The organism is Streptomyces sp. NPDC007929, from assembly GCF_042959065.1.
Classification (GTDB): Bacteria; Actinomycetota; Actinomycetes; order Streptomycetales; family Streptomycetaceae; genus Streptomyces.
In genome coordinates this window covers 206,731-293,502 of the sequence record NZ_JBIBKD010000009.1, presented here as the reverse complement: position 1 = coordinate 293,502, position 86,772 = coordinate 206,731, and the positions used below count along the sequence as shown (strand labels likewise).

Annotated in this window: 82 protein-coding genes and 1 tRNA gene (1 of these 83 only partly in view); 25 read left to right on the top strand and 58 right to left on the bottom strand. The window is 71.9% G+C overall.

Going from position 1 to position 86,772, the window contains the following annotated elements:
• Positions 1-143 precede the first annotated feature (143 nt).
• Positions 144-215, top strand: a tRNA-Val gene (locus ACFZDE_RS29705).
• Positions 216-270: 55 nt separating this feature from the next.
• On the opposite strand, the gene ACFZDE_RS29700 is transcribed toward ACFZDE_RS29705, so the two are convergent.
• The 4 genes from ACFZDE_RS29700 to ACFZDE_RS29685 form a co-directional block, all read right to left on the bottom strand.
• Positions 271-561: a zf-TFIIB domain-containing protein gene (locus ACFZDE_RS29700; protein WP_391204917.1), complete on the bottom strand. Its 291-nt coding sequence runs from the start codon at positions 559-561 to the stop codon at positions 271-273.
• Between the two features lie 79 nt (positions 562-640).
• The gene (locus ACFZDE_RS29695) at positions 641-1,585 is read right to left on the bottom strand and encodes a phosphotransferase (RefSeq protein ID WP_391204915.1); all 945 of its coding nucleotides are present in this window, start codon (positions 1,583-1,585) and stop codon (positions 641-643) included.
• 420 nt (positions 1,586-2,005) lie between these two features.
• Positions 2,006-2,212, bottom strand: a complete 207-nt coding sequence (locus ACFZDE_RS29690) for a hypothetical protein (RefSeq protein ID WP_391004778.1) — start codon at positions 2,210-2,212, stop codon at positions 2,006-2,008.
• 235 nt (positions 2,213-2,447) lie between these two features.
• A complete protein-coding gene (locus ACFZDE_RS29685; protein ID WP_391004776.1) occupies positions 2,448-2,687 on the bottom strand; it encodes a hypothetical protein in 240 nt (79 codons plus the stop codon).
• Positions 2,688-2,882: 195 nt separating this feature from the next.
• Between ACFZDE_RS29685 and ACFZDE_RS29680 the strand changes: the two genes are divergently transcribed.
• Positions 2,883-4,310, top strand: a complete 1,428-nt coding sequence (locus ACFZDE_RS29680; protein WP_391204912.1) for a protein kinase — start codon at positions 2,883-2,885, stop codon at positions 4,308-4,310.
• A gap of 31 nt (positions 4,311-4,341) precedes the next feature.
• Here the strand turns inward: ACFZDE_RS29680 and ACFZDE_RS29675 are convergent, their stop codons facing one another.
• The 10 genes from ACFZDE_RS29675 to ACFZDE_RS29630 form a co-directional block, all read right to left on the bottom strand.
• Positions 4,342-4,734: an NUDIX domain-containing protein gene (locus ACFZDE_RS29675; protein ID WP_391204908.1), complete on the bottom strand. Its 393-nt coding sequence runs from the start codon at positions 4,732-4,734 to the stop codon at positions 4,342-4,344.
• Between the two features lie 9 nt (positions 4,735-4,743).
• A complete protein-coding gene (locus tag ACFZDE_RS29670) occupies positions 4,744-5,562 on the bottom strand; it encodes a TrmH family RNA methyltransferase (protein ID WP_391004770.1) in 819 nt (272 codons plus the stop codon).
• Between the two features lie 64 nt (positions 5,563-5,626).
• A complete protein-coding gene (gene cobA, locus ACFZDE_RS29665; RefSeq protein ID WP_391204904.1) occupies positions 5,627-6,868 on the bottom strand; it encodes a uroporphyrinogen-III C-methyltransferase in 1,242 nt (413 codons plus the stop codon).
• Positions 6,869-7,109: 241 nt separating this feature from the next.
• On the bottom strand, positions 7,110-10,976 hold the full coding sequence (gene cobT, locus ACFZDE_RS29660; protein ID WP_391204901.1) for a nicotinate-nucleotide--dimethylbenzimidazole phosphoribosyltransferase: 3,867 nt from the start codon (positions 10,974-10,976) through the stop codon (positions 7,110-7,112).
• A 366-nt stretch (positions 10,977-11,342) separates the two neighbouring features.
• Entirely contained in the window at positions 11,343-12,563 is a 1,221-nt protein-coding gene (gene cbiE / locus ACFZDE_RS29655) for a precorrin-6y C5,15-methyltransferase (decarboxylating) subunit CbiE (protein ID WP_391204898.1), read from the bottom strand.
• Between the two features lie 144 nt (positions 12,564-12,707).
• Complete coding sequence (locus ACFZDE_RS29650) at positions 12,708-13,340, bottom strand: GNAT family N-acetyltransferase (protein ID WP_391204895.1); 633 nt, start codon at positions 13,338-13,340, stop codon at positions 12,708-12,710.
• A 140-nt stretch (positions 13,341-13,480) separates the two neighbouring features.
• On the bottom strand, positions 13,481-14,299 hold the full coding sequence (locus tag ACFZDE_RS29645) for a MetQ/NlpA family ABC transporter substrate-binding protein (RefSeq protein ID WP_391204892.1): 819 nt from the start codon (positions 14,297-14,299) through the stop codon (positions 13,481-13,483).
• A 61-nt stretch (positions 14,300-14,360) separates the two neighbouring features.
• The gene (locus tag ACFZDE_RS29640; RefSeq protein ID WP_030842956.1) at positions 14,361-15,068 is read right to left on the bottom strand and encodes a methionine ABC transporter permease; all 708 of its coding nucleotides are present in this window, start codon (positions 15,066-15,068) and stop codon (positions 14,361-14,363) included.
• Positions 15,065-16,099, bottom strand: coding sequence for a methionine ABC transporter ATP-binding protein (locus ACFZDE_RS29635; protein ID WP_031104007.1), 1,035 nt, complete (start codon positions 16,097-16,099; stop codon positions 15,065-15,067). The genes ACFZDE_RS29640 and ACFZDE_RS29635 overlap by 4 nt, the downstream gene beginning before the upstream one ends.
• Positions 16,100-16,473: 374 nt before the next feature.
• Positions 16,474-17,124 (bottom strand): HAD-IA family hydrolase, encoded by a 651-nt coding sequence (locus ACFZDE_RS29630; RefSeq protein ID WP_391204888.1) that lies wholly within the window; start codon positions 17,122-17,124, stop codon positions 16,474-16,476.
• 69 nt (positions 17,125-17,193) lie between these two features.
• Here ACFZDE_RS29630 and ACFZDE_RS29625 point away from each other — a divergent pair, with 69 nt between their 5' ends.
• Positions 17,194-17,553 carry a hypothetical protein gene (locus ACFZDE_RS29625; RefSeq protein WP_391004754.1) on the top strand — a complete coding sequence of 120 codons (360 nt, stop codon included), beginning with the start codon at positions 17,194-17,196 and terminating at the stop codon, positions 17,551-17,553.
• Positions 17,534-17,962 carry a hypothetical protein gene (locus tag ACFZDE_RS29620; RefSeq protein WP_391004752.1) on the top strand — a complete coding sequence of 143 codons (429 nt, stop codon included), beginning with the start codon at positions 17,534-17,536 and terminating at the stop codon, positions 17,960-17,962. Before ACFZDE_RS29625 ends, ACFZDE_RS29620 begins: the two co-directional genes overlap by 20 nt.
• A 97-nt stretch (positions 17,963-18,059) precedes the next feature.
• Here ACFZDE_RS29620 and ACFZDE_RS29615 read toward each other — a convergent pair whose 3' ends face one another.
• The 3 genes from ACFZDE_RS29615 to ACFZDE_RS29605 all read right to left on the bottom strand — a co-directional run bounded on the left by ACFZDE_RS29615 (position 18,060) and on the right by ACFZDE_RS29605 (position 20,382).
• The gene (locus tag ACFZDE_RS29615) at positions 18,060-18,557 is read right to left on the bottom strand and encodes a GNAT family N-acetyltransferase (RefSeq protein ID WP_391205051.1); all 498 of its coding nucleotides are present in this window, start codon (positions 18,555-18,557) and stop codon (positions 18,060-18,062) included.
• Positions 18,558-18,614: 57 nt separating this feature from the next.
• On the bottom strand, positions 18,615-19,109 hold the full coding sequence (locus tag ACFZDE_RS29610) for a sigma-70 family RNA polymerase sigma factor (RefSeq protein WP_391204885.1): 495 nt from the start codon (positions 19,107-19,109) through the stop codon (positions 18,615-18,617).
• A 109-nt stretch (positions 19,110-19,218) separates the two neighbouring features.
• Positions 19,219-20,382, bottom strand: coding sequence for a glycerophosphodiester phosphodiesterase family protein (locus ACFZDE_RS29605; protein WP_391204881.1), 1,164 nt, complete (start codon positions 20,380-20,382; stop codon positions 19,219-19,221).
• Positions 20,383-20,768: 386 nt separating this feature from the next.
• Between ACFZDE_RS29605 and ACFZDE_RS29600 the strand changes: the two genes are divergently transcribed.
• Positions 20,769-21,443, top strand: coding sequence for a 1-acyl-sn-glycerol-3-phosphate acyltransferase (locus ACFZDE_RS29600; RefSeq protein WP_391004746.1), 675 nt, complete (start codon positions 20,769-20,771; stop codon positions 21,441-21,443).
• Between the two features lie 227 nt (positions 21,444-21,670).
• Here the strand turns inward: ACFZDE_RS29600 and ACFZDE_RS29595 are convergent, their stop codons facing one another.
• The 4 genes from ACFZDE_RS29595 to argH form a co-directional block, all read right to left on the bottom strand.
• On the bottom strand, positions 21,671-23,194 hold the full coding sequence (locus ACFZDE_RS29595; RefSeq protein WP_391204878.1) for an MFS transporter: 1,524 nt from the start codon (positions 23,192-23,194) through the stop codon (positions 21,671-21,673).
• Positions 23,191-23,742, bottom strand: a complete 552-nt coding sequence (locus ACFZDE_RS29590; RefSeq protein WP_391204875.1) for a TetR family transcriptional regulator — start codon at positions 23,740-23,742, stop codon at positions 23,191-23,193. The genes ACFZDE_RS29595 and ACFZDE_RS29590 overlap by 4 nt, the downstream gene beginning before the upstream one ends.
• Before the next feature lie 89 nt (positions 23,743-23,831).
• Positions 23,832-24,803, bottom strand: coding sequence for an aldo/keto reductase (locus tag ACFZDE_RS29585; RefSeq protein WP_391204872.1), 972 nt, complete (start codon positions 24,801-24,803; stop codon positions 23,832-23,834).
• Positions 24,804-24,948: 145 nt separating this feature from the next.
• Positions 24,949-26,382, bottom strand: a complete 1,434-nt coding sequence (gene argH / locus ACFZDE_RS29580) for an argininosuccinate lyase (protein ID WP_391204869.1) — start codon at positions 26,380-26,382, stop codon at positions 24,949-24,951.
• Between the two features lie 223 nt (positions 26,383-26,605).
• Here argH and ACFZDE_RS29575 point away from each other — a divergent pair, with 223 nt between their 5' ends.
• The 6 genes from ACFZDE_RS29575 to ACFZDE_RS29550 all read left to right on the top strand — a co-directional run bounded on the left by ACFZDE_RS29575 (position 26,606) and on the right by ACFZDE_RS29550 (position 32,307).
• Positions 26,606-27,520: a hypothetical protein gene (locus ACFZDE_RS29575; protein ID WP_391204866.1), complete on the top strand. Its 915-nt coding sequence runs from the start codon at positions 26,606-26,608 to the stop codon at positions 27,518-27,520.
• A gap of 139 nt (positions 27,521-27,659) precedes the next feature.
• Positions 27,660-28,247: a pyridoxamine 5'-phosphate oxidase family protein gene (locus tag ACFZDE_RS29570; RefSeq protein WP_391004734.1), complete on the top strand. Its 588-nt coding sequence runs from the start codon at positions 27,660-27,662 to the stop codon at positions 28,245-28,247.
• A 3-nt stretch (positions 28,248-28,250) separates the two neighbouring features.
• Positions 28,251-28,955, top strand: coding sequence for a L,D-transpeptidase family protein (locus ACFZDE_RS29565; RefSeq protein WP_391204863.1), 705 nt, complete (start codon positions 28,251-28,253; stop codon positions 28,953-28,955).
• An 80-nt stretch (positions 28,956-29,035) separates the two neighbouring features.
• Positions 29,036-30,418 carry a ferredoxin reductase family protein gene (locus ACFZDE_RS29560; RefSeq protein WP_355813074.1) on the top strand — a complete coding sequence of 461 codons (1,383 nt, stop codon included), beginning with the start codon at positions 29,036-29,038 and terminating at the stop codon, positions 30,416-30,418.
• Between the two features lie 40 nt (positions 30,419-30,458).
• A complete protein-coding gene (locus tag ACFZDE_RS29555; RefSeq protein ID WP_391204860.1) occupies positions 30,459-31,511 on the top strand; it encodes an FMN-binding protein in 1,053 nt (350 codons plus the stop codon).
• The gene (locus ACFZDE_RS29550; RefSeq protein WP_391204857.1) at positions 31,504-32,307 is read left to right on the top strand and encodes an FAD:protein FMN transferase; all 804 of its coding nucleotides are present in this window, start codon (positions 31,504-31,506) and stop codon (positions 32,305-32,307) included. The genes ACFZDE_RS29555 and ACFZDE_RS29550 overlap by 8 nt, the downstream gene beginning before the upstream one ends.
• A gap of 189 nt (positions 32,308-32,496) precedes the next feature.
• Here ACFZDE_RS29550 and ACFZDE_RS29545 read toward each other — a convergent pair whose 3' ends face one another.
• From ACFZDE_RS29545 to ACFZDE_RS29520, 6 genes are all read right to left on the bottom strand, one after another.
• Positions 32,497-33,042 carry an arginine repressor gene (locus tag ACFZDE_RS29545; protein WP_053668229.1) on the bottom strand — a complete coding sequence of 182 codons (546 nt, stop codon included), beginning with the start codon at positions 33,040-33,042 and terminating at the stop codon, positions 32,497-32,499.
• Between the two features lie 7 nt (positions 33,043-33,049).
• The gene (locus ACFZDE_RS29540) at positions 33,050-34,249 is read right to left on the bottom strand and encodes an acetylornithine transaminase (RefSeq protein WP_391004725.1); all 1,200 of its coding nucleotides are present in this window, start codon (positions 34,247-34,249) and stop codon (positions 33,050-33,052) included.
• Complete coding sequence (gene argB / locus ACFZDE_RS29535; protein WP_391004723.1) at positions 34,246-35,157, bottom strand: acetylglutamate kinase; 912 nt, start codon at positions 35,155-35,157, stop codon at positions 34,246-34,248. The genes ACFZDE_RS29540 and argB overlap by 4 nt, the downstream gene beginning before the upstream one ends.
• A complete protein-coding gene (gene argJ, locus ACFZDE_RS29530; RefSeq protein ID WP_391204854.1) occupies positions 35,154-36,305 on the bottom strand; it encodes a bifunctional glutamate N-acetyltransferase/amino-acid acetyltransferase ArgJ in 1,152 nt (383 codons plus the stop codon). Before argJ ends, argB begins: the two co-directional genes overlap by 4 nt.
• Positions 36,302-37,330, bottom strand: a complete 1,029-nt coding sequence (gene argC, locus ACFZDE_RS29525) for an N-acetyl-gamma-glutamyl-phosphate reductase (RefSeq protein WP_391004719.1) — start codon at positions 37,328-37,330, stop codon at positions 36,302-36,304. The genes argJ and argC overlap by 4 nt, the downstream gene beginning before the upstream one ends.
• A 246-nt stretch (positions 37,331-37,576) precedes the next feature.
• Positions 37,577-40,063, bottom strand: a complete 2,487-nt coding sequence (locus ACFZDE_RS29520; protein ID WP_391204851.1) for an alpha-L-arabinofuranosidase C-terminal domain-containing protein — start codon at positions 40,061-40,063, stop codon at positions 37,577-37,579.
• Between the two features lie 137 nt (positions 40,064-40,200).
• Between ACFZDE_RS29520 and ACFZDE_RS29515 the strand changes: the two genes are divergently transcribed.
• Complete coding sequence (locus ACFZDE_RS29515; RefSeq protein ID WP_391204847.1) at positions 40,201-40,647, top strand: DUF6314 family protein; 447 nt, start codon at positions 40,201-40,203, stop codon at positions 40,645-40,647.
• Here the strand turns inward: ACFZDE_RS29515 and ACFZDE_RS29510 are convergent.
• The 3 genes from ACFZDE_RS29510 to ACFZDE_RS29500 form a co-directional block, all read right to left on the bottom strand.
• Positions 40,629-41,222, bottom strand: a complete 594-nt coding sequence (locus tag ACFZDE_RS29510) for a histidine phosphatase family protein (RefSeq protein WP_391204844.1) — start codon at positions 41,220-41,222, stop codon at positions 40,629-40,631. The two genes, ACFZDE_RS29515 and ACFZDE_RS29510, sit on opposite strands and share 19 nt — an antisense overlap.
• Positions 41,223-41,295: 73 nt before the next feature.
• Entirely contained in the window at positions 41,296-41,736 is a 441-nt protein-coding gene (locus ACFZDE_RS29505; protein WP_391204841.1) for a GNAT family N-acetyltransferase, read from the bottom strand.
• A 41-nt stretch (positions 41,737-41,777) separates the two neighbouring features.
• Positions 41,778-43,214, bottom strand: coding sequence for an aminotransferase class I/II-fold pyridoxal phosphate-dependent enzyme (locus ACFZDE_RS29500; protein WP_391204838.1), 1,437 nt, complete (start codon positions 43,212-43,214; stop codon positions 41,778-41,780).
• Between ACFZDE_RS29500 and ACFZDE_RS29495 the strand changes: the two genes are divergently transcribed.
• Together ACFZDE_RS29495 and ACFZDE_RS29490 are read left to right on the top strand one after the other, a co-directional pair.
• On the top strand, positions 43,213-44,133 hold the full coding sequence (locus ACFZDE_RS29495; protein ID WP_391204835.1) for an EamA family transporter: 921 nt from the start codon (positions 43,213-43,215) through the stop codon (positions 44,131-44,133). The genes ACFZDE_RS29500 and ACFZDE_RS29495 overlap by 2 nt on opposite strands.
• A gap of 93 nt (positions 44,134-44,226) precedes the next feature.
• Entirely contained in the window at positions 44,227-44,427 is a 201-nt protein-coding gene (locus ACFZDE_RS29490) for a DUF1918 domain-containing protein (protein WP_391204833.1), read from the top strand.
• A gap of 1 nt (position 44,428) precedes the next feature.
• Here the strand turns inward: ACFZDE_RS29490 and ACFZDE_RS29485 are convergent, their stop codons facing one another.
• Positions 44,429-45,658: a family 10 glycosylhydrolase gene (locus tag ACFZDE_RS29485; RefSeq protein ID WP_391204830.1), complete on the bottom strand. Its 1,230-nt coding sequence runs from the start codon at positions 45,656-45,658 to the stop codon at positions 44,429-44,431.
• A gap of 179 nt (positions 45,659-45,837) precedes the next feature.
• Here ACFZDE_RS29485 and ACFZDE_RS29480 point away from each other — a divergent pair, with 179 nt between their 5' ends.
• Both ACFZDE_RS29480 and ACFZDE_RS29475 read left to right on the top strand, forming a co-directional pair.
• The gene (locus tag ACFZDE_RS29480; RefSeq protein WP_391002476.1) at positions 45,838-46,713 is read left to right on the top strand and encodes a 3-hydroxybutyryl-CoA dehydrogenase; all 876 of its coding nucleotides are present in this window, start codon (positions 45,838-45,840) and stop codon (positions 46,711-46,713) included.
• A gap of 193 nt (positions 46,714-46,906) precedes the next feature.
• Positions 46,907-47,164 (top strand): hypothetical protein, encoded by a 258-nt coding sequence (locus ACFZDE_RS29475; protein ID WP_031486726.1) that lies wholly within the window; start codon positions 46,907-46,909, stop codon positions 47,162-47,164.
• On the opposite strand, the gene ACFZDE_RS29470 is transcribed toward ACFZDE_RS29475, so the two are convergent.
• The 10 genes from ACFZDE_RS29470 to infC form a co-directional block, all read right to left on the bottom strand.
• Positions 47,161-47,691 (bottom strand): NUDIX domain-containing protein, encoded by a 531-nt coding sequence (locus ACFZDE_RS29470; protein WP_391002479.1) that lies wholly within the window; start codon positions 47,689-47,691, stop codon positions 47,161-47,163. The genes ACFZDE_RS29475 and ACFZDE_RS29470 overlap by 4 nt on opposite strands.
• A gap of 107 nt (positions 47,692-47,798) precedes the next feature.
• Positions 47,799-49,139 carry a transcriptional regulator gene (locus ACFZDE_RS29465; RefSeq protein WP_391002481.1) on the bottom strand — a complete coding sequence of 447 codons (1,341 nt, stop codon included), beginning with the start codon at positions 49,137-49,139 and terminating at the stop codon, positions 47,799-47,801.
• A gap of 267 nt (positions 49,140-49,406) precedes the next feature.
• Positions 49,407-50,423 (bottom strand): SpoIIE family protein phosphatase, encoded by a 1,017-nt coding sequence (locus tag ACFZDE_RS29460; protein WP_391204827.1) that lies wholly within the window; start codon positions 50,421-50,423, stop codon positions 49,407-49,409.
• A 153-nt stretch (positions 50,424-50,576) separates the two neighbouring features.
• Positions 50,577-53,090: a phenylalanine--tRNA ligase subunit beta gene (gene pheT, locus ACFZDE_RS29455; protein WP_391204824.1), complete on the bottom strand. Its 2,514-nt coding sequence runs from the start codon at positions 53,088-53,090 to the stop codon at positions 50,577-50,579.
• Entirely contained in the window at positions 53,090-54,217 is a 1,128-nt protein-coding gene (gene pheS, locus ACFZDE_RS29450; RefSeq protein WP_391002487.1) for a phenylalanine--tRNA ligase subunit alpha, read from the bottom strand. The genes pheT and pheS overlap by 1 nt, the downstream gene beginning before the upstream one ends.
• Positions 54,218-54,372: 155 nt before the next feature.
• Positions 54,373-55,524 carry an ATP-binding protein gene (locus ACFZDE_RS29445; protein ID WP_391204821.1) on the bottom strand — a complete coding sequence of 384 codons (1,152 nt, stop codon included), beginning with the start codon at positions 55,522-55,524 and terminating at the stop codon, positions 54,373-54,375.
• A gap of 54 nt (positions 55,525-55,578) precedes the next feature.
• Positions 55,579-56,439 carry a TrmH family RNA methyltransferase gene (locus ACFZDE_RS29440; RefSeq protein ID WP_391002491.1) on the bottom strand — a complete coding sequence of 287 codons (861 nt, stop codon included), beginning with the start codon at positions 56,437-56,439 and terminating at the stop codon, positions 55,579-55,581.
• A gap of 87 nt (positions 56,440-56,526) precedes the next feature.
• On the bottom strand, positions 56,527-56,910 hold the full coding sequence (rplT, locus tag ACFZDE_RS29435; RefSeq protein WP_010045263.1) for a 50S ribosomal protein L20: 384 nt from the start codon (positions 56,908-56,910) through the stop codon (positions 56,527-56,529).
• 98 nt (positions 56,911-57,008) lie between these two features.
• Complete coding sequence (rpmI, locus tag ACFZDE_RS29430) at positions 57,009-57,203, bottom strand: 50S ribosomal protein L35 (RefSeq protein ID WP_003977225.1); 195 nt, start codon at positions 57,201-57,203, stop codon at positions 57,009-57,011.
• 108 nt (positions 57,204-57,311) lie between these two features.
• The gene (gene infC / locus ACFZDE_RS29425; RefSeq protein WP_391002908.1) at positions 57,312-57,950 is read right to left on the bottom strand and encodes a translation initiation factor IF-3; all 639 of its coding nucleotides are present in this window, start codon (positions 57,948-57,950) and stop codon (positions 57,312-57,314) included.
• A gap of 395 nt (positions 57,951-58,345) precedes the next feature.
• On the opposite strand from infC, the gene ACFZDE_RS29420 reads away from it, so the two are divergent.
• Positions 58,346-58,702, top strand: coding sequence for a DUF1844 domain-containing protein (locus ACFZDE_RS29420; RefSeq protein WP_030848736.1), 357 nt, complete (start codon positions 58,346-58,348; stop codon positions 58,700-58,702).
• An 8-nt stretch (positions 58,703-58,710) separates the two neighbouring features.
• Here the strand turns inward: ACFZDE_RS29420 and ACFZDE_RS29415 are convergent, their stop codons facing one another.
• Genes ACFZDE_RS29415 through ACFZDE_RS29405 form a run of 3 tightly spaced genes read right to left on the bottom strand, consistent with a single transcriptional unit; the run spans position 58,711 to position 61,505 of the window.
• Positions 58,711-59,439, bottom strand: a complete 729-nt coding sequence (locus ACFZDE_RS29415) for an SseB family protein (RefSeq protein WP_391204818.1) — start codon at positions 59,437-59,439, stop codon at positions 58,711-58,713.
• 42 nt (positions 59,440-59,481) lie between these two features.
• Positions 59,482-60,696, bottom strand: a complete 1,215-nt coding sequence (mycP, locus tag ACFZDE_RS29410; protein WP_391002496.1) for a type VII secretion-associated serine protease mycosin — start codon at positions 60,694-60,696, stop codon at positions 59,482-59,484.
• On the bottom strand, positions 60,693-61,505 hold the full coding sequence (locus ACFZDE_RS29405) for a hypothetical protein (RefSeq protein WP_391205048.1): 813 nt from the start codon (positions 61,503-61,505) through the stop codon (positions 60,693-60,695). The genes mycP and ACFZDE_RS29405 overlap by 4 nt, the downstream gene beginning before the upstream one ends.
• A gap of 1,993 nt (positions 61,506-63,498) precedes the next feature.
• Between ACFZDE_RS29405 and ACFZDE_RS29400 the strand changes: the two genes are divergently transcribed.
• Positions 63,499-64,701, top strand: coding sequence for an alanine racemase (locus tag ACFZDE_RS29400; RefSeq protein ID WP_391002498.1), 1,203 nt, complete (start codon positions 63,499-63,501; stop codon positions 64,699-64,701).
• 28 nt (positions 64,702-64,729) lie between these two features.
• Here the strand turns inward: ACFZDE_RS29400 and ACFZDE_RS29395 are convergent, their stop codons facing one another.
• Genes ACFZDE_RS29395 through ACFZDE_RS29380 form a run of 4 tightly spaced genes read right to left on the bottom strand, consistent with a single transcriptional unit; the run spans position 64,730 to position 69,221 of the window.
• A complete protein-coding gene (locus ACFZDE_RS29395) occupies positions 64,730-65,644 on the bottom strand; it encodes a DUF2510 domain-containing protein (RefSeq protein ID WP_391205042.1) in 915 nt (304 codons plus the stop codon).
• 48 nt (positions 65,645-65,692) lie between these two features.
• Positions 65,693-66,478 carry a 3-oxoacyl-ACP reductase gene (locus tag ACFZDE_RS29390; RefSeq protein ID WP_391002500.1) on the bottom strand — a complete coding sequence of 262 codons (786 nt, stop codon included), beginning with the start codon at positions 66,476-66,478 and terminating at the stop codon, positions 65,693-65,695.
• The gene (locus ACFZDE_RS29385) at positions 66,475-67,848 is read right to left on the bottom strand and encodes an aldehyde dehydrogenase family protein (RefSeq protein ID WP_391204815.1); all 1,374 of its coding nucleotides are present in this window, start codon (positions 67,846-67,848) and stop codon (positions 66,475-66,477) included. The genes ACFZDE_RS29390 and ACFZDE_RS29385 overlap by 4 nt, the downstream gene beginning before the upstream one ends.
• 8 nt (positions 67,849-67,856) lie before the next feature.
• Positions 67,857-69,221 carry a glutamine synthetase family protein gene (locus ACFZDE_RS29380; protein ID WP_391204812.1) on the bottom strand — a complete coding sequence of 455 codons (1,365 nt, stop codon included), beginning with the start codon at positions 69,219-69,221 and terminating at the stop codon, positions 67,857-67,859.
• 97 nt (positions 69,222-69,318) lie between these two features.
• Between ACFZDE_RS29380 and ACFZDE_RS29375 the strand changes: the two genes are divergently transcribed.
• The 3 genes from ACFZDE_RS29375 (at position 69,319) to ACFZDE_RS29365 (ending at position 72,371) form a co-directional block, all read left to right on the top strand.
• A complete protein-coding gene (locus tag ACFZDE_RS29375; RefSeq protein WP_391002506.1) occupies positions 69,319-70,059 on the top strand; it encodes an FCD domain-containing protein in 741 nt (246 codons plus the stop codon).
• A 154-nt stretch (positions 70,060-70,213) separates the two neighbouring features.
• On the top strand, positions 70,214-71,659 hold the full coding sequence (gene eat, locus ACFZDE_RS29370) for an ethanolamine permease (protein WP_391204809.1): 1,446 nt from the start codon (positions 70,214-70,216) through the stop codon (positions 71,657-71,659).
• Between the two features lie 37 nt (positions 71,660-71,696).
• Positions 71,697-72,371 (top strand): gamma-glutamyl-gamma-aminobutyrate hydrolase family protein, encoded by a 675-nt coding sequence (locus tag ACFZDE_RS29365; RefSeq protein ID WP_391205039.1) that lies wholly within the window; start codon positions 71,697-71,699, stop codon positions 72,369-72,371.
• A 140-nt stretch (positions 72,372-72,511) separates the two neighbouring features.
• Here ACFZDE_RS29365 and ACFZDE_RS29360 read toward each other — a convergent pair whose 3' ends face one another.
• The gene (locus ACFZDE_RS29360) at positions 72,512-73,441 is read right to left on the bottom strand and encodes a LysR substrate-binding domain-containing protein (protein WP_391204806.1); all 930 of its coding nucleotides are present in this window, start codon (positions 73,439-73,441) and stop codon (positions 72,512-72,514) included.
• Between the two features lie 71 nt (positions 73,442-73,512).
• Between ACFZDE_RS29360 and ACFZDE_RS29355 the strand changes: the two genes are divergently transcribed.
• Positions 73,513-74,664, top strand: a complete 1,152-nt coding sequence (locus ACFZDE_RS29355) for a TDT family transporter (RefSeq protein WP_391204803.1) — start codon at positions 73,513-73,515, stop codon at positions 74,662-74,664.
• Here ACFZDE_RS29355 and ACFZDE_RS29350 read toward each other — a convergent pair.
• The 6 genes from ACFZDE_RS29350 to ACFZDE_RS29325 all read right to left on the bottom strand — a co-directional run bounded on the left by ACFZDE_RS29350 (position 74,576) and on the right by ACFZDE_RS29325 (position 81,160).
• A complete protein-coding gene (locus ACFZDE_RS29350) occupies positions 74,576-75,295 on the bottom strand; it encodes a helical backbone metal receptor (RefSeq protein WP_391002514.1) in 720 nt (239 codons plus the stop codon). The two genes, ACFZDE_RS29355 and ACFZDE_RS29350, sit on opposite strands and share 89 nt — an antisense overlap.
• Positions 75,292-75,861 carry a helix-turn-helix domain-containing protein gene (locus tag ACFZDE_RS29345; protein ID WP_391002516.1) on the bottom strand — a complete coding sequence of 190 codons (570 nt, stop codon included), beginning with the start codon at positions 75,859-75,861 and terminating at the stop codon, positions 75,292-75,294. The genes ACFZDE_RS29350 and ACFZDE_RS29345 overlap by 4 nt, the downstream gene beginning before the upstream one ends.
• A 498-nt stretch (positions 75,862-76,359) precedes the next feature.
• Positions 76,360-76,797: a hypothetical protein gene (locus tag ACFZDE_RS29340; RefSeq protein WP_298565825.1), complete on the bottom strand. Its 438-nt coding sequence runs from the start codon at positions 76,795-76,797 to the stop codon at positions 76,360-76,362.
• 25 nt (positions 76,798-76,822) lie between these two features.
• The gene (locus tag ACFZDE_RS29335; protein WP_298565828.1) at positions 76,823-77,152 is read right to left on the bottom strand and encodes a hypothetical protein; all 330 of its coding nucleotides are present in this window, start codon (positions 77,150-77,152) and stop codon (positions 76,823-76,825) included.
• A 308-nt stretch (positions 77,153-77,460) separates the two neighbouring features.
• Positions 77,461-80,076 (bottom strand): glycine betaine ABC transporter substrate-binding protein, encoded by a 2,616-nt coding sequence (locus ACFZDE_RS29330; protein ID WP_391204800.1) that lies wholly within the window; start codon positions 80,074-80,076, stop codon positions 77,461-77,463.
• Positions 80,069-81,160, bottom strand: a complete 1,092-nt coding sequence (locus ACFZDE_RS29325) for a betaine/proline/choline family ABC transporter ATP-binding protein (protein WP_391204798.1) — start codon at positions 81,158-81,160, stop codon at positions 80,069-80,071. The genes ACFZDE_RS29330 and ACFZDE_RS29325 overlap by 8 nt, the downstream gene beginning before the upstream one ends.
• A 196-nt stretch (positions 81,161-81,356) precedes the next feature.
• On the opposite strand from ACFZDE_RS29325, the gene ACFZDE_RS29320 reads away from it, so the two are divergent.
• The 3 genes from ACFZDE_RS29320 to ACFZDE_RS29310 all read left to right on the top strand — a co-directional run bounded on the left by ACFZDE_RS29320 (position 81,357) and on the right by ACFZDE_RS29310 (position 84,256).
• Positions 81,357-82,286: a 5'-3' exonuclease H3TH domain-containing protein gene (locus ACFZDE_RS29320; protein ID WP_391205036.1), complete on the top strand. Its 930-nt coding sequence runs from the start codon at positions 81,357-81,359 to the stop codon at positions 82,284-82,286.
• Positions 82,287-82,365: 79 nt separating this feature from the next.
• A complete protein-coding gene (locus tag ACFZDE_RS29315) occupies positions 82,366-83,208 on the top strand; it encodes a siderophore-interacting protein (RefSeq protein ID WP_391002524.1) in 843 nt (280 codons plus the stop codon).
• A 61-nt stretch (positions 83,209-83,269) separates the two neighbouring features.
• Complete coding sequence (locus ACFZDE_RS29310) at positions 83,270-84,256, top strand: pseudouridine synthase (protein ID WP_391204795.1); 987 nt, start codon at positions 83,270-83,272, stop codon at positions 84,254-84,256.
• On the opposite strand, the gene ACFZDE_RS29305 is transcribed toward ACFZDE_RS29310, so the two are convergent.
• The 3 genes from ACFZDE_RS29305 to ACFZDE_RS29295 all read right to left on the bottom strand — a co-directional run.
• Positions 84,250-85,791 (bottom strand): cytochrome P450, encoded by a 1,542-nt coding sequence (locus ACFZDE_RS29305; protein ID WP_391204792.1) that lies wholly within the window; start codon positions 85,789-85,791, stop codon positions 84,250-84,252. The two genes, ACFZDE_RS29310 and ACFZDE_RS29305, sit on opposite strands and share 7 nt — an antisense overlap.
• A gap of 61 nt (positions 85,792-85,852) precedes the next feature.
• A complete protein-coding gene (locus ACFZDE_RS29300) occupies positions 85,853-86,473 on the bottom strand; it encodes an ATP/GTP-binding protein (RefSeq protein ID WP_391204789.1) in 621 nt (206 codons plus the stop codon).
• Positions 86,454-86,772, bottom strand: the 3' portion of a protein-coding gene (locus ACFZDE_RS29295) for a DUF742 domain-containing protein (protein ID WP_391002532.1). 80 nt of this gene lie beyond the right edge of the window; the window shows 319 of its 399 coding nt (coding positions 81-399); the start codon falls outside the window, past its right edge — the gene reads right to left on this strand; the stop codon is at positions 86,454-86,456. The genes ACFZDE_RS29300 and ACFZDE_RS29295 overlap by 20 nt, the downstream gene beginning before the upstream one ends.

Here is an 86,772-nt window from a genome sequence, read left to right as displayed (position 1 = left end):
CCGACGCGGTCGGTCGTCATGGTCCCGAGGACGATTAGCTCAGCGGGAGAGCGCTTCCCTGACACGGAAGAGGTCACTGGTTCAATCCCAGTATCGCGCACGCAGTGCCCATGATCCGACGCGGTCGGTCGTCATGGTCCCGAGGACGATTAGCTCAGCGGGAGAGCGCTTCCCTGACACGGAAGAGGTCACTGGTTCAATCCCAGTATCGTCCACACCACACAGGAGCCCCCGGCCGTTCGCGGCCGGGGGCTCCTGTGATGTCACGGCTCAGGACGAGAACAGCATGCGGCCGAAGCCCTTGTTGCGGTGGTGACCGTGATGGCCGTGGTGGCCGTGGCCGCCGTGCGGGGCGCCCCAGGCGGGGGCCGGTGCGGCCGGGTAGGCCTGCGGGGCGGGCGGAGGCGGCGGGGCGGCCTGGGACCACTGGGCTTCCAGGCGGGTCAGCGACTCCAGCTCGCCGTAGTCGAGAAAGATCCCGCGGCAGCCGCTGCACTGCTCGATCTGGACACCGTTGCGGTTGTACGTGTGCATCGGCGCACGGCACTTCGGACACTGCATGGTCGTTCAACTCCTCGACGGTCGGTCCTGCTTCACATCTCGCCAGGACAGACTCTGTCCCGCTGTAGTCGGTTGCACCCTACTTCGCGTGGTCCTGCGCCAACTGCGGCGGGACGGTAGCCATTCGGTCACAGGCGTCCACGACGGACCGCTCCACCTCGTCCAGCGGGCGTGCGGCCGCGAGCGCCTTGGTGACGGCCCGGGCCGCGGTCTGGACGGTGAGGGCCCGGGCGGGGACGTCGAGGGCGGGCCAGGGGTCGCCCTCAGCGGGGACGGCGGGGCCGCCGGCCTTCCGGTAGGCGGTGAGGAACCGGGTCCACTCGTCGGGCGGGAGCAGGCCGCAGGCGTACCAGGCGGCGGGGCGGGCGAGGTCCCAGCCGGGGGCGCCGGTGCCGAGGTCGTCCACGTCTATCAGCAGCCAGGGGCCGTCGGGGGCGGGGTGACGTATGAGCTGCCCGAGGTGGAGGTCGCCGTGGCAGAGGGTGCGGGCGTACGGCATCGGGGCCTCGGCGCGGGCCCAGGGCGGGAGGGTGGCCCAGGCGCGCAGGACGGGGGCGGCCGCCGGGTGCGGACCGGCCGCGCGCAGCCGGGTGACGGCCTGGGCCGCTTTGACGGGGCCGCGCATGGCGGGCAGGTCCACCGGGGCCGGGGTGCGGTGGAGGCGGGCGAGGAGTGTGGCGGCGGCTTCCCAGGGGGCGGCGTCCGGATCGCCGGGATCCACGGGGGTGCCGTACGGCCAGAACGTCACCAGGCGTCCGTGCAGGTCGGCCGGGGACGGGTCCAGTGGGGGCAGGAGGAGGTCGGGGTGGTGGGCGGCGAGGGTGAGGCGGGCGGTCAGTTCGGCCGGGTCGGTGCCGGGGGCGTGGGCCTTCGCGACGGTCTGCGCATGCCGCACCACCAGGCCGTCGGGGCGGTCGGCGAGCGTGGCCGCCCCGCAGGGGCAGGCCGACGCGCGCGCGTGGGCGGCGGCTCGGGCCCTGGAGGTGAGGTCGGCCAGGAGCGGGACGGGGGCGGCGGAGGTCACCGGCCGAGGGTACGTGCCGTCGCGGGGGCGGTCGTAGGGAACGGCCCGTTCCGGAAGGGCGTGGCCGGAGAGGACGGTCCGCTCCGGAAGGACGTGGCCGGAGGGAACGGTCCGCTCCGGAAGGGCGTGGCCGGAGAGGACAGTCGTCCTGGAAGGGGTGGCCGTAGGGAACCGTTCGTTGCGGAAGGGGTCGGCCGCAGGGAGCATTCGTTCCGAAGGGGTCGGCCGCAGGGAAGCGTTCGTTCCAGGTGCTCGGCGTCTGCGTCCGCGCCTGCGTCCGCGTCCGCGGGCAAAACAATGCCGGCGCAGCTCCCCAGCTGCGCCGGCATTTTGTGCCGTCCGCCGCACCCCCGTCCCCACGGGGTTTCATGGGTGTGATGTCCCCGCCCGGACCGCTCTTCCGGGCCTGGGGGTCGCCGCTCAGCGCCCCAGCATCTCTCCCACGGACGACGCCTGTGTGGCCACTGTCTCCCACCCGTCGAAGACGAGGAGGAGCAGGACCGCCAGGGGAAGGGCCATCAGCGTCGCCACCACCGGGTGGCGACGGCCCTGGCGGCGGCGGAACGCGGCGGCGTACACCTTGCGTCCCTCGTCGCGGAGCAGCGTCCGCGGAGCCGTCTGGGCCATGGTCCCTCTCCTGACCGTTCTTGGTTGTTGTTGGCAGCGGCGGGCGTCTGACCTCGGGGGACGAGTGCTGCCACCCGCCGCTTGACCTCAAATCTAGGTGTCCGGCCCTCTCCCGGCGTCATGCCCTCGTACCGATTGCCGGGCCTCCCGGAGGATGAGCCGCCACCTGCGGCGTACTCCCCTGGGTGGAGACGGGGGCGCGGGTCTCAGGGTCTTCCCCGACGGGTCGACCGGTTCATCCCTCTTTGTCCGGGCTCTCCTCTCGCGGAATCGGCTGTTCCACCAGAGCCAGCACCCGATTCGCCATGAAGCGGGCGGTCCGTACGACCGTGCCGCTCCGGGTGACTTCGCTCACTTCCACGACACCTCGGCGTACCGCCGTCTCGACCCTGCGGCCCGCTCTGCTCGCCACCACCTCGTAGGTGCGCGTCGTGTCCCCCGCATCCACGACTATCTCCACACGATCACCCTTCACAGGACCAATCCCCCTTCTGCGACGGGTGGTTGAGATCACTCCGGGTACGAAGTCCGCCTCTTCGCGCCCTCCCTGACCACCTTTCAAGTCTCCCACCCACCACTGACAATCCATCACGGTGAGAGGGCGCGGCCTCTGCGCGCGGGCGGCCGTGGAAACGTAAGCTGTGGCTCGTCACAGGACCGGGCAGCGGGGATGAACATGGCGATGATGCGCCTGAGGCGCGAGGACCCGCGCGTCGTCGGCTCGTTCAAGCTTCACAGACGGCTCGGCGCGGGCGGGATGGGCGTGGTCTACCTGGGCTCCGACAAGAAGGGGCAGCGGGTCGCGCTCAAGGTCATCCGTCCCGATCTGGCGGAGGACCAGGAGTTCCGTTCCCGGTTCGCCCGTGAGGTCTCGGCGGCCCGGCGGATCCGCGGCGGCTGCACGGCCCGGCTGGTGGCCGCCGACCTCGACGCGGACCGGCCCTGGTTCGCCACCCAGTACGTGCCCGGCCCGTCCCTGCACGACAAGGTCGCCGCCGAGGGACCGCTCGGCGCGGCCGATGTCGCCGCCGTGGGTGCCGCCCTGTCGGAGGGCCTGGTCGCGGTGCACGAGGCCGGGGTGGTGCACCGGGACCTGAAGCCGTCCAACATCCTGCTGTCCCCGAAGGGGCCGCGGATCATCGACTTCGGCATCGCCTGGGCCACCGGCGCCTCGACGCTCACGCATGTCGGCACGGCGGTCGGCTCGCCCGGCTTCCTCGCACCGGAGCAGGTGCGCGGGGCCGCCGTCACCCCGGCCACGGACGTGTTCTCGCTCGGTGCCACCCTCGCCTACTCCTCGATGGGCGACTCGCCCTTCGGGCACGGCAGTTCCGAGGTGATGCTCTACCGCGTGGTGCACGAGGAGCCGCAGCTGCACGGCGTGCCCGACGCGCTGGCCCCGCTGGTCCGCGCGTGCCTGGCGAAGGACCCCGAGGAGCGGCCCAGCACACTCCAACTGTCGCTGCGGCTCAAGGAGATCGCGGCCAGGGAGTCGCAGGACCTCGCCGGTGTCCGGCCACCCGCGCCGCGTGGCGCCGAGAGCGACCGGCCCGTCGACACCTACCCCGAGCGCACCCGGCGTCCACAGGGCGGCGGGGTCTCCGGGGCGCAGCGGGGCCGGGGCACTCCCCCGCCGCGGGGTTCCGGCCCGTCCCGGGACGGCCATTCCGCGCCGGACGGTCCGGCCTCCCAGAGCGGGACCGCCGGACGCGGCGGAGGCCGGGCGACCGGAGGCGGGAACCGCGGCAGGAATCCGGTGCGCGGGGCCGGCACCGCACGGGGCGGCAACACGTCGCGGTCCGGATCGCGGCCCACGCCCACCGGGCGCAACGGCACGCGGTCGGGCAGCGGCAGCCGCCCCGCCCCGCACAGCGGCACCGGGCGCCCGGTGTCCAGGAACACGGGGACCAAACTGCGGCCCGCCAACCCGCGGTTGCTGCGGCAGCGGCTGTTCGTGTTCGTCGTGGTGACGCTGCTGGTGGCGGTCGGCATCGCCCTGGTGCAGGGCTGCCAGGGGCCGGCTCAGGGGCTGGGCGGCGACGGGGGCGGAGTACGGCAGGAGCGCGTCCAGCCGGACGATCACCCGCGGGGGTTCTAGCCGAGGCCCTGGCCTACTGTTCGGCGCGGCGTCACAGCTCCGGCAGGATCCGTTCGAAGAACTCCCGGTCCCCGTCGAAGACCGGGTCCAGCGCCAGGAACTCCCGCGGGGTCACCCAGCGGGTCTCGGCGACCTCGCGCGGGTCGGGGACCACCTCGCCCGTGTCGGCGCGGGCGGTCCACCAGTGGAGGCGGAAGACCTGGTCGTCGGTCTCCGACTCCCAGACCTTCGCCTGCGGTACGACGGTGAGGCCGACCTCCTCGCGTACCTCCCGGACGACCGCCTGCTCCTGGGTCTCGCCCGGCTCGACCTTGCCGCTGAGCGGCTGCCAGTAGCCAGGGCGGGCGACACCCGGGCCGCGCCGGACAGCCAGCAGGCGATCGCCGCGCAGGAGCACGGCGACGACGGCCTCGCGCTGCTCCACGTGACGTCCTCAGACCTGGGGCCGGCCGGTGGCCACGGCGTAGAAGGACACGGCGGCCGCCGCGCCCACGTTGAGGGAGTCGACGCCGTGGGACATCGGGATGCGGACCCATTCGTCGGCGGCGACCAGGGCCTGGGTGGACAGGCCGTCGCCCTCCGCGCCGAGCATGAGGGCCACGCGGTCCATGGTGTGCGGGGCGGCCTCGTCGAGGGGGCGGGCCTTCTCGTCGGGGGTGAGGGCGAGCAGGGTGAAGCCCGCCTCGCGGACCGACTCCAGGCCCTTGGGCCAGGAGTCCAGCCGGGCGTACGGGACGGAGAAGACCGCGCCCATGGAGACCTTCACGCTGCGGCGGTAGAGGGGGTCGGCGCAGTCCGGGGAGAGCAGGACCGCGTCCATGCCGAGGGCGGCGGCCGAGCGGAAGATCGCGCCGATGTTGGTGTGGTCGTTGACCGACTCCATGACGACGACACGGCGGGCGCTGCGCAGCAGGTCGGCTGCGGTGGGCAGGGGCTTGCGCTGCATGGAGGCGAGCGCGCCGCGGTGCACGTGGTAGCCGGTGACCTGCTCGGCGAGCTCGGGGCTGACGGCGTAGACCGGGGCGGGGAGTTCGTCGATGACGTCGCGCATGACGTCGACCCACTTGGCGGAGAGCAGCATGGACCGCATCTCGTAGCCGGCTTCCTTGGCCCTTCGGATGACCTTCTCGCCCTCCGCGATGAACAGGCCCTCGGCGGGTTCGCGCTTGCGGCGCAGCTCCACGTCGGTCAGGCCGGTGTAGTCGCGCAGACGCGGGTCGTCGGGATCCTCGACGGTGATGAGATCGGCCACAGGGTGATACTGCCTTGTCCTGGGTGTGGTGCCAACGGCTCGGTACAGGTTGTGTTACCCGGGGTTACTTGCGGGGCTCGGGGGCCGCGGGGCCGACCTCGACAACATCGCCGATGACGATGACCGCCGGGGGCTTCACGTCCTCGGTCCGCACGGTCTGCGCGACCGTCGCGAGGGTCGCGTCGACACGGCGCTGGGCGGCGGTCGTGCCCTCCTGGACGAGCGCGACGGGGGTGTCGGCCAGCTTTCCGTGGGCGACGAGCGTCTCGGCGATCTTCCCGATCTTGTCGACGCCCATGAGGATCACGAGGGTGCCGGTCAGCCGGGCCAGCGACGGCCAGTCCACCAGGGAGCGCTCGTCGTCGGGCGCGACATGCCCGCTGACCACGGTGAACTCATGGGCGACGCCGCGATGGGTGACGGGGATGCCCGCCGCGCCCGGGACCGAGATCGAGCTGGAGATCCCGGGGACGACCGTGCAGGGGATACCGGCTTCGGCGAGGGCGTGGAGTTCCTCCATGCCGCGGCCGAAGACGTACGGGTCCCCACCCTTCAGCCGGACGACCGACTTGCCCTGCTTGGCGTGCTCGATCAGCGCGTTGTTGATCGCTTCCTGGGCCATGAAGCGGCCGTAGGGGATCTTCGCGGCGTCGATCACCTCGACGTGAGGGGGGAGTTCGGCGAGCAGGTCGCGCGGCCCGAGGCGGTCCGCGATGACCACGTCCGCCTCGGCGAGCAGACGGCGGCCGCGCACCGTGATCAGGTCCGGGTCGCCTGGGCCACCGCCGACCAGGGCGACCCCGGGGGTACGGGTGCGGTGGTGCGGGGCGACGAGCGTGCCGTCGCGCAGGCCCTCGACGACCGCGTCCCGGACGGCGGCGGTGTGGCGGGGGTCGCGCCCCTTGGCGTCGGTGGTGAGGACGGCGACCGTGACGCCCTCGCTGTGGCCGGTGGCCGGGGTCCACGCCGTCGCCCGGTCGGCGTCGTCGGAGCGGACGCACCAGACGCGGTGCCGCTCGGCCTCGGCCGAGGCGGTGGTGTTGGCCTCGGGGTCGCTGGTGGCGATGAGGGCGTACCAGGCGTCCGCGAGGTCGCCCTGCGCGTAGGGGCGCCGCAGCCAGGTGATCTCGCCGGAGTCGGCCATGGCCTCGACCGAGGGGGTGGCCTCGGGCGACACGAGGAGGACGTCCGCGCCCGCCGCGATCAGTGCCGGGAGGCGGCGCTGGGCGACCTGACCGCCGCCGAGGACGACCACGCGACGGCCGGTGAGGCGGAGGCCTACGGGGTAGGCGGGGTGTTCGGCCATGAGGTGCGGCTCCTGTTGCGGCGGTGTTCGGTGCCCTGACGTGCGGATTTTAATGGGCAGGGGGAAGGACGGCTCGGACGGTCCAGTGGCTGGGCATCCTGGCCGCCCCTGGTCGGACGGGCTGGTCCGGTGGCCGGGCAGCACAGGCGCCGGTGGGCGGGCGGTCCGTGGGCGGGCGTCCGTGGGCGAGTGCCCCGGCCTGGGAACGCCCGCCCACGGATCCGCGTCGACGCGAGCAGCCCTACTTCTCCGTCACTCCAGCGGAGTCGAACGTCGCCACCTCGTGCATCGCCCGGGCCGTGCTCTGGACCAGCGGGAGGGCGAGCAGGGCGCCGGTGCCCTCGCCGAGGCGGAGGTCGAGGTCGACCAGGGGGCGCAGGCCCAGCTTGTTGAGGGCCGCGACATGGCCCGGCTCGGCGCTGCGGTGGCCCGCGATGCACGCGGCCAGGACCTCCGGGGCGATCGCGCGGGCCACCAGGGCGGCGGCACCGGCACTGACGCCGTCCAGGATCACCGGCGTGCGCAGGGAGGCGCCGCCGAGGAGCAGGCCGACGATGGCGGCGTGCTCGAAGCCGCCGATCGCGGCGAGCACGCCGATCGGGTCGGCCGGGTCCGGCTGGTGCAGCTCCAGGGCGCGGCGCACGACCTCGGTCTTGCGGGCGAGGGTCTCGTCGTTGATGCCGGTGCCGCGGCCCGTGACCTCGGCCGGGTCCGCACCCGTGAAGACGGAGATCAGGGCGGCGGACGCGGTGGTGTTCGCGATGCCCATCTCACCGGTCAGCAGGGCCTTGTTTCCGGCGGCGACCAGGTCGCGGGCCGTCTCGATGCCGACCTCGATGGCCTGCCTGGCCTCCTCGCGGGTCATCGCGGGGCCGGTCGTCAGGTCGGAGGTCCCGGCCCGGATCTTGCGGGGCAGCAGGCCCGGGGTGGCGGGCAGGTCGGCGGCGACGCCCACGTCCACGATGCACACCTCGGCACCGACCTGGGTGGCGAAAGCGTTGCACACGGCGCCGCCGCCCAGGAAGTTGGCCACCATCTGGGCCGTGACCTCCTGCGGCCAGGGCGTGACGCCCTGGGCGTGCACCCCGTGGTCCCCCGCGAAGATCGCGACGGCCGCGGGCTCCGGGATGGGCGGCGGGCACTGGCGGGACAGGCCGGACAGCTGCGCGGAGATGATCTCCAGCATGCCCAGCGCACCGGCCGGCTTGGTCATACGCTTCTGGCGCTCCCACGCCTCGCCGAGCGCCTTGGCGTCCAGCGGGCGGATCTGCGCGACGGTCTCGGCGAGCAGGTCGTGGGGTTCCTCTCCGGGCAGGGCACGGCGGCCGTACGTCTCTTCGTGCACGACCCAGGACAGCGGGCGGCGCTTGGACCAGCCGGCCTGCAACAGCTCGGGCTCGTCCGGGAACTCGTCGACGTAGCCGACGCACAGATAGGCGATGATCTCCAGGTGCTCGGGCAGGCCGAGGGCGCGGACCATCTCACGCTCGTCGAAGAAGCTGACCCAGCCGACACCGAGGCCTTCGGCGCGGGCGGCGAGCCAGAGGTTCTCCACGGCCAGGGCGGCCGAGTAGGGCGCCATCTGGGGCTGGGTGTGGCGGCCGAGGGTGTGGCGGCCACCACGGGTCGGGTCGGCGGTGACGACGATGTTCACCGGCGTGTCGAGGATGGCCTCGATCTTCAGTTCCTTGAACTGCTTGGCCCGGCCCTTGGGGAGCGACTTGGCGTAGGCGTCACGCTGGCGCATGGCCAGTTCGTGCATCGCGCGCCTGGTGTCGGCGGAGCGGATGACGACGAAGTCCCACGGCTGCGAGTGACCGACGGACGGAGCGTGGTGGGCGGCCTCCAGGACGCGCAGCAGCACCTCGTGCGGGATGGGGTCGCTACGGAAGCCGTTGCGGATGTCGCGGCGTTCGCGCATGACCTTCAGCACGGCCTCGCGTTCGGCGGGGTCGTAGCCGGGGGCCGCGGGGCCGGTGGACTGTCGGGCTTCTGCCACAGCGGCCGCACTCTCTTCTCGGCGTTCCTGGTCGGCGAGGTCTTCCTGCTCGGCGGCCCGGGTGTCCAGGTCGTCGGCGTTCTGAGCGAGTTCGGCGTCGCCGTCGCGGGGCGCCGGGACGGTGACCGCGGGAGCGGGGGGTTCCAGGATCTCGGGCGGCGCGGCGGACTGGGACTGCTGGGGGCCCTGCATGTGCTGCTCGGGCTGCGCGTGCTGCTCGGGCTGCTGGGGCTGCTCCGCCGGCGCCGGGGTGGGGAGTACGACGGTGACGGCCTCGGCGGGGGCCGGGGTGTCCGGGGCCGGGTCGGGCTCCACGGCTTCGGGGGTGGGAGCGACTACCGCCTCGGGGGCCGGGGCCTCGGGGGTTCCGGGTGTTTCGGGTGTCTGAGACGCCTCGGGTGCGTCCGGCGTCTGAGGCGCCTCGGGTGCGTCCGGTGTCTGCGCGGCGGGCGGCTGGACCGCGGGGGTCTCTTCTGGCACTTCCAGCACTTCCGGCACTTCCGGTGCGGGGGCGTCGGCGGGGACGGCGGCCTGGGCGACCGGCTGCGGGGCGGCCGGAGTGGCGACGGCCTCGGGCGCCGGGGTCTGCTCCGGGGCCTGAACCGCCTCGGGGGCAGGGGCAGGGGCAGGGGCAACAGGGGCCGGGGCCTGACCGGGCTCTTCCGCGACTGGCGCGGCGTCAGGTGCCGCCGGGGGCTCGGACTGAGGCTGGGGTGCGGGCGCTTCGGCAGCGGCGTCCGGTGCCGGTGCGAGAGCCTCGGCGGCCTCGGGGGCCTGGCCCGCAGCGTCCGGAACCTGGGCGGGAACCTCCGCGGCGGGGGCCTCCGGCGGCAGGACGACGGCCGGTTCCGAGGCAGCGGCTACCTCGGGGGACGGGACCGCTGCGGGGACCTGGCCGGGCTCCGGAGCAGGGACCGGTGCCACGACCTGCCCGGCGGCGACCTGCTCGGCAGCGACCGCCGGAGCCTGTTCGGCGGGGGCGTCAGGGACCTGCCCGTTCGCGACCGGCTCGGGCGTCGGCGCGGGCTGCGCAGCGGCCTCCTCCGGAGCGGCCACAGCCACGCCCTGCTCCGGAACCGCGTGCCCGGCCTCGGCCACGGCCACCTGCGCGGCGGCCACTTGGCCCGCTACGGCCTCCACGCCCAGCCCTGTTGGGTCCATCTGCACGGGCATGGCCTGCTCCGCCTGTACGGGCGTGGCCTGCTCCGCGACGGCGGCCGGCGCCTCCTCCGGGCCGGTGCCCGCGCCAGCGGGGTCACCCGTCGGGCCCTGGCCGGCCCCAGCGGCAGCCGCCGGTTCGCTCGCGGGCTGCTCGGCGGGGGCACTCTGCTCCGCCTCGGCCTGTGCCGGCACCGCCTGAGGCACCGGCACCGGCGCCGGCGGTGTCGTATGACTCGTCTCCGCCGTCACGTCCGCCGGCACCTCCGCCGGCACGTCCGCCGCCACGTCTCCCGTCGCCTCCGGCGCCATGTCCGCCGCACCGCCCGTCGCGACCGCCTGGGCCTCGACCGCCTGGGCCGTGACCAGCGGTTCCGTAACCGGAACAACCGTTTCCGCAGGGGCCGCCCCGGCGCTCACCGGTGCCGGGGTCGTGACCGGCGCGCCCCACGGCGCGGCGGGCGCCGCGGCCGGAGCGGCCGCCGTCTCGGGGGCACGGGGGCCGTCGAGGTACTCGGGGCCCGCGGCGGCGGGCACCGGCTGGCGGACGGGCGCGTCCGCGGGGCCGCGGTCGGCGAGGGAGCGGACCGGGCTGGCGGCGCTGTTCGGCAGCGGCGGGCCGAGGTGCAGGGGCCTGCGCGGAGTGACCGGCGGGATCGGCGGCGGATCGGGCAGACGGACCGCGCTGAGGTCGACCGAGCCGCTGTCGCGCCCGGAGATCTCGTGCGGGCCCGGCTGGTGCACGGTCTCCGGGACCGGCTCCGGCGCGGGCGGCGGGACCTCGTTGCCCCAGGCGCCCTGGGCGCCCGGCAGCAGCAGGTCTTCGTCCTCGGTCTCGGCGGTGCTCTCGGAGAGGTAGGTGTACGCACCGGGCGCGGAGGTGCCCGGCTGCTCCACCCTGCCTGCGCTCTCCGGCAGTCCCTCGCCCGGGACCTGGCCGGTGTCGGTCATGCGTACCCCTCGCCCATCGGTTAGTGCTCCTACGACTGCTCGCCCGGAACGGCGCACCGACCGCCCCGCAGTGAAGAACGAGCGGGCGTCCCCAGCGGCACGAACGGTCCGCCCGGAAAAGGCGACAAAGCCATTCACTGGCATTGTTGCGGCCGTTGCACCCTCACGGCAGCTTGATCCGCGACGGTTCCGCTGTGGACTGCGCCACGTTGCGCGTCCTCAGGTTCTGCCGTACCACACACAGCCCAAAACGGGCGGGTTTTCCGGACATTGACCGACGAAGCGCCGGGCGTCCTGGTGCGGTGCAGCGATCGGCCAGCCTACCGCGCGCGGTACGACAACCCGATCACCGGGACGGGGGCGGGATCAGGCGCCGCGCCGCGGCAGCACGCCGCTGAGCAGGAACGCGACGCTCCGCTCCTTCTCCGCCCAGGCCCGGGTGTCGAGTTCGACGGACTGCAGCAGGGCGCATTCGACGCCGTAGCCGTGCTCGGTCAGGTCGCGGCCGATGAGTTCGGCGGCGTCGCGGGTCGCGGCGTGCGTGACGATGCGCTGCGGGCGGCGGTCGGCGACCGCCGAGACGACCGCCGCTCCCCCGCCGCCGACCCGGACGACGTCCGGTTCGGGGAGGTTCTCCAGGATGTGCGGGGCGGTGCCGTGGACGATCTGGAGCTGGACGCCGAGGCGGCGGGCGGCGGCGTCGGTGCGGGCGCAGGCGGTCATGTCGCTGTCGACGGCGAGGACGGCGGCACCGGCGCGGGCGGCCTCGACGGCGAAGGCGCCGCTGCCGCAGCCGATGTCCCACACGAGGTCGCCGACGCGGGGCCCGAGGTGGGCGAGTTGGGAGGCGCGCAGCAGCTGGGTCTCCCCTTCGCCGAGGTCCGCGCCGTAGGCGTCGGCGGGCAGGGTCCAGCCGCGCGGCCCGGTGGACGGGTCGCGGCCGGAGATCCAGCCTCCGGTCTCCCCCGTGGCGGCGGGCCCGGCAGGGCCACCGAGGACGATGACGACGTTGGGGTCGCGCCAGGTGTGGTCGGCGGCCTTGTCGGAGGTGACGACCGAGACGCGTTCGCGGGTGGTGCCGAGTTCCTCGCAGATGACGAAGGAGCGGTGGACTCCTTCGAGGAGCAGGCCGAGTTCGGCGGGGCCGGCGCCGGGTGAGGTGAGGACGGCGACCTTGGTGTGGGCGCGGCACACATTGACCGCGCGACGCAGGGTGCGGGGGTGTGCGACGACCACCTGTGCGTCGTCCCAGGGCATACCGGCGCGGGCGAAGGCGGCGGCAACGGAGGAGACGGCGGGAACCACCTCCACCTCAAGGCCGAACTCGGGGGCGCGCAGGGTGCGTACGACGCCGAAGTACCCGGGGTCGCCGTCGGCGAGGACGACGGCGGTGCCGCGGTGGGCGGCGATGCGGCGGGCTGCGAGGGCGACACTGCCGAGGCGGATGCGCTCGGCCCCGGGTGGTACCTCGGGGAGCGCCAGGTGGTGGGCGGCGCCGGCCACGAGCGTGGCGGCGCCCAGCGCCGCGCTCGCCGCGGCGGTCAGCGGCGAACCGTCCCAGCCGATCACCGTGACCCGGTCGGCCATCGTCGTCAGTCTCCAGGGGTTTTCGCAGGTCGTCTGCGTGGCGTGGTGGGGAGCAGCCCGGGGGCGGGCTCCGTGAGGGTACCCGGTGGAGGTGTCGGAGGGAGCTTCGGTGTCGTCGTCACCGTCGTCCTCCGGGGGGTGCGGTCAGTTCCAGTCGCCGAAGGACGTGAAGCCGTCGCGGAGCTGTTCGCCGACGCCTTCCAGGTCCTCGGGGAGCAGGCTCCAGACGATGAAGTCGGTGCGTACGTCGGTCCAGGTGCCGTCCTCGGCACGGGCCCGGGCTATGCAGGCGTTGCGCAGCACGCCCTCGCTGATGCAGCCGATCTTCTGGGCGACCTGCTGGGAGGCGGTGTTGTCGGCGGCCGTGCGCAGTTCGATGCGCTCGAACTTCTGGTCCGTGAAGAGCCACTGGGCGGTGACGAGGGCGGCCTCGGAGGCGTAGCCCTCGCCGCGGGCCCAGGGGGCGATGATGTACGACAGCTCGGTGGAGCGTACGTGCCAGTTGGTCCTGGAGAGCTGGATGATGCCGACCAGGCGCTGGGTGAGGAACTCGGTGACCGCGAAGTCGAGTCCGCGTCCCTCGGTGCGCTCGGTGGGGGCGTAGTCGGTGATCCAGGTGCGGGCGCCGTCCTCCGTGAAGGGCTGGGGGACGGAGGTCCAGGCCGCCACCTGTTCGTCGTTCATCATCGCGGCCAGGGAGGCGACGTCGTCTTCGTCGAGGGGACGCAGCACCAACCGCTCCGTGCTGATGGAGATGTTGGGGAAGGTGCTCGTCATGCGCCGCTCCGTAACCGTCGGTGAACCTTCAGTCCATGCTGAACTGCCCAGCATGCAGCATGAAAGCACTGATCCGCACCACGGGGCCCTCCCCACCGGGTGGGGGGAAGGACCCGTGTGCGCGGGTGCCGGGCGTGGGCTCAGAAGGAGGCGAGCACCGAGCCGGCGTACTTGTCCTGGATGAACTTCTTGACCTCGGGCGAGGTGAGGAGCTTGGCGAGCTTCTTCACACGCGGGTCGTCCTCGTTGCCCTTCTTCACGGCGAGGAAGTTGCCGTAGGGGTTGTTCTTCGGCGACTCCAGGACCAGGGCGTCCTTGGAGGGCTTGAGGTCGGACTCGATGGCGTAGTTGCCGTTGACCACGGCGGCGTCCACGTCGTCGAGGGAGCGCGGTGTCTGGGCCGCCTCCAGCTCCTTGAACTTGAGGTTCTTGGGGTTCTCGGTGATGTCGGAGGGGGTCGCCTCGTTGCCGACGCCGGCCTTGAGGGTGATGAGCCCGTCGGAGGCGAGGAGCTTGAGGGCGCGGGCCTCGTTGACCGTGTCGTTGGGGATGGCGACGGTCGCACCGCTCTTCAGGTCGTCGGCCTTCTTGACCTTGTGGGAGTAGAGGCCGAGCGGCTCCAGGTGGACCGTGACGACGGGCACGATGTCGGTGCCGTTCTTCTTGTTGAAGTCGTCGAGGTACGGCTTGTTCTGGAAGTAGTTGGCGCCGACGGAGCCGTCCTGCGTCGCCGTGTTCGGCGTGACGTAGTCGGTGAACTCCTTGACCTGGAGGTCGAGGCCCTCCTTCTTCGCCAGGTTGTCCTTGACGAAGGTCAGGATCTCGGCGTGCGGGACGGGGCTGGCGGCGACGATCAGGGGTCCGTCGGTGCCGGAGCTGTCCGCTCCGCAGGCGCTGAGCCCGAGGGTGAGGGCTCCGGCGGCGAGTACGGCGGTGGTGATCTTGGCGGTGTTACGCACGAAAAGTGCCTTTCCTTATGGCCTTGCGGTGGTGCGACCCCGTTGTGGGTAAACAGGGGGTTCAGGAGGCGGCTTTGAGGAGCCGCAGTTTGGGGGCGGGGCCGGAGTGGGCGCCGCGGCGGTGCAGGGAGCGGGCCGCGTAGTCGCCGGCGAACTGGATGACCGAGATGACGACGGCGAGGATCGCGACGGTGATCCACATCAGCTGGGTCTCGAAGCGCTGGTAGCCGTAGCGGATGGCGATGTCTCCGAGGCCTCCGGCGCCGACGGTGCCCGCCATGGCGGAGTAGCCGATGAGGGCGACGATCGTGGTGGTGGTGCTGGAGATCAGCGACGGCAGGGACTCCGGCACGAGCACCTTGCGGACGATGGTCCAGGTGTTGCCGCCCATGGACTGCACGGCCTCGACGAGCCCGTGGTCCACTTCGCGGACGGCCGTCTCGACCAGGCGCGCGAAGAACGGGATGGCGCCGACGGCGAGCGGCACGATGGCCGCCTCGACGCCGATGGTCGTGCCGGTGATCGAGCGGGTGAAGCCCATCAGCGCGACCATCAGGATGATGAACGGCAGGGAGCGGGCGATGTTCACGACCTGGCCGATGACCTTGTTGGCGGCGAGGTTCTGCAGCAGGCCCCCGCGGTCGGTCAGGACCAGCAGGACACCGAGCGGCAGTCCGCCGACGACGGCGATGAGCGTGGACCAGCCGACCATGTAGAGGGTGTCCCAACACGCCTGCTCCAGCAGGGGCTGCATCTCGGACCAGGTCACTTCGCACCTTCCTTCACCAGTTCGGACTCGTGGCCCAGGACGTCGATCTGGAGGCCCTGTTCGCGCAGGAAGCCGATGGGCACGACGTTGTCCTCGTAGCGGCCGGGCAGTTCGATGCGCATCCGGCCGACCTGGAGGCCGCCGACGGTGTCGATGGCGGCGCCGAGGATCGATATGTCGATGTTGTAGGTGCGGGCCAGCTGCGAGATGACGGGCTGGGTGGCGCTCTCGCCCTGGAAGGTGACGTCGACGACCGTGCGGTCCTCACCGGAGGCCTCGCCGCCGAGCGGGAACAGCGCCGAGGCGAGTTCGGAGCCGGGCGTCGCGAGGAGCTCGCTGACGGTGCCCGACTCGACGATGCGCCCGTTCTCCATCAGCGCGGCCGAGTCGCAGACCGACTTCACGACGTCCATCTCGTGGGTGATGAGCAGTACGGTCAGTCCGAGCTGGCGGTTGAGGTCGCGCAGCAGCGCCAGGATCGAGCGGGTGGTCTCGGGGTCGAGGGCGCTGGTGGCCTCGTCGGACAGCAGCACCTTGGGGTCGCCGGCCAGGGCGCGGGCGATGCCGACGCGCTGCTTCTGGCCGCCGGACAGCTGCGCGGGGTAGGACGAGGCCTTGTCGGCGAGGCCGACCAGGTCCAGCAGCTCCAGCGCCTTGCGGGAGCGCTCCTGCCCGGACTTCCCGAGGATCTCCAGCGGCAGTTCGACGTTGTCCTGGACGGTCCGGGAGGACAGCAGGTTGAAGTGCTGGAAGACCATGCCGATACGGCTGCGCGCCCGGCGCAGTTCCTTCCCGGCGCGCGGGCCGCGGCCGGCCAGGGCGGTGAGGTCCTGCCCGGCGACGGTCACGGTGCCGGAGGTGGGGCGTTCCAGCAGGTTGACGCAGCGGATGAGCGAGGACTTGCCGGCGCCGGACTGGCCGATGACGCCGTACACCTCGCCTTCGCGGACGTGCAGGTCGACGCCGTCCAGGGCGGTGACCTCGCGGCCGCGTGCACGGTAGACCTTGGTCAGGCCCGAGGTGGTGATCACTGGGATTCCGTCACTGTCGAGTGCGCGGGCGTGGGTGTGCCCGGGCACAGGTGCATTCGGTCAGGGACGCGACACGGTTCTCGCTGGGGAGTGGAACCGGGGAGAACATGTGCGCGGGGCGGCTTCGGGTCACGCAGCGCTCAGGGCGTGCGGACAAGCCGCGTCTCGCTTCGGGGCGCGAGCTCAGGGGTGGTGCAGGGGCCCTCTAGAAGGCGCACATTCGACACATACAACGAGCACCGGGCGTCATGGTCGCCTCGGTCGCGGGGATGCGGTCGCTCGTCGTGGTCATGTCGTCAGTAAAACATGGGTACGGTCCTGACCAGCCCTCCGCTGTCCGGATGCTGGACAGCGGTGGACGGGGTCGCGGCGGGTCAGCCGCGCGCGGAGATCCGCACGCCTTCGTCGGTGACCAGTGCGGACAGGGCCGACAGGTTCTCGACGATCAGATCGGCGCGCAGCTCGTGGGCCTGGTGGGTTGTGGTCAACGCCACGGTGGTCATGCCGGCGGCGCGTCCGGCCGCGAGGCCCGCCGGGGCGTCCTCGAAGACCACGCAGTGCGCGGGGTCGACGCCGAGCGCGCGGGCGGCGAGCAGATAGGGCTCGGGGTCGGGCTTGCCGCGCGTGATGTCGTCGGCGGCGACGAGGGTCTTGGGCAGGATGCCGACGGCGTCGAGGCGGGCCTCGGCCAGCCGCCGGGTGGCGGAGGTGACCACGGCCCAGCGCTCGGCAGGCAGCACGTCGAGGAAGGCCCGGGTGCCCGGCAGCAGCCGCACCCCGTCGTTCGGCACGTCCTCCACCTCCAGGTCCTCGATCCGCGCGACGGCCTGGGGCACGACTTCGGCGGGCAGCAGATCGGCGGCTATCTCAGCGGCCGGCCGGCCGTGCAGCTCGATCCGCGCGAACTGCTCGGCCGTGATCCCGTACTCCCCGGCCCACCGGGTCCAGCAGCGGTCCACCGAGGCGAGGGAGGAGACGAGGGTTCCGTCGTTGTCGAAGAGCAGGGCCTGCGCGTGGATCGTCATGCCCCCGACCCTACGGTGCAGGCCAGGGCCGCGGGCATCGGGCCTTTTCGGCCGTAATAGGGTCGCAGCATGCTTGATGCCCTGACGCTGGTGACCGGCGTCGCCGCGCTGCTGCTCGCCGCCTGGTGCGGCTGGGCGGCCTACCGCGACCAGCCGACGAAGGACTGGCACTTCATCGGGATGGCCGTGGTCACGCTGCTGTCGCTGATCCAGCTGGTGGTGGGGATCGTGCTGCTCGCGCAGGGCGAGAAGCCGGAGCAGGGCACGACGATCTTCGTGGCGTATCTGCTGGGCGCGTTCGCGTGCGTCCCGGCCGCCGGGTTCATGTCACTGGCCGAGCGGACCCGCTGGGGTTCGGTGACGGTCGCCGCCGGCGGTGTGGTGCTGGCGGTGCTGGAGGTGCGTCTCTATGACATCTGGGGAGGCTGAGGTGAACCGGCGCCGGCTGATCAGCGGTCCGGGCACGCTGCTGGTGTGGCTGTACGGCGTGATGGTCGTGGGGGCGGTGTCGCGGTCCGCGTATCAGATCGCGACGGAGTTCGACCGGGCGCCGCTCGCGTATGCGCTGTCGGCGGTGGCCGGTGTCGTGTACGGGTTCATCACGTACACGCTGGTGCGGGGCGGGGAGACGGCCCGCAGGGTGGCCCTGGCGTGCTGTGTCGCGGAGTTGGTCGGGGTGCTGACGGTGGGGACCTGGACCCTGGTCGAGCCGTCGGCGTTTCCCGACGCGACGGTGTGGTCGGACTTCGGGATGGGGTATCTGTTCATCCCCGTGCTCTTGCCCTTGTCCGCCATTTACTGGTTGCGGAAGGGTGCGCCTCGGGAGGGTGCCGCCTGAGGTTCGTCAGGCGGGCGCGGGCCGTGTGTGGTTGCTCGCGCCCACGCGTCGGAGCCGCACATCGGCACAGCCCCGCGCCCCTGACGAGGGCCGGTCGTCACGCCGTCGCAGCGTAGGTGCTCGCCGGTTTCTCCAGGACGATCATCGGTACGCCGTCGGCGCCCTGGGACGTGCCCACCGTCTCGTAGCCGACCTTGCGGTAGAGGCGGAGGTTGCCCTCGCTGCGGTGGCCGGTGTGCAGACGGAAGCGGGTGGCGCCGTGCTGACCGGCGAGGGCCGATTCGGCCGCGCGGAGGAGGCGGGCGCCGATGCCGTGGCCCTGGAGCCGGGGGTGGACGCAGAGCTTGCCGATCGCGGCGGCGCCGTCCTCGGTGGCCGCGCCGCGTACCGAGCCGACGACCTCGTCGCCGAGCCGGGCCACGAAGACGCAGTCGCGCGCGACCTCTTCGCGGACCGAGTCGAGGGTTTGGACGAGCGGGTCGATGCGGTAGTTCCCGTACAGCGCCGCCTCTCGCTGGAAGCACAGGTACTGCAGTCTGAAGATCTGCTCCGCGTCCTGCTCGGTCGCCGCAGAGATGGTCACGCTCATGCCCATGTGCGCACGCCTCCCGCTCATCTGATCACCTGTCGTCCCCCACTCCTATCCCCGTCCTCAACCGGCCGCAACCTCCGGTGCGAGCAATCTCCGGAGACATCCCAGGCATCTGGAACGTTCCGGGCCAAGACTCCCCTGTGAGATACCCAACTCCCCTGCGATTTCCCGGTATGTCGGGTCCTCCGGCGAGAGCAGGGCCTCCATCAGCCGGGGGCAGCGGCCCGGGAGGCGACGAACGGCCGCGCGCAGGGCCCGGCCGCGGGCCGCGGCGAGGGCGAGCTGTTCGGGACCGCGCTCGCCGTCGTCGACCGGTTCGACGGCGTACGGCCGTTCGAGGCGGCTCGTACGGCGGGTGCGGCGCGCCTCGGAGCGAACGGCACGGCGGAGCCACTCCTGGGGGTCGGCCGGCGGATCCTCGGCGTCGAGGCGCTCCAGGAGCCGGAGCCAGACCGCCTGCTCCAGGTCGCCCGGCTCGGTTCCGGTGGAATATGCCTCCGCGGAGGCCTCGGCGGTGAGCAGCGGGCGCAGGGCGGTGACCAGGTCGTGCGTCATATGCGGAGCGACGCGGCCACCCGGGCGGCGGGTTGCCCGGGCGGCCGAAGCCCACTCGACCGGGGGGCGTGTGAGCCCGCATGTTGACGGGCTCGGACACCGGAGGTGCTCAGCCGTTGAAGTCCTGGCGGGCCAGCAGCCCCGTGTCGGGCTGGTCGGTGAAGACGCCGTCGATGCCGGTCGCGAAGTAGGCCTGGTAGGCACCGAAGACGTCACCGTAGGCGTCCGCGTCCGTGCCCTTGCGGAAGTTCGTGGGCAGGAACGGGTTCTCGTTGCGCATGGTGTACGGGTGCAGGATCAGGCCCACCTTGTGCGCGTCGCGGACAAGGGTCGTCGGCCGGGTGAGGTTGCCCTGGGCGTCGCGCGGGACGACCAGGTCCAGGGTCGGGCCGATGCCCTGCGCGTAGGAGGCGATCTCCCTCAGGCCGGCGGGCTCGACCAGGTCGGCGACGGTGCGCGGGTCGCCGGTCTCGACGAAGTCCCAGGGCCGGGAGTCCGCCGAGGACAGCAGGACGACCAGCGGGTTGTCGACGAGCCTGTGCAGCCGCTGGATGCTGGTCGGCTCGAAGGACTGGAGGATGACCGGGGAGGTGCGCCGGTCCTTGCGGTGCCGGTGCAGCAGCTTGGCGACGCGCTCCTCGATCGGGAGGCCCTGCTTGCGGAAGTAGGTGGGGTGCTTGAGCTCGGGGTAGATCCACACCTGCTTGCCCCGCTTGCGGGTCTGCTCGTCCTGCCACCTCAGGACCTCTTCGAAGGTGGGGATCTCCCAGCGGCCGTCGTAGAGGGTGTTGTGCGGGCGGTTGGCCGGGATGCGCTCGACCGCGCGCAGCGTCTTCAGCTCGGCGAGCGTGAAGTCCTCGGCGAACCAGCCGGTGGTGGAGACGCCGTCGAGCAGCTTGGTCGTCTTGCGGCCGGCGAACTCGGGGTGGTCGGCGACGTCCGTGGTGCCGCCGATCTCCGGCTCGTGGCGGCAGACCAGGTGACCGTCCTTCGTCGGGACCAGGTCGCCCGCCTCGACGATGTCGGCGCCCAGATCGAGGGCCAGCTGGTACGAGCCGAAGGTGTGCTCCGGGCGGTAGCCGCTGGCGCCGCGGTGGCCGATGATCGTCGGCCTGGGCAGGCTCTTGACTCCGCCTCCGCCGTGCCGGGCGGTGTCGGCGCGGGCCGGGCCGGCCGTGCCGAGGACCGCTCCGCCGGCGCCGAGGACCGCCGCGCCGAGCAGGGCCCGCCGTCCCGTACCGCTCGTTTCTTCGTTCGACTCCTGCGTTCCCATGAGTGCCCTCTCTGGCCGATCGGCTCGTCGGTGCGGGCCGATCGTAGGGGCGCGTACATGACGAGTGGGAGACCCCGGGCGGAACACGCGGGTGATGTCGGATGTCGTAGTGGCTGGTGGGGAGAATGAGTTGACGGCCCATCGCGTCCGTTCGATTCGGTCGGGCCGTTCTGGGAACGCGTCCGATGTGCTCCCGGGCGATGTGCGTCACATCGTGTCGGCCGTGTTTCGGATCGTCGGCGGCGGGCCACCGCAGGTAAACACGCGTCAACAGTGCGTAAGGCCTCGGTGAAGTCGCCGTGCCCGATGTGCGCGATGGCCGGGGCCACGAGTATCGTCCTCACCTGCACAGACTCATACAGAATCCCTTGACACCGGAGGGCCCGTTGTCCCGCTTCGCGTTCATCAAGGCATCGCTCGGCCCGATCATGCGCCTGATGTTCCGCCCACAGGTGGAGGGTGCGGAGCACATTCCGGGCGATGGCCCGGTCATCCTGGCCGGCAACCACCTGACGTTCATCGACTCGATGATCCTGCCGCTGGTCTGTGACCGCCAGGTCGTGTTCATCGGCAAGGACGAGTACGTGACCGGCAAGGGCCTCAAGGGCCGGCTGATGGCGTGGTTCTTCACCGGGGTCGGCATGATCCCGGTGGACCGTGACGGTGGCCGGGGTGGTGTCGCCGCGCTGATGACCGGGCGCCGGGTGCTGGAGGAAGGCCGGATGTTCGGCATCTACCCGGAGGGGACGCGGTCGCCCGACGGGCGGTTGTACCGGGGGCGGACGGGGATCGCGCGGCTGACGTTGATGACGGGGGCGCCGGTGGTTCCGTTCGCCATGATCGGTACGGACAAGTTGCAGCCGGGTGGGGCGGGGTTGCCTCGGCCCGGGAAGGTCACGGTGCGGTTCGGTGAGGCGATGGAGTTCTCCCGGTACGAGGGGATGGACCGGGATCGGTATGTGCTGCGGGCTGTGACGGACTCGGTGATGACCGAGGTCATGCGGTTGTCCGGGCAGGAGTATGTGGACATGTACGCCAGCAAGGCGAAGGAAGCGGCGTAGGTTTTTCGGGGCGCGGGTGGGGGGTGGGGTGACCGTTTCGTTGGCGGCTGCGGGTGGGACGGGGCTTGTCGCGCAGTTCCCCGCGCCCCTTTAGGGCGTGTCCTCCAGGGCGTGGTCGGGTGAAGCCCGGTTCCGTGTTGCGCAGTTCCCCGCGCCCCTCAGGGCGTGTCCTCCAGGGCGTGGTCGGGTGAAGCCCCATTCCGTGTTGCGCAGTTCCCCGCGCCCCCTCAGGGCGTGTCCTCCAGGTTCTGGTTCCTCAGGAGGAACCACGCTGCCAGGGCTGCGGCCAGTAGGACTGTCGCGCCTGCGCCCGCTGCCAGGGTCAGGCCGTCGACGAAGGATGTGCGGGCCGCTTCCAGCATGGTCGCGGCGTTGTGGGCGGGCATCTGGGCGGCTGCCTCTACGGCGCCGCCCAGGGACTCGTGGGCCGCTGCCGGAGTGCCCGCGGGGCCGGTGAAGTCGCGGTAGACGCCGGTCACGATCGAGCCGAGCGCGGCGATACCGAGCGCGGCACCGAGTTCGTACGCCGTCTCGGACACGGCGGAGGCCGAACCCGCCTGTTCCTTGGGCACGCTGGAGAGGATCACGTCCGCCGTCACGGTGAACGAGAAGCCGGCACCCACGCCGACCACCAGCAGCGCGGCACCGAGCAGCGGATAGCCCGTGGACTGGTCGAGCACCGTCAGCGCGGCCAGTGCCAGGCCGATCGCCGCGAGGCCGCCGGAGACCACGGCCCGTACCGAGAAGCGCCGGGCCGCGCGCCCCGCGATCAGTCCGGCCACCACCGCACCGACCGCCGCGGGCAGTTCGGCCAGCCCTGCCTCGAAGGGGCGCCTGCCCTGGACGAGTTGCAGATACTGGGACAGGAAGAACACCAGCCCGGACAGGCCGAGAATGGTCAGCAGGTCGGCCAGCACCGCCCCGCTGAAGCCACGGTGACGGAACAGCCGCATGTCGAGCAGCGGCGTCGGCAGCCTGAGCTGGCGGCGGACGAAGCCGTACAGGGCGGCCGCGCCCAGCAGACCCGCGGCCAGGGCGCTCCACGCGAAGCCGTGGGTGGCGGCCTCCTTGATCGCGTACACGACGCCGATCATGCCGACCAGCGACAGCACCACGCTGACCAGGTCCCAGGGGCCGGGCTGGGCGGTGCGCGACTCCGGCAGCAGCTTGATCCCGACGACGACCAGGACGACCATCACGGGCAGGTTGATCAGGAAGACCGAGCCCCACCAGAAGTGCTCCAGCAGGAACCCGCCGACGATCGGGCCGATGGCCGTACCCGCGGAGGCGGTGGCGCCCCAGATGCCGACGGCGAGGCTGCGCTCGCGCGGGTCGTGGAAGAGGTTGCGGATCAGGGCGAGCGTGGCCGGCATCAGGGTGGCGCCCGCGACACCGAGCAGCGCCCGGGCGACGATCATCATCTCGGGTGTCGTGGCGTAGGCGTTGAAGACGGATATCGCACCGAACGCGGTCGCGCCGATCAGCAGGATCCGCTTGCGGCCGATCCGGTCGCCGAGGCTGCCCATGGAGACGAGCAGACCGGCGATGACGAACGAGTAGACGTCACCGATCCACAGCAGTTGGGTGCCGGAGGGCTTCAGATCCTCGCTGATGTAGGGGGTCGCGAGACCGAGGACGGTCGCGTCGACGGCCACCAGCAGCACGGCGAGCACGAGTACGCCGAGCGCGAGCCAGCGGCCCGGGCGCTTCACCGCCTCCGTCGTCGTCGCCGGCTGCAGGGTGCTGGTCATGATTCCTCTCTTCTGAGTGCGCCGCCGAGCAGCAGCTCGACGATCATGTGCTGGAAGTCCTTGGGGGCGCCCTTGCCGCTGTGCACCATCCAGGCGCCGGAGGCCAGCAGGCCGTACAGCGCCTCGGTGAGCCAGACGGGCGTGAGGTCGATGCGGAACTCTCCGCTCAGCTGGCCGCGGCGGAACAACGCGGAGATCCGGTCGTCGATCAGGGCCCAGCCCGCGTTCTGTTCCTCGCCCTCGAACAGCTGGTTCTCGGTGTAGAGGAAGGCGAGGAGTCCGGCGGCCGGTTCGACGGCTGCGACCAACCGGCGTACGGCGTCGCTCGCCGGGCCCTCGTCGAGCCTGGCCGCGTCCAGGGCGGCCTCGCACTCGGCGATGCCCAGGGCCTCCAGTGCCCGGACGAGGGCGTCGCGGCCCGCGAAGTGGCGGTGCAGCGTGGCCCGGCTGATCCCGGCGGCCTTGGCGACCTCGTCCATGGTCGCGGTGGATCTGCGGGTCAGCAGGGCCGCGGCGGCGCGCAGCACGTGCTCAGGATCGACAGCCATGAGACGACCATAGCGCATGTGAGACATCAGTGTCTCACCCGGGGCATGCGCGCCTCACGGCTGGCGGGTGTGTATGCGGAAAACGGTGATCAGTGCCAGGGCAGCCGTGCGCGCCGCTCCCAGTACGCCTGCGGCTCCTCCACCAGCGCGTCGAGGCGGCTCAGCTGGTCGTCGTCGAGATCGACCACGGCCGCGTGCAGGTTGGAGGCGAGCTGGCTGGTGGTGGCGGCGCCGGAGAGGACGACACCGGCCCAGGGGCGGCGGAGGATCACGGCCAGCGCGACGGCGTCGCAGCCCAGCCCGGCCGCCTCGGCGATCTCCTTGACGACATCCGGAGCGTGCGGCCCGGCCAGCCGGCCGTTGGCCATGCCCTCCTTGACGATCACGGTGAGTCCGGCGTCGTGCGCCTCGGCGAGGGCGGGGGCGGCGGAGGTCTCCAGCGCGTTGTACGTGGACTGCACGGTACGGAAGAGGGGTTCGCCGTCGACCGTCACGGCGAGGGCGGCGCGGATCGCGTCCGCCTGGGCGGGGCCGCTGGTGGAGAAGCCGACGGTGAGGCCCTGCGCGGCGGCTTCCGCGAGCTTCGTGTGCAGTTCCTTGTCGGTCAGGGCCGGGCTGTCCGGGGTGACCGAGTGGATCTGGTAGAGGTCGAGCCGGTCGCCGAGCAGGGCGTCGCTCTCCGCGCGCTGCCGTTCGTAGGTGGCGAGGGTGTGGTCCTTGACCTCGTGCGTCTCGGCGTCGGTGGACCAGTCGGCGGTGTAGGTGTAGCCCCACTTGCTGCCCACGACGATGTCGTCGAGGCCGGGCCTGCCCTTCAGCCAGTCGGCGAGGAACTCCTCGGAACGGCCGTAGGAGCGGGCGGCGTCGAAGTAGCGCACGCCCTGGGCGTAGGCGGCGTCGAGGAGTTCGTGGGTGCGGGTGCGCAGCGCCTCGACGCTGCGGTCCTCTCCGAGGTCTTCGTCTCGGCCGAGGTTGATATAGCCGGGGCGTCCTACGGCGGCGAGGCCAAGGCCGATGTGGCAGGTGGGGGTTGTGGCGTTCGCGAGACGGGCGAAGGGCATCGCTGGCTCCGTTCGGTCGACGGCTGACGACCAACGTAACCCGCGATGACCTTCGCCTTTGAGCTCGACCGTTGCGGTGTTTCGGCGAGTGCGGGTCGTCTGCGCTTGTTCGCGCAGTTCCCCGCGCCCCTGAGGGCGGATTCCCTCAGGCCTGCTGCTTGGCCACTGCCCACTCGTGCTGGACCGTCACGTCCGCCTTCACCTCGGCCAGCTGGACGGCGACCGCGCTCGGGGCCGTACCGCCCCGGCCGTCGCGGGAGGCCAGGGCGCCCGGGACGTTCAGGACCGTCCGCACCTCGGGAGTGAGGTGTGCGGAGATCTTCGCGAACTCCTCGTCCGTCAGGGCGTCCAGCTCCTTGCCCTGCGACTCGGCGACCTTCACGCACTCCCCCGCCACCTCGTGGGCCACGCGGAACGGGACGCCCTGCTTGACCAGCCACTCGGCGATGTCCGTGGCGAGGGAGAAGCCGGCCGGCGCCAGTTCCTCCATGCGCTCGCGGTGGACGGTGAGGGTGGCCATCATGCCGGTGAAGGCCGGGAGCAGGACCTCCAGCTGGTCGATGGAGTCGAAGACCGGCTCCTTGTCCTCCTGGAGATCGCGGTTGTACGCGAGCGGGAGGGCCTTGAGCGTGGCCATCAGACCCGTCAGGTTGCCGATGAGGCGGCCCGACTTGCCGCGGGCCAGCTCGGCGATGTCCGGGTTCTTCTTCTGCGGCATGATCGACGAGCCCGTGGAGAACGCGTCGTGCAGGGTCACGAAGGAGAACTCCTTCGTGTTCCAGATGATGACCTCCTCGGCGATCCGGGAGAGGTTGACCCCGATCATCGCCGTGATGAAGGCGAACTCGGCGACGAAGTCCCGGGAGGCGGTGCCGTCGATGGAGTTGCCGGCCGAGCCGTGCTCGAACCCCAGGTCCTTCGCCACCGCCTCCGGGTCGAGCCCGAGGGAGGAGCCCGCCAGGGCGCCGGAGCCGTAGGGCGAGACCGCCGTGCGCGCGTCCCACTGGCGCAGCCGCTCCGCGTCCCGGGACAGGGACTGGACGTGGGCCAGGACATGGTGGGCGAAGAGGACGGGCTGGGCGTGCTGGAGGTGCGTACGGCCGGGCATGGCCACGTCCGGGTGGGCTTCGGCCAGGCCGATCAGCGCGTCCTGGAGCTCGGCGATCAGGCCGCCGACGACCCGGGCGTGGTCGCGCAGGTACATGCGGAAGAGCGTCGCGACCTGGTCGTTGCGGGAGCGGCCGGCCCGCAGCTTGCCGCCGAGGTCCGGGCCGAGGCGCTCCAGGAGGCCGCGCTCCAGGGCGGTGTGGACGTCCTCGTCGGCGATCGTGCCCACGAAGGAGCCGTCGGCGACGTCCGCCTCCAGCTGGTCGAGACCGGCGATCATGCGGGTCAGCTCGTCGGCCGTGAGCAGCCCGGCCTTGTGCAGCACGCGCGCGTGGGCACGGGATCCGGCGATGTCGTACGGCGCGAGCCGCCAGTCGAAGTGGACGGACGCGGACAGCTTCGCCAGGGCCTCGGCGGGGCCGTCGGCGAAACGGCCGCCCCAGAGCCGGACATCACCGCTGTTGCTGCTCACCTGCGTGCTCCTCAAGGGGTGTGGATGCCTCACCGTCATGCATGAGTATGCAGAGCTCTGCATGATTCGTCAATTCGACGGGACCGAGGAACGGTTTCCGGTCACGTGAGAGGAATTTGAGGATTCCTTGAACGCGAGAAACCGCTTACCCGTACCTCTCGCCGAACGCAGGCGCCGCGTTACGACACCGACGACACCCCCGACCCCGTAGTGAGGCATCCGTATGTCCAGGGCTCTTCCTAAGTACAACAAGCGTCGCGTCACGTTCATCGGCGGCGCCGCCGCGGTGGCGCTGTCCGGCACGGTGATCGCCGGCTTCGCCCTCGCCGGGGAGACGCCCGACAGCGGCGCCGGGAACGCCCGGACGCTGGCCGGCCCCGGCACCATCAGCTGCCCGGACGTCACCGGTCAGCTGCCCGCGGTCCCGGCCTCGGCGAAGGCGGAGGTCGACCGCAACCTCGCCCAGCTGAACACCCAGATCCAGGAGGCCAACAAGCGTCTGGTCGACACGGTCGGCCAGGGCGGACCCAACTTCGTCCAGAACGCCATCCTCGGCCCCCTGGAGGACAAGCGCGTCGCCGCCCTCAACCGCATCGAGACGGCCATCGGGCGGGCCGCCGAGAAGCCCGAGGGCTTGGAGGCCTTCGCGGCCTGCCAGCTCAACGCCGGTGGCGGCGCGGGAGCGGGCGAGGCGGCGGGCGGTGAGGCGGGCGCCGGTGCCGGTGCCGGTGCGGAGGCCGGCGGAGAGGCCGGTGCCGGTGCGGGCGGCGAAGAAGGCGGCGCGGAGGCCGGCGGGGGTGCCCAGGAGGGCGGCGCCGGTGCGGGCCAGGCGGGCAACGCCGGTGCCGGCACGATCAGCTGCCCGGACGTCGCCTCCCAGCTGCCGGCGGTCCCCGCCTCGGCGAAGGCGGAGGTCGACCGGAACCTGGCGTTGCTGGACACGCAGGTCGCCGAGGCCAACAAGCGTCTGGTCGACACGGTCGGCCAGGGCGGGCCCAACTTCGTCCAGAACGCCATCCTCGGCCCCCTGGAGGACAAGCGGATCTCCACCGTCAACCGCATCGCCACGGCCATCGGCCGCACGGCCGAGAAGCCGGCCGGTCTGGACTCCCTGGCCGCCTGCACACTCACCAAGTGAGGTGACAGGCGCTGTGGCCGCCCCGTGTGAGCGCCGGCCGGGGCGGCCACTCGGACACCGGCCCGCGGGGTCCGGCAGAGGTGACCGGACCCCGCAATTCCTTAGACGGGCGAAAGACTTACGGCAATAATCGTTCGACATGGGAAAGACTCACGAGCGCATAGACGGCCGGCTCCGCACCTTCATCGAGGCGCAGCCGGTCTTCTTCACCGCCACCGCACCCCTGGCCGCCGACGGCACGGTCAACCTCTCCCCCAAAGGCCTGAAGGGCTCCTTCGTGGTGCTCGACGAGCTCACGGTGGCCTACCTCGACTTCGCGGGCTCCAACGCCGAGACCATCGCCCATCTGCGGGAGAACGGGCGGATCACCCTGATGTGGTGCGCCTTCCAGGGTCCGCCGAACATCGTCCGCGTGCACGGCAGGGGTGAGCCGGTCTTCCGCGACGACCCCCGCTTCGGGGAACTGCTCGCGCGCTTCCCCGACATCGACCCCGCGCCGCACGGCCTGCGGGCGATCATCGTGGTCACCGCCGAACTCGTCCGCGACACCTGCGGCTACGGGGTGCCCTTCATGGCGTACGAGGAGGACCGGGATCTGCACGGCAAGCGCTTCGCCCGCGAGGACGACGCCTCCCTGAGCGCCTACTTCACCAAGAAGGAGCACATCGCCACCAGCCTGGACGGACTACCCGGGCTGCCGCTGCCGCTGCCTCCCTCTACCGTCTGAGGCATGCGCCCCGGTGCCGTCGCCCTCGCCCTCTGTGCCCTGGCCGTGCTCGGCGCCGGACCGCCGCCCGCCCCCGCGTCGCCGCCGTTGCCGGCCCGGATGGCGGACACCGGCGGCGGCACCCAGCTGATCACCGCGGTGGCCCCGAAGCGGGCCTCGACGACGGGCACGGTGACGTGGTGGGACCGTCAGGGCGGACGCTGGGTGCAGAGGGGTTCGGCGCCCGCCCGGTTCGGGGCGAAGGGCCTCGCCGCCGGCGCCACGCGCACGCAGGGGACGAACACCACACCCACCGGCCTCTACGGCCTGCCGTACGCCTTCGGCATCGAGGCGGCGCCGCCCGGGACGGCCTACCCCTACCGCCGGGTGCACGAGGACTCCTGGTGGTGCCAGGACAACGACTCCCGCTCCTACAACCGCTGGAGCGAGCCCCGCGCGGCCGACTGCCGGGCCGCCGAGGCCGAGCACCTGATCACGTACCGCGCGCAGTACGCGCACGCGCTCGTCATCGGCTTCAACTACGAGCGTCCCGTGCGGGGGCGGGGCGCGGGCATCTTCCTCCATGTGAACGGGCGTGGGGCGACGGCCGGTTGTGTCTCCGTCCCCGAGGGCGCGATGAAGCGGATCCTGCGCTGGGCCGACCCCGCGCGGCGGCCGCACATCGCCGTGGGGACGCGCGGCGGCAGCACGGCCGTCACCCGGCTCTGACGGCAGGGCGACCACGGCTGAACACTCCCGTGCCGCGGCACGTATCTGTGGGCCAAGGGTCAAGTCCCCACGGAGGAACCGTGACCACCACGCTCGCAGGCGGACGTGCCGCCCGCCGCCAGACGATGCGCCGCATCCGCCCGCGCCGCTCCCCGGCCGTCCCGCTGCTGATCGCCCTGTGGGCCGGCGCGGCGGCCGTACTGTGGCTGTGGTGGGACAACACACCGTCCCTCGCGGACAACACGAGCAAGATCCTGGCCGCGGGCCGGATCACCGGCCTGCTCGCCGGCTACCTCATGGCGCTGGTGGTGCTGCAGATGGCCCGGGTACCCGCGCTGGAGCGCCGGGTGGGCACCGACCGGGTCGCGCGCTGGCACGCCATGACCGGCCGCTACACGCTCTGCCTGGTCCTCGCCCATGTCTTCCTCATCATGTGGGGCTACGCCCTCCAGGCGGGCAAGGGACTCGGCGACATCGTCCAGCAGACGACCGACTCCATCAACCAGCTGCCGGACATGGGCAAGGCCGCCATCGGCACGGGCCTGCTGTTCCTCATCGGCATCCTGTCGATCGGCGGGGTGCGCCGCCTGATCGGCTACGACACCTGGTACCACGTGCACCTGCTCACGTACGCGGCGGTGTACCTGACGTTCTGGCACCAGATCACCACCGGCAACGAGTTCGCCGTCGAGCCCGCCGCCAAGACCTTCTGGTACGGGCTCTACGGCGTGGTCACCGCGCTGGTCGTCTGGTACCGGATCCTCACCCCGATCCGGCTCAACCTGCGTCACCGCATGCGCGTCGCCGCGGTCATCGAGGAGACCCCGGGGATCGTGTCCGTGCTGATCAGCGGGCGCAAGCTGCACCGGATGGGCGCGGAGGCCGGGCACTTCTTCCGCTGGCGGTTCAAGGCGCCCGGCATGCGCTTCAGCTCCCACCCCTACTCCCTGTCGGCCGCGCCGCGCCCGGACATGCTGCGCATCACGGTCAAGGCGATCGGCGACCACACCTCCCGGCTGCGTGACCTCGAACCCGGCACCAAGGTGTGGGCCGAGGGTCCGTACGGCGCGATGACCGCGCAGCGGCGCAGCCGCGGCAAGGTGCTGCTGGTCGCGGGCGGGGTCGGTATCACCCCGATGCGGGCGCTGTTCGAGACGCTGCCGGGCGCGTCCGGCGACATCACGCTGCTCTACCGGGCCAACACCACCCAGGACCTGGCCCTGTGGGGCGAGCTCGCCAAGATCGCCGACGAGCGCGGCGCCCGGCTGATGTACGCCGTCAACAGCCCGGAGGGCGAACGCCCCGACATCTCGGCGGAGTCCCTCCAGCGCAAGATCCCGGACATCGACGACCACGACGTCTTCATGTGCGGGCCGCCCGGCTTCGCCCAGTCGGTCTACGAGGCACTGCGCGGCGCGGGCGTGCCCGCCCGCCGTATCCATCACGAGTCGTTCGAGATGTGAGCGACGGGACACCAACAGCCCTTCAGGAGTTTGGGAAACGATGAGGAAGTCTCACCCCGTCCGGCGTGCCGTGCTCGCCGGCGCAGCCACCGTCTCCGGGATCGTGCTGCTGCTGTCGCTGAAGCCGGCCTCCGACCCGGGCTCCGCCCAGGCGGCGGGGCAGGCACCGCCGGCGGCGGCCGGGCAGGCCCCACAGGGCGGCGTGAACGGCGCGGTCACCGGTGACGCGGCGCAGACGCAGTACGGCGCCGTGCAGGTCCGGCTGACGATGAACAACGGCAAGATCACCCAGGCCGAGGCGGTCCAGGCGCCCAAGGGCGGCCGCAGCGACCAGATCACGGCGAGCTCGGTGCCGCGGCTGAACCAGGCGGTGGTGGCGGCGCAGAGCGCGGAGATCGACGCGGTCTCCGGGGCGACGTACACCAGCGCCGGTTACAAGAAGTCCCTCCAGTCGGCCCTGGACAAGGCGAAGGCGTCGGGCGGGGCCCAGCAGGGGGCGGGCGGCGCGCAGACTCTGACCGGCGATGTCGCGCAGACGCAGTACGGGCCGGTCCAGGTGCGGGTGACCGTGACCGGCGGGAAGATCACCAAGGCCGAGGCGGTCCAGGCGCCGAAGGGCGGCCGCAGCGACCAGGTCACGGCCAGCTCGGTGCCGCGCCTCAACCAGGCGGCCGTGGCGGCCGGGAGCGCGGACGTGGACGCGGTCTCGGGGGCGACGTACACCAGCGCGGGGTACAAGAAGTCGCTTCAGTCGGCGCTCGACAAGGCCAAGGCGCCGTCCGGCGGAGCGCGGCAGGGCTCGGGGGGCGGCAAGGCCACGACCCAGACCCTCACCGGCGGTGCGGTGCAGACGCAGTACGGGCCGGTCCAGGTACGAGTGACCGTGACCGGCGGGAAGATCACCAAGGCCGAGGCGGTCCAGGCGCCGAAGGGCGGCCGCAGCGACCAGGTCACGTCCTCGTCCGTCCCCCGTCTCAACCAGGCGGCCGTGGCGGCCGGGAACGCGCAGATCGACGCCGTGTCCGGTGCGACGTACACCAGCGCCGGGTACAAGGAGTCCCTCCAGTCGGCGCTGGACCAGGCCGGTGGCTGACACGGTGGCCGACTCCGCACAGGCTCCCGCCGCGGTACGTCATGCCGAGGAGACGATGGGGACCGTCTTCTCCTTCGACGTCCGCGGCGGGGAACCGGCCGCCGTGCGCGCGGCCCTCGACGAGGCCGTCGCCGGGTTGCACCGGGTCGACGAGGTGTTCAGCACGTACCGGGAGGACAGCCAGATCTCACGGTTGCGGCGTGGGGAGGTGACCGTCGCGGAGTGCGATCCCGAGGTCGGTGAGGTGCTGGAGCTGGCCGCGGAGGCGGAGCGTCTGAGCGAGGGCTGGTTCAGCACGTCGTACGAGGGCCACCTCGACCCGACCGGCATCGTCAAGGGCTGGGCGGTCGAGCGAGCGGCTCGGCTGCTGGCGGAGGTGCCCGGGGTGTGCGGGGTGAACCTCAACGGCGGCGGGGATGTGCAGTTGCTCGGGACGCCGGGTGGGCAGCGGCCGTGGCGGGTGGGGGTGGCCGACCCGTTGCGTCCGGGGGGTCTGGCGGCGGTCGTCTCGGCGGCGGGGGTCGGGGAGCTGTCCGTGGCCACGTCCGGTACGGCGGAGCGGGGGGACCACATCGTCGATCCCCGGACGGGGCGTTCAGCCGTGACCGACCTGGTGTCCGTCACGGTGGTGGGCCCTCGGCTGACGTGGGTGGACTGCTGGGCCACGGCTGCGTTCGCGATGGGGTCGCGGGAAGGGCTGGCGTGGCTGGAGTCCCTGCCGGATGTCGAGGCCCTGCTGATCACGGCCGGCGACGAGGTGCGCTGCACTGGCGGGTTGGCGGCGAGGCTGGGGTAGGTTCCGGCTGGGGGCGGGGGGTCCGCAACCCGGCGGAACGGGGTGCCGCTGCGCCCACCCGTGCCGCCCCTAGCGGCACGCATGCCCGCAGCGGCGGCGGCACGCATGCCCGCAGCTGGGGCGGACGCCCTAAGGGGCGCGGGGAACTGCGCGATCAGCCACGGCTCACCCGCACCCGAACGACGACCCTCAATGCCCGTTCTGCGCCAGCCTCAGCAGATGATCCGCCAGGGCCTGCCCACCCGTCGGATCCCTGCTGATCAGCATCAGCGTGTCGTCACCCGCGATCGTCCCGAGGATGTCGTGCAGCTCGGCCTGGTCGATCGCCGAGGCGAGGAACTGAGCCGCCCCCGGGGGCGTACGCAACACCACGAGATTCGCCGAGGCCTCCGCGGAGATCAGCAGCTCCTGCGAGAGCCGCCGCATCCGCTCCTCCTTCGCCGACCCGCCCAGCGGCGCCCGGGGCGTACGGAACCCGCCCTCGCTGGGCACCGCGTAGATCAGGTCGCCGTCGGCATTGCGGATCTTCACCGCGTTCAGCTCGTCCAGGTCCCGGCTGAGCGTCGCCTGCGTGACGCTCAGTCCGTCGTCGGCGAGCAGCTTCGCCAGCTGGCTCTGCGAGCGGACCGGCTGCCGGTTGAGGATGTCCACGATCCGGCGGTGCCGGGCGGTGCGGGTCTGCGGCACGGCGGGCCCGTTCGCTCCCGGCTGCTCGTGGTCCTGCGCCTGGCTCATCGTCGTCTCATTCCCCGGATCGTCCGTCCCCGCTCACTGCCTGGAGGATGCCGGGCAGCGCCCCGAGAAGCGCGTCCACCTCGTCGTCGCCGAGGTTCAGCGGCGGCATCAGCCGTACGACGTCGGGGGCGGGCACGTTCACCAGGAATCCGGCCTCCTGAGCCGCCTGGCGCACCTGCGGCGCGAGCGGCTCGGTGAGCACGATACCCAGGAGCAGTCCCGTACCCCGGACGAAATCGATCAATGGATGGCCGAGGCCCTCGATTCCGTCCCGGAGCCGCTCGCTCTGCCGCTTGACGTTCTCCAGCAGCCCCTCGTTCTCGATGGTGTCGAGGACGGCGAGCCCGGCGGCGCAGGCCACGGGGTTGCCGCCGAAGGTCGTGCCGTGCTGGCCGGGCTGGAGCAGGTCGGCGGCCCGCCCGAAGGCGACGGTCGCGCCGAGCGGCAGTCCGCCGCCGAGCTGCTTGGCGAGGGTGACGACGTCGGGCAGGACGCCCTCGTGCGCCTGGTACTCGAACCAGTGCCCGGTCCGGCCGATGCCGGTCTGCACCTCGTCGAGGACGAGCAGTGCCCCGGTCGCGGCCGTGATGGCCCGGGCGGCCTTGAGGTATCCGGCGGGTGGTACGACGACGCCGAGCTCGCCCTGGATCGGCTCCAGGACGACGAGCGCCGTCTCCTCCGTCACCGCCGCGGCCAGGGCCTGCGCGTCGCCGAACGGCACGTGGGTGACGTCGCCGGGCAGCGGCAGGAACGGTTCGCGCTTGCCGGCCTGGCCGGTCAGGGCCAGGGCGCCCATGGTCCGCCCGTGGAAGGCGCCCTCGGTGGCGACGACATGGGTGCGGCCGGTCAGCCGGCCGATCTTGAAGGCGGCCTCGTTGGCCTCGGCGCCGGAGTTGCAGAAGAAGACCTTGCCGTCCCGGCCGAACAGGTTGAGCAGCCGCTCGGCGAGGGCGACGGTGGGCTCGGCCATGAAGAAGTTGGAGATGTGACCGAGGGAGCCGATCTGGCGGCTGACGGCCTCGACGACGGCCGGGTGGGCGTGGCCGAGGGCGTTGGTGGCGATGCCGCCGACGAAGTCGAGGTAGGCGGTGCCGTCGGCGTCCCAGACCTTGGTGCCCTCGCCGCGTGCCAGGGGCAGCAGCGGGGTGCCGTAGTTGTTCATGAGTGCGCCCTGCCACCGCTGGGCGTACTCCTGATGGGCGGTCATACGGCTTCCCCCTCGTGCTCGTCGGCCACGACCATCGTGCCGATGCCTTCGTCGGTGAAGATCTCCAGCAGGATCGAGTGCTGGACCCGGCCGTCGATGACGCGGGCGGTGGTGACGCCGCCCCGTACGGCGTGCAGGCAGCCCTCCATCTTGGGCACCATGCCGGACGACAGGTCCGGCAGCAGCCGTTCCAGTTCGCTGGCGGTGAGGCGGCTGATCACCTCGTCGCTGTGCGGCCAGTCCTCGTAGAGGCCCTCGACGTCGGTGAGGACCATGAGGGTTTCGGCGCCCAGTGCAGCAGCGAGTGCCGCAGCCGCCGTATCAGCATTGACGTTGTAGACATGTCCGTCGTCCTGGGAGCGGGCGATCGACGAGACGACCGGGATGCGGCCGTCGGCGAGCAGGGCCTCGATGGCGCCGGTGTCGATCGCGGTGATCTCGCCCACGCGCCCGATGTCGACGAGTTCGCCGTCGATCTCGGGCTGGTGCTTGGTGGCGCTGATGGTGTGGGCGTCCTCGCCGGTGAGGCCGACGGCGAGCGGCCCGTGCCGGTTGAGCAGCCCGACCAGTTCGCGCTGGACCTGCCCGGCCAGCACCATCCGTACGACGTCCATGGCGTCCTCGGTGGTCACCCGGAGGCCGGCCTTGAACTCGCTGACGATGCCGTGCTGGTCGAGGGCGGCGCTGATCTGCGGGCCACCGCCGTGCACGACGACGGGCTTGAGGCCGGCGTGGTGCAGGAACACGACGTCCTGGGCGAAGGCGGCCTTGAGGTCCTCGTCGATCATGGCGTTGCCGCCGAACTTGATGACGACCGTCTTGCCGTTGTGCCGGACCAGCCAGGGCAGGGCCTCGATGAGGATCTGCGCCTTGGGGAGCGCGGTGTGCTTCCGCGTCGGACTGGTCATGACGAGTACGCGCTGTTCTCGTGGACGTAGTCGGCGGTGAGGTCGTTGGTCCAGATGGTGGCGGTCTCGGACCCGGCGGCGAGGTCGGCGACGACGTGCACCTCGCGGTAGCGCATGTCGACCTTGTCGCGGTCCTCGCCGACGCCGCCGTTCTTGCAGACCCAGACGCCGTTGATGGCGACGTTGAGCCGGTCGGGCTCGAAGGCGGCCTGGGTGGTGCCGATGGCGGACAGGACGCGGCCCCAGTTCGGGTCCTCGCCGTGGATGGCGCACTTGAGGAGGTTGTTGCGGGCGATGGAGCGGCCCACCTCGACGGCGTCGTCCTCGGTCGCGGCGTTGATCACCTCGACCTTGATGTCCTTGCTCGCGCCCTCGGCGTCCCGGATGAGCTGCTGGCCGAGGTCGTCGCAGACCTGCCGTACGGCCTCGGCGAACTCCTCGTAGGCGGGGCTGACTTCGGCGGAGCCGGAGGCGAGCAGCAGCACGGTGTCGTTGGTGGACATGCAGCCGTCGGAGTCGACCCGGTCGAAGGTCGTGCGGGTGGCGGCGCGCAGGGCCTGGTCCAGGACGTCGCTGTCCAGGGCCGCGTCGGTGGTGAGGACGACGAGCATGGTGGCGAGGCCGGGGGCGAGCATGCCCGCGCCCTTGGCCATGCCGCCGACGGTCCAGCCGTCCTTGGTGACGACGGACGTCTTGTGGACGGTGTCGGTGGTCTTGATGGCGATGGCGGCCTTCTCCCCGCCGTGCTCGCTCAGGGACGCGGCGGCCGTCTCGATGCCCGGGAGCAGCTTGTCCATGGGGAGCAGCACGCCGATGAGGCCGGTGGAGCAGACGGCCACCTCGATGGCGCCGCGGCCGAGGACCTCGGCGGCCTTCTCGGCGGTGGCGTGAGTGTCCTGGAAGCCCTTGGGGCCCGTACAGGCGTTGGCGCCACCGGAGTTGAGGACGACGGCGGAGACCTGGCCGCTCTTCAGCACCTGCTCGGACCACAGGACCGGCGCGGCCTTCACACGGTTGGAGGTGAACACGGCCGCGGCGGCGCGGCGGGGGCCGGTGTTGACCACGAGGGCCAGGTCGGGGTTGCCGTTCTCCTTGATCCCGGCGGCGATGCCCGCCGCCGTGAATCCCTTTGCTGCCGTCACACTCACGGCGCAACTCCGATCGTCGTCAGTCCGGTGGTCTCGTCGAGACCCAGGGCGATGTTCATGCTCTGGACGGCACCGCCCGCGGTGCCCTTGGTGAGGTTGTCGATGGCGCTGATCACGATGATCCGGCCGGCCTCCGCGTCGTGCGCGACCTGCACCTGAACGGCGTTGGAACCGTGGACGGACGCCGTGGCGGGCCACTGGCCCTCGGGGAGCAGGTGTACGAACGGCTCGTCGGCGAAGGCCTTCTCGTAGGCGGCGCGCAAGGACTCGCCGGTGACGCCGTCGGCGGCCTTGGCGCTGCACGTGGCGAGGATGCCGCGGGGCATCGGCGCGAGGGTCGGTGTGAAGGACACGGAGACCGGCTTTCCCGCCGCCGCGCTGAGGTTCTGGGTGATCTCGGGGGTGTGCCGGTGCCCGCCGCCGACGCCGTAGGGGGACATCGAGCCCATGACCTCGCTGCCGAGCAGGTGCGGCTTGGGTGCCTTGCCCGCGCCGGAGGTGCCGGACGCGGCGACGATCACGGCCTCGGGTTCGGCCAGGCCCGCCGCGTACGCCGGGAAGAGGGCGAGGGAGACGGCGGTGGGGTAGCAACCGGGCACCGCGACGCGCTTGGACCCCTCCAGCGCGGCGCGGGCACCCGGCAGTTCGGGAAGGCCGTAGGGCCAGGTTCCGGCGTGCGGGGAGCCGTAGAAGCGCTCCCAGGCCGCGGCGTCGGTCAGCCGGAAGTCGGCGCCCATGTCGACGACGAGCACGTCCGGGCCGAGCTGCTCGGCGACGGCGGCGGACTGCCCGTGCGGCAGTGCGAGGAAGACGACATCGTGCCCGGCGAGGACCTCGGGGGTGGTCTCCTGGAGCACCCGGCCGGCCAGGGGCAGCAGGTGGGGCTGGAGCGCACCGAGCCTCTGTCCCGCGTTCGAGTTGCCGGTCAGGGCGCCGATCTCGACCTCGGGGTGTGCCAGGAGCAGACGGAGCAGTTCCCCGCCCGCGTACCCACTCGCTCCGGCCACTGCCGCTCGTACCGCCATGGATCCTCCTCCTTAGAGGGCATGACTATACGTTTCTCCGCACGTTTATGCAATCCCATTCATGGCGACACGGGACAGGGGCGACGCGGCGGGCGGCGGGCGGCGGGCGGCGGGTCAGCGCTTCAGGTGGTGACTCATACTGCGGCACGCATGACCTGATGTCCCTGGTCCTGCAACGGGCTGTGCTACCAGTGATTCCCACGGTGTGGGCCGCTGCCGGGGGACGGCGGCCCACACCGGCGGGTGCTACTTCTGCTTGATCCTCAGGAACGTCACCGAGTTCGCCGGGAACGTGTAGGTGAACTTCCCGGCCACGCCCCGGAAGGTGGACGTCACCGGCGCCACCGGGGTGTCCGTCTCGGTGTTCACGGCCGTCTCGTCGGCGGCCAGCGTGGTGACGCGGGCCGTGGAGGCGACCTTGGCGCCACCGAGGTCGACGGCGGTACGGGCCTCGACCGACTGGGCGTTGACGACCTTGACGATCAGGTCACCGGTCCGGGCGCCCTTGGTGACGACCTGGCGGAACGGCTCGGCCGGCTTGTCGTCCTTGAAGCTGCCCCACTCCTTGCCGTCGAGGAACAGGGTGACCTGGCGGCCGCGCACCTTGATGTCGATGTCGTAGGCCCGGCCCGTCTCGATCGACCCGGCCTTCGTCATCAGGGTGCCCTTGCCACCGTCCACGGCCTGCTCGATCGCGGACTGGGTGTTGTTCCAGCCGCCCAGGTTCCACCAGTAGTAGTTGCCGGTGTCCTTGACGCCGAAGGCGACCAGGAAGCCCTCCTTGCCGGACTTCTTGGTGGCCTTCACATGCAGGTCGTAGTCCTTCCAGGCCGGGTCGCCCGCCGTGACCATGGTGTTCTCGGCGGCGGTGTCGGTCTGGGCGTAGGCCCCGTCCTGAACGCTCCAGCTGCCGGTGCCGTTGTGCTTCCACTTCGAGGCGTCACCGGAGAAGTCGTCGCCGAACAGGGTCGAGCCGTCGGCGGAGGTGACCTTCACGTCGTCGTACGCGGCGCTGGTCGCCCACGTCGACAGGCCGACGGCGCCGGTGATGGGACCGCTGACGTTCGGGGTACCGGTGGCCCTGGAGGGGACCACGCGGTCGCCGACGTTGTTCATGAACAGCTTCTGGACCTCGTAGTTGGCCGAGTTCCAGGAGGCCCGGTTGTTGAACCAGATCATGTCCGGCCGCCACTGGACGTAGTCCTCGTTGGCGAGCAGCGGGGCGTACGAGGCGAGCTTCACGACGTCCGCGTTGCGCTCAAGGCCGGTCATGAAGGCGGCTTCGGACAGGCCGTTCTTCCAGGCGTTGCCCTGGGAGGCGTACTCGCCGAGGAAGACCTTGGGGCCCTTGCGGTCGTAGGAGTCGTAGCGGTCGTTGTTCTGGAGGAACCAGTTCGGGCTGTTGTAGTAGTGCTCGTCGACCATGTCGACCTTGCCCTCGCGGTTCAGCTGCCAGGCGGTGTCGAAGGTCGTGCCGGCGTCGTCCGGCCCCGAGTTGGAGATGACGGTGATGTCCGGGTACTTCGCCTTGATGGCCGTCCGGAACCGCTCGAAGCGGGCGAAGAACTCCTTCGGGAGGTTCTCCTCGTTGCCGACCCCGATGTGGGTCAGGTGGAAGGGCTTGGGGTGGCCCATCCGCGCGCGCACCTTGCCCCACGTGGAGGTCGCCGGTCCGTTGGCGAACTCGATGAGGTCGAGGGCGTCCTGGATGTGCCGCTTGAGCAGCGCCTCGTCGTCGGTGGCCTTGTTCTGGCCGCAGCCGGTCACCAGGGCAGGGACGACGGGCAGCGGCATGGCGCCGATGTCCTCGGAGAAGCGGAAGTACTCGTAGTAGCCGAGGCCGTAGCTCTGGTTGTAGCCCCAGAAGTTGGCGTTGGTGGCGCGCTCCTCGACCGGGCCTACGGTGTCCTTCCACTGGTAGCTGCGCTTGCGCTGCCAGTTGGAGGCCTCGCTGTAGTCCTCCATGGAGCCGGTGTTGACCAGGCAGCCGCCGGGGAAGCGCACGAAGCCCGGCTTCAGGGCGGCGATCTTCTCGGCGAGGTCCTTGCGCAGGCCGTTCGGCTGGTTCTTGTACGTCTCGCGCGGGAAGAGCGACACCTCGTCGAGGGCGGCCGCGTCCGTCGAGGCGACGGCGAGACGGCCGCGGTTGCTCGTGCGGGTCGCCGTGAAGGTGGCCTTGTACTTGGCCCAGCCGCCCTTCACCGCGACCTGGCGGGCGGTGGCCAGGCTGCCCGCGGCGTCCTTCAGCGAAACGGTGAGCGTGCTGCCGCTCGCGGCACGGGCCCACACGGAGAAGTCGTACCGCTTACCCTTGTCGACCCGGATGCCTGTGTTGTAGCCGGAGTTCGTGACGGACGAACCGGCGCCCAGGGAAAGGTAGTTGCGGTTGCGTTCGTTGAGCCGCCCGGAGTCGTTGGCGACCTGGGCCGTGCCGCCCACCGACCAGGAGGTCAGGGGCGTGTAGGAGCTGTTGTCGGCGGTGGAGTACTCGAAGGACCGGTTCTGCACGAGCTCGGCATACAGACCGCCGTCGGCGGCCCGGTTGATGTCCTCGAAGAAGACGCCGTACATCGTGTCGTCGATCTTCGCGCCCTGGGCGGACGGGTCGACGGTGATCGCGTAGTCGGTGACGTCCTCGGCGTGCGCGGGGGCCGGTACGAGGGCCGCTGCCGTCAGGAGGGCGGTGGTCGTGAGACCCAGTCTCCATCGGGTGCGGGCGGCGGTGCGTGGCATGGATACTCCGCGGCTCTCTGGTAGAGGAGTGTTCGAAATATCAGACATTGATCAGCACTTCGAACGGCAAGATAGGGAGGGGGCGGATGCGCGTCAATGGGTCGCGTAGGAACGCCTGGGACGGAGAGCGGGGCAGGATGGGCGAGTTCTGGCCAGTGCCGGACGCGTTGGCGTATCTGGCCGGGCGCTGGCGGGTGTCACGGTCGGTACGGGATCTCGCGAGCGGCGCGGAGGGCGAGTTCACCGGGACCACCGCGTTCCGCGAGGACGCAGAGGCGTCCGGCGGGCTGCTGCATCACGAGTCGGGCACCTTCGTCTGGCAGGGTGTCGCCCGGCCCGCCGAGCGGACGCTGCGGTTTCTGCGGGGCCCGGGCGGCACGGCGCAGGTTCTGTTCGCCGACGGACGGCCGTTCCACGACCTGGATCTGACGTCCGGCCGCCATGTCGCCGACCATCCCTGCTCGGCGGACCTCTACCGAGGCGAGTTCACGGTCCACGACCCGGGCCACTGGCGGACGGTGTGGCGCGTCGGCGGGCCCGCCAAGGACCTGGTCCTGCGGACCGACTACGCGCGCGAGGGCTGAGCGGACGCCCCGTCCAGGCGCAGGTTCCAGCGGCCGGCCCGGCCCGTCACGGCGGTCGTCGACAGCGGTCGGACGTCGATGTTCCAGTACGTCGAGGGCGGCGCCTTCAGGGCGTACACCAGGGCGGCCCGGATCACGGACGGTTCGGCCACCGCCACCACCCGGCAGCCGTCCTCGACGGGCCGGGTGTCGAGCCAGCCGCCGACCCGGGTGATGAAGTCGACCAGCGACTCACCGCCGTGCGGGGTGGCGCGGGGGTCGGCGAGCCAGGCGTCCACGGCATCCGGCTCCCGGGACATCGCCTCGCCGAGGGTCAGTCCGCGCCACCGGCCCATGTCGCAGTCGCGCAGGCCCAGCTGGACCAGCGGCGCGTACCCGAGCCCCTCCCCCGTCGACCGGCTGCGCGGAGTCGGCGAGCAGTAGCGCAGTTCCGCCGCGGCGAGCGGCAGCAGCTCCTGGGCGAGGCGCTCCACCTCGGCCCAGCCGGCCTGGTCCAGCGGCCGGTGGTCCTCGAAACGCTCGGCGAGCAGCGGAGAGCTGCGCGCGGAGGCGACGAACGTGACCCGAAGTGGCATGCGGCGATCGTGGGCGCAGCAAGTGGGCAGGTCAAGAGGTGTTACCTACGAGTTACCGAGGGTGTGCCCGCCCTCACTGGCCGAAGATGAGCGCCATCCAGTGCTCGGGCCGCTCCAGCGGCGCGAACCCGAGTTTCGCGTACACCCCGTGCGCGTCGTGCGTGGCGAGGAGTACGCGACGCACGCCGTACTGCCGCGTCTCCTCCCGTACGGCGGCCACGAGCGCGCTGCCGACGCCCTTGCCGCGCACGGACGGGTCGACGTACACGTCGCACAGCCAGGCGAAGGTCGCCCGGTCGGTGATCACCCGGGCGTAGGCGACCTGCTCCCCCGACACCGTCTCGTGGACGCCGAAGTTGAGCGAGCCCTCGATCGCCCGGTCCTGCTTCTCGCGGGTGCGTCCCAGCGCCCAGTAGGCGTCGGTGGACAGCCAGTAATGCACGCGCTCGCGGTCGACGCGGCCGGGGTCGGTGGAGATCTCGTAGCCCTCGGGCAGGCTCGGCGTGTCGGTCATGTCCGCGATGCTCGCAGCCCGCCCGCGGGAGCGTCGAGCGGTTATCCCAGCACCTCGTCGCAGGCCCCGCGCAGCCGTCGTACGCCCTCGGCGATCTCCCCGGTTCCGGCGACCGCGGCGAAGCTGAGCCTCAGGTGCGCGGCCGGGGGTTCGGCGCTGAAGTACGGGCGGCCGGGGGTGAGGGCGACGCCGGCGCGCAGGGCCGCGGAGGTCAGGGCCGACTCGTCGGTGCCGTCGGGCAGGCGGGGCCAGAGGTGGTAGCCGCCGGAGGGGATGTGCGGCAGGGCCAGCTCCGGCAGGTGCAGGGCGAGGGCGCTGGTCATCGCGTCCCGCCGGGTCCGCAACTCGGCCGAGACGGCCCGCAGATGACGCGGCCAGGCGGGTGAGCCGACGAGTTCGAGTGCGGCCTCCTGGAGCGGGCGCGGTACGAAGAACGTGTCGACCACCTGGATGGCGCGCAGCCTCTCCAGCACCGGCCCGCGCGCGGCCAGGGCACTCACCCGGAAGCTCGGCGAGGTCGCCTTGGTCAGCGAGCAGACGTGGACGACGACACCGTCGGGGTCGTCGGCGGCCAGCGGGCGCGGCAGGGGCCCGGCGTCCTCGTGCACGAGCCTGCGCACGAAGTCGTCCTCGACGACGAACGCGCCGGCCTCACGGGCGATGCGCAGCACCTCGGCACGCCGCTCGGGCGCGAGGACCGCGCCGGTGGGGTTCTGGAAGAGCGGCTGGCAGACGAGGGCCGGGGCGCCGGTGGCGCGGAAGGCGTCGGCGAGCAGCGCCGGTTTCACGCCGTCGGCGTCCACCGGGACCGGCACCGGGCGCAGACCGGCGGCCCGGGCGATGGCGAGCATGCCGGGGTAGGTGGGCGACTCGACCAGGACGGGTGCGCCGGGTGGGGCGAGGGCGCGCAGGGCGGTGGTGAGCGCGGACTGCCCGCCCGCGGTGATCAGCACCTCGGCGGCGGTGAAGGAGCCGCCGATGCCGCGTGCGAACCACTCGCGCAGTTCCGGCAGCCCCTCCATGGGCGGGCGTCCCCAGGCGCCGGGGCGGCGTCCCGCCCGTGAGAGGGCGGCGGCCATCGCCCGCTCCGGCTGCAACGACGGGTGCAGATAGCCGCCGTTGAACTCGATCACGCCGGGCGGCGGTGCGGCCAGCGACACCAGCACCCCGGAGGCGTCGACGGAGCGCGGGACGAGGTCGGCCGCGCCGTCGGCGCTGAGGGCGACCTCCTGCCAGGAGGTGTCCCCGGCGGGGGCCGGTGCCGTCCGGGCCTGGGCTCGGAAGGCGCCCGCCCCGGGCCGGGTGACCACGAGCCCCTCGGCGGCGAGCTGCGCCAGCGCCCTGGACACCGTCACGGGGCTCACCCGGAACCGCTCGACCAGGGCCCGGCTCGACGGCAGCTTTCCACCCGGAGAGTAGCGGTCAAGCTCCCGCTTCAGCTGTTCCGCCAGTTCACCCACGCTGCTACGCTCATGCATGAGAGCACAGAGTAGCGCTACTGCCGCACCATCGATAGCAGTCGCACCCTCGGAGCCGGAGCGTCCCGGCTTCGGCACGCTCCAGGCCGCCCTCGGTGTCGTCGCCTTCTCCCTCACCTTCCCGGCCACCGCCTGGGGTCTCGAGGGCTTCGGGCCCTGGTCGCTGGTCGCCGTGCGGAGCGTGCTGGCCGCGGTGATCGCGGGCGGCTGTCTGCTGGCGCTGCGCGTGCCGCCGCCCGCCCGGCGGCACTGGCCGGGTCTCGCGGTCGTCGGGGCCGGTGTCGTCCTCGGCTTCCCCCTGCTGACCACGCTGGCGCTGGAGACCTCCACCACCGCGCACGCGGCCGTCGTGGTCGGTCTGCTGCCCCTGACCACCGCGCTCTGCTCCGCGCTGCGCGTCGGCACCCGGCCCTCGCGCACCTTCTGGATCGCGGCCCTGGCGGGCGCGGCGGCGGTGCTGGCCTTCACCGTGCAGCAGAGCGGCGGCGCCCTGACCACCGCCGACCTGTACCTCTTCGCCGCGCTGCTGGTCTGCGCGGCCGGTTACACCGAGGGCGGCCGGCTGGCCCGGGTCATGCCGGGCTGGCAGGTGATCGGCTGGGCGCTGGTGCTGTGCCTGCCGCTGACCGTGCCGGTCGCCGCCCTCGCCCTGGCACACGAACCCGTGCACCTGACCGCGCACAGCGTCACCGGCCTGCTGTGGGTCGCGGCGGGTTCGCAGTTCGTCGGACTGGTCGTCTGGTACCGCGGCATGGCGGCCATCGGCATCCCGAAGGCCAGCCAGTTGCAGCTCGCCCAGCCGCTGCTCACACTGGTGTGGTCGGTGCTGCTGCTGGGCGAGCACCTCACGGTCGCCGCCCCGCTGACGGCCGCGGCGGTGCTGGTCTGCATCGCCGTCACACAGCGATCACGCGGCTGAGCGGGGGCGCGCACGGCCACTGCCGACCGGCGCCCCCGGCCGTAGACTCGGAGGCCACGGACCGCTGCTCCGCACTTCGTGAGGAGGCTCCAGATGCGCGCAACCGCGGGCGACCAGCTTGTCCAGCACGGCAGGGTGGTCGGTCAGCACGACAAGGTCGGCGAGATCGTCGAAGTGCTCGGCCCCGAGGGCAGTCCCCCGTTCCGCGTCCGGTTCGAGGACGGGCACGAGGGCATCTGCTCCCCGGGACCCGACACCGAGATCCGGCACCGGGAGACCACCACCGGGCCATGACTCAGCGCGGGGGCGGCGCCGGCTGCCCGTAGTGGTCGGCGACGACCCGCGCCATCGCCCCGATCCGGTCGGTCGCCACGTCCTTGGCGGCGAAGTAGACGTGCCCGCGCACCTGTGGGTGCTGTCCGGCCAGCGTCAGGTGCCGGGACAGCTCGCCCGTCTGCTGCCACGCCGCGGGCTGCGCCGGATCGCCGGCCTTGTACAGCGCCTCCCCGACGTAGAGCCGCGTCGAGCTGCCGCGCGCGACCTCCGCCCACCAGGGCACCAGCTTCGCGTAGTCGGCGGCGGCGAAGCCGATGTTCCAGTAGAGCTGCGGGACGATGTAGTCGATCCAGCCCTCGCGCACCCACTTCCGGGTGTCCGCGTGCAGATCGTCGTACGTCTGCACGCCCGCCTTGGTGTCCGAGCCGAGCGGGTCGGTCCCGGCGTTGCGCCACACGCCGAAGGGGCTGATGCCGAAGCGGGCGTCCGGCCGGACCTGCTTGACGCGGTCCGCCGTCTCCCGCACCAGCAGGTCGGTGTTGGCCCGGCGCCAGGCGGCCCGGTTCGGGAAGCCGCCGCCGTGTTCGGCGTAGGCCGCGTCGTCGTCGAAGGTCTGCCCGGCCACGGGGTACGGGTAGAAGTAGTCGTCGAAGTGGACGCCGTCCACGGGATACTTGGCCACCGCGTCGAGCATCGCGTCCTCGACGAAGGCGCGGACCTCGGGCAGCCCCGGGTTGTAGAAGAGCTTCCCGCCGTACGTCACCACCCAGTGCGGGTTCTCGCGCGCGGGGTGGGAGGCGGCCAGGCGGGAGGGGTCGGCGTGCACGGCGATCCGGTACGGGTTGAACCAGGCGTGCAGCTGAAGTCCCCGGGCGTGGGCCTCCTCCACGGCGGTGCCCAGCGGGTCCCAGCCGGGGTCCTTGCCCTGGGTGCCGGTGAGGTACTGCGACCAGGGCTCGTACGGCGAGGGCCACAGCGCGTCCGCCGTGGGCCGGACCTGGAAGAACACGGTGTTGAGGTGGTTGCCGGCCGCCGTGTCGAGATGGGTGAGCAGTTCGGCGCGCTGCTGCGACGCGGTCAGCCCGGACTTCGACGGCCAGTCGCGGTTGGCCACGGACGCGATCCACACGCCCCGCATCTCGGAGTCCGCCGCCCCGCCCCGGTGTCCGGGCGCGGCCGACGCCCGGGGCATCATCGTGAAAGCCGACAGCGCCGCCACCGCGAACGCCCTGCGTGAGACTCGTCCCATCCGCATGCCCCAAAAGCCGCGGATCCGCCCGGTCGCGGATCGCTCCGGACCCAGCATGCCGGAAGCGGACCCGCCCCCCGCGATCGATCATCGATACTTCGGAGTAACGTGCTCGAACGGAGCAGGCGCCGGGACCCGGTGAACCTGCCCGGACGTGGATCAGCAGCGAAAGGGACGATGTGACGGACATCCCAGCGGGAGACATTGCACGCGTCGGAGTCGTGGGCTGCGGTCAGATGGGCGCGGGCATCGCCGAGGTGTGCGCCCGGGCCGGCCTGGACGTCATGGTCGCCGAGACCACCGGCGAGGCCCTGGAGATCGGCCGCACCCGGCTGTTCACCTCCCTGGCCAAGGCAGCCGAGCGCGGCAAGATCACCGAGGAGGAGCAGGAGGCCACGCTGGCCCGCCTGAGCTTCACCACGGACCTCGGCGAGTTCGCCGACCGTGACCTGGTGATCGAGGCCGTCGTCGAGAACGAGCAGGTCAAGACGGAGATCTTCCAGGTGCTCGACCAGGTCGTGACCCGGCCCGACGCGATCCTGGCCTCCAACACCTCCTCGATCCCGCTGGTGAAGCTGGCGGTGGCGACCTCGCGGCCCGACCAGGTCATCGGCATCCACTTCTTCAACCCGGCCCCGGTGCAGAAGCTCGTCGAGCTGATCCCGGCGCTCACCACGTCCGAGGGCACGATCAGCCGCGCCCAGCTGTTCACCGAGAAGCTGCTCGGCAAGCACGCCATCCGCGCCCAGGACCGTTCCGGCTTCGTGGTCAACGCGCTGCTGATCCCGTACCTGCTCTCCGCGATCCGGATGTTCGAGACGGGCATCGCCAGCCGCGAGGACATCGACAACGGCATGGAGATGGGCTGCGCCCACCCGATGGGCCCGCTGAAGCTGTCCGACCTGATCGGCCTGGACACGGTCGCCTCGGTCGCCCAGTCCATGTACGAGGAGTACAAGGAGCCGCTGTACGCCGCTCCCCCGCTGCTGCAGCGGATGGTCGACGCGGGCCGGCTCGGCCGCAAGACGGGGTCGGGCTTCTACACGTACGGCTGATTACAGACGGTCAGATTCCGGCCATCTGCGCGGGCCCGGCACCGGGAAGGTGCCGGGCCCGCGTCATTCACACACCGTGTGCGCTCCGGGCTCGCATATGCCCGTCGCACACTCTCCCCAGGCGCCCACCAGGCGAGTTGACTCCACCTGCGCATGCAAGGGATGTGAAACGACCACGGAAAGGAGCGGACTCGTGACCGCCGATCCCGAGCATCCCGTCGTATCCGGAGAACTCGCAGAGTTACGACGCCGCCTCGACGTCGCCTACGCCCGCGTGGAGGGCGGGCTGGCTCTGCTCACGCACCGCAGCGAGGAGACCGCCAAGGAACTGGACGAGCTGAACACCCGGATCCACACACTGGAACACACGCGCTGGCCGCTGCCCGCGGTCGCCGCCCTCACCGCCGTGGGTGCTCTCGTCGTGGCGATCTGGCAGGCGATCGGACACTAGCCGAGCCTGAGATGGTGCAGCAGAAGTAACGCGGCCGCCATGTTGGCGGCCGGGACCTCGCCGCGGGCGACCATGTCGGGGACGAGCTTGAGGGGCACCCATTCCCGGCGGTCCGACTCGAAGTCGTCCACCGGGTGCCCGACCCAGTCGCCCTCGTCGGCCCAGTACACGTGGTGCCGGGCGTCGGTGAGCCCGTTGGACGGCTCCACGCTCATGAGGTGGCGCAGGGGTCCCGGCCGCCAGCCGGTCTCCTCCTCCAGTTCCCTGGCGGCCGCGCGGGCGATGTCCTCGCCGTCCTCGACCACCCCCGCCGCGAGTTCCCACCCCCAGCTGTCGGTGATGAAGCGGTGCCGCCAGAGCAGCAGCACCTCGTTGGCCTCGTTGACGACCGTGGCCACCGCGACGGGCCGCAGCCTTATGAGGAAGTGGTCCAGATGCCGGCCGTCGGGGAGTTCGACATCCGCGAGATTGACGCTGAACCAGCGGTTTGAGTACACAGTTTGTTCGTTGTGTTTCGTCCACTGCACGGTTCTGCCACCTTCCGTCGAGTAAGTGGCAATATCGCAGCAGGGACGGAGGGAGAGCAGGCGCACGCTGTGGCGCCTCGGAGCGACACGGGCACCACCGCCCGGACCTACAACGGTACGCGCAAGGCCCCGTCGATGAGTTCGGCCGCCTCGGCCGTGCCCGCGCAACCGCTGCGCACCAGGTGCTCCCGCACCGCGCGCAGCCGGTCGCGCAGCCGCTGCGACTCCATGCCCCGGGCCTGCTCGGCCATCTGCACGGCGATGGCCACCGCCTTGTCGGCGTTGCCCTGCCGCAGCTCGATGGTGCTGAGCATCGCCAGCCGGTGCACCCGGCCGCGGTCGTGCGCCGGGTTGTCGACGGCGGCCGCCGCGTGCTCCCCCGCCGCCGCGATCTCCCCGAGGCTCAACAGCGCCTCCGCCACCTGCACGTTGACGAGCCCGGGCTGCACATACCCGGTCTCGTCGGGCTCGTAGCCGCGCCGGATGCGCTCGGCGGACCGCTCGGCCCGCCGGATGCAGGACAGGGCGCTGGTGCCGTCGCCGAGATGCGCGTAGGCCTTGGCCTGCATCGCGTACAGGTCGGAGGCGAGCGCCGGGGTGATGTGCTTGCCGGCGGCCCGCAGCGCGGCCTCCGCGAACGCCACCGACTGCCGGTACTCCCGCATGAACAGCGACTGGTTGACGAGCAGGGCGATCACATACGCGCCGAGCCCCCGGTCCCCGCTGGCCTTGGCGAGCCGCAGCGCCTGGTGGAAGTAGCGCTGGGCGAGCCCGTGCGCGTCGGAGTCGTACGCGCAGATGCCGGCGACCGCCACCAACCCGCCGGTGGCCCGGTGCAGTTGACGGCCGGTCTCGTCGGTGTAGCTGCCGCGCAGCAGCGGGGCGGCCTCGGCGTTGAGGAAGCCGACGATCCGGGCCCGCGTCGCGATCCCCCCGGCCTTGCGGTACATCTGCTCGTAGTGCGCCCGGGCGGCCCGCAGCATCTCCAGGTCGCCCGTGGTGACCCGGTGCCGGCCGCCGCGGGAGACGTCCACGTCCTCGGGCGGGTTCTCCCACTCCCACACCGGCATCACGGCGGGCGTGCCGGTGAGCGCGGGCGCGCCCAGGATGTGCGGGCGCTGCTGCTGGTCGGAGCGCCACAGGGCGGTGGCCCGTTCGACGAACCCGGACAGCGAGCCGGTGTGCGGGGCGGACGGCTCGCCGGGCACGCCGAGGCCGATGTCGTCGAGGGTGACCTGCCGTCGCAGCCGGCCCGCGAGCACCTCGCAGATCAGGTCGGGCACCTGGCCCCTGGGCCGCTGCCCCTTCAACCAGCGGGCGACGGCGGTGTGTTCGTACCGCAAGGACAGGCCACGGGCCCGTCCCGCCTGGTTGACGTGTGCGGCCAGCCCCGCGTGCGAGATCCCCGCCTCGTCCAGGATCGCGTCGAGCAGAGTGTTGGGCTGCATGTGGGCCCCCCGGATGGCTCGGTGCGGACAGGTTAGTGGTTCCGCCTTCACACGGGGTGTGAACGGAGTGCTCGAATCCGCAGGGTGTGCGCACTGTCGCTCACAGTCGCCGGCCGGTTGACTGAATTGCCTCGCAAGAGGCCGGCCGGGCCGCCGGCTCCCCCTCGTACAGTGCGGCGGCCCGCACCCGCCGTCCGCCCGGCCGCCTGCCCGACACTCCGTGGCGGGGCGGACGGCATCGCCGGCAGTGTCTTCTCGCCGTGGTGTCTAAGGCGCCGTGGTGGTCTGCGGGTGCGTCGTGGGCGTTCGCGCAGTTCCACGCGCCCCCAGGTTGGCGGGCTCCCCGTTTCTCAGTACCAGCAGCGCGATGTCGTCCGGTGGTGTGCCCCTGGTGTGGTGTCGCAGAGCGGTCGAGATCCTGCCGACGACCGCCTGTGCGAAATGCGGCCCTTCCGCCACCGCGCTCGACAGCGTGGCCGCCAGGGGGAAGAAGCGGTCACGGGCGTCCCGGGCGTCCTGCGCGCCGTCGGTGAAGAGGAACAACGCGTCGCCGGGCTCCAGACGGCCGAGTCCCACCGTCGCAAGCACCGGCGGCAGCGGGAACAGGCCCAGGGGCGGATGCGGGTCACCGGGTGCGCGTTGCTCCGCCCGGATGCCGCTCAGCAGGTACGGCCAGGGATGGCCGCAGTTCAGCGCGAGCACCTCGCCGTCGGGGCGGATCTCCACCAGGAGCAGGGTCACGAACTCCTCGGCGGCGCCGGCCGGATGCTCCTGGCGCAGATGGCGGGCCAGGGCGCGATCGAGCCGGCGCAGCACCCCGTCGAGGTCCCGCTCGTCGTGGGCGGCCTCGCGGAAGCAGCCCAGCACGGCGGCGACGGTCCCGAACGCGCCGATGCCGTGCCCGCGTACGTCGCCCATCACGGCCCGCACGCCGTACTCGGTGGCGACGACCTCGTACAGGTCGCCCCCGACGGCGGCGCCGGGCTCCGCCGACACCTGGGCGGCGGCCACGTCCAGCCCGTCGATCCGCGGGGGCGGCGGCCGCAGCAGCGCGCGCTGCGCGGCGCCCGCGACCCGGCGCACCTGCCGCAGCTCCCGCACCAGCGAGTGCCGGGCGTGCAGGAACAGCGCGGTGCCGACGGCGAAGAACACGGCGCTGGTGACGATCCGGGCCCGAAGACCGGTCTCCAGGGCGATCGGACAGAGCAGCTTGTACGCGACGGCCGCCGCTCCCCACACGAGGGGAAGACCGAGGCGGCGCACCCGGCCCCTGACGCGGATCATGCCCATGGCCCCCCAATAGGCCCTGACACACAGAATCGGACCGGCCCGAGAAGGCCGGTCCGATTCTGTCGACAGCACGCCGAAAACGGGGAGATCACCCGCCTTTACCACTCAAACGAGTGAGGTGACCTGATCCTCTCTCAGGACGGGCACTCAGCTCCGCAACTCCGCACCCACACGCTCACCCGCGAGGGCAACCGCCGCATCCCGAGCCGCGGAAGCCTCGTCCACGGTCAACGTCCGATCGGCGGCACGGAACCGCAGCGCGTACGCGAGCGACTTGCGCCCCTCGCCCAGCTGCTCGGCATTCTCGTACACATCGAACAGCCGGATGGACTCCAGCAGTTCCCCGGCTCCGTCCCGCAGCGCCGCCTCGACGTCCACGGCCGGCACGAACGCGTCGACGACCAGGGCGACGTCCTGCGTGGCGACGGGGAACGTGGAGATCCGGGGTGCCGCCGCGGTGGCGTCGCCGGCGCTCTCCACCGCGTCCAGGTCGAGCTCCATCGCGCAGGTGCGCGCGGGCAGCCCGAGGGCCTTCACGACCCGCGGGTGCAGCTCGCCCGCGTGCCCGACGACCCGCTCGGCGCCGTCCACCGTGACCACCAGCTCGGCGCACCGCCCGGGGTGCCACGGCCCGTACTGGCCCTTGCGGATGACGAGTTCGGCGCCGGCCTCACGGGCGACGGACCGGGCGGCCTCGACCGCGTCGGCCCAGTCGGCCGGACGGCCCTTGCCCCACCAGCCGGCCTGTTCGCGCGCCCCGGCGAGGACAACGGCGATGTGGCGCGGCTGCTCGGGCAGCGCCGCGTTCAGCTCCGCGAGCTGTTCGTCGGTCGGACGGCCGTCGACCGGCAGCACGGCCGCCACCCGCTGCTCCGCACGCGGCCGGAAGACCAGACCGCTCTCGAACAGCGCGAGGTCGTGCGAGCCCCGGCCGTCGTTGCGGCGCAGGGCGGCGAGCAGACCCGGCAGCAGCGTCGTGCGCAGCGCGGGCTCCTCGTCGCTCAGCGGGTTGCTGAGCTTGACGACACGGCGGGCCGGGTCGTCCGCGTCGAGACCGAGCTGGTCGAAGACCTGCTCGCCGATGAACGGGTAGTTCAGCGCCTCGACGTATCCGGCACCGGCCAGGGCGCGGCCCACGCGGCGGTGCAGCCGCTGCCGCTCGGTCAGGCCGAGGCCCGCCGGCGGCTTGGGCAGCGTGGAGGGCAGGTTCTCGTAGCCCTCCAGCCGGATGACCTCTTCGGCCAGGTCGTTCGGGTCGGTGAGGTCGGGCCGCCAGGACGGGACGGTGACGATCAGCTCGTCCTGCCCGTAGACGTCGCAGCCGACCTCCTGGAGGCGGCGCACGACGGTCTCGCGGCCGTAGGCGACGCCCGCGACCTTGTCCGGGTGGTCGGCCGGGATGGTGATGGTGCGCGGCGCGGACGGGGCGAGGACCTCGGTGACGCCCGCCTCGGCGGTGCCGCCCGCGAGCAGGACCAGCAGGTCGACGGTGCGCTGCGCGGCGGCCGCCGCGGCCTGCGGGTCGACGCCGCGCTCGAAGCGCCGGGACGCCTCGGAGGACAGCTTGTGACGGCGGGCGGTACGCGCGATCGACACCGCGTCGAAGTGCGCGGCCTCGATGACGACGTCCGCCGTGGCGTTCTCCAGGTTGTCGTGGTCGGCGATCTCCGTGTTGGCGCCGCCCATGACACCGGCGAGCCCGATCGGGCCCCGGTCGTCGGTGATGACCAGGTCCTCGGCGTCCAGTGTGCGCTCGACACCGTCGAGGGTGGTGAGCTTCTCGCCCGCCTCGGCCCGGCGCACCCCGATGGTGCCCTGGACCAGACCGCGGTCGTAGGCGTGCAGGGGCTGGCCGAGCTCCGTCATCACGTAGTTCGTGACGTCGACGGCGAGCGAGATCGGGCGCATGCCGACCTTCTGCAGGCGGCGCTGGAGCCAGATCGGGGAGCGCGCCTCGGCGCTGAGGCCGGTCACCGTGCGGGCGGTGAAGCGGTCGCAGCCGACCGGGTCGGAGACCCGCACCGGGTAGCCGTACGCGTTCGGGCCGGGCACGTCGATCAGCGCCGGGTCGCGCAGCGGCAGGCCGTAGGCGATGGCGGTCTCGCGGGCCACACCGCGCAGCGACAGGCAGTAGCCGCGGTCGGGCGTGACGGCGATGTCGAGGACCTCGTCGACCAGTTCCAGCAGTTCGACGGCGTCCTTGCCGATCTCGGTCTCCGGCGGCAGGACGATGATGCCCTTGGTGCCGTCGTCGCCCATGTTCAGCTCGTCGCTGGAGCAGATCATGCCGCGCGACATCCGGCCGTAGGTCTTTCGCTCGGCGATCTGGAAGTCGCCGGGCAGGACCGCGCCGGGCAGGGCCACGACGACCTTGTCGCCCACGGCGAAGTTGCGGGCGCCGCAGATGATCTCCTGCGGCTCGCCCGTGCCGTTGGCTCCTCCGACGTCGACGGTGCAGAAGCGGATCGGCTTCTTGAACTCCGTCAGTTCCTCGATCGTCGCCACCTGGCCGACGACCAGCGGGCCCTTGAGGTCGGCGCCGAGCTGCTCGACGGTCTCGACCTCCAGACCGGCCGAAATGAGCTTGGCCTGCACGTCACGACCGGTCTCCGTCTCCGGCAGGTCGACGTACTCCCGCAGCCAAGAAAGCGGGACCCGCATCAGATCTCCATCCCGAACGGCCGGGTGAACCGGACGTCACCCTCGACCATGTCTCGCATGTCTTCGACGTTGTGGCGGAACATCAGCATCCGCTCGATGCCGAACCCGAAGGCGAACCCGCTGTACTTCTCGGGGTCGACGCCGCAGGCGGTGAGCACCCGCGGATTGACCATGCCGCAGCCGCCCAGCTCGATCCAGCCCTCGGACGAGCAGGTGCGGCAGGGGCGGTCGGCGTTGCCGATGGACTCGCCCTTGCAGACGTAGCAGAGCATGTCCATCTCGGCGCTGGGCTCGGTGAACGGGAAGAAGTTCGGCCGCAGCCGGGTCTTCATGTCCGCGCCGAACAGGGCCTGGACCATGTGGTCGAGGGTGCCCTTGAGGTCGGCCATCGTCAGGCCCTCGTCGACCGCCAGCAGCTCGATCTGGTGGAAGACGGGCGTGTGCGTGGCGTCCAGCTCGTCGGTGCGGAACACCCGGCCGGGGCAGACGATGTAGACCGGCAGCTCACGGTCGAGCAGCGCGCGGGCCTGCACCGGGGAGGTGTGCGTGCGCAGGACAACGCCGGACCCGGACTCGTCGGTGCCCTTCGGGCCCTGGACGAAGAAGGTGTCCTGCATCTGCCGGGCCGGGTGGTCGGGCAGGAAGTTCAGGGCGTCGAAGTTGAACCACTCCGCCTCGGCCTCCGGCCCCTCGGCGACCTCGTAGCCCATGGCCACGAAGACGTCCGCGACCCGCTCCATCATGGTGGTGAGCGGGTGCCGAGCGCCGGACGGTACGCGGTCGTAGGGCAGCGTGACGTCCACTGCCTCCTCGACGAGCACGCGCGCGTCCCGCTCGGCCTCGAGCTCCACCTGGCGGGCGGCGAGGGCCTTGTTCACGGCGCCTCGGGCCTGGCCCACGCGCTTGCCGGCCTCGGCCTTGGCGTGCGGGGGCAGGGCGCCGATCTCGCGGTTGGCGAGGGCCAGCGGGGAGGCGGGGCCGGTCTGGGCGACCTTGGCCTCGTGGAGCGCGTCGAGGGAGTCCGCGGCGGCGAAGGCGGCGAGCGCCTCGTCCCGCATGCGCTCGATCTCTTCCGGTTTCAACGTCTCGACCTCGACAGGGTCGTACGACTTATTCGGTGCCGACATCTCTTCCCGTGCTTCCGATTGTCCCCCAGCTACCGCTGGGAGGTGCCCCCAGGCTGATGGTCCCCGTCACCGACCCCGACGGCCGTCTGTGGGGACACAAAGGTGCCAATGGCCGAGTCTAACGGGGTGGAGGTATCCGAATGCGCCCGCGGTGCTCAGGCGAGATAGGCCGGAGCGCTCACGGGCAACGTAAATCGGAACTCGGCGCCGGCTCCGGGGGCGCGGCCGACGGTGATGGTGCCGCCGTGGGCTTCGACGATGCCCTTGACGATGTACAGCCCGAGGCCCGTGCCGCCGCGCTTGCTGCCCCGCCAGAAGCGGGTGAAGACGCGGTTCATGGACTCCTCCGGGATGCCGGGTCCCTCGTCGCTCACCGTGACCGACGTGGCTGCGTTCTCGGCGTACTCGCCCTCGCGGAGGGACGCCGTGGCCGTGACGTCGATCGTGACAGTTCCCTCGCCGTGCCGCACGGCATTTTCCAGCAGGTTGCTGAGCACCTGGTCGATCTTGTCGGGGTCGGCCCACAGGTCGGGCAGCGGCTGCTGGACGCGCAGCAGGAACCGGTCGGCGGGCTGCCCCGCGGCGACGTAGGCCTGGATGTGCCGCCCGACGGCGGCGCCGATGTCGACGGGCTGGCGCCGTACCTCCAGGCGTCCGGAGTCGATCCGGGAGATGTCGAGCAGCTCGGCGATGAGCCGGGTGACCCGGTCGGCGTCGGCGTCGACGGTCTCCAGCATCAGCCGCTTCTGGTCGTCGGTGAAACGTTCCCACTTGGCGAGCAGGGTGGCGGTGAAGCCCTTGACGGAGGTCAGCGGGGAGCGCAGCTCGTGGGCGACGGTGGCGATCAGCTCGGCGTGGCTGCGCTCGGTGCGGCGGCGCGCCTCGGTGTCGCGCAGGGTGACGACCAGGCGCCGCAGGGGGCCGGTGGGCCGGGTGCGGACGTAGCGCGCGCAGACCAGCACCTCACGGCCGCCGGGCAGGAGCAGGTTGCGCTCGGGCTGTCCGACGCGGATGGCGAGGCCGCCGTAGGGATCGGTCAGCTGCCACCAGCGCCGGCCCTCCAGGTCCTCTAACGGCAGGGCCTTCTCCAGGCGCTGCCCGAGGGCGTCCTGAGCGCGGACGGCGGTGATGCGCTCGGCGGCCTGGTTGAAGCAGATGACGTGGCCCTGCTCGTCGGCGACGACGAGTCCGTCGGGCAGCTGGTCGGGGTCGATGCCGAGTCCTGCGGGATCACCGGGTGGCCGGGACGCGGCGGGCGGATTCCCGGCGTCCTGGGCTCCCGGTGCGCTGCTCGTGCCGACACTCATCCCCGTACCCCACCTCCAAGGCTCCGCAGAGGGGTCCCTGAGCTGGTCACCCTACTAGTTCCCGGTGACGGAGCGGCACCCTCCGGCGGCGCGCTGTGCACGCGCCGACGCATAGAGACATACGGCGGCGGCGGTGGCGAGGTTCAGGCTCTCGGCCTTCCCGTGGATCGGAACGCGCACGACGGCGTCCGTGAGGGCGCGGGTCTCCTCCGGCAGGCCCCACGCCTCGTTGCCGAAGACCCAGGCGGTCGGCCCGCCCATGGTGCCCTTGTCGAGTTCGTCGTCGAGGTCGCGGTCGCCCGCGCCGTCGGCGGCCAGGACCCGGACACCGGCGTCCCGCAGCGCCTCGACGGCGTGCTCCACGGGCACGCCGACGGCGACCGGCAGGTGGAACAGGGAGCCGACGGAGGCGCGGACGGCCTTGGGGTTGTACACGTCGACGGAGGCGTCGGTCAGCACGACGGCCTCGGCTCCGGCGGCGTCGGCGCAGCGCAGCACGGTCCCGGCGTTGCCGGGGTCACGGACGTTGGCGAGGAGGGCGACCAGCCGCGGGCGGGCGGCGAGGACCTCCTCGAAGGGGGTGTCCAGGAACCGGCAGACACCGACCAGGCCCTGTGGGGTGACGGTGGTGGAGATGTCGGCGATCACCTGCTCGGCGGCGAGGTGCACCCGGGCTCCGGCGTCCCGGGCCGCTCCGACGATGTCGGCGTAGCGCTCCGCGGCCTCCGGCGTGGCGAACAGCTCCACGAGTGTCGCGGTGTCCCCGGCCCGGTGCCCGGCGGCTTCCCGCACGGCCTGCGGTCCCTCGGCGAGGAACAGCCGGTCCTTCCCCCGGAAGTTCCGCTTGGCCAGCCGCCGCGCGGCCAGCACGCGGGGGGAGCGGGGGGAGATGAGCTCGGGGGTGGCGGGAGGCATCCGGTTCGCTTTCTGGGTAGCTGCACAGCAGGACCCGCAGACCATCCGGCCTGCGGGTCCTTCCGTCACATCGGCTCGGAGCCGGCGTCACGCAGCCTTCGGCGCGTTCACGTCGCTCGGCAGCGCCTTCTGGGCGACCTCGACGAGGGCGGCGAACGCACCGGCGTCGTTGACGGCCAGCTCGGCCAGGATCTTGCGGTCGACCTCGATGTTCGCGGCCTTCAGACCCTGGATGAAGCGGTTGTAGGTCATGCCGTTGGCGCGGGCAGCGGCGTTGATGCGCTGGATCCACAGCTGACGGAAGTCGCCCTTGCGCTTCTTGCGGTCGTTGTAGTTGTAGACCAGCGAGTGGGTGACCTGCTCCTTGGCCTTGCGGTACAGGCGCGAACGCTGACCGCGGTAGCCGGAGGCCTGCTCGAGGATCGCCCGACGCTTCTTGTGGGCGTTGACTGCCCGCTTGACGCGTGCCACTTGTTAACTCCTTGTAGCGGGGCCGTGGGGGTGCTTACACGACCCGAAATCGATTGGGTCCCGGTCTGACGTGCGTCCGGCGCTCACGCGCCCGGACGTCACTTGCCGAGAAGCTTCTTGATCTTCGCGGCGTCGCCCGGGGCCATCTCGGCGTTGCCGGTGAGGCGACGCGTCACGCGGGACGACTTGTGCTCGAGCAGGTGGCGCTTGCCGGCGCGCTCGCGCAGCACCTTGCCGGAGCCGGTGATCTTGAAGCGCTTGCTGGCACCGCTGTGCGACTTGTTCTTCGGCATAGCGCCGTTCTCTCCTCGTCGGTGGCGCTCCGGTGCCCGGTCGCGAAACCGGGCACAGGTGGAGCGTCGTCTTGTTTCGGTTGCTTCCTGGGACTGGCGTCCCGGGAGTCACGCCTCGGCGGGCTCCTCGGCCGGCGCCTCGGACTCCGCGGCGTTCTGCGACTTGCCGGGGTTGGCCTTCGCGTCCGCCTTACGGGCTTCCTGCGCCTGGCGAGCCTCGGCCATCGCCTCGGTCTTCTTCTTGTGCGGACCGAGAACCATGATCATGTTCCGGCCGTCCTGCTTCGGGTTCGACTCGACGAAACCGAGGTCCTGGACGTCCTCCGCGAGACGCTGCAGCAGTCGGTAGCCCAGCTCGGGACGGGACTGCTCGCGACCACGGAACATGATCGTGATCTTGACCTTGTCGCCCTGCTTGAGGAACCGAACGACGTGACCCTTCTTGGTGTCATAGTCGTGCGGGTCGATCTTCGGCCGGAGCTTCATCTCCTTGATGACCGTGTGCGCCTGGTTCTTGCGCGCCTCACGGGCCTTCATGGCCGACTCGTACTTGAACTTCCCGTAGTCCATGAGCTTGCACACGGGCGGACGGGCGTTCGCCGCGACCTCGACCAGGTCCAGGTCGTACTCCTGCGCAAGCTCCAGTGCCTTGGCCAGGGGGACGATGCCCACCTGCTCGCCACTGGGACCGACAAGTCGCACCTCGGGAACGCGAATCCGGTCGTTGATGCGGGGCTCGGCGCTGATGGATCCTCCTCGGTAGCACCACGCGACGGTCTGGCGGACGGCCGCGTAACGTCTGTGTTCGATAGACCTAACCGCGTCGAAGCAACAAAAATGCCCCGGACGATCCCAGGCGGGGCTCCTCGAACTACCGGAGCACCGCCGCGGGGGGCCGCGGGGCGCGCTTTCGGGCGGATCACCGCCGCTGCGACGGGACCGCCTGACCGGTGACCCGCCGCCCTGAGGGTGATCGGGTGGGAGTTCGAAAGCCTCCACTTGTGGGTCGGGCTCGCGAGTTGTGAGGCACACGTGTCCGACCGGTCGTTACATGAGGTTACCAGCAAGGGCCAGGAACGGCCAATTGGGGCGAGCCGGGGTCACGTGGGGTGCGCCCGCTCCCTGCGCCTATCGTGTGGGGCATGAGTGACACCCCTCCTGAGTCCCCCGACTTCGACGCCATGGCCCGTGACATCGCCGAGGTCCCGGCGGTCGAGGTGATCGTGACGGTCGCCGTCAACCTGATGAGCGCCGCCGCGGTGAAGCTCGGTCTGACCGAGGAGGGCGAGCAGCACAAGGACCTGGACGAGGCCCGCAAGCTGGTCCACGCCCTGGCCGGTCTGCTGGACGCGACGGCGACCGAGATCAGCTCCTTCCACGCGGCTCCCCTGCGCGACGGCCTGAAGTCGCTGCAGCTGGCGTTCCGCGAGGCCTCCCTCGTACCGGACGAGCCGGGCCAGGGACCGGGCGAGAAGTACACGGGGCCGGTGTACGGCTAGGGCCTCGCTCAGCGTACGAACAGGGGCTCGCCCGGTGGCGTGACCTCGGCCGGCAGCAGTGCCAGGTCGAGGCCGCGTACCAGGCGGGCCCTGAGTGTCTCGTCGGCGGCGAGCCGCTCCGCGACGGCCCGCGCGGCGTCGGCCGGTACCGCCGACGGGTCCAGCACCAGGGCGAGGGTGCCGTCGGCCTGCCCCGGCCCGAGGTGCGCCCGCACCACGGCGGGCTCGGCGGCCACGGCGTCCCGTACGGCACCCACCACCACCGGATCCGCGAGCGGGTCGGTGTTCGCGCGGCCCTCGGCGAGGGCGAGCAGCGCGGGACCCGTCAGCTCGAAGGGCACCGGCCCCGCCATGTCGAGCACGACCGTGTCCGCCTTCTCGTGCGCGGCGGCCCGCAGGGCCTGGTGCAGCGGTACGGCGACGGGGCGGGCCTGGGGGTCCCAGCGGGCGAGGGAGTCCGTGGAGGTGAAGGCGGGCAGGGCGGTGCGGTTACCTGCCTTGAGGGTGGGGACGGCCATGTCGCTGGTCTTCTCGCGGCGCAGTCCCCGCTCGTCCTCCTCGACCTCGCCGAGGACGGCCACGACGGGGACGAGCAGCCGGGCGCCCTTGAGGGCGGCCAGGACCGGACCCACGGCGCTCCGGTCCCCGGACCAGGCGGCGAGTGCCGCGCTCAGCCGGGGATCGGCGGAGCCGTCGTCGTCGGAGAAGCCGGAGTCCGGGATGTTCTTGTTCGCCACGCGTCGACCCTATCGGCCGGACGGTGCGCGCCCGGCAGTGGCTCAGTGGTCCTCGCCGCCGCTGCGGCGGCCCCGCCACAGGACGACCGCCGCGACCAGCAGGACGCCGCCGGCGCCACCCGCGAGGGGGGCGGCCCAGTCGGCGGTGTCGTCGCCGGAGACCTCGGTGTCCGGTCCGCTGCCGAAGTACTTCTCGCCGTAGGACGCCGACCTGAGGCCCTCGGGCTCGATCCGGCGCGCGGCCTCGATGGCGGCGGCCGGGTCGACGAAGCCGAAGCCGCGGGAGTCGTCGCGGCCGCCGGACGGGGCGTTGCGGGCGGTGTCCTCCAGCAGCGACTTGATCTGGGCCGGGGTGAGGCCGGGGTGGGCGGCCTTGACCAGGGCGGCGGCACCGGAGACGAAGGCGGCGGCGGCGCTGGTGCCCCAGCCCTCGTAGTACTTGTGGTCGGGGTCGGCGATGACGACGTCGACGCCGGGGGCGCTGACCGTGGCGTACCAGCGGCGGGTGGAGAAGGAGGCGCGGGTGCCGGCCCGGTCGACGGCGGTGGCGGCTATGACGCCGGGGTAGGCGGCCGGGTAGGAGATGTGGTCGCCCTTCTCACCGCCGTTCCCGGCGGAGGCGACGACGACCACGCCCTTCTCCAGCGCGTACTGGACGGCCTGGTCCTCGCTGGGCTCGGGGTGTGCCGAGGCCGAGTCGTCGCCGAGGGAGAGGTTGATGACGTCGGCGCCGTGGTCGGCGGCCCAGCGGATGCCCTCGGCGAGGGCGTTGCCGCGAGTGGAGCGGGCCTTGGCGCGGGAGGCGTCGCCGTCCTCCAGGATCACGCGGACCGGGAGGATCTTCGCCTCGGGGGCGATGCCCAGGACGCCGTCGGCGTTGCCGGGGCCGTGTCCATGGCCGGCGATGATGCCGGCCATGGCGGTGCCGTGCCGGGCCCAGGCGCGCTCCCCCGGTTCGGCTCCGAAGCCGACCAGGTCCTTGCCGGGCAGGACGTTGCCGGCCAGGTCGGGGTGGTCGGCCTCGACGCCGGTGTCCAGGACGGCGACGGTGATGCCCCGGCCCTTCGTGGTCTGCCAGGCCTGCTCGGTGTGCAGGGCGTCCAGGGCCCACTGCTGGGCGCGGATGCCGTCGGCGTACGCGGTGGCCGCCGGGAGGAGGACGAGGCCGGCGGTCAGCAGGACGCCGAGGGCGGCGGCCCTCCGGGACGGCCTGCGGGGGCGGGTGCCGGTGCCGGTGGGGGTGTGTGCGGCGTTCACGACGGCTGCTCCGAGGCCGAGCGGACGTTTCTGCGGAAGTCGCGTTCGACGCGGTCGGCCAGGCCCTGCGCCTCGTTGCCGAGGCCGGCCTGGGCGACGGCGGTGGTGGCGTCGGCCGCCACGGCGTCCACGGCGGGCTGGGGGTCGTCGACGGTACGGCCGTCGGCCCAGCCGGAGACGGCGTAGACGACGACCGGGGCCTCGGTGAGTACGGAGACGGTCCAGGAGGCGCGCTGCGGGGCGCCGAAGCCGGCGGCGGGTGTGCCCTTCGCGGCGTACGGCAGGGGCATCAGGTCGCTGCGGCGGTCCAGGCGTTCCTTGCGGAAACGGTTCGCGAGGGCGGTCATGCCGGGGGCGTCGGCCGTGGTGAAGAGCAGGCCGACGGTGGTCACGTGGCTCTCGGTGGCGTCGGTGTAGGTGGCGCGCAGGAGGCGTTCGCAGCCGACGGGGGCGAGGGCCTTGCGCAGCAGCGGGTCGAAGGCGTTCTTGCAGCCGCTGTCGGGGGCGACGGCGATACGGGTCCAGGTGCGGTCGGCTCCGCCGGGGCCGGCGCCCCGGCCCTCCACGGTGGGCGGGAACAGCTGGTCGACGGGGACGCTGTGCCAGAGGCTTCCGGCGGCGGCGAAGCTGCTGGGCGAGCCTTCCGCCCCGGAGTCGCCGACGAGCCAGCTGCCGGTGACCGCACCCGAGATGAGGCCCAGCCCGAGCACGAGGCAGACGGCTGCAGCTGCGGCCTGCGAGGCCCCGCGGCGGCCGAGCGGCCGGGGCCGGGCATCGCCGTCGTAGCCCTCGGGCTCGCCGAACGACACGAGCGGGCGGGTGGCGGACCAGGAGAGGGCGGGGTCGGGAACGACAGGGGTGGCGGACGCCATCTGCGGCCGGTGCGCGGGGCGGGGCGGGGCGGTGGGGCGCGGGGTCGTGGTCCCCGGCGCGGCGGCTTGGTCCGGCGCCGACGCCGACGCCGACGCGTGCTCGCCGGGTACGCCGGTCCGGCGCGGCGGCGGCAGCCGGAACGGCCGACCGCCCGTCTCCACCGGCGTCTCGACGAAAGCGTCCGCCCGCCCGGGAGCGGACAGCCGGAAGGGCCTCCCGGTGTTCTCCGACAGCTCCCGCTCCGACGCACCAGCCCGCCCCACGGGGCCGGGCGATCCCGCCGGGGGGAGGTGACGCGGACGCGGGGGAAGCCCAGCTGCCGGGGCGCTGGACGGCTTGTCCGAGGCGGGACGGGTCGCCCGGCTTGCGGCGGGCGCCGTGTCCGAGCCGGGGCGGGGCGCACGGTTCGCGGCAGGCGCCGTGTCCGAGCCGGGGCGGGTCCCCCGGTTGGCGGCAGCCGCCGTGTCCGAGCCGGGGCGGGGCGCAAGGCCTGTGGCGAAGGTCGTGTCCGAGTCGGGACGGGGTGCTCGGCCTGCGGTGGACGCCGCATCCGGGGCGGGGCGTGCGTCGCGGCCGGGTCCGGACGCGGTGGACGACTCGGGGCGGGCTTGACGGCCGACGCCGGGTGTCGTGTCCGACGCAGGGCGGCTCTGGTGGCCGAGGCCGGACGCCGAGTCCGACCCGGGACGGGCCTCGCGGCCGAGGCCGGACGCAGTGGAGGACTCAGGGCGGACCTGGCGGCCGGCCCCCGGAGCGGCGTCCGAACCCGGCCTGGCCTCGCGACCACTGCCTGACTCACTGAACGACCCACGACGTGTCCCACGCTCGACGCCAGACGCTGCGTCCGACTCAAGGCGGGCATCACGGCCGACGCCGGGCCCCGAGGACGACTCGGGGCGGCCCGGGCGACCGAAGCCGGACGTCGTATCCGACGCAGGGCGGGCATCGCCACCAGTACCGGACTCCCTGAACGACCCAGGACGTGTCCCACGGCCGACACCGGACGACGCCGTGTCCCACTCAGAGCGGGCCTCGCCACCGGCGCCGGAGTTCATGAGCGAACCGGAGCGGGCACCGCCACTGGCATCGGAGACCGTGGTGGGTTCAGCGGCGCCACTCCCTCGGCCCACCGTCGGTGGCGTGTCCGGGAAGCGGGTGGAAGCCCGGGGCGGGGGTGGTGCGGAGGCGTCCCCGGGGCGACCGGGTGCCGTCGGGTCCGAGAAGCGGGACGCCTCGGCCGGACCGGGGCGGCCAGGAGCCGTCGGGGGCACGAGACGAGGCGACTCAGCCGGACCGGAGCGGCCAGGAGCCGTCGGGGCCGAAAGGCGCGAGGCCTCCGTCGGACCGGGGCGACCAGGAGCCGTCGGGTCCGAAAGGCGCGAGGCCTCCGTCGGACCGGGTCGACCAGGAGCCGTCGGGGCCGCGAGGCGGGAGGCCTCGGTCGGGTCGGGGTGGCCGGGAGCTGTCGGGGGTGCGAGGTGGGGACGCGGGGCTGTGTTCAGGGGTGGGAAGCGGGGGTGGTTGGTCGGAGGGTCGGAGGGGGGTGCAGGGGGCGGGGGCGGGTCCACGGAGGCCGTGGGGTCCGTCGCCGGGGGGTGGGGTGGGCGGGGTGGGGTCGTGGGGCGCGGGGGGAAGGAGGCGCGTTGCGCTTCCGTGCTCATGCACCCCCCGTTTCCTCATGCCCGGGCCGTTCGTCCGGCGCGGGCCGGTGTCGTCCTGCCCGAGGCCCGGCACGGAATCGTCCCGGGCACACATACCCGTACGGACGTGGCGTCATCCCGGCTCAGATTCCCGGCCGGCGCCCTCCGCCGTACGTGCGCGTCACTCTACGGCTTGTTCCTGGGCGAACGGGAACCAGTCCGCGAGGCCGGGGCATCTGCCCGGAACGTCCCCCTACCCTGCGGTAATCCAGTCTGGCAGGCTGCGTTCATGACTGCGCGTGCCGCCGACCGGGCCCGTTACGACCGGGCCACCGCCCCTCTCGACGCCCCTCTAGCGATCGTGGACCTGGAGGCTTTCGACGCCAACGCCGCCGACCTGGTCCGCCGCGCCGGGGGCAAGCCGATCCGCGTCGCCAGCAAGTCCGTGCGCTGCCGGGCGCTGCTGGAGCGCGTCCTGGCCAGGGACGGCTTCGCGGGGATCATGTCCTTCACGCTCGCCGAGTCGCTGTGGCTGGCCCGCTCGGGGTTCGACGACGTACTGCTGGCCTACCCGTCCGCCGACCGTGCGGCCTACGCCGAACTCGCCGGTGATCCCAAGCTCGCCGCCGCCGTGACCGTCATGGTCGACGACGTCGCCCAGCTGGATCTGATCGACGCCGCCCGGGCCGGCGGGCGTGAAGTGGTGCGGGTGTGCCTGGAGTTGGACACCTCGTTGAAGCTGCTCGGCGGGCGGGTGCGGGTCGGGGCCCGGCGTTCGCCGCTGCACTCCCCCGCCCAGGTCGCCGACGTGGCGCGGGCGGTGGCCCGGCGGCCCGGCTTCGAGGTCGTGGGGATCATGGCGTACGAGGGGCATGTCGCCGGGGTCGGGGACGCGCTGGCCGGGCGTCCGCTGCGGTCCCGTGCGATCCGGCTGATGCAGGCCGCCGCGAAGCGTGAACTCGCCGAGCGGCGTGCGGAGGTGGTGCGCGCGGTACGGGCCGTCGTGCCGGGCCTGGAGTTCGTCAACGGCGGCGGCACCGGCTCGGTGCAGCACACGGCGGCCGAGGAGGCGGTGACCGAGATCGCCGCCGGGTCGGGGCTGTACGTGCCGCGTCTGTTCGACAACTACACGTCGTTCAGCGGACGTCCGGCGGCCCTGTTCGCCATGCCCGTGGTGCGTCGGCCCGGGGTGGGCGTAGTGACCGTGCTCGGTGGCGGTTACCCCGCCTCGGGTGCGGCCGGGGCCGACCGGTCACCCGTGCCGTACCTCCCGGAGGGGCTGCGCTACGACCCTCAGGAGGGCGCCGGTGAGGTGCAGACGCCGCTGCTCGGCTCGCCCGCCGACGATCTGCTGATCGGGGACAAGGTGTGGTTCCGGCACGCCAAGGCCGGTGAGCTGTGCGAGCGGTTCGACGCGCTGCACCTGGTCGAGGGCGACGCGGTGACGGCGACTGTGCCCACCTACCGCGGCGAGGGCCACACGTTCCTCTGAGGCACACGTTCCTCTGAGGCAGGGGGCCTCAGTCCGTCGGGCCGATGCTGCTGCCGACGCCGCCGCCGGTGTCCGCGTCGCCGAACGGGCGGATGCCCTTGGTGAGGCGGTCCATGTCGGCGAGCGGCGGTCCGTCCTCGCCGGCGTCGAAGACGTATCGGACGAGGACGGGTGACTCGGTGCCGGCGCTGGAGGGGAAGACGAGCGACTGGACGTAGCCGCCGGGTCCCTTGTCGGTCGTGACGCGCCAGCGCACCAGGTACCCGGCGCGGCCCGCCACCGCGACCGGCCCGGACCTGACGACCTGGTGCGACTTCAGGCCGCCGTACAGCTCGCGGCCGAGGCTGTCACGGTCGTAGGCCTCGTCGGCCGCCTCGGAGATGTCGGCCTTGGCGAGGGTCTCGGGGGACTTCTCGTCGTTCGCGGTCACCGTGCGGGAGAACACCATGCCGTGGCGGCACAGGCCCACGCCGGCGGGGCAGTCGTAGGTGCCGTCGGTCGTCATGACGACGTCGTCCTGGGCGACGTGCCGCGGGCGGACCCAGCCGTCGAGCAGCGGGAAGGTGACGCCGTTGAGCTGGTCCTCGACGACGGCGGGGTCGTCGGCGGACGGCTCGGAGGCGGACGCCTCGGGGGTGGACGCCTCGGGGGTCGGCTCCGGCGCGTCCGAAGAGGCCTCGACGGTGGACGTGGGGGCGGTCCTGGTCGTGGTGCCGTCGCCGTCGCCCCCGCCGAGGACGACGGCTCCGGTGACGATCGCCGCGACCAGGACGACGCCCGTGGCGGTCAGCACGACCGCCTTCGTCCGGCCCGAGCCGCCGCCCGGTGGCGGGGCGGCGGGGGCCTCGGGCGCACTGCGGTGCTCGGTCCAGGCCGTGCCGTCCCACCAGCGCTGCCGGTGCGGGGCGTGCGGGTCGGGGTACCAGCCGGGCGGCGGCGTCATGCTCATCCCGGCACTGTAGGGCGCGGCCCGGGCCGTGAGGGCACCCGCCTACAGGGGTGTGACGTACGCCCCCGCGATCCCGCCGTCGACCAGGAAGTCGGTGGCGTTCACGAAGGAGGAGTCGTCGCTGGCGAGGAAGGCCACGGCGGCGGCGATCTCCTCGGCCTCGGCGAACCGGCCCAGCGGGATGTGCACCAGACGGCGCGCGGCCCGCTCCGGGTCCTTGGCGAACAGCTCCTGGAGGAGGGGGGTGTTGACCGGGCCGGGGCACAGGGCGTTGACGCGGATGCCCTCGCGGGCGAACTGCACGCCCAGTTCACGGGACATGGCGAGGACGCCGCCCTTGGAGGCCGTGTAGGAGATCTGGGAGGTCGCCGCGCCCATGCGGGCGACGAAGGACGCGGTGTTGATGATCGAGCCCCGGCCCTGGCGCCGCATATAGGGGATGGCGGCCTTGCAGCAAAGGTAGACGGAGGTGAGGTTGACCTCCTGGACGCGCTTCCAGGCCTCCAGGCCGGTCTCCAGGATGGAGTCGTCGTCGGGCGGGGAGATGCCGGCGTTGTTGAAGGCGATGTCGACGCTGCCGTAGGTGTCGTAGGCGGTCTTGAAGAGGGCCTCGACCTGCTCGGGGTCGGTGACGTCGACCTTCACGAAGGTGCCGCCGGTCTCCTCGGCGGCGGCCTTGCCGCGGGCGTCGTCGACGTCGCCGCAGACGACGTGCGCGCCCTCGGAGGCGAGACGGCGGGCGGTGGCGAGTCCGATGCCGCTGCCGGCTCCGGTGACGACGGCGGTACGGCCGACCAGGCGGCGGCAGATGTTCTCCTGGGCAGTCACTGTGCGGGGCCCTCCGTGCTGATGAAGACGTTCTTGGTTTCGGTGAAGGCGGCCAGGGCGTCGGGGCCGAGCTCGCGGCCGACGCCGGACTGCTTGTAGCCGCCGAACGGGGTCCAGTAGCGGACGCTGGCGTGGGAGTTGACGGACAGGTTGCCCGCGCGCACGCCCTGGGAGACGCGCAGGGCGCGGCCGACGTCGCGGGTCCAGATGGAGCCGGAGAGGCCGTAGGGGGTGTCGTTGGCGAGGCGGATCGCGTCCTGCTCGTCGGTGAAGGGCAGCAGGACGGCGACGGGGCCGAAGATCTCCTCGCAGGCGGCGGGCGAGTCGGGGCTCTCGCCGGTGAGGACGGTGGGCGGGAACCAGAAGCCCGGTCCTTCGGGTGCGCTGCCGCGCAGGGCCGGGGCTCCGTCGGGCACGAAGCCGCGGACCCGGTCGAGCTGCTGCCGGGAGATCAGCGGGCCCATCTGGGTCTTCTCGTCGGCGGGGTCGCCCACCACCACGGCGGCCAGGGCCTCGGCGAGGTGCTCGCGGACCTCGTCGTAGACGGACTCCTGTACCAGGACGCGGGTGCGGGCGCAGCAGTCCTGGCCGGAGTTGTCGAGGAAGGAGAAGGGGTCGACGGCGGTCTTGAGGTCGGCGTCGGCGAAGACGATGTTGGGGCTCTTGCCGCCGAGTTCGAGGGTGACGGGCTTGACCTGCTCGGCGCCGAGGGCGGCGACGCGGGTCCCGGTCCGGGTGGAGCCGGTGAAGACGATCTTGGCGACGCCGGGGTGGCGGACCAGGGCGTCGCCCGTGATGTCGCCGCGTCCCGGCAGCACCTGGAAGAGGTGCTCGGGGAGCCCGGCCTCCAGGGCGAGTTCGGCGAGGCGCAGGGCGGTGAGCGGGGTGGTCTCGGCGGGCTTGAGGAGGACGGCGTTGCCGGCCGCGAGGGCGGGTGCGGTGCCCCAGGCGGCGATCGGCATGGGGAAGTTCCAGGGCGCGATCACGCCGACGACGCCGAGCGGTTCGAGGATCGTGACGTTCAGGCCGCCGGGCACGGGGATCTGCCGGCCGGTGAGCCGCTCCACTCCCCCGGCGGCGTAGTCCAGCAGGTCGCGGACGTTGCCGGCCTCCCAGCGGGCGTTGCCGATGAGGTGGCCTGCCTCGCGGACCTCCAGGCGGGCCAGTTCCTCCAGGTGCGTCTCGACGGTGGCGGCGAAGCGGCGCAGCAGCCGGGCGCGGTCGGCGGGGGCCAGGGCCGCCCAGATCCGCTGTGCCCGGGCGGCGTGGGTGACGGCCGCGTCGACGTCGGCCGGGCTCGCCCCGCCGACGGCGGCGACGACCTCCTCGGTCGCGGGGTTCAGTACTTCCAGAAGGTGCTCGGAAGACAAGAAGGACCTCACATGCGTTCGAAGGAGCGGCGCAGCTCCCAGTCGGTCACCGCGGCGTCGAAGGCGTCCAGTTCGACGCGCGCCATGTTGCGGTAGTGCGCGACGACCTCGTCGCCGAAGGCGGCCCGGGCGACGGTGCTGTTCTCCCAGAGCTCGGCGGCCTCGCGCAGGGTGGTGGGGACGTGGTCGAGGTCGGCGGCGTAGGCGTTGCCGGGGCAGGGCTCGGGCAGCTCCAGCTTCTGCTCGATGCCGTGCAGTCCGGCCGCGACCAGCCCGGCGACGGCGAGGTAGGGGTTGACGTCGCCGCCGGGCAGGCGGTTCTCGAAGCGCAGGGAGCGGCCGTGGCCGACCACGCGCAGCGCGCAGGTGCGGTTGTCCTGGCCCCAGGCGACGGCGGTCGGGGCGAAGGAGCCGGGCTGGAACCGCTTGTAGGAGTTGATGTTGGGGGCGTAGAGGAGGGAGAAGTCGCGCAGGGCGGCGAGCTGTCCGGCGAGGAAGTGGCGCATGACGTCCGACATGCCGCCTTCGCCGTCCCCGGCCATGGCGTTGCCGCCGTCGGCGTCGGCGAGCGAGAGGTGGATGTGGCAGGAGTTGCCCTCGCGCTCGTTGTACTTGGCCATGAAGGTGATCGACATGCCCTCCTGGGCGGCGATCTCCTTGGCGCCGGTCTTGTAGACGGAGTGCTGGTCGCAGGTGACCAGGGCTTCGTCGTAGCGGAAGGCGATCTCGTGCTGGCCGGGGTTGCACTCGCCCTTGGCGGACTCGACGGTGAGGCCGGCGGCGGCCATCTCGTTGCGGATGCGGCGCAGCAGGGGCTCGATGCGGCCGGTGCCGAGGACGGAGTAGTCGATGTTGTACTGGTTGGCCGGGGTCAGGCCTTTGTAGCCGGCGTCCCAGGCCTGTTCGTAGGTGTCCTTGAAGACGATGAACTCCAGCTCGGTGCCGACCTGGGCGGTGTAGCCGAGCTCGGCCAGGCGCTCCAGCTGGCGGCGCAGGATCTGGCGGGGGGCGGCGACGACCGGGCTGCCGTCGCTCCAGGCGAGGTCGGCGTGGAGCATGGCCGTGCCCTCGTTCCAGGGGACGCGGCGCAGGGTGGTGAGGTCGGGGTGCATGGCGAAGTCGCCGTAGCCGCGGTCCCAGGAGGACATGGCGTAGCCGTCGACGGTGTTCATCTCGGTGTCGACGGCGAGCAGGTAGTTGCAGCCCTCGGTGCCGTGCTGGAGGACCTCGTCGAGGAAGAAGCGTGCGGCGAACCGCTTGCCCTGGAGCCGCCCTTGCATGTCGGGGAAGGCCAGGACGACAGTGTCGATCTCACCGCCGGCGACGAGGGTGTGCAGTTCCTCGACGCTCAGCGGGGCTGTGCGGTCTGCCACGGGAAGGCCTCCTAGGCTCCTTGGATCCGCTGCCTGGATCCGCCGGGAGCCATAAGGTATTGCCGAGAACCATTGCTTGGGAAGGGGGTACGGCCACATGCCGGAGGAAGCTGGGGGCGGCGAGGTGGAGCGCGACGGGCTGACGCCGGTGCTGCGGCCGGTGCGCGCGGGCAACGGCTTCGAGGAGGCACTGGAGCAGATCCTCCAGGTCGTACGGCTGGGCCTGGTGCCGGGGGGCGAGCGGCTGCCCGCCGAACGGGAGCTGGCCGAGCGGCTGGGGATCAGCCGGGTGACGCTGCGCGAGGTGCTGAAGGTGCTCCAGGACCAGGGCCTCGTCGAGTCGCGGCGCGGCCGGTACGGCGGGACGTTCGTGCTGCCGCGCGCCGAGGCGGTCGGCGAGGACGAGCTGCGGCGCCGGGTCGCGGAGGTCGACATAGAGGACGTGCTGCGGTTCCGGGAGGTGCTGGAGGTGGGCGCGGCCGGGCTGTGCGCGGCGCACGGGCTGGAGGAGAAGCAGGCGGACCGGCTGCGCGAGGCCCTGGCGCGCACACACGACGCGCCGCTCGCCGACTACCGCCGGCTGGACACGCTGCTGCACCTCACGATCGCCGAGCTGTCCGGGTCCGCCACGCTCACCGCCCAGTACGCGGCCGTCCGCGCGAGGGTCAACGACCTGCTCGACTGCATCCCGCTGCTGGTGCGCAACCTGGAGCACTCGCAGCGCCAGCACACCGCCCTGGTGGAGGCGGTGATCGAGGGCGACGCCGACCAGGCGCGGGAGATCATGCGCGAGCACTGCGGGGGGACGGCGGCGCTGCTGCGGGGGTTCCTCGGCTGAGCCGGGCGGTGTCGTCGCGCGGTGAGGATTTACGGGCGATTGACGCACGGGTCTTGCCTTCCACCGGTCGGCACCGCAAAGGTATGGCCTCATTCCATTGAGCCCCAGCCCGCTCGACCCCGTGAACCGCCGCCGCCCCGTCGGGAGTCCGCTTATGTCCCAGGAACCCACCCTCACACCCGCCGCCCCGGAGGGCGACGACTATCTCGAACGCAGAGCGCTGCGCCGCGGCAGCGCCGGCTGGGTGCTGCTGACCGGCCTCGGCGTCGCCTACGTCGTCTCCGGCGACTACTCGGGCTGGAACTTCGGCCTGGCCGAGGGCGGCTTCGGAGGCCTGGCGATCGCCATGGTGCTCATGGGCGCGATGTACGCGTGCATGGTCTTCGCGCTCGCCGAGCTGTCCTCGATCCTGCCCACGGCGGGCGGCGGCTACGGCTTCGCCCGGCGGGCGCTCGGCCCGTGGGGCGGCTTCCTGACCGGTACGGCGATCCTCATCGAGTACGTCCTCGCGCCCGCCGCCATCGTCATCTTCATCGGCGACTACGTCGAGTCGCTGGGCCTGTTCGGGCTGGAGTCCGGCTGGCCGATGTACCTGGTCTGCTTCGCGATCTTCCTCGGCATCCACCTGTGGGGCGTCGGCGAGGCGCTGCGCTTCAGCTTCGTCGTCACCGGCATCGCGGTCGCCGCCCTGATCGTGTTCGCGCTGGCTGCACTGCCCGACTTCTCCTTCGCGTCGCTGGACGACATCCCGGTCGACTCCTCCGCCGCGGGCTCCAGCTCCTGGCTGCCGTTCGGCCTGCTCGGGATCTGGGCGGCGTTTCCGTTCGGCATGTGGTTCTTCCTGGGCGTCGAGGGCGTGCCGCTGGCGGCCGAGGAGACCAAGGAACCGGCCCGCACGCTGCCGAAGGCCATCCGCTGGTCGATGGGCATCCTGGTGGTGCTGGCGGTGGTCACGTTCTTCGCGGCGGCTGGGGCACGCGGTTCCGCCGCGATCCAGGACGCGGGCAACCCGCTGGTCGAGGCGCTCCAGCCGAACGGCGAGGCGACGACCCTGAGCCGGATCGTCAACTACGCGGGCCTGGCCGGTCTGGTGGCGTCCTTCTTCTCCCTGATCTACGCCGGTTCGCGCCAGCTGTTCGCCCTGTCCCGGGCGGGCTATCTGCCCCGCTTCCTGTCGCTGACCAGCGGCCGCAAGGCGCCCTACCTGGGCCTGCTGGTCCCCGGCACGATCGGCTTCCTGCTGGCGGCGATCTCCGGCAACGGCGCGCGGATGCTGAACATCGCCGTCTTCGGCGCGACCATCTCCTACGCGCTGATGTCCCTGTCGCACATCGTGCTGCGCCGCAGGGAGCCGGAGCTGGAGCGGCCGTACCGCACGCCGGGCGGGGTGGTGACGTCGTCGGTCGCCCTGGTGCTGGCGTGCGCCGCGCTGGTGGCGACCTTCCTGGTGGACGTGACGGCGGCGCTGATCGCCCTCCTGGTGTACGCCGTGGCCGTCGCCTACTTCGGCCTGTACAGCCGCAAGCACCTGGTGGCGAAGGCGCCGGAGGAGGAGTTCGCGGCGCTGGCGGCGGCCGAGGCAGAGTTGGCAAGGGACTGAGTGGTTCGACCGTGAGGGAGTTGTCGTGGGCAGGCCGTTGATCGGGGTCAGCACCTATCTGGAGACCGGTGCGCGCTGGGGCGTGTGGGAGCTGGAGGCCGCCCTGCTGCCGGTCGGCTACCCCCGGCTGGTGCAGCGGGCCGGCGGTCTGGCCGCGATGCTGCCGCCGGACGACACGCGGCACGCCGCGGAGGCCGTGGCCCGGCTGGACGGGCTGGTCATTGCGGGCGGCCCGGATGTCGAGCCGGTGCGCTACGGCGCGGAACGCGAGCCCCGGACCGGGCCGCCCGCGCCGGAGCGGGACGCCTGGGAACTGGCGCTGATCGAGGCGGCCCTGGCGGCCCGGGTGCCGCTGCTGGGGATCTGCCGGGGCATGCAGCTGCTGAACGTCGCCCTCGGGGGGACGCTCGTACAGCACATCGACGGCCACGCCGAGACGGTCGGCGTCTTCGGCGGACATACGGTGAAGCCGGTGCCGGGCAGTCTGTACGCCGGTGTGGTCCCGGAGGAGACGTTCGTGCCGACGTACCACCACCAGGCCGTGGACCGCCTGGGCGAGGGTCTGATCCCCTCGGCCTACGCGGCCGACGGCACGGTGGAGGCGGTGGAACTGCCCTCCGCCGACTGGGTACTCGGCGTGCAGTGGCATCCGGAGATGGGCGAGGACGTGCGGGTGATGGGGGCGCTGGTGAACGCGGCGACAAGAAGCTGACCCCAGCAATTCAGCCCGTCCGGCGTTTGAGGAAGAGGCCGTTCAGGCCGAAGCGGGGGTCTGGGGGCGCAACCCCCGGCCGGGGTCGAAGGGGCGGCGCCCCTGGGGATGGGACGGGTAGGGGCGGCGGGGGCGAGACCCTACCCTCGCGTCAGCGACAGCAGATCCCGCGCCGGGCCCGTCGGCCGGTGCCCCGTCGGCCACACCGCCCTCAGATCCCGCGCCAGGGCCACCCCCTCCACCGGCACCGACACCAGCCGCCGCATGGCCAGCTCCTCCCCCACCGCCAGCTCACTGAGCACCGCCGGGCCCGCCCCGCTCACCACCGCCGCCTTCACCGCCGTGGTCGAGGACAACTCGATCAGCGGGCGGGCCAGCCCACCCAGCGCCGCGTCCAGCACCTGCCGGGTCCCCGACCCCTTCTCGCGGAGGATCAACGGCGTCGACGCCAGTTCATCCGCCGCCAGCGACCGCCGCCGCCGGGCCCACGCATGCCCCGGCGCGGTCACCACGATCAGCCGGTCATGGGCGATGACCGCGGAGTCGAGGCCGGCCGGCACCGAGAGCCCCTCCACGAACCCCAGATCCGCCTCGTCCGACAGCAGCCGCTCGGCCACCGCCGTCGAGTTCCCCGCGTGCAGGGACACCGCCGTATCGGGCCGCTGCGCGCGCAGCGCGAGGAGCCAGCCCGGCAGCAGATACTCCGCGATGGTCATGCTGGCCGCGACCCGCAACCGCGAGTCACGCCGGTCGCGCAGCGCCTGGGCACCCGCGTCGAACGCCTCCGCCGCCTCCACGATCCGCCGCGCCCAGTCCGTCACCAGCGCCCCGGCGTCCGTCAGCCGGGACCCGCGCGGCGACCGGTCGACCAGCGCCACGCCGAGCTGCCGCTCCATCGACCGGATCCGGCTGCTGGCCGCGGGCTGGGTGATGCCGAGCTCCCGCGCCGCGCCGCCGAGGCTGCCCAGGCGCGCCACCGCCAGCAGCAGCTCCAGGGCGCCCAGATCCGGCACCCGGTGTGCCACGGAACCGGTGGCGGCCGGCCCGGTCTGCTCATCCGCGTTGCTCATAAACCCAGCTTATGCCGCCATAGGGGCAAGATCCCTGGTCGTGCGCCTCCCCAGGCCCCACCGTGGAGTCCATGGTCACCGCAGCCCGGCCCCGCGCGTATCCGCTCTCCGTCCGCCACCTCGGACCCAACTGGTACGCCACCGTCATGGGCACCGCCGTCGTCGCCACCGCCGGAGGCGCCCTCGCACCGCACGTCCCGGGACTGCGCGGCGTGCTCGCGGCCGTCTGGGCGCTCTCGCTCGCGCTGCTGGTGACGCTGCTCGGCGCGCGGGCCGTGCACTGGGCCCGCCACCGGGACCAGGCCCGCTCCCACCTCCTCGACCCGGCCGCGGCCCCCTTCTACGGCTGTCTGGCCATGGCCCTGCTCGCCGCGGGCGGCGGTGCCCTCACCGTGGGCCGGGACTGGATCGGGCTGCGGGCGGCCGTGGCGCTCGACGCGGTGCTGTTCACCGCCGGCACGGTTCTCGGACTCGCCGCGGCGGTCGTGGTGCCGTATCTGATGGCCGTACGGCATCGGGTGGAGCCGGGGCAGGTCACGCCCGTCTGGCTGCTGCCGCTCGTCGCGCCCATGGTGTCGGCCGCGGTCGGACCGTCGCTGGTGCCGCACCTGCCGCCCGGCCAGGCTCGGCAGACGCTGCTGCTCGGCTGTTTCGCGCTGTTCGGGCTCAGTCTGCTCGCGACCCTGGTCATGCTTCCCCTGGTCTTCGCCCGGTCGCTGACCGGCGGGCCGCTGCCCCTGGCCCTCACCCCGACCCTGTTCCTGGTGCTGGGCCCGCTCGGGCAGTCCACCACCGCCGTCGGCGCCTTCGCGGACGTCGCCCCGGGGGTCGTACCGGCGCCGTACAGCGAGGGTTTCGGCGCCCTCGCCGTGCTCTACGGCGTGCCCGTCATGGGGTTCGCGCTGCTGTGGTTCTGCCTGGCCGGCGCCCATGTCGTCCGGGCGCGGCGGCACGGGATGGGGTTCTCGATGACCTGGTGGTCGTTCACCTTCCCGGTCGGCACCTGTGTCACGGGCGCCGAGGCGCTGGCCCGGCACACCGGGCTCGTCGCGTACGCGGGCCCGGCGGTCCTGCTCTACGCGGTGCTGGTCGCGGCGTGGGGCACGGCCGTGGTGGGCACCGTGCGCGGGGTGCTCAGGGGCGAGCTGCTCGCAGCGCCCCGCCCAGCACCCGCGGCGCTTCGGCCAGTGACGGCCCGTACCACGTCAGGTGCCGTCCGCTGACGAGCGCGCAGGGCAGGCCGGGGAAGGCCTCGGGGCCGTCGTCGGCGGTGAAGCGGTACGGCTCGTCCGGCAGGACCACCAGGTCCGGCGCCGAGGCGCGCAGCTCCTCCAGCGGGACGCGCGGGTAGCGGTCGGGGTGCTCGGCGTGCACGTGGTCGACGCCGAGGCGGGCGAGGACGTCACCGGCGAAGGTGTCGCGGCCCAGGACCATCCACGGCCGGCGCCAGATCGGTACGACGGCCGTGCGCCGCGTCCCGGGCTCGGGCAGGGACGACCAGCTCCGCTCCGCCTCGTCGAGCCAGCGCGGCCGGGCCGCCACCCCGCAGGCGTCCAGCACCCGGGCCAGTTCCCGGAAGGCCTGCGGCACGTCACGGATCTCCGTCACCAGGACCTGGGCGCCCGCGTCCCGCAGCGCCGCGAGGTCGGGTGCGCGGTTCTCCTCCTCGTTGGCGATCACCAGGTCGGGCGCGAGGGAGAGGATCCGGTGGGTGTCGGGGTTCTTGGTGCCGCCGACGCGTACGGCGTCGAGGCCGGGGGGATGCGTGCACCAGTCGGTGGCGCCGACGAGGGCCGCGGGCGCCGAGTGGGCCACGGCCTCGGTCAGCGAGGGGACCAGCGAGACGACCCTCACCGGCGAGGCCGGTCCCGGACCGCCTCGATGTGCTCCGCCACGGCGACGACGACCACGCGGGTGTCCGACTCCGTCGCCCGCCAGCGGTGCCGTACGCCACCGGTCAGGTACAGCGTGTCGCCACGGCCCAGACGGTAGGCGCGCCCCTCCGCCTCGATCTCCACCGCGCCGTCGGCGACGTACATCAACTGGTCGTTGCGGTACTGGAATTCACGGCCCGCGTCATGATCGCCGGTGAACTCCGAGGCATGCATCTGGTGGTGGCCGCGGACCAGGGAGCGCGTCCGGGGCTCGGGCTGCGGGTCGGTGCCGTCGGCGCGGACGACGTCCACGCTGCACGCCGGGTCGGCCGCGGCGAGGAGTTCGACGGCGGTGGTGCGCAGGGCGTCGGCGACCTTCTCCAGGGAGCTGGTGCTGGGCCGGGCCCTGTCGTTCTCGATCTGGCTCAGGAACGGGACGGACAGGCCGCTGCGCGCGGCCACGACGGCAAGGGTGAGCTCCAGGGCGCGGCGCCGCCGGCGCACGGCCGCGCCCACCCGAAGGGGTTGCTCTTTGTGGTCGCCCATCGCTCCGGCTCCCTCCTTCGCCCGTCGATCCGCTCCCCGTGCGGCGGTGTCCCGGCGCACTGCTCCTTGTTGAGTTGTCTGCACCCTACGCACGTTCGGCAAACCGTTTCATGCGCCCGTCACACGCGTTCACAGAGCGTGCACCCGGATCTCACCGCTCTCAGCGACCGGCGGGGCAAGAGCCGCGGGAGTCCGGCAGGAGCACTGTGGGCGGGCCGCCAGAGTACGCCTGTTCGCGATGGTGCGGTTGTGCGCGGCAGGTTTTCGCGGCCCCCTCGGATGACCCCATGGTGACACCGTGGATGGCAGCGATGTCGGGCCATCGGTGCCGCGCAGGCGACGGGTTGACTCACTGTGATTGGCTGGATTCTTTTCGTGGTGGCGCGTCTCCACGAGAATCACGCATCAATGAAGTGGGCCCTGCCTGGAGGCGGGGCCCACTTCGTCATCCACGTCCCGGCACAGCGGCCCGGTACGCGTCTCGTTGTCTGACGCGCGTCAGGACGCCTTGGAGGACATGGCCGGTCCGGCGTCCCCGTTGAACAGGGGCGTGTTGCCCTCGAACTCGATCCCACGGAACGTGATCGTGGCGCTCTCGGGGATGGTGTCGGCCCAACTGCACTTGGTCCAGCCGGCGGCCTTGCCCAAGTAGTCGTGGCATTCGTAGTCCCACACATCGCTGTCACCGTTGCCGAAGCCCCAGCCACCGACGGCGTGATGACCATCGGCCTGCTCGTCCCGCACCCAGATGACGTCACCCGACTTCTGGAAACAGGTGGTGACTCCCTTACCCACCGAGCAGGGGATGCCGCCCGGCGGGGAAGCGGCGTCCTTGGCCGTTTGCTTGACGGACTCGGTCGCGAGCGCGGGGGCGGTCGCCAGGACGGCCGCGGTCACCACCGCGCCGACCACCGTCCCGATCCTTCGGTACATCATTGCTGCACTCCTCGGGTGGGGCGGGTCAGGACGTGGGAGAGATCGTCTGCGGGCTCGCCCCGCCCGAGACGATGCGGCCGCCCTCCATGGTCATGGGCCAGAAGGTGATGTTGGTGTGTTCCGCGATGACGTCGGCGAGTCCGTCACACACGGTCCAGCCCGCGGCCTTGCCCGAATAGTCGTGACAGGTGTGGTCATCGCTTGCGCTCTGGCCACTCGTCCACCACTGGACGGCGGCGTGATGCCCGTCGTCGCGGGTGTCCCGGACCCATATGGCATCACCGTTCTTGACGTAACAGCCCTCGGCCCACCCGCCCAGGGAGCAGGCCGCCCCGGCCGGCGGTCCACCGGCCACGTTCCGGGCCGTGTAGCCGCTTGCGCCGAATGCGGTACCCGCCGTCAGAACAGCTGCGAAAAAGGCAGCGCTCACTACGGTCGCAGACTTCTTCAAAAGATCCCCCTTCATTTCCTCCGCGCGGGGATTAATCCGGAGACAACCGCTCCGGCCCCCGGCACAGAGAGAACGATGCCCATTGAAACCAGCTTCTGTCAACCAATACGAAAAGAGCAGGGAGCGACGACTCTCGCGACATCATAAGGGCATGCCTTCTGCACCCCCGGGCGAAGACCCGAGGGTGCAGAGAGACGCTATGGAGTCAGACTTCAGGAAACCGGAGCGAGTTTATCTTCCAAACCCGGCTGAGCGTCCAGCCACTGGCGCGCGGAAGCCTTCTCATTCCCGGCACCTCCCTTTTGTATCGCCACTTCAAGGGAGGCCAGTTGCGCTTCGTTCATCCTGAAATTCTTGAGCCATCCAGAGAACTCAGGGAATTCCTTGCTGAAGCCCTTGTGGGCGACGGTGTGGATCTGTTCACCCTTGCCCCAGGCGCCCTTCGGGTCCTTCAGCTTCTTCAGGTCGTACTTCCCGTACGCCCAGTGCGGCGACCACAGGGTCACCACCACCGGCTCCCTCTTCTTGATGGACCGGTCCAGCTCCGCCAGCATCGACGACGTACTCGACGACACCACCTTGTACTCACCCTCCAGCCCGTAGGCCTTCAGGACGTCCTTGTTCAGCGTCCCCATCATCCCGGCACTGGCCTCGATACCGATGATCTTGCCGCCGAACTTCTTCCCCTGGCCCTTCAGATCCGCCAGGGAATCGATGCCCTTCACATACGAGGGCACCGTCAACTCCAACGACGTCGGCCCGTACCACGAGCCGAGATCCTCGAGCTGCGAACCATACTTGCCCCAGTACGCCTTGTGCGTCGTCGGCAACCAGGCATCCAATTGCACGTCCATCTGCCCCTGCGCGAGAGACGAATACAACGGTCCGGGGTCGAGCTGCTTGAGCCGGGGCTTGTATCCGCGGTCCTCCAGAATGTTCTGCCACAGATAGGAGGCGGCAATGGCCTCGTCCCACGGGAAGTAGCCCATATTGACAGTCTTGCCCGCGTCCTTGCCCTGCGCCTTGGCGCCTGAGGGGTTCGGAGCGAGTTTGTCCGCCAGGCCGGGGTTCTTCTTCAGCCAGGCCTGTACACCGTCCTGCTCGTGCCCCTCACCCGCAGCGCGGATCTCGTTCTCCAGAGTGGTCAGCTGCTTCTCGGTGAGCTTGAAATTCTTCAGCCACCGCGCCACGACCGGGTCCTTGGCGGAGAAGCCCTTGTGGGCGACGGTGTGGATCTGTTCACCCTTACCCCAGGCGCCCTTCGGGTCCTTCAGCTTCTTCAGGTCGTACTTCCCGTACGCCCAGTGCGGCGACCACAGGGTCACCACCACCGGCTCCCTCTTCTTGATGGACCGGTCCAGCTCCGCCAGCATCGACGACGTACTCGACGACACCACCTTGTACTCACCCTCCAGCCCGTAGGCCTTCAGGACGTCCTTGTTCAGCGTCCCCATCATCCCGGCACTGGCCTCGATACCGATGATCTTGCCGCCGAACTTCTTCCCCTGACCCTTCAGATCCGCCAGGGAATCGATGCCCTTCACATACGAGGGCACCGTCAACTCCAACGACGTCGGCCCGTACCACGAGCCAAGATCCTCGAGCTGCGAACCGTACTTGTCCCAGTACGCCTTGTGCGTCGTCGGCAACCAGGCATCGGTCTGGAAGTCGATGTCCCCACGGGCCACACCCGAGTAGAGCGGACCAGGGTCGAGCTGCTTGACGTTGGTCTTGTAACCCCGCTCCTCCAGCAGTTCCTTCCACAGATACGTGGTGGCGGTGCCCTCGTCCCAGGGGATGTAGCCGATGTTGATCTGCTTGCCCTGACCCACGTTCGCACTCGGCCGGGCCTCGGAGCGCTCGGAGCCGAACAGGTTCATACCGCCCGCTATCAGTGCCAGGACGACCACGCCGACGACGGCGACCGAGCCGGCGGGCCGGTAGTGCGCGAACCTGACACGTCCGGCGACGGCGGCCGCCTTGGCAGCGGCTCGGCGTCCCAGCGGGGAGACGCGCTCGCCCAGTGCTCCGGTCATCCGGTCCAGGTACATGGCGAGGATGACCACGGCGGTGCCGCTCTCGGCGGCAAGGCCGACCTTCAGCTGTGTGATCGCGGAGTACACCTGCTCACCGAGACCACCCGCGCCCGCCATGCCTCCGATGACAACCATCGACAGGGCCAGCATGATCACCTGATTGACACCGGCCATGATCGTTGGCAGGGCGAGTGGCAGCTGCACGCGGGTGAGGGTGTCACGGGGGCTGGTACCGAACGCCTCGGCCGCTTCAATCAGCTCGCTGTCGACCTGCCGGATGCCCAGTTCGGTCATGCGGACTCCGGGCGGCATCGCGAAGATGATCGTCGCCAGCAAGCCGGGAGTCGTTCCGACACCGAAGAACATGACGCCGGGAATGAGGTAGATGAAGGCCGGCATCGTCTGCATGACGTCGAGCACCGGCCGCAGCTGAGCGCTGACCCGCTTGCTGCGGGCAGCCCAGATACCCAAGGGAACCGCGATCACGACCGTGATGACGGCGGCCACGAGCACGAGCGACAGCGTGTCCATCGCATCGCCCCACAACCCGAGCGCGTCGATGAGCACGAGCCCCACGAAGGCGACCGCCCCGGAGACCAGGCCGCGCAGCCACCAGGCGATCACGGCCAAGATGCCGATCATCAGGAGGGGCTCGCCGCCACCGAGCACGGCGTCGACACCGTCGTACATACCGCCCAGGAGGGCTTGCACGACGTCGAAGACCCACGTCAGGTGAGACTGCAGCCAGTCGACGGCGTCCTCGACCCAGTTGCCGAACTGAATCCTAGGCACGGGTCACCACCTTCTCTCCTCCCTTGTCCCGCGGGGAGTCGCAGGGCTCCGGGGTGGTGTCCCGCTCGTCGCCGAGGAAGCCGACCAGGCGCTGCCGGGGGACGACGCCGATCTGCTTGCCGTCCTTGTCCACGACCGAGACGGGATGGGTGAGCCGGGCGCTGATCGCGCACAGCTCGGTGAACGGGGTGTCGGACGTGGCGGTCTCGCAGTGGCAGCCGGGGTCGTCGGCGGTGACCGAGGTGTCCATGAGCTCGCCCGCGGTCAGGACGCGGGAGCGGTCGACGTCCTGGGTGAAGGAGGCGACGTAGTCGTTCTCGGGACGCAGCAGGATGTCCTGGGCGGTGCCGATCTGGACGATGCGGCCGTCGCGCATGACGGCGATGCGGTCGCCCAGGCGCATGGCCTCGTTCAGGTCGTGGGTGATGAAGACGATGGTCTTCTTCAGCTTCTGCTGGAGTTCCAGCAGCTGGTCCTGCATGTCGCGGCGGATCAGCGGGTCCAGGGCGCTGAAGGACTCGTCCATCAGCAGCAGGTCGGCGTCGGTGGCGAGCGCGCGGGCCAGGCCGACGCGCTGCTGCATGCCGCCGGACAGCTCGTCGGGCCAGGACTTCTCCCAGCCGGCCAGGCCGCACAGGGCGAGCGCCTCGTCGGCGCGGCGTGCGCGCTCGGCGCGGGGCACGCCCTGCACTTCCAGACCGTAGGCCGCGTTGTCGCGCACGCTGCGGTGCGGGAAGAGCGCGAAGTGCTGGAACACCATGCTGATCTTCTTGGAGCGGACCTGACGGAGCTCGCGGGCTCCGAGCGTGGTCAGGTCCTGGCCGTCGAAGCGCACATGCCCGGCGGTGGGTTCGAGCAGGCCGTTGAGCATGCGGAGCAGGGTGGACTTGCCGGAGCCGGACAGGCCCATGACGACGAAGATCTGGCCGGGCTCCACGGTGAAGGACGCGTCGATGACGGCGGCGGTGGTGCCCTCGGCGCGCAGGTCGTCCCGGTCCGCTCCGTCCCGGAGCCGCTCGACCGCCCGGTCCGGTCTTCTGCCGAACACTTTGTACAGGCTCTCTGCTTCAAGCCTCGCTGACACGTGCACCTCTATGGGGTCGGCAACAGAACAGAGCGAGACAGGGCGCAAACAGTTGAAATGCGCAACCAGCCTCGCTGCGGGGCGGCGCCTCCCCCCGATCACCGACAGCAAACGCGAAAGTGAGCCGCTTCACACGGAACGCGCGGGACGCAACGCGTTGCGCCGCTGCGAGTCGCTGTCGGTGGTGTACGGCATGATGCGTGGCGTGACCGGACGACTGATGCTCCTCGACACCGCCTCCCTGTACTTCCGCGCCTACTTCGGCGTCCCGGACTCGGTCCGGGCCCCGGACGGTACGCCGGTGAACGCCGTGCGCGGACTGCTCGATTTCATCGACCGCCTGGTCAAGGACCACCGGCCGGACCTCCTGGTGGCCTGCATGGACGCCGACTGGCGGCCGCAGTGGCGGGTGGACCTGATCCCCTCCTACAAGGCGCACCGCGTCGCCGAGGAGCACGCGGCCGGGCCGGACGAGGAGGAGGTGCCCGACACGCTGTCGCCGCAGGTGCCGGTCATCGAGGCGGTGCTGGACGCGGTGGGCATCGCGCGCGTGGGCGTCGCCGGGTACGAGGCGGACGATGTGATCGGCACGTTCACCGCCCGGGCGAAGGGCCCGGTCGACATCGTCACGGGCGACCGCGACCTGTACCAGCTGGTGGACGACGCGCGCGGGGTGCGGGTGCTGTACCCGCTGAAGGGCGTGGGGACGCTGCAGCGCACCGATGAGGCGGTGCTGCGTGAGAAGTATGGGGTGGACGGCAGGGGGTACGCGGATCTGGCCCTGCTGCGCGGCGACCCGAGCGACGGCCTGCCGGGCGTGCCGGGCATCGGTGAGAAGACGGCCGCCAAGCTGCTGGCCGAGTTCGGGGACCTGGCCGGGATCATGGCGGCGATCGAGGACCGGGGGTCGAAACTGACGCCGACCCAGCGCAGGCGACTGGACGAGGCGCGTCCGTATCTGGCGGTCGCACCGAAGGTGGTCCGGGTCGCCGACGACGTCCCCCTGCCCGACGTCTCCACGGCGCTGCCGCGCACACCGCGCGATCCGGCGGCACTGGAGGCGCTGGCGGCGCGCTGGGGACTGGGCGGGTCCCTGGAGCGGCTGATGGCGACGCTCTCGGCGTGATCTCTCACCACAACAGGCATGAAGGGGGGACAGGGTGCTAACTTAGGTTACCCTAACTATGTGAGACAGGGAGGTCCTCATGGCAGAGCGACCGGTCCGCCAGCCGCGCAGGCTCCACTCCGCGCAGGTTGTCCGCACCGAGCGGCTGACCCCGCACATGCAGCGCGTGGTGCTCGGCGGCGAGGGCCTCGCCGACTTCACGGCGGGCACCTGCACCGACCACTATGTGAAGCTGCTGTTCCCGCCCGCGGGCGTCACCTACCCCGAACCGTTCGACCTGCAGCGCGTCAAGGACGAGCTGCCGCGCGAACAGTGGCCGGTGACCCGGACGTACACCGTCCGCCAATGGGACGCCGAGCACCGCGAGCTGACGCTGGACTTCGTCATCCACGGTGACGAGGGCCTGGCCGGTCCGTGGGCCGTGCGCGTCCGGCCGGGCGAGACCGTGCGCTTCATGGGCCCCGGCGGGGCGTACGCCCCCGACCCGGGCGCCGACTGGCACCTCCTCGTCGGCGACGAGAGCGCGCTGCCCGCCATCGCCTGCGCCCTGGAGGCACTGCCGCACGGGGCCAGGGCACACGCCTTCGTGGAGGTCTCCGGCCCCGAGGAGGAGCAGAAGATCGACTCGGACGTCGACGTCGTCTGGCTGCACCGCGGCGCCCGGCCCCTGGGCGAGGCGCTGGTCGAGGCCGTCCGGGACCTGGAGTTCCCCGAGGGCCGGGTGCACGCCTTCGTCCACGGCGAGGCGCACTTCGTCAAGCAGCTGCGCCATCTGCTCCGCGTGGAGCGCCAGGTCGCACGCGAGGACCTCTCGATCTCCGGCTACTGGCGCCACGGACACAACGAGGACGGCTGGCAGGCCTCCAAGCGCGAGTGGAACGCCCGCATCGAGGCCGAGCAGGAGAACGCGTCCGCGGCCTGACACACACCGGCCCACCACCGCGCCCGCCTCAGTCGCCACCCGCCTCGTACGCTGGGCCGCGATGAGACGTAAGACGCGCGTTCCGCCCTCTCCCCTGCCGCAGCGCCACGGGGTCGATCCCGTGCGGGTGCGGTTGCCCGCCGTGGGGTCGTGGGGCACCGTGCGAGCGCATCTGGTGGAGCGGCTGTCGGGGGCGGGTGCGGGAGTCGTCGACGGCATGTTCGACGCGGGGCGGATCGTCGGGGCGGACGGGCGGCCCGTGGCCGCGGACGCGCCCTTCGAGCCGGGGATGTTCGTGTGGTTCCACCGGGACCTGCCCGAGGAGGTGCCGGTGCCCTTCCCGGTCAGGATCGTGCACCGGGACGAGCACATCGTCGTCGCCGACAAGCCGCACTTCCTCGCCACCACGCCGCGCGGCGGCCATGTCGCCGAGACCGCGCTGGCCCGGCTCCGCCGCGAGCTGGACCTCCCCGAGCTCACCGCGGCCCACCGGCTGGACCGGCTCACCGCCGGACTCGTGCTGTTCACGGTCCGCCCCGAGGAGCGCGGGGCGTATCAGTCGCTGTTCCGCGACCGCCGGATCATGAAGGAGTACGAGGCCGTCGCCCCGTACGACCCCGCCCTCGTCCTGCCCCGGACCGTCCGCAGCCGGATCGTGAAGGAGCGCGGAGTGCTCACCGCCCGGGAGGTTCCGGGCGAGCCCAACGCCGTGAGCCATGTCGAGCTGGTCGAGCGCCGCGAACACCCCGGCGGACTCGCCCGCTACCGGCTCACGCCCGCCACCGGGCAGACGCACCAGCTGCGCGTCCACCTCAGCGCGCTGGGCGTGCCGATCCTCGGCGACCCGCTCTACCCGGAGGTGACCGCGCCCGCACCGCCCGGCGACTTCCGCCGCCCGCTTCAACTGCTGGCGCGCTCCCTGGAGTTCACCGACCCGGTCACGGGCGCGGAACACCGGCTGCGCAGCGGCCGGGTGCTCGCGGCCTGGGCGTCGTACGACCGGTGGGCCGCCGGCGCATACGACGACGGCCCGTCAGACGGTCAGTAGCCGCGCCACCAGCTGAGGAACCGCTGCCACACACCCTTGCGGCGGAGCGGCTCCGCGACGGCGGGCTGCCCCGGAACCGGCCCCGCCCCCGGCACCGGCCCCGGGACAGGCATCGGCTGGGGCAGCACCGGGTCCGGCTGCGGCTGGGCGGCGACCGGCTGCGGCTGCGCGGCGGCCGGCTGCGGCTGTGCGACGCCGATCTGCCAGTCCGAGCGCTGGGCCGCGACCGGCTTGTGGTTCGGCACCTCCTGCACGTCCTGCGGCGGCTTCGGCGCGAACTGCACCGGCAACTCCACCAGATGCCGGGAGGCGATCGACGCCGTCCAGCGCAACTCCTCCTCGTCGCAGTCGAGTTCCACGTCCGGCAACCGCATCAGCAGCGCGTCGACACCCACGTCGGCGATGGAACGGCCGATGTCCTGCCCGGGGCACTCGTGCGGCCCGCCGCCGAAGGCGAGGTGGGAGCGGTTGCCCTGCATGCTGGCCTTCAGGTCCGGCCGTACCCGCGGGTCGACATTGGCCGGGAGCGGCGCGAACAGCAGCCCGTCACCCCGGCGGATGCGCTGCCCGCCCAGCTCGGTCTCCTGCTTGGCGAAGTAGGCGAAAACCGTGCTGAACGGCGGTTCGTTCCACAGGGACTGTTCCACCGCCTCCGGCACCGTCATCTGGCCGCCGTTGAGCTGGGCCCGGAAACGCGGGTCGATCAGCACCGTGAGCAGCACGTTGGACAGCAGGTTGGTGGTGGCCTCGTAGGCGGCGAAGAGCACCAGGCGCAGGTGCTCGCGGACCTCGTCGTCGCTCAGCCGGGCCGGGTGCGTGATCAGGTAGCTGGCGAGGTCCTCCTCCGGCTGCGCCCGGCGCGTGACGGTCAGCCGGCTCAGGGCGTCCATGACGTAGGAGTGGCTGGCGATCGCGGTGTCGGTGCCCTTGAGCGCGTCGCGGGCGGCCTCGACGAGCCGGTCGTTGTACTCGTCGGGCATGCCGAGGATCTCGCACATCACCGCCATCGGAAGATGCTCGGTGAACTGGCTGACCAGGTCCGCATCGCCCGCCTCGCAGAACCGGTTGACGATCACCTGCGTACTGCGGTTGATGTACCGGCGCAGGCTGCGGAAGTCGATCGTGGAGATGGCGCCCATGACCGCGCCGCGCAGCCGCTTGTGCTCGTCGCCCTCGGCGTGCGACGCGATGGGCTGCCAGGCGATGTGCGGCATCAGCGGGTGGTCGGGCTTGACCAGGCCCTCCCTGAGCGGGGTCCAGATCCGGCTGTCCCGGCAGTACTGCGAGGGCGAGCGCACCATGTGCAGGTTCTCGGCGTGGCCGAGGACGATCCACATCGGCACGTCGTCATGGAGCAGCACGGGCGCCACGGGACCGTGCTGCTCCCGCAGTTGCTCGTACAGCGCTCCGAGGTCCTCCGCCTCGTGCAGCCGGTGCAGTCCCCCGGGCCCGAGGCCGTGCGCGGGACAGCCGGGGGGCGGGCCGGGCCGGAGGTCGTCGTCCGTACTGGCCGGGGCGTGGGATTCAGGCGTCACAGTGATCGCTCCGAAGCTTTCCAGGTGTCATGGGGGGAGGGACGGGGTGGGCGGACACGGATCAGGCGCGGGCGCCCGTCATGGCGAGCGAGTGCAGGAAACGCATGAGCGTCATCAGCACGTCGCGGCTGGAGGCGCGCCGCCGCGCGTCGCACTCGATGATCGGGATGTCCGGTGTGAGGTCGAGGGCCGTGCGCAACTCCTCGATGTCGTACCGGGGGGCGTCCGGGAAGGAGTTGATGGCGACGACGAACGGCACGCCGCGCTCCTCCAGGCGTCCCATGACGTCGAAGCTGACCTCCAGCCGCCGGGTGTCGACCAGCACCACCGCGCCGAGCGCGCCCTCGAACAGGCCGTTCCACAGGAACCAGAAGCGCTGCTGGCCGGGTGTGCCGAAGAGGTACAGCACCAGCTGGTCGGTGATGCTGATCCGGCCGAAGTCCATGGCGACGGTGGTGGCCGTCTTGGACGCGGAGCCGAAGTTGTCGTCGACACCGATGCCGGCCTGCGTCATGGTTTCCTCGGTGGTCAGCGGTGTGATCTCGCTGACCGACCCGACCATGGTCGTCTTGCCGACGCCGAAGCCACCCACGATCACGATCTTGGCCGCGGCCTGTGCCGAGTGGGGCAGCTGGTCCTCGGCCCGGGGGCCCGGGATGGTGTCAGAGCCGTTGAAGTCCATTCATCACCGCTTCGAGGAGGGAACGGTCGGAGCGCGCCTTGCGGACGATCGGGGCGCGTGCCTGTACCAGTTCCGCCGTCAGCAACTCGGTGAGCAGCACGCCCATCGCGCTGAACGGGAGGTGGAGGTAGGCCGACAGTTCGGCCACGGACAGGGGGGCGGCGCAGAGTCGGAGCAGCGCCGCCTGCTCGGGAGAGGCGGACGGCGGCGGGTCCGTGGCACGCGCCACGATTAACGTCACCAGGTCGAGCTCGGCCCGCTCACCGTCCGGGCCGGCCACCACGTACATCCGCTCCGGG

Bases quoted from the DNA above. Each gene is read 5' to 3' on its own strand.
- ACFZDE_RS29700 (WP_391204917.1), bottom strand. From the start codon at position 561: ATGCAGTGTCCGAAGTGCCGTGCGCCGATGCACACGTACAACCGCAAC.
- ACFZDE_RS29690 (WP_391004778.1), bottom strand. From the start codon at position 2,212: ATGGCCCAGACGGCTCCGCGGACGCTGCTCCGCGACGAGGGACGCAAG.
- ACFZDE_RS29680 (WP_391204912.1), top strand. From the start codon at position 2,883: ATGAACATGGCGATGATGCGCCTGAGGCGCGAGGACCCGCGCGTCGTC.
- cobA (WP_391204904.1), bottom strand. From the start codon at position 6,868: ATGGCCGAACACCCCGCCTACCCCGTAGGCCTCCGCCTCACCGGCCGT.
- cobT (WP_391204901.1), bottom strand. From the start codon at position 10,976: ATGACCGACACCGGCCAGGTCCCGGGCGAGGGACTGCCGGAGAGCGCA.
- cbiE (WP_391204898.1), bottom strand. From the start codon at position 12,563: ATGGCCGACCGGGTCACGGTGATCGGCTGGGACGGTTCGCCGCTGACC.
- ACFZDE_RS29650 (WP_391204895.1), bottom strand. From the start codon at position 13,340: ATGACGAGCACCTTCCCCAACATCTCCATCAGCACGGAGCGGTTGGTG.
- ACFZDE_RS29630 (WP_391204888.1), bottom strand. From the start codon at position 17,124: ATGACGATCCACGCGCAGGCCCTGCTCTTCGACAACGACGGAACCCTC.
- ACFZDE_RS29625 (WP_391004754.1), top strand. From the start codon at position 17,194: ATGCTTGATGCCCTGACGCTGGTGACCGGCGTCGCCGCGCTGCTGCTC.
- ACFZDE_RS29620 (WP_391004752.1), top strand. From the start codon at position 17,534: ATGACATCTGGGGAGGCTGAGGTGAACCGGCGCCGGCTGATCAGCGGT.
- ACFZDE_RS29615 (WP_391205051.1), bottom strand. From the start codon at position 18,557: ATGGGCATGAGCGTGACCATCTCTGCGGCGACCGAGCAGGACGCGGAG.
- ACFZDE_RS29610 (WP_391204885.1), bottom strand. From the start codon at position 19,109: ATGACGCACGACCTGGTCACCGCCCTGCGCCCGCTGCTCACCGCCGAG.
- ACFZDE_RS29605 (WP_391204881.1), bottom strand. From the start codon at position 20,382: ATGGGAACGCAGGAGTCGAACGAAGAAACGAGCGGTACGGGACGGCGG.
- ACFZDE_RS29595 (WP_391204878.1), bottom strand. From the start codon at position 23,194: ATGACCAGCACCCTGCAGCCGGCGACGACGACGGAGGCGGTGAAGCGC.
- ACFZDE_RS29590 (WP_391204875.1), bottom strand. From the start codon at position 23,742: ATGGCTGTCGATCCTGAGCACGTGCTGCGCGCCGCCGCGGCCCTGCTG.
- ACFZDE_RS29585 (WP_391204872.1), bottom strand. From the start codon at position 24,803: ATGCCCTTCGCCCGTCTCGCGAACGCCACAACCCCCACCTGCCACATC.
- ACFZDE_RS29575 (WP_391204866.1), top strand. From the start codon at position 26,606: ATGTCCAGGGCTCTTCCTAAGTACAACAAGCGTCGCGTCACGTTCATC.
- ACFZDE_RS29570 (WP_391004734.1), top strand. From the start codon at position 27,660: ATGGGAAAGACTCACGAGCGCATAGACGGCCGGCTCCGCACCTTCATC.
- ACFZDE_RS29565 (WP_391204863.1), top strand. From the start codon at position 28,251: ATGCGCCCCGGTGCCGTCGCCCTCGCCCTCTGTGCCCTGGCCGTGCTC.
- ACFZDE_RS29555 (WP_391204860.1), top strand. From the start codon at position 30,459: ATGAGGAAGTCTCACCCCGTCCGGCGTGCCGTGCTCGCCGGCGCAGCC.
- ACFZDE_RS29545 (WP_053668229.1), bottom strand. From the start codon at position 33,042: ATGAGCCAGGCGCAGGACCACGAGCAGCCGGGAGCGAACGGGCCCGCC.
- ACFZDE_RS29540 (WP_391004725.1), bottom strand. From the start codon at position 34,249: ATGACCGCCCATCAGGAGTACGCCCAGCGGTGGCAGGGCGCACTCATG.
- argB (WP_391004723.1), bottom strand. From the start codon at position 35,157: ATGACCAGTCCGACGCGGAAGCACACCGCGCTCCCCAAGGCGCAGATC.
- argC (WP_391004719.1), bottom strand. From the start codon at position 37,330: ATGGCGGTACGAGCGGCAGTGGCCGGAGCGAGTGGGTACGCGGGCGGG.
- ACFZDE_RS29520 (WP_391204851.1), bottom strand. From the start codon at position 40,063: ATGCCACGCACCGCCGCCCGCACCCGATGGAGACTGGGTCTCACGACC.
- ACFZDE_RS29515 (WP_391204847.1), top strand. From the start codon at position 40,201: ATGGGCGAGTTCTGGCCAGTGCCGGACGCGTTGGCGTATCTGGCCGGG.
- ACFZDE_RS29510 (WP_391204844.1), bottom strand. From the start codon at position 41,222: ATGCCACTTCGGGTCACGTTCGTCGCCTCCGCGCGCAGCTCTCCGCTG.
- ACFZDE_RS29505 (WP_391204841.1), bottom strand. From the start codon at position 41,736: ATGACCGACACGCCGAGCCTGCCCGAGGGCTACGAGATCTCCACCGAC.
- ACFZDE_RS29495 (WP_391204835.1), top strand. From the start codon at position 43,213: ATGAGAGCACAGAGTAGCGCTACTGCCGCACCATCGATAGCAGTCGCA.
- ACFZDE_RS29500 (WP_391204838.1), bottom strand. From the start codon at position 43,214: ATGCATGAGCGTAGCAGCGTGGGTGAACTGGCGGAACAGCTGAAGCGG.
- ACFZDE_RS29490 (WP_391204833.1), top strand. From the start codon at position 44,227: ATGCGCGCAACCGCGGGCGACCAGCTTGTCCAGCACGGCAGGGTGGTC.
- ACFZDE_RS29485 (WP_391204830.1), bottom strand. From the start codon at position 45,658: ATGGGACGAGTCTCACGCAGGGCGTTCGCGGTGGCGGCGCTGTCGGCT.
- ACFZDE_RS29465 (WP_391002481.1), bottom strand. From the start codon at position 49,139: ATGCAGCCCAACACTCTGCTCGACGCGATCCTGGACGAGGCGGGGATC.
- ACFZDE_RS29460 (WP_391204827.1), bottom strand. From the start codon at position 50,423: ATGATCCGCGTCAGGGGCCGGGTGCGCCGCCTCGGTCTTCCCCTCGTG.
- pheT (WP_391204824.1), bottom strand. From the start codon at position 53,090: ATGCGGGTCCCGCTTTCTTGGCTGCGGGAGTACGTCGACCTGCCGGAG.
- pheS (WP_391002487.1), bottom strand. From the start codon at position 54,217: ATGTCGGCACCGAATAAGTCGTACGACCCTGTCGAGGTCGAGACGTTG.
- ACFZDE_RS29445 (WP_391204821.1), bottom strand. From the start codon at position 55,524: ATGAGTGTCGGCACGAGCAGCGCACCGGGAGCCCAGGACGCCGGGAAT.
- ACFZDE_RS29440 (WP_391002491.1), bottom strand. From the start codon at position 56,439: ATGCCTCCCGCCACCCCCGAGCTCATCTCCCCCCGCTCCCCCCGCGTG.
- rpmI (WP_003977225.1), bottom strand. From the start codon at position 57,203: ATGCCGAAGAACAAGTCGCACAGCGGTGCCAGCAAGCGCTTCAAGATC.
- ACFZDE_RS29420 (WP_030848736.1), top strand. From the start codon at position 58,346: ATGAGTGACACCCCTCCTGAGTCCCCCGACTTCGACGCCATGGCCCGT.
- ACFZDE_RS29400 (WP_391002498.1), top strand. From the start codon at position 63,499: ATGACTGCGCGTGCCGCCGACCGGGCCCGTTACGACCGGGCCACCGCC.
- ACFZDE_RS29395 (WP_391205042.1), bottom strand. From the start codon at position 65,644: ATGACGCCGCCGCCCGGCTGGTACCCCGACCCGCACGCCCCGCACCGG.
- ACFZDE_RS29375 (WP_391002506.1), top strand. From the start codon at position 69,319: ATGCCGGAGGAAGCTGGGGGCGGCGAGGTGGAGCGCGACGGGCTGACG.
- eat (WP_391204809.1), top strand. From the start codon at position 70,214: ATGTCCCAGGAACCCACCCTCACACCCGCCGCCCCGGAGGGCGACGAC.
- ACFZDE_RS29360 (WP_391204806.1), bottom strand. From the start codon at position 73,441: ATGAGCAACGCGGATGAGCAGACCGGGCCGGCCGCCACCGGTTCCGTG.
- ACFZDE_RS29355 (WP_391204803.1), top strand. From the start codon at position 73,513: ATGGTCACCGCAGCCCGGCCCCGCGCGTATCCGCTCTCCGTCCGCCAC.
- ACFZDE_RS29345 (WP_391002516.1), bottom strand. From the start codon at position 75,861: ATGGGCGACCACAAAGAGCAACCCCTTCGGGTGGGCGCGGCCGTGCGC.
- ACFZDE_RS29340 (WP_298565825.1), bottom strand. From the start codon at position 76,797: ATGATGTACCGAAGGATCGGGACGGTGGTCGGCGCGGTGGTGACCGCG.
- ACFZDE_RS29320 (WP_391205036.1), top strand. From the start codon at position 81,357: ATGCGTGGCGTGACCGGACGACTGATGCTCCTCGACACCGCCTCCCTG.
- ACFZDE_RS29315 (WP_391002524.1), top strand. From the start codon at position 82,366: ATGGCAGAGCGACCGGTCCGCCAGCCGCGCAGGCTCCACTCCGCGCAG.
- ACFZDE_RS29310 (WP_391204795.1), top strand. From the start codon at position 83,270: ATGAGACGTAAGACGCGCGTTCCGCCCTCTCCCCTGCCGCAGCGCCAC.
- ACFZDE_RS29300 (WP_391204789.1), bottom strand. From the start codon at position 86,473: ATGGACTTCAACGGCTCTGACACCATCCCGGGCCCCCGGGCCGAGGAC.